The sequence below is a fragment of the Microbacterium sp. PRC9 genome, from assembly GCF_031844125.1.
Lineage (GTDB): Bacteria > Actinomycetota > Actinomycetes > Actinomycetales > Microbacteriaceae > Microbacterium.
In genome coordinates this window covers 629951-745293 of the sequence record NZ_JAUZUR010000001.1, presented here as the reverse complement: position 1 = coordinate 745293, position 115343 = coordinate 629951, and the positions used below count along the sequence as shown (strand labels likewise).

General features: G+C 69.9%; 99 protein-coding genes (2 of these 99 running past the window's edge). 62 read left to right on the top strand and 37 right to left on the bottom strand.

Going from position 1 to position 115343, the window contains the following annotated elements; genetic code table 11:
* Together Q9R33_RS03200 and Q9R33_RS03195 are read left to right on the top strand one after the other, a co-directional pair.
* Nucleotides 1–798, top strand: partial view of a nucleoside-diphosphate sugar epimerase/dehydratase gene (locus Q9R33_RS03200; RefSeq protein ID WP_311292851.1) — the end only. Its footprint begins 1053 nt before the window's first position; 798 of the gene's 1851 nt are visible here — the last part of the coding sequence; the start codon falls outside the window, past its left edge; the stop codon is at nucleotides 796–798.
* A 46-nt stretch (nucleotides 799–844) separates the two neighbouring features.
* The gene (locus Q9R33_RS03195) at nucleotides 845–1861 is read left to right on the top strand and encodes an NAD-dependent epimerase/dehydratase family protein (protein ID WP_311292850.1); all 1017 of its coding nucleotides are present in this window, start codon (nucleotides 845–847) and stop codon (nucleotides 1859–1861) included.
* A 62-nt stretch (nucleotides 1862–1923) separates the two neighbouring features.
* Here the strand turns inward: Q9R33_RS03195 and Q9R33_RS03190 are convergent, their stop codons facing one another.
* Nucleotides 1924–3231 (bottom strand): nucleotide sugar dehydrogenase, encoded by a 1308-nt coding sequence (locus tag Q9R33_RS03190; protein ID WP_311292849.1) that lies wholly within the window; start codon nucleotides 3229–3231, stop codon nucleotides 1924–1926.
* 29 nt (nucleotides 3232–3260) lie between these two features.
* Nucleotides 3261–4388, bottom strand: a complete 1128-nt coding sequence (locus Q9R33_RS03185) for a glycosyltransferase (RefSeq protein ID WP_311292848.1) — start codon at nucleotides 4386–4388, stop codon at nucleotides 3261–3263.
* A 38-nt stretch (nucleotides 4389–4426) separates the two neighbouring features.
* Here Q9R33_RS03185 and Q9R33_RS03180 point away from each other — a divergent pair, with 38 nt between their 5' ends.
* On the top strand, nucleotides 4427–5254 hold the full coding sequence (locus Q9R33_RS03180) for an NAD(P)-dependent oxidoreductase (protein WP_311292847.1): 828 nt from the start codon (nucleotides 4427–4429) through the stop codon (nucleotides 5252–5254).
* On the opposite strand, the gene Q9R33_RS03175 is transcribed toward Q9R33_RS03180, so the two are convergent.
* The 6 genes from Q9R33_RS03175 to Q9R33_RS03150 form a co-directional block, all read right to left on the bottom strand.
* Nucleotides 5230–6177: an NAD-dependent epimerase/dehydratase family protein gene (locus Q9R33_RS03175; RefSeq protein WP_311292846.1), complete on the bottom strand. Its 948-nt coding sequence runs from the start codon at nucleotides 6175–6177 to the stop codon at nucleotides 5230–5232. The two genes, Q9R33_RS03180 and Q9R33_RS03175, sit on opposite strands and share 25 nt — an antisense overlap.
* The gene (locus Q9R33_RS03170; protein ID WP_311292845.1) at nucleotides 6174–7427 is read right to left on the bottom strand and encodes an oligosaccharide flippase family protein; all 1254 of its coding nucleotides are present in this window, start codon (nucleotides 7425–7427) and stop codon (nucleotides 6174–6176) included. Before Q9R33_RS03170 ends, Q9R33_RS03175 begins: the two co-directional genes overlap by 4 nt.
* Nucleotides 7420–8769, bottom strand: a complete 1350-nt coding sequence (wzy, locus tag Q9R33_RS03165; RefSeq protein ID WP_311292844.1) for an O-antigen polysaccharide polymerase Wzy — start codon at nucleotides 8767–8769, stop codon at nucleotides 7420–7422. Before wzy ends, Q9R33_RS03170 begins: the two co-directional genes overlap by 8 nt.
* Before the next feature lie 74 nt (nucleotides 8770–8843).
* Nucleotides 8844–9968, bottom strand: a complete 1125-nt coding sequence (locus Q9R33_RS03160; RefSeq protein WP_311292843.1) for a glycosyltransferase — start codon at nucleotides 9966–9968, stop codon at nucleotides 8844–8846.
* Nucleotides 9952–11145, bottom strand: a complete 1194-nt coding sequence (locus Q9R33_RS03155) for a glycosyltransferase family 4 protein (protein ID WP_311292842.1) — start codon at nucleotides 11143–11145, stop codon at nucleotides 9952–9954. The genes Q9R33_RS03160 and Q9R33_RS03155 overlap by 17 nt, the downstream gene beginning before the upstream one ends.
* Nucleotides 11142–12050 (bottom strand): UDP-phosphate glycosyltransferase, encoded by a 909-nt coding sequence (locus Q9R33_RS03150; RefSeq protein ID WP_311292841.1) that lies wholly within the window; start codon nucleotides 12048–12050, stop codon nucleotides 11142–11144. Before Q9R33_RS03150 ends, Q9R33_RS03155 begins: the two co-directional genes overlap by 4 nt.
* Nucleotides 12051–12476: 426 nt before the next feature.
* Here Q9R33_RS03150 and Q9R33_RS03145 point away from each other — a divergent pair, with 426 nt between their 5' ends.
* The gene (locus Q9R33_RS03145; protein WP_311292840.1) at nucleotides 12477–12785 is read left to right on the top strand and encodes a hypothetical protein; all 309 of its coding nucleotides are present in this window, start codon (nucleotides 12477–12479) and stop codon (nucleotides 12783–12785) included.
* Nucleotides 12782–13945, top strand: coding sequence for a cell wall-binding repeat-containing protein (locus tag Q9R33_RS03140; RefSeq protein WP_311292839.1), 1164 nt, complete (start codon nucleotides 12782–12784; stop codon nucleotides 13943–13945). Before Q9R33_RS03145 ends, Q9R33_RS03140 begins: the two co-directional genes overlap by 4 nt.
* 66 nt (nucleotides 13946–14011) lie before the next feature.
* Here Q9R33_RS03140 and Q9R33_RS03135 read toward each other — a convergent pair whose 3' ends face one another.
* Nucleotides 14012–14605, bottom strand: coding sequence for a hypothetical protein (locus Q9R33_RS03135; protein WP_311292838.1), 594 nt, complete (start codon nucleotides 14603–14605; stop codon nucleotides 14012–14014).
* A gap of 349 nt (nucleotides 14606–14954) precedes the next feature.
* Nucleotides 14955–15191 carry a PLD nuclease N-terminal domain-containing protein gene (locus tag Q9R33_RS03130; RefSeq protein ID WP_311292837.1) on the bottom strand — a complete coding sequence of 79 codons (237 nt, stop codon included), beginning with the start codon at nucleotides 15189–15191 and terminating at the stop codon, nucleotides 14955–14957.
* A gap of 198 nt (nucleotides 15192–15389) precedes the next feature.
* Between Q9R33_RS03130 and rplM the strand changes: the two genes are divergently transcribed.
* The 5 genes from rplM to Q9R33_RS03105 all read left to right on the top strand — a co-directional run bounded on the left by rplM (nucleotide 15390) and on the right by Q9R33_RS03105 (nucleotide 20563).
* Nucleotides 15390–15836 (top strand): 50S ribosomal protein L13, encoded by a 447-nt coding sequence (gene rplM / locus Q9R33_RS03125; protein WP_056371200.1) that lies wholly within the window; start codon nucleotides 15390–15392, stop codon nucleotides 15834–15836.
* A gap of 25 nt (nucleotides 15837–15861) precedes the next feature.
* Complete coding sequence (gene rpsI / locus Q9R33_RS03120; RefSeq protein ID WP_056371198.1) at nucleotides 15862–16338, top strand: 30S ribosomal protein S9; 477 nt, start codon at nucleotides 15862–15864, stop codon at nucleotides 16336–16338.
* 16 nt (nucleotides 16339–16354) lie between these two features.
* The gene (gene glmM / locus Q9R33_RS03115; RefSeq protein ID WP_311292836.1) at nucleotides 16355–17713 is read left to right on the top strand and encodes a phosphoglucosamine mutase; all 1359 of its coding nucleotides are present in this window, start codon (nucleotides 16355–16357) and stop codon (nucleotides 17711–17713) included.
* Nucleotides 17714–17858: 145 nt separating this feature from the next.
* Complete coding sequence (locus Q9R33_RS03110) at nucleotides 17859–18698, top strand: universal stress protein (protein ID WP_310248846.1); 840 nt, start codon at nucleotides 17859–17861, stop codon at nucleotides 18696–18698.
* Nucleotides 18699–19522: 824 nt separating this feature from the next.
* Nucleotides 19523–20563 (top strand): LacI family DNA-binding transcriptional regulator, encoded by a 1041-nt coding sequence (locus tag Q9R33_RS03105; protein ID WP_311292835.1) that lies wholly within the window; start codon nucleotides 19523–19525, stop codon nucleotides 20561–20563.
* Nucleotides 20564–20568: 5 nt separating this feature from the next.
* On the opposite strand, the gene Q9R33_RS03100 is transcribed toward Q9R33_RS03105, so the two are convergent.
* Both Q9R33_RS03100 and Q9R33_RS03095 read right to left on the bottom strand, forming a co-directional pair.
* The gene (locus Q9R33_RS03100) at nucleotides 20569–22212 is read right to left on the bottom strand and encodes a glycoside hydrolase family 32 protein (RefSeq protein ID WP_311292834.1); all 1644 of its coding nucleotides are present in this window, start codon (nucleotides 22210–22212) and stop codon (nucleotides 20569–20571) included.
* An 85-nt stretch (nucleotides 22213–22297) separates the two neighbouring features.
* The gene (locus Q9R33_RS03095) at nucleotides 22298–23911 is read right to left on the bottom strand and encodes a glycoside hydrolase family 68 protein (protein WP_056371189.1); all 1614 of its coding nucleotides are present in this window, start codon (nucleotides 23909–23911) and stop codon (nucleotides 22298–22300) included.
* 197 nt (nucleotides 23912–24108) lie between these two features.
* Here Q9R33_RS03095 and Q9R33_RS03090 point away from each other — a divergent pair, with 197 nt between their 5' ends.
* From Q9R33_RS03090 to Q9R33_RS03055, 8 genes are all read left to right on the top strand, one after another.
* Nucleotides 24109–25197: a LacI family DNA-binding transcriptional regulator gene (locus Q9R33_RS03090; RefSeq protein WP_056371187.1), complete on the top strand. Its 1089-nt coding sequence runs from the start codon at nucleotides 24109–24111 to the stop codon at nucleotides 25195–25197.
* 41 nt (nucleotides 25198–25238) lie between these two features.
* On the top strand, nucleotides 25239–26528 hold the full coding sequence (locus Q9R33_RS03085; RefSeq protein WP_311292833.1) for an extracellular solute-binding protein: 1290 nt from the start codon (nucleotides 25239–25241) through the stop codon (nucleotides 26526–26528).
* Nucleotides 26529–26586: 58 nt separating this feature from the next.
* A complete protein-coding gene (locus tag Q9R33_RS03080; protein WP_311292832.1) occupies nucleotides 26587–27528 on the top strand; it encodes a sugar ABC transporter permease in 942 nt (313 codons plus the stop codon).
* Between the two features lies 1 nt (nucleotide 27529).
* Complete coding sequence (locus tag Q9R33_RS03075; protein WP_311292831.1) at nucleotides 27530–28483, top strand: carbohydrate ABC transporter permease; 954 nt, start codon at nucleotides 27530–27532, stop codon at nucleotides 28481–28483.
* Complete coding sequence (locus Q9R33_RS03070; protein WP_311292830.1) at nucleotides 28480–29424, top strand: carbohydrate kinase; 945 nt, start codon at nucleotides 28480–28482, stop codon at nucleotides 29422–29424. The genes Q9R33_RS03075 and Q9R33_RS03070 overlap by 4 nt, the downstream gene beginning before the upstream one ends.
* A gap of 88 nt (nucleotides 29425–29512) precedes the next feature.
* Nucleotides 29513–30478 carry a glycosyl hydrolase family 32 gene (locus Q9R33_RS03065; RefSeq protein WP_311292829.1) on the top strand — a complete coding sequence of 322 codons (966 nt, stop codon included), beginning with the start codon at nucleotides 29513–29515 and terminating at the stop codon, nucleotides 30476–30478.
* An 85-nt stretch (nucleotides 30479–30563) separates the two neighbouring features.
* The gene (locus Q9R33_RS03060; protein WP_311292828.1) at nucleotides 30564–32582 is read left to right on the top strand and encodes a GH32 C-terminal domain-containing protein; all 2019 of its coding nucleotides are present in this window, start codon (nucleotides 30564–30566) and stop codon (nucleotides 32580–32582) included.
* 229 nt (nucleotides 32583–32811) lie between these two features.
* On the top strand, nucleotides 32812–33573 hold the full coding sequence (locus tag Q9R33_RS03055) for a hypothetical protein (protein WP_235560270.1): 762 nt from the start codon (nucleotides 32812–32814) through the stop codon (nucleotides 33571–33573).
* 9 nt (nucleotides 33574–33582) lie between these two features.
* On the opposite strand, the gene Q9R33_RS03050 is transcribed toward Q9R33_RS03055, so the two are convergent.
* On the bottom strand, nucleotides 33583–34527 hold the full coding sequence (locus Q9R33_RS03050) for a Ppx/GppA phosphatase family protein (RefSeq protein ID WP_310248870.1): 945 nt from the start codon (nucleotides 34525–34527) through the stop codon (nucleotides 33583–33585).
* Nucleotides 34528–34607: 80 nt separating this feature from the next.
* Complete coding sequence (locus Q9R33_RS03045; protein ID WP_311292827.1) at nucleotides 34608–36095, bottom strand: heme peroxidase family protein; 1488 nt, start codon at nucleotides 36093–36095, stop codon at nucleotides 34608–34610.
* 171 nt (nucleotides 36096–36266) lie between these two features.
* Here Q9R33_RS03045 and coaA point away from each other — a divergent pair, with 171 nt between their 5' ends.
* From coaA to Q9R33_RS03000, 9 genes are all read left to right on the top strand, one after another.
* On the top strand, nucleotides 36267–37220 hold the full coding sequence (coaA, locus tag Q9R33_RS03040; RefSeq protein WP_310248873.1) for a type I pantothenate kinase: 954 nt from the start codon (nucleotides 36267–36269) through the stop codon (nucleotides 37218–37220).
* Nucleotides 37221–37319: 99 nt separating this feature from the next.
* Entirely contained in the window at nucleotides 37320–39170 is a 1851-nt protein-coding gene (gene glmS, locus Q9R33_RS03035) for a glutamine--fructose-6-phosphate transaminase (isomerizing) (RefSeq protein ID WP_311292826.1), read from the top strand.
* A gap of 101 nt (nucleotides 39171–39271) precedes the next feature.
* Entirely contained in the window at nucleotides 39272–39652 is a 381-nt protein-coding gene (locus Q9R33_RS03030) for a holo-ACP synthase (protein ID WP_310248878.1), read from the top strand.
* Nucleotides 39649–40773: an alanine racemase gene (gene alr, locus Q9R33_RS03025; RefSeq protein WP_311292825.1), complete on the top strand. Its 1125-nt coding sequence runs from the start codon at nucleotides 39649–39651 to the stop codon at nucleotides 40771–40773. The genes Q9R33_RS03030 and alr overlap by 4 nt, the downstream gene beginning before the upstream one ends.
* 104 nt (nucleotides 40774–40877) lie before the next feature.
* Nucleotides 40878–41324, top strand: a complete 447-nt coding sequence (gene tsaE, locus Q9R33_RS03020; protein WP_310249031.1) for a tRNA (adenosine(37)-N6)-threonylcarbamoyltransferase complex ATPase subunit type 1 TsaE — start codon at nucleotides 40878–40880, stop codon at nucleotides 41322–41324.
* Between the two features lie 166 nt (nucleotides 41325–41490).
* On the top strand, nucleotides 41491–42150 hold the full coding sequence (gene tsaB, locus Q9R33_RS03015) for a tRNA (adenosine(37)-N6)-threonylcarbamoyltransferase complex dimerization subunit type 1 TsaB (RefSeq protein WP_311292824.1): 660 nt from the start codon (nucleotides 41491–41493) through the stop codon (nucleotides 42148–42150).
* Nucleotides 42147–42632: a ribosomal protein S18-alanine N-acetyltransferase gene (rimI, locus tag Q9R33_RS03010; RefSeq protein ID WP_311292823.1), complete on the top strand. Its 486-nt coding sequence runs from the start codon at nucleotides 42147–42149 to the stop codon at nucleotides 42630–42632. Before tsaB ends, rimI begins: the two co-directional genes overlap by 4 nt.
* Nucleotides 42629–43696 (top strand): tRNA (adenosine(37)-N6)-threonylcarbamoyltransferase complex transferase subunit TsaD, encoded by a 1068-nt coding sequence (gene tsaD / locus Q9R33_RS03005; RefSeq protein ID WP_311292822.1) that lies wholly within the window; start codon nucleotides 42629–42631, stop codon nucleotides 43694–43696. The genes rimI and tsaD overlap by 4 nt, the downstream gene beginning before the upstream one ends.
* Nucleotides 43697–44025: 329 nt before the next feature.
* A complete protein-coding gene (locus tag Q9R33_RS03000; RefSeq protein ID WP_310248888.1) occupies nucleotides 44026–44442 on the top strand; it encodes a hypothetical protein in 417 nt (138 codons plus the stop codon).
* 6 nt (nucleotides 44443–44448) lie between these two features.
* Here the strand turns inward: Q9R33_RS03000 and Q9R33_RS02995 are convergent, their stop codons facing one another.
* Nucleotides 44449–45636, bottom strand: coding sequence for a class I SAM-dependent methyltransferase (locus Q9R33_RS02995; protein ID WP_311292821.1), 1188 nt, complete (start codon nucleotides 45634–45636; stop codon nucleotides 44449–44451).
* Between the two features lie 184 nt (nucleotides 45637–45820).
* Between Q9R33_RS02995 and Q9R33_RS02990 the strand changes: the two genes are divergently transcribed.
* From Q9R33_RS02990 to Q9R33_RS02975, 4 genes are all read left to right on the top strand, one after another.
* A complete protein-coding gene (locus Q9R33_RS02990) occupies nucleotides 45821–47056 on the top strand; it encodes a hypothetical protein (protein WP_311292820.1) in 1236 nt (411 codons plus the stop codon).
* Between the two features lie 116 nt (nucleotides 47057–47172).
* On the top strand, nucleotides 47173–47403 hold the full coding sequence (locus Q9R33_RS02985) for a hypothetical protein (RefSeq protein ID WP_056371155.1): 231 nt from the start codon (nucleotides 47173–47175) through the stop codon (nucleotides 47401–47403).
* Nucleotides 47404–47519: 116 nt separating this feature from the next.
* On the top strand, nucleotides 47520–49493 hold the full coding sequence (locus tag Q9R33_RS02980; protein WP_311292819.1) for a dynamin family protein: 1974 nt from the start codon (nucleotides 47520–47522) through the stop codon (nucleotides 49491–49493).
* Complete coding sequence (locus Q9R33_RS02975; protein ID WP_311292818.1) at nucleotides 49490–51118, top strand: dynamin family protein; 1629 nt, start codon at nucleotides 49490–49492, stop codon at nucleotides 51116–51118. Before Q9R33_RS02980 ends, Q9R33_RS02975 begins: the two co-directional genes overlap by 4 nt.
* Nucleotides 51119–51585: 467 nt before the next feature.
* Here the strand turns inward: Q9R33_RS02975 and Q9R33_RS02970 are convergent, their stop codons facing one another.
* The 3 genes from Q9R33_RS02970 to Q9R33_RS02960 form a co-directional block, all read right to left on the bottom strand.
* Nucleotides 51586–52440 (bottom strand): IniB N-terminal domain-containing protein, encoded by an 855-nt coding sequence (locus tag Q9R33_RS02970; RefSeq protein WP_311292817.1) that lies wholly within the window; start codon nucleotides 52438–52440, stop codon nucleotides 51586–51588.
* A gap of 109 nt (nucleotides 52441–52549) precedes the next feature.
* Entirely contained in the window at nucleotides 52550–55189 is a 2640-nt protein-coding gene (locus Q9R33_RS02965; RefSeq protein WP_311292816.1) for a LuxR C-terminal-related transcriptional regulator, read from the bottom strand.
* A 33-nt stretch (nucleotides 55190–55222) separates the two neighbouring features.
* A complete protein-coding gene (locus Q9R33_RS02960; protein WP_311292815.1) occupies nucleotides 55223–57103 on the bottom strand; it encodes an Hsp70 family protein in 1881 nt (626 codons plus the stop codon).
* Nucleotides 57104–57510: 407 nt separating this feature from the next.
* Here Q9R33_RS02960 and groES point away from each other — a divergent pair, with 407 nt between their 5' ends.
* Together groES and rarD are read left to right on the top strand one after the other, a co-directional pair.
* Nucleotides 57511–57807 carry a co-chaperone GroES gene (gene groES, locus Q9R33_RS02955; RefSeq protein WP_045275440.1) on the top strand — a complete coding sequence of 99 codons (297 nt, stop codon included), beginning with the start codon at nucleotides 57511–57513 and terminating at the stop codon, nucleotides 57805–57807.
* A gap of 386 nt (nucleotides 57808–58193) precedes the next feature.
* Entirely contained in the window at nucleotides 58194–59108 is a 915-nt protein-coding gene (gene rarD, locus Q9R33_RS02950) for an EamA family transporter RarD (protein ID WP_056371611.1), read from the top strand.
* A 3-nt stretch (nucleotides 59109–59111) separates the two neighbouring features.
* On the opposite strand, the gene Q9R33_RS02945 is transcribed toward rarD, so the two are convergent.
* Genes Q9R33_RS02945 through Q9R33_RS02935 form a run of 3 tightly spaced genes read right to left on the bottom strand, consistent with a single transcriptional unit; the run spans nucleotide 59112 to nucleotide 61953 of the window.
* The gene (locus Q9R33_RS02945) at nucleotides 59112–59441 is read right to left on the bottom strand and encodes a metal-sensitive transcriptional regulator (RefSeq protein ID WP_311292813.1); all 330 of its coding nucleotides are present in this window, start codon (nucleotides 59439–59441) and stop codon (nucleotides 59112–59114) included.
* 11 nt (nucleotides 59442–59452) lie between these two features.
* Nucleotides 59453–61747 carry a heavy metal translocating P-type ATPase gene (locus tag Q9R33_RS02940; RefSeq protein WP_311292812.1) on the bottom strand — a complete coding sequence of 765 codons (2295 nt, stop codon included), beginning with the start codon at nucleotides 61745–61747 and terminating at the stop codon, nucleotides 59453–59455.
* A complete protein-coding gene (locus Q9R33_RS02935) occupies nucleotides 61744–61953 on the bottom strand; it encodes a heavy-metal-associated domain-containing protein (protein WP_056371143.1) in 210 nt (69 codons plus the stop codon). Before Q9R33_RS02935 ends, Q9R33_RS02940 begins: the two co-directional genes overlap by 4 nt.
* Nucleotides 61954–62260: 307 nt before the next feature.
* On the opposite strand from Q9R33_RS02935, the gene Q9R33_RS02930 reads away from it, so the two are divergent.
* Nucleotides 62261–63541 carry an ABC transporter substrate-binding protein gene (locus tag Q9R33_RS02930; RefSeq protein WP_310248909.1) on the top strand — a complete coding sequence of 427 codons (1281 nt, stop codon included), beginning with the start codon at nucleotides 62261–62263 and terminating at the stop codon, nucleotides 63539–63541.
* 176 nt (nucleotides 63542–63717) lie between these two features.
* On the opposite strand, the gene Q9R33_RS02925 is transcribed toward Q9R33_RS02930, so the two are convergent.
* From Q9R33_RS02925 to Q9R33_RS02910, 4 genes are read right to left on the bottom strand one after another with little or no spacing between them, the layout of a single operon-like run.
* Nucleotides 63718–64458, bottom strand: coding sequence for an ABC transporter ATP-binding protein (locus Q9R33_RS02925; protein ID WP_056371140.1), 741 nt, complete (start codon nucleotides 64456–64458; stop codon nucleotides 63718–63720).
* Complete coding sequence (locus Q9R33_RS02920) at nucleotides 64455–65459, bottom strand: ABC transporter ATP-binding protein (RefSeq protein ID WP_396654060.1); 1005 nt, start codon at nucleotides 65457–65459, stop codon at nucleotides 64455–64457. Before Q9R33_RS02920 ends, Q9R33_RS02925 begins: the two co-directional genes overlap by 4 nt.
* Nucleotides 65449–66429 carry a branched-chain amino acid ABC transporter permease gene (locus Q9R33_RS02915; protein WP_056371135.1) on the bottom strand — a complete coding sequence of 327 codons (981 nt, stop codon included), beginning with the start codon at nucleotides 66427–66429 and terminating at the stop codon, nucleotides 65449–65451. Before Q9R33_RS02915 ends, Q9R33_RS02920 begins: the two co-directional genes overlap by 11 nt.
* A gap of 9 nt (nucleotides 66430–66438) precedes the next feature.
* Entirely contained in the window at nucleotides 66439–67746 is a 1308-nt protein-coding gene (locus tag Q9R33_RS02910) for a branched-chain amino acid ABC transporter permease (RefSeq protein WP_311292811.1), read from the bottom strand.
* A gap of 291 nt (nucleotides 67747–68037) precedes the next feature.
* On the opposite strand from Q9R33_RS02910, the gene guaB reads away from it, so the two are divergent.
* Nucleotides 68038–69540 (top strand): IMP dehydrogenase, encoded by a 1503-nt coding sequence (gene guaB / locus Q9R33_RS02905; protein WP_056371131.1) that lies wholly within the window; start codon nucleotides 68038–68040, stop codon nucleotides 69538–69540.
* Between the two features lie 75 nt (nucleotides 69541–69615).
* On the opposite strand, the gene Q9R33_RS02900 is transcribed toward guaB, so the two are convergent.
* Nucleotides 69616–70722, bottom strand: coding sequence for an FAD-dependent oxidoreductase (locus Q9R33_RS02900; protein WP_311292810.1), 1107 nt, complete (start codon nucleotides 70720–70722; stop codon nucleotides 69616–69618).
* Between the two features lie 138 nt (nucleotides 70723–70860).
* On the opposite strand from Q9R33_RS02900, the gene Q9R33_RS02895 reads away from it, so the two are divergent.
* Complete coding sequence (locus Q9R33_RS02895) at nucleotides 70861–71484, top strand: TMEM175 family protein (protein ID WP_056371127.1); 624 nt, start codon at nucleotides 70861–70863, stop codon at nucleotides 71482–71484.
* A gap of 18 nt (nucleotides 71485–71502) precedes the next feature.
* On the opposite strand, the gene Q9R33_RS02890 is transcribed toward Q9R33_RS02895, so the two are convergent.
* Nucleotides 71503–72969 (bottom strand): MFS transporter, encoded by a 1467-nt coding sequence (locus tag Q9R33_RS02890; protein ID WP_311292809.1) that lies wholly within the window; start codon nucleotides 72967–72969, stop codon nucleotides 71503–71505.
* A gap of 87 nt (nucleotides 72970–73056) precedes the next feature.
* Here Q9R33_RS02890 and Q9R33_RS02885 point away from each other — a divergent pair, with 87 nt between their 5' ends.
* The 9 genes from Q9R33_RS02885 (at nucleotide 73057) to Q9R33_RS02845 (ending at nucleotide 82746) form a co-directional block, all read left to right on the top strand.
* The gene (locus Q9R33_RS02885; protein ID WP_311292808.1) at nucleotides 73057–73731 is read left to right on the top strand and encodes a TetR/AcrR family transcriptional regulator; all 675 of its coding nucleotides are present in this window, start codon (nucleotides 73057–73059) and stop codon (nucleotides 73729–73731) included.
* Nucleotides 73732–73791: 60 nt separating this feature from the next.
* Entirely contained in the window at nucleotides 73792–74076 is a 285-nt protein-coding gene (locus Q9R33_RS02880) for a DUF2277 domain-containing protein (RefSeq protein WP_045297069.1), read from the top strand.
* Between the two features lie 106 nt (nucleotides 74077–74182).
* Nucleotides 74183–75871 carry an ATP-binding cassette domain-containing protein gene (locus Q9R33_RS02875; RefSeq protein ID WP_310248922.1) on the top strand — a complete coding sequence of 563 codons (1689 nt, stop codon included), beginning with the start codon at nucleotides 74183–74185 and terminating at the stop codon, nucleotides 75869–75871.
* A gap of 254 nt (nucleotides 75872–76125) precedes the next feature.
* Nucleotides 76126–77244 (top strand): GuaB3 family IMP dehydrogenase-related protein, encoded by a 1119-nt coding sequence (locus tag Q9R33_RS02870; RefSeq protein WP_056371118.1) that lies wholly within the window; start codon nucleotides 76126–76128, stop codon nucleotides 77242–77244.
* A gap of 80 nt (nucleotides 77245–77324) precedes the next feature.
* Nucleotides 77325–78110, top strand: coding sequence for an SURF1 family cytochrome oxidase biogenesis protein (locus Q9R33_RS02865; RefSeq protein ID WP_311292887.1), 786 nt, complete (start codon nucleotides 77325–77327; stop codon nucleotides 78108–78110).
* A 10-nt stretch (nucleotides 78111–78120) separates the two neighbouring features.
* On the top strand, nucleotides 78121–78621 hold the full coding sequence (locus Q9R33_RS02860) for a DUF3817 domain-containing protein (RefSeq protein WP_056371116.1): 501 nt from the start codon (nucleotides 78121–78123) through the stop codon (nucleotides 78619–78621).
* The gene (guaA, locus tag Q9R33_RS02855; RefSeq protein WP_311292807.1) at nucleotides 78618–80201 is read left to right on the top strand and encodes a glutamine-hydrolyzing GMP synthase; all 1584 of its coding nucleotides are present in this window, start codon (nucleotides 78618–78620) and stop codon (nucleotides 80199–80201) included. Before Q9R33_RS02860 ends, guaA begins: the two co-directional genes overlap by 4 nt.
* 94 nt (nucleotides 80202–80295) lie before the next feature.
* Nucleotides 80296–81732, top strand: coding sequence for a glycosyltransferase (locus Q9R33_RS02850; RefSeq protein ID WP_311292806.1), 1437 nt, complete (start codon nucleotides 80296–80298; stop codon nucleotides 81730–81732).
* 27 nt (nucleotides 81733–81759) lie between these two features.
* Nucleotides 81760–82746, top strand: a complete 987-nt coding sequence (locus Q9R33_RS02845) for a helix-turn-helix domain-containing protein (protein WP_311292805.1) — start codon at nucleotides 81760–81762, stop codon at nucleotides 82744–82746.
* A gap of 17 nt (nucleotides 82747–82763) precedes the next feature.
* Here the strand turns inward: Q9R33_RS02845 and Q9R33_RS02840 are convergent, their stop codons facing one another.
* The gene (locus tag Q9R33_RS02840) at nucleotides 82764–86465 is read right to left on the bottom strand and encodes a S8 family serine peptidase (protein ID WP_311292804.1); all 3702 of its coding nucleotides are present in this window, start codon (nucleotides 86463–86465) and stop codon (nucleotides 82764–82766) included.
* A gap of 166 nt (nucleotides 86466–86631) precedes the next feature.
* On the opposite strand from Q9R33_RS02840, the gene Q9R33_RS02835 reads away from it, so the two are divergent.
* On the top strand, nucleotides 86632–87261 hold the full coding sequence (locus tag Q9R33_RS02835; protein WP_311292803.1) for an ATP-dependent Clp protease proteolytic subunit: 630 nt from the start codon (nucleotides 86632–86634) through the stop codon (nucleotides 87259–87261).
* Nucleotides 87258–87860 carry a ClpP family protease gene (locus Q9R33_RS02830; RefSeq protein ID WP_056371105.1) on the top strand — a complete coding sequence of 201 codons (603 nt, stop codon included), beginning with the start codon at nucleotides 87258–87260 and terminating at the stop codon, nucleotides 87858–87860. Before Q9R33_RS02835 ends, Q9R33_RS02830 begins: the two co-directional genes overlap by 4 nt.
* A 25-nt stretch (nucleotides 87861–87885) precedes the next feature.
* Here the strand turns inward: Q9R33_RS02830 and ligD are convergent, their stop codons facing one another.
* Complete coding sequence (ligD, locus tag Q9R33_RS02825; protein WP_311292802.1) at nucleotides 87886–89133, bottom strand: non-homologous end-joining DNA ligase; 1248 nt, start codon at nucleotides 89131–89133, stop codon at nucleotides 87886–87888.
* Between the two features lie 46 nt (nucleotides 89134–89179).
* Complete coding sequence (locus Q9R33_RS02820) at nucleotides 89180–89518, bottom strand: helix-turn-helix domain-containing protein (RefSeq protein WP_056371101.1); 339 nt, start codon at nucleotides 89516–89518, stop codon at nucleotides 89180–89182.
* Nucleotides 89519–89782: 264 nt separating this feature from the next.
* Here Q9R33_RS02820 and Q9R33_RS02815 point away from each other — a divergent pair, with 264 nt between their 5' ends.
* The gene (locus Q9R33_RS02815) at nucleotides 89783–92905 is read left to right on the top strand and encodes a S8 family serine peptidase (protein WP_311292801.1); all 3123 of its coding nucleotides are present in this window, start codon (nucleotides 89783–89785) and stop codon (nucleotides 92903–92905) included.
* Nucleotides 92906–93009: 104 nt separating this feature from the next.
* On the opposite strand, the gene Q9R33_RS02810 is transcribed toward Q9R33_RS02815, so the two are convergent.
* The gene (locus Q9R33_RS02810; RefSeq protein WP_311292800.1) at nucleotides 93010–93438 is read right to left on the bottom strand and encodes a hypothetical protein; all 429 of its coding nucleotides are present in this window, start codon (nucleotides 93436–93438) and stop codon (nucleotides 93010–93012) included.
* A gap of 98 nt (nucleotides 93439–93536) precedes the next feature.
* A complete protein-coding gene (locus tag Q9R33_RS02805; RefSeq protein ID WP_310249038.1) occupies nucleotides 93537–94454 on the bottom strand; it encodes a Bax inhibitor-1/YccA family protein in 918 nt (305 codons plus the stop codon).
* Nucleotides 94455–94609: 155 nt separating this feature from the next.
* Between Q9R33_RS02805 and Q9R33_RS02800 the strand changes: the two genes are divergently transcribed.
* The 3 genes from Q9R33_RS02800 to Q9R33_RS02790 all read left to right on the top strand — a co-directional run bounded on the left by Q9R33_RS02800 (nucleotide 94610) and on the right by Q9R33_RS02790 (nucleotide 97839).
* A complete protein-coding gene (locus tag Q9R33_RS02800) occupies nucleotides 94610–95620 on the top strand; it encodes a glycerophosphodiester phosphodiesterase family protein (protein ID WP_310248938.1) in 1011 nt (336 codons plus the stop codon).
* Between the two features lie 96 nt (nucleotides 95621–95716).
* Nucleotides 95717–96745, top strand: a complete 1029-nt coding sequence (locus Q9R33_RS02795) for an ABC transporter ATP-binding protein (protein ID WP_311292886.1) — start codon at nucleotides 95717–95719, stop codon at nucleotides 96743–96745.
* The gene (locus Q9R33_RS02790) at nucleotides 96742–97839 is read left to right on the top strand and encodes an ABC transporter permease (protein ID WP_310248940.1); all 1098 of its coding nucleotides are present in this window, start codon (nucleotides 96742–96744) and stop codon (nucleotides 97837–97839) included. The genes Q9R33_RS02795 and Q9R33_RS02790 overlap by 4 nt, the downstream gene beginning before the upstream one ends.
* A 36-nt stretch (nucleotides 97840–97875) precedes the next feature.
* On the opposite strand, the gene Q9R33_RS02785 is transcribed toward Q9R33_RS02790, so the two are convergent.
* Nucleotides 97876–98451, bottom strand: a complete 576-nt coding sequence (locus Q9R33_RS02785) for an NADPH-dependent F420 reductase (protein ID WP_311292799.1) — start codon at nucleotides 98449–98451, stop codon at nucleotides 97876–97878.
* Nucleotides 98452–98546: 95 nt separating this feature from the next.
* On the opposite strand from Q9R33_RS02785, the gene Q9R33_RS02780 reads away from it, so the two are divergent.
* Nucleotides 98547–99032: a MarR family transcriptional regulator gene (locus Q9R33_RS02780; RefSeq protein WP_311292798.1), complete on the top strand. Its 486-nt coding sequence runs from the start codon at nucleotides 98547–98549 to the stop codon at nucleotides 99030–99032.
* A 339-nt stretch (nucleotides 99033–99371) separates the two neighbouring features.
* Nucleotides 99372–100562 (top strand): glycosyltransferase, encoded by a 1191-nt coding sequence (locus tag Q9R33_RS02775; protein ID WP_311292797.1) that lies wholly within the window; start codon nucleotides 99372–99374, stop codon nucleotides 100560–100562.
* A 151-nt stretch (nucleotides 100563–100713) separates the two neighbouring features.
* Here Q9R33_RS02775 and Q9R33_RS02770 read toward each other — a convergent pair whose 3' ends face one another.
* Together Q9R33_RS02770 and Q9R33_RS02765 are read right to left on the bottom strand one after the other, a co-directional pair.
* Nucleotides 100714–101499 (bottom strand): alpha/beta hydrolase, encoded by a 786-nt coding sequence (locus tag Q9R33_RS02770; protein ID WP_311292796.1) that lies wholly within the window; start codon nucleotides 101497–101499, stop codon nucleotides 100714–100716.
* 346 nt (nucleotides 101500–101845) lie between these two features.
* A complete protein-coding gene (locus Q9R33_RS02765; RefSeq protein WP_311292795.1) occupies nucleotides 101846–102889 on the bottom strand; it encodes a LacI family DNA-binding transcriptional regulator in 1044 nt (347 codons plus the stop codon).
* 106 nt (nucleotides 102890–102995) lie between these two features.
* Here Q9R33_RS02765 and Q9R33_RS02760 point away from each other — a divergent pair, with 106 nt between their 5' ends.
* The 5 genes from Q9R33_RS02760 to Q9R33_RS02740 all read left to right on the top strand — a co-directional run bounded on the left by Q9R33_RS02760 (nucleotide 102996) and on the right by Q9R33_RS02740 (nucleotide 109281).
* Complete coding sequence (locus Q9R33_RS02760) at nucleotides 102996–105086, top strand: beta-galactosidase (protein WP_311292794.1); 2091 nt, start codon at nucleotides 102996–102998, stop codon at nucleotides 105084–105086.
* Between the two features lie 44 nt (nucleotides 105087–105130).
* Nucleotides 105131–106483, top strand: coding sequence for an extracellular solute-binding protein (locus tag Q9R33_RS02755; RefSeq protein WP_311292793.1), 1353 nt, complete (start codon nucleotides 105131–105133; stop codon nucleotides 106481–106483).
* A gap of 110 nt (nucleotides 106484–106593) precedes the next feature.
* Nucleotides 106594–107553 carry a sugar ABC transporter permease gene (locus Q9R33_RS02750; protein WP_311292792.1) on the top strand — a complete coding sequence of 320 codons (960 nt, stop codon included), beginning with the start codon at nucleotides 106594–106596 and terminating at the stop codon, nucleotides 107551–107553.
* Nucleotides 107550–108467 carry a carbohydrate ABC transporter permease gene (locus Q9R33_RS02745; RefSeq protein ID WP_310248957.1) on the top strand — a complete coding sequence of 306 codons (918 nt, stop codon included), beginning with the start codon at nucleotides 107550–107552 and terminating at the stop codon, nucleotides 108465–108467. The genes Q9R33_RS02750 and Q9R33_RS02745 overlap by 4 nt, the downstream gene beginning before the upstream one ends.
* Nucleotides 108468–108621: 154 nt before the next feature.
* The gene (locus tag Q9R33_RS02740; RefSeq protein WP_310248959.1) at nucleotides 108622–109281 is read left to right on the top strand and encodes a TetR/AcrR family transcriptional regulator; all 660 of its coding nucleotides are present in this window, start codon (nucleotides 108622–108624) and stop codon (nucleotides 109279–109281) included.
* A gap of 89 nt (nucleotides 109282–109370) precedes the next feature.
* Here Q9R33_RS02740 and Q9R33_RS02735 read toward each other — a convergent pair whose 3' ends face one another.
* On the bottom strand, nucleotides 109371–110903 hold the full coding sequence (locus Q9R33_RS02735) for an ABC transporter substrate-binding protein (RefSeq protein ID WP_311292790.1): 1533 nt from the start codon (nucleotides 110901–110903) through the stop codon (nucleotides 109371–109373).
* Between the two features lie 158 nt (nucleotides 110904–111061).
* On the opposite strand from Q9R33_RS02735, the gene Q9R33_RS02730 reads away from it, so the two are divergent.
* Genes Q9R33_RS02730 through Q9R33_RS02720 form a run of 3 tightly spaced genes read left to right on the top strand, consistent with a single transcriptional unit; the run spans nucleotide 111062 to nucleotide 113480 of the window.
* Nucleotides 111062–112093 (top strand): Gfo/Idh/MocA family oxidoreductase, encoded by a 1032-nt coding sequence (locus Q9R33_RS02730; RefSeq protein WP_311292789.1) that lies wholly within the window; start codon nucleotides 111062–111064, stop codon nucleotides 112091–112093.
* Nucleotides 112093–113013 carry a biopolymer transporter Tol gene (locus Q9R33_RS02725; protein ID WP_311292788.1) on the top strand — a complete coding sequence of 307 codons (921 nt, stop codon included), beginning with the start codon at nucleotides 112093–112095 and terminating at the stop codon, nucleotides 113011–113013. The genes Q9R33_RS02730 and Q9R33_RS02725 overlap by 1 nt, the downstream gene beginning before the upstream one ends.
* On the top strand, nucleotides 113013–113480 hold the full coding sequence (locus Q9R33_RS02720; RefSeq protein WP_311292787.1) for a heme-binding protein: 468 nt from the start codon (nucleotides 113013–113015) through the stop codon (nucleotides 113478–113480). The genes Q9R33_RS02725 and Q9R33_RS02720 overlap by 1 nt, the downstream gene beginning before the upstream one ends.
* Nucleotides 113481–113522: 42 nt before the next feature.
* On the opposite strand, the gene Q9R33_RS02715 is transcribed toward Q9R33_RS02720, so the two are convergent.
* Complete coding sequence (locus Q9R33_RS02715; RefSeq protein WP_311292786.1) at nucleotides 113523–114485, bottom strand: LacI family DNA-binding transcriptional regulator; 963 nt, start codon at nucleotides 114483–114485, stop codon at nucleotides 113523–113525.
* A gap of 162 nt (nucleotides 114486–114647) precedes the next feature.
* On the opposite strand from Q9R33_RS02715, the gene Q9R33_RS02710 reads away from it, so the two are divergent.
* Nucleotides 114648–115343, top strand: partial view of a mannitol dehydrogenase family protein gene (locus Q9R33_RS02710; RefSeq protein WP_056371066.1) — the start only. The gene runs 828 nt beyond the window's last position; 696 of the gene's 1524 nt are visible here — the first part of the coding sequence; its start codon is at nucleotides 114648–114650; the stop codon falls past the right edge of the window.

Below are 115343 nucleotides of genomic sequence, written 5' to 3'. Positions count from 1 at the left end.
GATGCGGAGACCCTTAAGGCGATCTTCGCGGCGCGGCGACCAGACGTCGTCTTTCACGCGGCGGCGCTCAAGCACCTTCCGATGCTCGAGCAGTACCCGGATGAGGCGTGGAAGACCAACGTCATCGGGACTCTGAATGTCATCAACGCGGCTCGCTCTGTCGGAGTCAGCACATTCGTCAACATTTCCACTGACAAGGCCGCAAACCCCACGAGCGTCCTCGGCCATTCGAAGCGGGTGGCAGAGAAGCTCACCGCGTGGGCAGCGGATGACACTCGGTTCCGGTACCTCTCCGTGCGATTCGGCAATGTCATCGGGAGCCGCGGGTCGATGCTGCCCACGTTCCGTGCGCTCATCGAGGCGGGTGGGCCTCTGACGATCACCCATCCAGACGTGACGCGCTACTTCATGACGATTCCGGAAGCCTGTCAGCTCGTCATCCAGGCAGGGGGTATCGGACGACCGGGAGAAGTTCTCATTCTCGATATGGGAGAGCCGGTTCGAATTCTCGACGTGGCGCGGCGCCTGATCCTGACCTCGCGCAAGCAGATTGAGATCGTGTTCACTGGGCTGCGCGAGGGGGAGAAGTTGCATGAAGAACTCGTTGGCCGCTCCGAGGATCTTGAACAGCCCTTCCATCCGAAGATCTCCCACGCCCGTGTGGACCCGATAACACCCGAGCGTCTAGACAAGAGCGGATGGGAGGCTCGAATGTTTGCGGGTGCCGAGATGGTTGACACTCGGGATATCGAGCCAGTGCCCTCCAGACGCCCCCCCGGCGTGTCTGGAGCGAACTAGGTGGAACGGCCTGCGTCTTGGTTCGTCGGCTACCGACGCGGACAAGATGATTAGGAGACCCGCCGTAAGTCTCGGCCCTCGGCCCGAGCTGAGATGGTCCGCGGACCGACCAGGCTTTCGTCCCCGCCGGGTCGTGGTGGTCGGCGGGTCAGGCTTTGTCGGGGCTGCGCTGGTCGCGGGACTCGTTTCAATTGGAACGTCCACGCAGGCTCTAGGCGCCCCGCGATTGCGGCTTGACCCATCGATCTCCAACCCCAGTCGAATCGTCGACGCGGCCAGAGACTGTTCGGCGGTAGAACGTCTGACGGACCAGTTGCGCGGTGCGGACGTCGTAGTCAATGCGGCAGGGCTCGCCGCACCTGACTCCCCCGCAACTGGAGCGCTGTACGGCGCGAACGCACTGCTTCCCGCAGTGCTGGCGCTGGCGGCGAAGCGCGCTGGAGTAGCGCGCGTGATCCATGTCAGCTCCGCGGCCGTGCAAGGGCGTCGTCGAGTGTTGGACGAATCGCTCGATGTCGCGCCATTCTCTCCCTACTCTCACGCCAAGGCCCTCGGTGAGCGCGGATTCCTGATGGCCGGCCAATCGGAGGACTATGGGATTGATTTCGTCGTGATCCGTGCGACGAGCGTTCAGGGGGAAGGGCGGGCCACCACACAAGCCCTTCGGCGCATAGCGAGATCACCACTCGCCAGCGTCGCGTCTCCAGGGTCTCAGCCCACGACCGTGAGCAGCATCAACGCCCTGACGCACTTGATCATGCAGATCGTCGCATGCGAGGAATCGATTCCGCCGGTTGTGCTGCAGCCGTGGGAGGGGTACGGGGTCAGAGAAATCTTGACGCTCGCCGGCGCCAGTGCTCCCGTGCAGCTTCCCCGAAGTCTCGCGACCGCTGTCCTCTCCGTCGCTCGACTGCTTGGGAACCTGTCCCCTCAGGTCGCCGGGGTGAGCCGGCGGGTCGAACTGATGTGGATGGGTCAAGAGCAGGCATCGGGTTTCGCGACCCGCTTTCGACCGGTAGAAGGAAGGCCGCTCGCTTCGATCCTGACCGGCCGCGTGTCTTAGACGCTGACGCCTACCGCCTCACAGACGCACTTGATTGCCGCGGGTGGGCCGCATCGCGGCGGTCACCACAGTTCAACGACTGATGGCACGCCACGCAGAGCCCCGCAGGCATCGAGCACGAGGCCGCCCCAGTTGCGGAGAGGACTCAGGTTCACCTCATCATGGGCAGTGAGGACGATCGCGATCTCGGCGCCGGCGAGGTCCTCGGGGCTCAGCTCCGCGCGCTCCACGCCCGACGGCCAGTCGTGTTCGGAGACGTGTGGATCGACGGCGAGGATCCGCGCTCCGGCGCCAGTGAGTTCCTCGATGATGCGCATAGCTGGAGCTTCGCGTACGTCGCCCGTGCCGCGCTTGTAGGCGACTCCCACAACGAAGACGGTGGATCCCGCCCACGATTGTCCCGCGCGCAGTTTGGAAGCACGCTCAAGCACATACCGCGGCATGTAGTCGTTGATATCGTTCGCCAACTCGACGAACCTGAAGGATTCGCCGGTGGCATCCTTCACCTTCCACGACAGGTAGCTGGGGTCCACGGGAAGGCAATGACCGCCGACTCCCGGCCCGGGCGTGAATCGCATGTAGCCGAACGGCTTCGTGGACGCGGCATCGATCGCTTCCCAAACATCGACTCCGAGCTGGTGTGCGAAGACGGCGAGTTCGTTGATAAGCGCAATGTTCACGTGGCGAAACGTATTCTCGAGCAGTTTGGTGAGCTCGGCTTCGCGAGTGCCCGAGACCGTCACCGTACGGTCCACCAAGGTGTCGTAGAAGGAGCGCACGCGCTCCAACGACTGGTCATCGATACCAGACACGACCTTCGGTGTCCGAACGAAGTCCCACTCGGTGTTGCCCGGGTCGATGCGCTCTGGGCTGTACCCCACGTAGAAGTCGTCTCCGCATACCAGGCCCGATCCTCGCTCGAGGATGGGAATGAGAAATTCCTCCGTCGTACCCGGATATGTTGTGGACTCCAGAATCACCGTCGAGCCGCGACGCAAGAGAGGGGCCAGGCTCGAAGCCGCGCTTTCGATGTAGCTGAGGTCGGGCATGCCGTTCGCGAGCGGTGTGGGGACCGTGATGATTGCGACATCGATGGACCCCACAGTGCTGTAGTCCGCGACGGCCGAGTAACGCCCGGATTCGGCGGCCGCGCGCAACCTATCGCTCGGGACATCCTCAACGTAGGAAACGCCACGTTCAAGCATCGCGATTCGCCGGCGATCAAGGTCGACGCCGACAACACTGTGCCCGACGTCAACTGCCCGCATCGCGATCGGAAGTCCTACATACCCTTGGCCGACAATGACAACGGAAGAATGCAAACTACTACTCTCGTAACGTCGAGGTTCGGGACTCTTCGACAGTAGCATCCGCGGGAAGCGGTTCCCCTGGCGGCCCACTATTTCAACGCGTCGACGTATGCCGCCCAGGCGTCGAACACGACTTCTGCGCTGAAGGCCTCGGCGGCGAACTCTCGAGCCGCCCGCGCCATCGTCGTCGTCCTGGCTGGATCATCCAGGGCGGCTGCTATGCCTCGCGCGAGCGCGGCAGCAGATCGGGGTGCCACCGTCCGCCCTGTGACACCATCCCGAACCAGGTCGGTGACGCCGGTAACACTCGACGCAACCACCGGGACTCCCATCGCGAATGCCTCGAGGACGACGTTGGGGAGACCTTCCCGATAGCTCGGGAGGCACAACAGCCCGACCGATTCAAGGATCGGTCGCGGGTCCAGAACGTACGGCGACACAGTCACCTCGCTGAGACCCGCACGGCGCATGCGTGCGATCGCTTCGCGCCCCTCGGAATCTTCAATCGGGCCCGCAACGACCAGTTCCAGCTTGCGTCCCTCACCGACGAGCATTTCCAACGCTTCGGCGAGTTCGGTCACTCCTTTGTCCGCAGTGACCCTACCCACGAAGCCGATGCGCGTTCGCGGTGCCGGAGAAGCTGCTGGTCTGAAACGGTCGAGGTCGATCCCTGCCGTACTGCCGTTCGCCACGAGATCGACAGTCCTATCTGCGCTGACGAGGTTGCTTGCGATCAAAGTCGAGCGAACCGAACGACTGACCGCAACAACATGCGACGCCGAAGCGATTGTCGCTCTTTCTCCGGCGCGGGCGATCTGGACTCCAACGCGGGAGCCGGCCTCGCTACGGACGCCCCAAACCACGTACACGCGCGCTGGAACCCGATTGAGGCGGGCGGTGATCATCGCAAGCAACGAGGCTTTTGGCGACCCGGCGATGACCACATCAGGGCGGAGGCGGCGGATCAGTGCGTTCATCTCGCGGATTGCCCGGAAGTCCCTCATCGATGGGCTTCGTTCCATCTTCACCTGGTGGGTGGCGAATCCGTCGTCAGCGAGGGCCTCGAGGAGGGGACCGCCTGTGCTCACGATGTGCACCTCCCAGCCCTCCTCGCGGAGCCGCTGATAGAGTCCTTGGTGGTATCGCAGCTGAAAGTCCACAGTGGTCGCAAACACGAGGCGGCGATGCCCGCTTGAGGCAGGGTGCGAGGATTCCACCCCGCGAGCCTACCTAGCATCCGGAGCGTCCCAGTCGCATGCGCGTCGTCATCACCGGCGGATCAGGCCGGATCGGCCGCACACTTCTTGCCCGCAGTCGAGGCTGGGAGGCGGTCGCCCTACTGCGCCAAGATTTCACCCAGCGCCCGACGGGAGTCCGCACCCGTAGGGTTGACTTGACAGACGCGCGCGCGCTTCGCCTGGCGTTCCAGGAGTTACGTCCGGAGGTCGTCGTCCATCTGGCGGGCGCCACATCCGGATCGGATGAAGAGGTCTTGACCGCGAACGTCGATCTCACACGAAGCTTGGCCGACGCCGCTGGGCAAGTGGGAGTGTCGAAGTTCATACTCGCCTCGTCTGCAGCGGTGTACGGCACTACTCGTGCCAGCGCGCTTCGCGAGGATGACCCGCTCATGCCGGAGGGTGTGTATGGACGCTCGAAGCAGCACGCGGAGGTCGCTGTCGACGAGGCTGTGCGGAGTGGCGACTTAGTGGGGGCAACCGCCCTTCGCATCTTCAATGTCTACGGTCCCGGCTTCGATGGCTCCCTCGTAAACAGGCTCGGCGAGTCCACACCGGACGCCGCCGTTCAACTCTGGGGGGTGGATCGCTTCGTCCGTGACTACGTTCATGTCGACGACGTCGTGGAGGCAGTCCTGCGCGAGGCACGGCGTGAGGCTGGCGGTTTCGAAGTCCTGAACATCGGTTCCGGCGTGGGAACCACCAACCGCGAGCTGATCAATCAGTTGCGCAAGACTCGCCCTGTGTACGTCGAGATCCAGGGTGACGCGGTGAGCCACAGCCTGGCAGACATCACTCGGGCTCGAGAGCTCTTGAGCTTTCAGCCGACCCGGTTAGGGTCCTGAGCTTCAAACCAGCGCCAGGTGTCCAATACGCCGTCACGCAACGGCACCGGCTCAATCTCCGGGAACAGCTCTCTCAACCGGACAGCATCTGCTTTCGAAGCCCGGACGTCACCCGTTCTGTCGGGAAGATGCTCCCGGTCGAAGCGGCGTCCCGCCGCATCCTCGAGTACAGAGATGAGCTCGTTGATGGTGGTACTCGACCCGAACGCGACATTCACCGGGCGGGTGTCGGTGGTGCGCCGACGAAGTGCGGAGAGCAGCACGGAGCAAACCGAGTCCACGTGGGTGAAGTCGCGCGACTGCTGTCCGTCGCCATAAACGAGCAGCGGATTGCCTGCACGCACGCGCCCGATGAATTGAGGGATTACGGCAGCGTAGGCGTGCCCGATCGACTGACGCCGGCCGTAAACGTTGAAGAATCGGAGAGCGAGCGTGCGCATGCCGTAGGAGAGTGCATAGGCGACGGTGTATCCCTCGGTCGCCAGCTTGCTCACGGCGTACGGGCTCACCGGATTCGTCCAATGGGCCTCGTTCTTTGGTGACGCTGAATTCGTTCCGTACACAGAGCTCGACGACGCGGCAATGACGTGCGCCACACCTGCGTGTCGTGCAGCCTCCAGCAGCATCAGAGTCCCGGTGGCGTTTGCGTGATGCGTGGCGAGGGGATTGCCGATGGATCGGGGGACGCTCCCGAGCGCGCCTAGATGCACGACGGCGTCGACTCCTCGGACCGCTCGGGCCAATGCGTCCTCATCCAGAAGACTGCCGACGATCATCTCGGCGTCGAGCCCCCTCAGGTTGTCGAGATCCCCGTTCGATAGGTCGTCCAAGCCGCGAACCTGCCACTCGGGCTCCTGCTGATTGATGAAGTTGGTGAGGTTCGACCCGATGAAGCCTGCCGCGCCGGTGATGAGTACTCTCATCTTGGTCCTTCCTTTCGGGGCGCGACTGCTCTCGCGCCGAACCGGTGGTGGAACTCGAACGAGAGAGCCACGATGCTCATGGCCGAGTTGCCGATGACGGCACCCCAGGCAGCTCCGACCGCGCCGAGTGAGCCGATGAGCGGTGGCAATGCCACGGCCATGACCGCGACGCCAACCAACCCCGCAACGCTGGAGCGCACCCCATGTCCCCGCGCGGCAGCCAGATTTGCCGCGATGAAGAAGGGGGCGATCGTCACCTCCGCGATCAGAAGCACGTGGACTATCTCCACAGCTGGGAGATACTCGACTCCGAACAGCCAGGGGATGAGTACGGGCGCGAGGGGCCACATGATTGCAGCCCACACCCCGGCGATGCCGATTGATGCCCCGAGATACCCGAGCATGCGGCGCCGACTGATCCGGCCGACCGCTTCTTCTCTCATCGCCACCTGTGCGATCGCGTTGACCGCCAATCGGTCGAGAGTCGCCGGGGTCACAGCGACGGCGTAGTACCCGACGCTGGATGGACTACCCCAGATGCCCAACGCGAGTTGATCCGCACGGAACGCGACGGACTGCCCGAGATTCAGACCGGCGAACCGAGGCGACACCCGCAACAGTTCAACCACGTCGGGCCATCGTGCCCGATGTTCGCTTTCGGGTGCGCGGCGCAGCCAGAGAACGGCTGTCGCCGTTCGGAGAACGAAGCCGAAGAGGTATGCGCCGATGACGCCGACGAGGTTGCCGCCGACGAAGAACATCGGAACCATCACCGCAGCGGTGGCTATCGTCCCGATCGCGCCTGTCGTGGCCGCGAGCGCGCTTCTACCCACTGCGTTGAGAGCGTCCGTCGCGTTGTAGGCAAGCAACGAGAACGCGGCAAGGGGGCCGCCGATCATCAGGATCGCAGCCAGTTCGATCTTGAGCTGGAGTGCGTCGGCAAAAAACAGGAGGCACACGAATGAGAGCAAGATCTGAAGCGGAACAAGCAGGAGCGTGACCACGCCGAAAGACCGCGTCGACAGACCGCCCGGCCTCGTTACGAGATGCTTGAAGGCGGTGCTCGTGCCGATTCCGGCGACGAGCGGCGTCAGTGTGACGACGATGACGACGATGGCGAGCACGCCTCGGTCTGAGGGTGCGAGAATTCGCGCGGTCAGGATCCCGGTTGCCAAGCCGCCGACAGCCGTCAGTGCCGATGCGACTGTTGCAGAGCCGATCGTCCGCACAGCCTTGCCGCGGTCAGGCACGAGGGCTGTTTCTCTGCGCTCGGAGGTTCGCAAGCGCCAGCGCGCCAACGATCACGAGGAGTCCCGTCACTGTCCAGACGAAGATCGGAGCGAAGGAGTTGCGCACGTGCATGAGCAGCACCGTCATAAGCAGTCCGCCGAGAGCGAGACTGATCGGGGAAGGTCTTCGCATCGTCACACGTGTGAGAAGAATCGACGCGAGCGCCATCGTCACAGGGACGCCGATCACCCCGAAGTTGTGATGGGCCTCGGCGATGATCGAGCCCCCGATTGGCCCCACTCGGTTCGCGATCTCGACGTTCATGAGGCGGTAATCGCTATCGGCAGCCTGTCTTCCGGCACCGACCATGCCTTCCATGAGTCGACTCAACTGCCCGCCGTACGTCTCCCCCATTCGGTAGGGCTCATTTCCGTACTCATGCCATCCGATCGATGTCGTGACTACACGAATTGAGTAGCCCATCTCCTCGATCGCCGCGGTGATCGAGACGGAGACCTGATCCTGATCGTTTGATACGCCGATGACGCGTACTTGCTGGACCAACGAGATGCCCGCAAGGACGACGACCATGCCGGCGATGAGCAGGAATGGCGACGGAGGCTTGCGGACGCGCGCCAAGACCGCGACCCCCGCGAGTATGGGAATGAGTGCGACGCCACGCGCTCCAAGGAGCAGTGACATCCCAGCGAAGAGAATGACCGCGATTCCGCCGACGGCCGCGAGCGGGCGCTTGGGCGCGAGGATAACCAGAACTGTTCCGAGTGTGATCGCGACGTTCGCAAGTATCAGATTGTCGCCGGTCGCGCTATCGACGTACTCGATGTAGCTACCGAGGAAGAAAAGGGGGCCGAGTCTCTGAGCGTTGGCGACGTACCAGAGCGCGACGCCAGCGATTGCGAGAACTCCACCGATGTCGGCCAACGTTTCGCGCTGAATTCGCTCAAGGCGTTCATTCTTGGCGATGCGCGAATCGCGCTGGTGGATTGCAACTGCGATTGCTGCGCCGAATGCGGTTGCAATGAGTCCCAGCTCCACCAAGTAGGCCGCGCGGATCATCAGCTCAGGCGAGTACCAGCCCAACCATCCCGACCGGAGAAAATCGCCCAGTTCACCGGTGAACGCGGGAGTGAGGAAAAGCCCGCAGTGGAAGAGCACGATCACGGTGTAGTAGAGAAACGTGGACGACCACACACCCCCTGGTGTTGCGGCGGCCACAGCGGCAGCGCAGACGATCGCAACAATGAGCAGCCGGATGGAAGCGGCCTTGAGGTCAAACCCGAAGCCGTGACCGAGCAACGGTAGCCAGGCCGTCAGTGCAATCCCGAGGATGACGGCGATCACCGCCGCGCGTCTGCGGTGAAGCGGGAAGGGTGGGGTGATCAGAGGACCTGTGCCAACCGGAGCAGATTGACGTTTCATGCTCCAGCCCAGATCCCCTGCAACTGTCGCGCGGTCGACTCGACATCGAACACCGTGCCGGCGAGCGGTGAGACTTCTCCCCGCTCGACCTTCGCTGCGATGGCATCGGTGACCGCCGCGGCCCACTCGTCGTCGGTTGCTGCGAGTGGGACGCAACTCAATCCAGACGCGACGCGGTCTTTGATGAAGGTGCATCCGGGAATGTCGGACGAGACTACGGGCAAGCCCGTTGCCAATGCCTCGACGACAGTGCCGGGTACTCCCTCTCGCGAGGACGTGAACAGCAGCGCGTCCGCAGCGGCCATCAACTCGATCACGTCCGACCGCTCGCCGAGATAGGTCACGTTCGCCTCGACGCGCAATGAGCGTGCAAGTTCGTCGAGCTCCGCGCGATTCTCCGAAGCTTGGCTGGGGGTTGCTCCGTCACGACCAACGAAGATCAACTGCGCATCTGGTCGATGAACGACGATGCGCTCGAGGATCATGATCGCTCGGCCGCGGTTCTTTGTGCGCAGATCGGCGCGTCCTACGTGAAGGATCACGGGCCGAGAGATCCCGACGTTCGCAGTGGTCTTCGCTCGGTCTACGATTCCCGCGAGGTCGAATCCGTTCGTGAGGACGAGCGCGCGAGTCGATCGCCGCCAACCGCGTCGCCAGGCTTCGAGCGAATGGTCCGAGACTCCGAGTATGCGAGTGGCGAAGACGGTAATCAGCGCCCGCATGGCCGCCTCGCGAGCGCGACGGCGAAGTGGCGGGTGCGGATCGCCGTCGCTCTGAAAATTGGCGATTCGGACCGGAACTCGAGCAAACCACGCGAGCATGAGGAAGAACCCCGACCCCAGGAAGGCGTGAGAGTGAACAGCGTCGGCGTCGATTGCGCGAAGTGCGCGAACGAACCTGATCGCGAACCTTGGGTGCGCTATTGGGACGGCCAGCACCTGAGCACCGGCCCGTTCGAACTCTGCGGTGAGGGAGCCCTTTTCAGAGCCCACGGTTACGACAGTTGTGCGAACATCCACCGGCAATGCCCGCACCAGGTCGAGCAGACGTAACTCGATCCCGCCGACGTTCAGGGCGCTCAGCACATGGACGACGTGCAGTGTGTCAGCGTGCTTGCCCATTGCTGCCTCGATCCCGGAAGTTGCGGAGAAAGTCGAGCCAGCGAGCGTCGTCGGTCAGGGCAGACAGTTCGATTGCCTTTTCATAGTTCCGACGCCCCTGGGATGCCCGCCACTGTTCCGACTCAAGCGCCCGGCGGATCGCCGACTCCAGTTCGGCTTCATCGCCGCGTGCGACGACGGCGTCTGGCTCGAGGAGTTCCGGGATCCCGCCGGCGTCACTGCCGATTGCCGGTAGGCTGCGCGCCATCGCCTCGACCAATGCGCGAGGTAGTCCTTCCGTCATGGACGGCATCAGGAATACGTCTGCCCGATCTAGGTATCCGTTGATCTCTGTGTGATTCACACCGCCCACGAATTCGATCTGCTCGGCGACGCCGTGCTCGGCGGCGAGCGCCCGCAAAGTGGATTGGTAGCGACCTTCGCCGATGAGCACCACATGCACGAGCACGCCTGCGCGTGCTAGCCGGCCTGCGACTCGGATGATCTGATCATGACCCTTGTACAGCTGCTCTTGCGAACCCACCGCCAGGAGCACAGGCGTCTCCCGAACGGTGAAGTCGTTGCGCTGCTTGAGGTCGCCATCGCCGATTCTTGCGCCCGGGCGGACCAACACGTCGGCGTCGCGACGCGCCGGATAGCGCCGCTGCAGGAACGCAGTCGAGACGTATGTGACCGCTTGGCAGTTGCGAACTTGCCGGCGCATCATTGCGCGCAGGATCGGGGCGGCCAAAGCCCCGAGTCTGCCGGAGACCCCTGAGTTCATCACATCGAAGGGGTCCCCGACGACGTGACCGAGGAACGGCATATGCTCGCGTCGCGCGTGTCGCTGCAATACGGTTGCCACAACGCCGGGTAGCCGGCCGCTCGCTACGCTCTCATCGACCTCCAAGCTGCGCACTGCTTGATTCAGCTGGGGAAGTGCACGCACGGCCTGAACCGCGCCGCGATACGAGGGCAGCGCCACTACCGAGACTCCCGGCCCGGTCACCGGCTCACCGTTGTCCGAGACCTTTTCCTCATCTACCCGCGCCAACACGACGATCTCGTCGAAAAGCTCCAGGAGTGCCCGCTGATTCGTGTATGCGTCGACCGGATGAGGCGATCTGATTGATCCTGTCGAATCGCGGTGAAAGCGAGACTCCGTTGCATGGTAAAGCCGACGTGCTCGTGCGCTCACTTTGATGCTCCCGCGATCCGTCGCCGAAGAAAACTCGGCAGTCTCAAGTACGCCACGGCAATCACGGCAAGCATCGGGATGACAATCGCGATGCGCGCGAGGTCTGATCCCGCCCAGATGCCGATCGCGCTGCACACCGCTGAGAGCGCCGCTACGAACACGGAAACCGCATAGTGGGGCCACCCGAGATCTTCGAGCTGGTGGTAGTGATGCTCCCGGTGCGATGTCCGCCAGTCTTTGCCGGTCGAGATGCGTCGAACGAGAGTCGTGGCGGTGTCGGCGAGGTAGATCGTGATTGGGGTGGCAACCGACAGCGCTGGGGCGCCGGCGGCAAGCGCGAGCACGCCAATGAAGGCGTACGCGCCGCCCAACAGGTAACTGCCCGAGTCCCCGAGGAACATTCGTCGCCGTGCGCGGACGTTGAATGGCAGGAAGACCCCGAATGCGACTGCCAGCGCGACGCCGGCCAACCACATCCAATCGAGGCCGAGAACTAAGCCGGAGACGGAGAACGCAACCCCGAAGACAACGCCATGCAAACCTGACAACAAGTCGACGCCGTCCATGAAATTGGTCACGTTCACGCTCACCGGCACCAGCAAGACCGCGCAGACTGCGAGGATCCACGAGCTGTTTCCCGAGGCCAAAAGCATTCCCGCCAGCGCCGCGCCGATGAGCGCCTGGCCAGCGAGTCGAAGTCGGATAGGTACCCCGCGCACGTCTTCGACGATCCCAATGGCGGCGATGGCCGCGCAACCAGCAGCGATCCCAAGCAAGGGTGATGTCTCCAGGGTGACGGAAGCAGCGACGACCAACGAGATCACGAGCGCGGGAGCGATTGCTATGCCAGCTCCGCGGAGCACGGGGGCGGCGTGCGATGACCGTTGTTGAGGCACGTCATACACGCCGAGACGGTGCAAGACAGCGGGCGCAATTGCTAGTGCACCGGCTGTAAGCACTCCGCACAGCGCGCCTACCAGGATCGCTTCGTAAATCACATTCTCAATCGGGGTCGTTGGTCAGGGCGGCGCATTGGCCGTGACGGGACGCGCTCTCCGGTCAGTACGGGCCGAAGACGCGGCATGACCGGGCAAACGGTCTCCAGTTTACTGTGCCCGACAATCTGCATCGGCTGAGGCCGAGCTAGCTTTTCGGGGTGCGCCGTCGTCGGACCGTGCGTGTCCGCATACCCGCGGACACGGTCATGACGAGGTCTTTCCTCACTTCCGACGTGTCGCGAGGCGCCCGATGCGTTCTCTATGCGCAGGAATATGTATGCCGATCCGGATTGCGACGAGGAAGTCGGAGCTACCCAGGGGAGGGGCGCAAGCATGCGTCGACGTGCGCTGCTCGCTGCTGTGGCGAGCGCATCCATCATCGTGTCCGGACTCATCGCCGCCCCCGCGGCGACGGCCGCCGACACCGTTACCGCATCGCAGTTGCCTGCGCTGCTGACCGGGCGCGCCGAAGATACGGCGCATGACTATGTGCGCGACCGGTTCGAGCACTGGATCGACGCCGACGCGAACGGGTGCAACACCCGCTACGAGGTGCTCATCTCGGAGTCGACGACACCCGTCGCGGTCGCCCGGACTGCACGCACACCGGCGGCACCTGGGTGTCGCCGTACGATGGCATGACCGCCACGACGCCCGCCGAGATCGAGATCGATCACGTGGTCGCCCTCGCCGAGGCGTGGCGATCGGGCGCGTGGGGATGGAACGATGACCAGCGGCGCGCCTTCGCCAACGACCTCGAGGTTCCGTACGCGCTGAACGCGGCATCCACCGTCGCCAACCAGTCCAAGAGCGACCACGACCCGGCGGAGTGGCTGCCGACGAACACGTCGTTCACAGGCGAATACGTGATCGGCTGGGCGCTCGGCAAGTACAGGTGGTCGCTCACCGTCGACGCAGCCGAGCGGGCGGCGCTCGAGGGCATCCTCACCGGCGACTGCGGAAGCACCGCTGTCGAGCTGCCGGTCGTCATGGCGTCGCTCACCCCCGCGGGGCCGCACACGGGTTCTGGCTACACGCTGGTCATGCCCTTCTGGCGCGACCTCACCCGCCTCGCCGGCGCGGACTGCTACGAGACGGCGCTCGCCACATCGCTGCGCTACGCGGCGAACGTTCCCGCCGTGTTCGTGGCGACCGGGGCGAACTTCCCCGACGCGCTCGCCGCCGCCGCGGCTGCCGCGACGCTCGGCGGACCGCTCGTGCTGACGCCCGGGGGAGCTCTTCCCGACAACGTGCGGGCCGAGATCGTGCGCCTCGCGCCCAAGAAGATCTACCTGGTCGGCGGTCCGAACGCCGTCAGCGATACGGTTCTGAACTCGCTGAGCGCGATCGCTCCCACCACGCGCCTGGGTGGTGCCGACCGGTACGGCACGGCGCTGGGCATCGTGGACGCCACCTTCACCTCGTCATCGCACGCCATCATCGCCACCGGCCGGTCGTTCCCCGACGCGCTCGCCGCGACCGGGAGCCCCACGACGACCTTCCTCGCGTCGGGAAACAACTTCCCCGACGCGCTCGCCGGTGCCGCCCTCGCCGGGTACCTGGCCGCACCCCTGTTCATCACGGCGCAGGAGTGCGTGCCGCCGGTGATCCACAGCGCCATCAACGGCATCGGCGCGAGCATGCGCGTCGTGATGGGCGGCCCCAACGCCGTCAGCGATGCGGCCGCGGCCAACACCGTATGCGGTTCGCCGGCGCCCCCGCAGCCCCCGCAGCAGACCGGGCCGCCGGCGAAGCCCGCCGATAAGGACTGCGCCGATTTAGCGACCCAGGCGCAGGCGTAGGCGTTCTACAACACCTACTACGCGTACTACGGCGACTTCGCCCGGCTGGAAAGGCATCCGTCACCTTCACGGACAGCGGTGCGGTCGTCGTGACCCTCGCGAGTTCTCGAGCTCGGCGGTGTACAGATAGGTGCCGTTCGGCTTGTTCGCGACGGGGAACGTCGCGCGCTGCGCCGCCTGCCCGCCGTACGTCAGCGCCTGCTCGCCCACGAGCACGCCGTTCTCGAACAGCCGAATCGACGCGTTCTCGCCGGTGCGGAGGTTCCACACGATGTTGTAGGCGCTGTCGCGCAGGCCGTTGTCCCACCCGTTGTCGGAGGCGAGGGTTCCCTTGGCGGGCGGCGCGACCGAGCCGTCGTCGGGCGGAGCCAGCGGATGCCCGAGCGCGAACGGCGAGAAGTCGGTCGTCTCGCCGCACACCAGACCCGGCGCGCGCGACGTGGTGATGTTGGTCCAGGTGTAGCCGCCGCCGACCGCGGAGTGGTGGTGGAGGTAGGCCCGCCCGGTTGCGCCGTGGTGCCGAGGGGGTAGAAGAGCGGCGGGTCGCTCACGAAGGTGAACTCGCCCACCGCCGGGCCCGTCGAGCTGACCGCCGCCGACGTCGTACCGGCGACAGTGGTGGCTGGGAAGGTGAACGACACCTCGGTCACCTCGAACCACAGGGGGGCAGCCGACTCGCCGTCGGGGGTCGTTTCGGAGACTGAGGGCGGCAGGCGTGGTGATCTCGAAGCGCCCGTACCCGCCTGCCGGCCAGTAGCACTCGTCGGTACCGCCGAGCAACCAGGAAGCGCTGCCATCGCGAAGTAGAACCAGAAGTAGTACGCGTCTTCGACGAGCCACATGGCGAGCTCGTCGCCCGCGTTGACGTTCGCGGCTGTGACGGTCGCCCGAATCGGGGGAACAGGTCGCCCTCCGGGGTCGTCACCGAGGTCGCGGCGCTGATCTCCACGCCGAAGTACGCACCCTCGCCGGTGAATTGGATCGGCGCGAACGTGCCCGGCCGTGCGGCTCACTCCGAGGACGCAGCAGGCGAGCGTCGGCCGATCGCGAACCACGCGAGTGCACCGATGACGGGGACGAAGATGACGAGCAGCGTCCAGCCGAGCGCTTGGCGCGAAGTGAGCTGCGTCGACGAACGCGAGATCGACACGACGGCGATCACCGACAGCGCGAGAACGAGCACCGCGATCCCCGACCAGACGATGTCGTACCAGGCGGGGATCAGCGGGTTCTGCGACGCGGCCATTCCCATACCCTACGGACTCCGGCGGGTTTGGCCGCGACACTCCGATGGCGTAGACTCAACCTTTGGTGTCCGGCTCAGCTGACCCGGCACCGCGAACGTGAGCCCTCCACTGGCGTGTTTCTCCGATCGTCGATCGGGAAACCACCCCGGAGTGGGATTCACGAACCTCTCCGTTCGAATCAAGAAAGCAGCACTACTGTGACGCGCACTTACACCCCCAAGGCTGGCGAAGCCCAGCGCGAGTGGCTGGTCATCGACGCGACTGACGTCGTCCTCGGCCGCCTCGCCTCGCACGCTGCCGCGCTCCTGCGTGGCAAGCACAAGGCGACCTTCGCCCCCCACATGGACATGGGCGACTTCGTCATCATCATCAACGCCGAGAAGGTTGCCCTGACGGGCCAGAAGCTCGAGCAGAAGAAGGCCTACCGTCACTCGGGCTACCCGGGCGGCCTCAAGTCTGTCACCTACTCCGAGCTCCTCGAGAAGAACCCGGTCCGCGCCGTCGAGAAGGCCGTCCGCGGCATGCTCCCCAAGAACAGCCTCGGCGCCAACCAGCTGTCGAAGCTCAAGGTGTACCGCGGTGCCGAGCACCCCCACGCCGCGCAGAAGCCCACCGCGTACGTTTTCGACCAGGTCGCCCAGTAAGCGCCGCACAGAACAGGACACACTGATGGCGAACATCGAAGAAACCCCCACGAGCTACTCCACCGAGTCCACCGTCGACGAGACCGTCGTCGCCGCCGAGCGCCCCGTGCTGTCGGTCTCCGGCGCCGCAGTCGGTCGCCGCAAGCAGGCCATCGCCCGCGTGCGCGTCGTCCCCGGCTCGGGCACCATCACGGTCAACGGCCGTGCGTTCGAGGACTACTTCCCGAACAAGCTCCACCAGCAGCTCATCACCGACCCATTCACGGTCCTCAACCTCACGGGTGCGTACGACGTCATCGTCCGCATCTCGGGTGGTGGCCCCTCGGGCCAGGCCGGTGCGCTCCGCCTCGGCATCGCCCGCGCGCTGAACGAGATCGACGTCGAGAACAACCGCCCGACCCTCAAGAAGGCCGGCTTCCTCTCGCGCGACGCCCGCGTCATCGAGCGCAAGAAGGCTGGTCTCAAGAAGGCCCGCAAGGCGCCGCAGTACTCGAAGCGCTGATCGGCTTCCATTCCGCATGCCGATCTTTGGCACGGACGGGGTGAGGGGGCTGGCCAACGGCTCCCTCACCGCCGATCTCGCACTGTCCCTGGCCCAGGCGACCGCCGTCGTCCTGGGCCAGGGTCGTTCCGCCGAGGCGCGCCGCGCCACGGGCAAGCGGCTCACCGCCGTCGTCGCCCGCGACCCGCGCGTCTCCGGCGAGTTCCTCTCCGCAGCGGTCGAGGCCGGTCTCGCCTCGTCGGGCGTCGACGTCCTGGACGCCGGCGTGCTGCCGACCCCCGCAGCGGCGTACCTGATCGCCGACATGGATGCCGACTTCGGCGTCATGGTCTCGGCATCCCACAATCCCGCTCCCGACAACGGCATCAAGATCTTCGCCCGCGGCGGCGTGAAGCTGCCTGACATCGTCGAAGCCCGCATCGAGGCCGCCATGGCGGGCCCGAAGCTGCTGCCGACCGGCGCTGCCGTCGGGCGCATCCGCCGCTTCGCCGACGCCGAGGACCGCTACGTCGTGCACCTGCTCGGCTCGCTGCCGCACCGCCTCGACGGCCTCCACGTCGTGCTCGACTGCGCGCACGGCGCGGCCTCCGGCGTGTCGCCGCAGACGTTCGCAGATGCGGGCGCCCGCGTGACCGTCATCGGCGCGGACCCCGACGGCTGGAACATCAACGACGGTGTCGGCTCGACCCACCTCGATCAGCTGGCCGAGCACGTGGTGCGCGTCGGCGCCGACGTGGGCATCGCGCACGACGGCGACGCCGACCGCTGCCTCGCGGTCGACGCGACCGGCAAGGTCGTCGACGGCGACCAGATCATGGCGATCCTCGCGGTCTCGATGAAGAGCCGCGGCGAACTCAAGGACGACACGCTCGTCGCCACCGTGATGAGCAACCTCGGACTCCACCGTGCGATGTCGGCCCACGGCATCCACGTCGAGACCACCGCCGTCGGCGACCGGTACGTGCTCGAGCGCATGAACGAGCAGGGCTTCTCACTCGGTGGCGAGCAGTCGGGCCACGTCATCATGAGCGATTACGCGACGACCGGCGACGGCCTGCTCACCGGCCTGCACCTGGTCGCCGAGATGGCGCGCACCGGCAAGACGCTCGAAGAGCTCGCGTCGATCATGACCGTGTACCCGCAGGTGCTCGTCAACGTGAAGGGCGTCGACCGTACCCGCGCCGCCACCGACGAGGGGGTTCAGGATGCCGTCGCCCGCGCCTCCGCCGAGCTCGGCCTCTCGGGGCGCGTGCTGCTGCGCCCGTCGGGCACCGAGCAGCTCGTGCGCGTGATGGTCGAGGCCGCCTCCGAGGACGAGGCCCGCCGCCACGCCGACGAGCTCGCCGGCGTCGTGCGCGAGCGCCTCTCGCTGTAACTCCGAGGGCGACGCCTTCGTTCGAACGCGGTGGGCCTTGGGGCCTGCCGCGTTCGTCGTTGCGGCGGCGGGGTTTGTCACGGCTCTCGAGCCTGCCGCCGCCGAGGCGGTCGGGCTAGCCTGAGGGCATCCGAGAGGAGTCATCGTGGGTGAAGCGATCGTCGTCGGAATCACGGATGCTGCGGTCACGCGCCGAGCGGTCGACTGGGCAGCGCAGCGTGCGGTCGAGAGGCGCCAGCCGCTCGAACTGCTCGCCATCGTCGGGGGTGCGGTCGGCGCCGTGGGGGAGGACTCGCTCGTCGACGCCGCACTCGCCCAAGCCGTCGAGCTCGCCGAGGCCGAGGCATCCCGAATCGCATCGACAGGTGCCGATGTGCGCACTCGCGTCGAACGGGGCAACCCTGTCGCGAAGCTGCTGGATGCCTCGACCGCCGCCGCGCTGCTGGTCATCGGCAGTGACTACCAGGGGTCGGGCTCGCGCGCGCATCGAGGTGCCCACGGCCTGCGCATCGCCGCGGGTGCGCACTCGCCGGTCGTGGTGATCCCGGACTTCGACGTCACGGGCCGGACCGGAGTCGTGGTGGGCGTCGACGGCTCGCCGGTGTCGGAGAAGGCCGTCGCGTTCGCCGCCGCGGAGGCCGACCGGCTCCACGAGCCGCTCATCGCCGTGGCGGTGTGGACGCCGCTCGAGGTGCCGCGCAACATGGGCGCGTACCCCGTGCAGTACCTGGAGAACATGGAGAAGCTCACGGGCGAGGCGCTCGGGCTCTCTCTCGCCGGGCTCGCCTCGCGCTACCCCGATCTCGAGATCGTGCGCCGCGTCGAGCGCGGCTATCCGTCGCACATCATCAACGAGCTCGCGGGCACGGCACGCCTCGCGGTGGTCGGCTCACACGGCCGCGGCGCGCTGGCGCGCTTCCTCCTCGGCTCGATCAGCCAGGAAGTGCTCGCGCGACTCGAGACCGCCACGGCAGTCGTGCGCTGAGCGATCGGCGGAGTCCGGGGCGCAGCATCCGTCCGCCCGTCTTTTCGGGCGAGAACGCGTGATAGCACCACGCGCGTGTCGTGCTTGGTGCTGTCGTGAGGTTTCGCGTGCAAGGGGTCCGAATTTCGGGCTCCCGCGCGCTCTCCGGACCTGCCGCGGCGCAAGACCCGGAGAGCGGTCGCACCTCCGATTTCCGGATCGCTCGAGGGGTGCGGTGGCGGTGGGGCGCAGCATCCGTCCGCCCGTCCTGTCGGGCGAGAACGCGTGATAGCACCACGCTCGTGTCGTGCTTGGTGCTGTCGTGAGGTCTCGCGTGCAACGGGTCCGGATTTCGGGCTCTCGCACGCTCTCCGGACCTGCCGCGCCGCGGAGACCCGGAGAGCGGTCGCACCTCCGATTTCCGGATCGCTCGAGGGGGCGGTGGCGGTGGGGCGCAGCATCCGTCCGCCCGTCCTGTCGGGCGAGAACGCGCGATAGCACCACGCGCGTGTCGTGCTTGGTGCTGTCGTGAGGTCTCGCGTGCAGCAGGTCCGGATTTCGGGCTCTCGCACGCTCTCCGGACCTGCCGCGCCGCGGAGACCCGGAGAGCGGTCGCACCTCCGATTTCCGGATCGCTCGAGGAAGGCGGTGGCGGTGGGGCGCAGCATCCGTCCGCTCGTCGGCCTTGGCGCCGTCCGCTCGGTCTTCGCGCCGGCGTGGACTCGCGAGAACGCGCAATAGCACCGACGGTGTGTCGGGTGCGGTGCTGTTGTGATGTCTCGCGCGCGCACGGCGGACGCGCGCCGGGTCCGGACCGCCCGCGCCGCGCGCCATAGGCTGAGGGTATGTCTGGCAAGACCGGCGGGCGCGCGCGCGTCAGCGACGTGGCAGCCGCCGCGGGCGTCTCGGCGACGACGGTCTCGCACGCGCTGAGCGGCGCGCGAGCGGTGAACGCCGAGACGCGCGAGCGGATCCTCGCCGTGGCCCGCGAGCTCGGATACGTCCCCGATCGGGTGGCCAGCGGACTGCGCCGCCGCCGCACCGGCGTCGTGGGCCTGATCGGCGACGACCTCGCGGCGACCCCGTTCGCGGGCCGCATCATCGAGGGCGCCCGGCGGGCCGGACTCGAGCGCGACGTGCTGCTGATGGTCGCCGAGAGCGGCGGCGACGCCGAGGCGGAGCGCGACCTCGTCGCGCGCTTCCTCGCTCAGCGCGTCGACGGCCTCTTGATCGCACGCATGTACCACCAGCGCGTCGAGCAGCCCGACGTCCCCGACGACGTACCCGTCGTGCTGGTGGATGCTGCGCCGCAACCCGGCTGGGAGGTCGACGCCGTCGTGCCCGACGAGGCGCAGATCGCGGCACTCGCGTGCGAGCGGCTCACGCGTGAGGGGCACCGCGACATCGCGTACGTCGGGACCACGGACGAGTCCCGCGCCGCCCGCGGCCGCCTGATCGGCGTGCGATCCGCCCTCGGAGACTCGGGCATCGCGCTGGCCGACGGTCGGCTCGACTTCTGCACATCCGATGCGACAGGCGGTCGAGACGCCGGAGGGCGACTCCTCGATCAGCCCGTCCCGCCCACGGCCGTCATCTGCTTCAACGACCAGATCGCGATGGGCGTGATGCAGGCTGCGGCCCGCCGAGGGATCCCCATCCCGGCGGGCCTCTCCGTCGTGGGGATCGACGATCTGCGTCCGGTCGCCGACGCCCTAGACCCCGGGCTCACCACGGTCGCGCTGCCCCACGCCGAGATGGGGCGGTGGGGGATGACCCGGCTGCTCGACCGCATCGACGGGACCGCACCTCCGATCGGCGACGGCATCCACCTGCTCCGCGGCTGGCTGGTCGAGCGGGAGTCTGTCGCGGTGCCGCAGCCCCGGTAGCCGAGCTACCCACGCGCCGAGTCCCGCTCGACCGGCGCGACGCGCAGGGGCGTGAGGCTGGCGCCCGTGACCGCGACCTCGTCTCGAGACCCCTCGAGCTGCAGCCCTCGCACGCCGGTCGTGCCGAACGTGGCCATCGTGAGCGCCGCGCGCCCGCCGCCCGCGAAGACCTCGATCGAGGAAGCGTCCACGACGATGTCGAGCGCGATGCGCCCATCCACCGGTTCCACCGCCGCCGTGCGCACCTCGCGGTACGCCTCCGGCATCGTGTCGGAGACGGCGTCGGCGTCGCGTGCCACGAACACCGAGCGCGCCTCGAAGTCGTAGCCGACCGTCGCGAAACTGCCGTCGCCCGTGAGGACCTTCACCCGAAGCTCGCCGGCCGGGCTCGCAGCATCCAATCGCAGTCGATACGCGCCCGATGCCGGCACCGCGACGTCCACGGCTTCACCGTCGCCCAGCCGCGCATCGTCGAGGTTCTCGGCCTCGCCTTCCAGCGATTCCAGCTCGGGTGCCGGCACCGAGTGCAGCGTCGCGCGCCCCTCGTCGTCGCCCAGCGTGATCTTGCGCACGAGGGAGTCCGACCCGCCGTGCCAGTCCTCGGTCGGGAACCCGCCCGCGTAGGCCCAGTTGTTCATCCAGCCGATGCCGTACCGCGACGCGAGGCGGTCGTGCTCATCCCGGCGCGGGTCGTCCCACGTGACGGCCGCGTAGTAGTCGGGGCCGTGGTCCAGCCACTGGTGGCCGCTGCCGTCGGCCGTGAAGCGCTCGCCGTCCCACTCGCCCACCCAGTACGCAGTGCCCGTCGTCATCCCCTCCGCGGCGCCGTTCGCGCCCGCGACGAGCACCCACCGCACATCGTCGGGATCGCCGTCGACCGCCATGGGGAACAGGTCGGGGCACTCCAGCACGCCGAGGTCGGTCGTGACGAAGTCCGAGGAGTAGGTCCAGTCGCGAAGATTCGGCGAGGTGTAGAACCCGATCCGGTCGTGCTCGGCGAGGGCCATCACCCAGCGTCCGGCCGTGTCGTCCCAGAACACGCGCGGGTCGCGCCAGTCCGCGACGCCGGGGTTCTCCATGACGGGATTGCCCTCGAACGACTCGAAGCGGTAACCGCCGTCGCGCGAGACGAACAGGGACTGGCGCTGCACGCCGTCCACCTGCTGCGTGACGAGCGCGATCACGGCACCCTCGCCGAACCCGGCCGTGCCCTTCTCATCGACGACCGCCGTGCCGGTCCAGATGTCGCCGAGGCCGTTGGCGTACTTGTCGATCGCGACGCCCTCGTCCTTCCAGTGCACGAGGTCGGTCGAGGTCGCGTGGTACCACGCGGTGCCGTTCCCGTCCGGGTAGTCGGCGTTGTAGAGGTAGTAGTAGTGCCAGACGCCGTCGAGCAGGAAAGGCTTCTGCGGATCGTTCATCCAGTTCGCCTCGGGCGTGAGGTGCACACTCGGCCGGTGCGCAGACCAGCCTGCGGGCCGCTCGAACGCGTCGGTCGTCGCGGACGGTGAGGGCGCGGCATCCGTCCCGCCGCGCTCGGACAGGGCGACGGCGATCGCCGCCACGAGCACGATCGCCGCCGCCGCTGCGGCGACCACGACGAGGAGGCGCCGCCGGGGCGACGCGGATCGGGTGTTCTGCGTGTGCATTCGGTCTCCTTCTCGGCTCGGAACGGGACGAACGGATGCCTCGGCACGGGGGCCGTGCCGAGGCATCCGCTCGACGGTCTTCAGGTCAGGGCAGCGGCGTGACCTTGCCGCCGTTGTTGACGTTGATGTTCGCCGGGATGTCGGCGTAGCCGCCGAGCCCGCCGGTCCCGTACGAGTAGTCGACCGCCGACGAGGCGCCGTCGATGTCGATCTTCACGGTCGGCGCGAGCGTGCCGCCGCGGCGGAAGTCACCCTCCGTGCCGACCGTGTCGATGAACGACTGCACCAGTCCGCCAGGCATCACGTAGTGCGAGTACGCCTGGAAGTGCCCGATCGGCTGGTTGAAGTCCGGCGCGAACGGCTGTCCGCCCGCGAAGTTCAGGTTCGTCGGGTTGCCCAGTGCCAGGCCCGAACCGGAGTTCATCGGCTGGTAGTCGCTGCGGATGCCGTCGCCGACGAACCCGTAGACGCCCTCGGGGCCATCGATGCCGTTCGCGAACGTGCCGCGGTGGCTGATGGTGAAGAGGTAGTACTTGCCGTCCTTCATGTAGATCTGCGGACGCTCGGTCTGGTCGGTGACGCAGTTGGCCGACAGGATGGGCGGCAGGAACTCCCACTCGGTGAGTTCCTTGTTCTTCGCCTTGGCGAGGCCGACGTTGCCGATCTGGTACGTGGCGCCCGAGGCGTTCACCTGCTCGACCGTCTCCGCGTAGGGGTCGCCCTCGCGGTAGCCGAGGTCCTCTTCGTTGCACGTCGCGGACTCGCGGGGCATGGCGGAGTTGCCCTCGAAGACCATGTAGGTCTCACCGGGGTGGGCCGGGTCCTCGAACGTGAACGGGTCGCGGAAGTTGAAGAACTCGTTCTGCGCACCGGTCTGGTAGTACGTGCCATCGGCCTGCAGCAGGTCGGTGACCTTGTCGAATCCCGTCAGCTTCACGCCGTTCTTGTTGGCGTGCACCTTGCCGACGCTCAGCGCGATGCGCGGGTCGTAGGGCTTGCGGTTGCTGCCGTCCTCGTTGCGGTAGAACGCGACGTCCGTGAAGAACAGCTTGATCTCGCCGCCCTTCGAGATGCGCGCCGACCCCGACCACTGGGTCTGGTGGCTGTACGACTGGTCGGGGAAGATCTTGCCGGTCACCCCTTCGTCGAAGACAAGGCCGCCATACGTCCAGCCGCCGTTCGCCGGACGCTCATCGGCGGGGACGCCGGCGGGGCGGTAGAAGTAGCCGATCTTCGCGAACACGTGGCGCTCGTCGAACACGAGGTTGCGGTCGGCGACGAGCGAGAAGATGATCTCCTGGCCGTTGACGCTGTACTGGTTCGCGTCCTCATCGGTCAGCGGCCACGAGTCCCAGACCCACACCTGCTCGTTGCTCATGTCGGGGAAGTCCTGCGCAACCGCGGGCATGGTGAGCTCGGCGGGCATCGAGTTCTGCTTCGAGCCCGCGGTCGGGTCCGACAGACGCTTGAGCTGGCGGGCGTCTGCGCGGGTCCACTTCGCGGTGAAGTCGTCTTCGGGGGCGTACGCCTGCTGCGTGTGCGCCGTCGGCTGGGGGCCGTCCTGCAGCTCGGGCGTCGCCGGCGCGGCCGGTGCCGCGAGGGCTGCCGTGGGCAGGCCGACGAGCACGGAAGCCGCGACCGCAGCGGCGGTGAGGCCGCCGGTCAGGACGCGCCTGACCTTGTTCGGGGGAGTGTGCATTTCTGATTCGCTCCTTGGATTCTCAGTGATGCAAATCGATTTGCATCACGCACTCATCGTTGCATGTGCGAGCCGATCGCGCACATGCGGATGCAGGTGCATGGAGTTCGCGAAACGTGGCACTTGACGGTTCGCCGTCACTCGGTCCATAATCAGATCCGCGCGATAAATCGATTTAACACGAGGGAGTGTCACTGATGGCGAGGGCTCGGATCTCAGACGTCGCGGCAGCGGCCGGCGTCTCGGTGACCACGGTCTCGCTCGTCATGAACGACGTCGAATCGCGCATCTCGGCGGAGACGCGCCAGCGCGTCCGCGAGGCGGCCCGTGCCGTCGGCTACGCGCCCAGCTCGGTGGCACGAGGGCTCCGCACTCAGCGCACGCGCACGGTCGGACTCATCTCCGACCAGATCGCGACGACGCCGTTCGCCGGTCGCATGCTCGCCGGCGCGCAGGACGCGGCGCGCGACGCCGGGCACCTCGTCTACCTCCTCGACACCGGCGGCGACGCCGCGATCGAGCGCGAAGCGATCGACGCGCTCACCGCACAGCAGGTCGACGCGATGATCTACGCGTGCATGTGGCACCGGGTGGTGGATGTCCCGCAGGGCGTCCTCCCGAAGACGGTGCTGCTCGACTGCCGGCCCGTGAACGGCGGCTACCGCAGCGTCGTGCCCGACGACCGCGCCGGGGGAGCCGCCGCCGTGCGCGAGCTCGTCGCCGCCGGCCACCGGCGCATCGCCTACCTCGACACGGATGACCCCGGCCCGCTCGCATCGCGACTGCGCCACGAAGGGTACCTCGAGGCGCTCGCCGAGGCCGGGATCCCGGCCGACCCGGCGCTGCACGTCACCGGCGAGACCTCCGCCCACGGCGGTCGCGCCGCGGCCGAGGCGCTGCTCGACCTCCCCGACGACGAGCGCCCCACCGGCATCTTCTGCTTCAACGACCGCATGGCGGCCGGCGTGTACATCGCCGCACACCGCCGCGGCCTCGACATCCCGCGCGATCTGTCCGTCGTCGGCTACGACGACCAGCAGCTGATCGCCGCGGAACAGGATCCCCCACTCACCACCGTCGCGCTGCCCCACTACGCCATGGGCCGCTGGGCGATGGAGGTCGCGCTCGGCGTCCGCGCGGAAGGGGATGAGGACGCCACGCACCTGATGGAGTGTCCCGTCATCCGACGAGACTCCGTAGGCCCGCCGCCGGCGCAAGTCGCCAAACCGAACCGGCGACGGGCTTCACACACCGAGCGGCCGCCACAGGCGGCCCCCGATCGGTGACCCACGCGGGCGTGAGTCACCAAGAAAAGGAAACCACAACAATGCGCACAAGGACCCCGATCCTCGTGTCCGCGGGCCTGGTCACGGCGATCGCCCTGACCGGGTGCGGGCAGGCCGGCCAAGGTGACACCACCACCGCGGACGGCCGCACCCAGTTGACGATGTGGACCCACTCGGCGGGCAACCCGGCCGAGCTCGAGGTCTACGAGCAGATCATCTCCGACTTCAACGCGTCGCAGGACGACTACGAGGTCGTGCACGAGTCGTTCCCGCAGGGCGCCTACAACGACGCGATCGTCGCGGCCGCAGCATCCGGCGATCTTCCGTGCCTTCTCGACCTCGACGGCCCGATCATGCCGAACTGGGCGTGGGCGGGGTACCTGCAGCCGCTCGACCTGCCCACCGAGATCACGGACGCGCTGCTGCCCACGGCCGTCGGCGTGTGGGACGACGAGATCTACTCGGCCGGCTACTGGGATGCCGCCCTCGGCATCTTCGCCCGCAAGTCGGTTCTCGATGCCAACGGCATCCGCATCCCGACCGTCGACGAGCCGTGGACCGCGGACGAGTTCGGCGCGGCGCTCGCCACGCTCAAGGACGCGGGCTACGAGACGCCGATCGACATCGGCGCCGAAGACACCGGGGAGTGGTGGCCGTACGCCTACTCGCCGTTCCTGCAGAGCTTCGGCGGCGACCTCATCGACCGCGACACCATGCTGTCGGCCGACGGCGCCCTCAACGGGCCCGACGCCGTCGCGTGGGGTGACTGGTTCGCGGGCCTCTTCGCCGCCGGGTACGCCGGCAACAGCGGCACCGTCGGCAACCAGGAGTTCATCGACGATGAGGTGGCGCTCAGCTACACCGGCGTCTGGAACGCCGTGGCCGCGCTCGACGAGGTCGGCGACGACCTGCTGATCCTGCCCCCGCCGGACCTCGGCAACGGCCCGAAGATCGGCGGCGGTTCGTGGCAGTGGGCGATCTCGTCCAAGTGCAACGACGCCGACGGCGCGCGTGCGTACCTCGAGTTCAGCTTCCAGGACAAGTACATCACCGAGTTCGCCGACAAGCAGGTCGTCATTCCCGCGACGGATGCCGCCGCCCAGGCGTCGGAGTACTTCGGCGACGACGGCGCCCTGCGCCCGTTCGTCGAGTTCTCCGAGCAGTACGCCGTGCTGCGCCCCGAGACGCCCGCATACGCGGTCATCTCGACGACGTTCGAGACGGCGGCGAAGGACATCATGAACGGCGCCGACGTCCAGGAGACGCTCGACCGTGCCGTCTCTGAGATCGACGCCAACATCGCCTCGAACGACGGCTACGGCTTCCAGTGATCCACCGCGCCGGCGAGGGCCCGTGGCCCTCGCCGGCGCACTCTCCGAGAGATCTGTCATGACTGTCACCCCTCCGACGGTCGCCGCCGAAGAGCCTCGGCGCGCCTACCGTCGCTTCCGCTCCATCAAGGGACGCGAGACCTGGGCAGGACTGGGGATGATCGCCCCCGCGGGCATCCTCCTCGTGCTGTTCCTCGTGATCCCCGTGATCCTCGCCTTCGGGCTGTCGTTCACGAACGCGCGCCTCATCTCGCCGAACCCGCCGCGGTTCGTCGGCTTCGACAACTTCATCCGCGCCTTCACCGCCGACCCGGTGTTCGTGCAGTCGGTGGGCAACACCGCGGTGTTCGCGCTCGTCGTGGTGCCGGTGCAGGCGGCGCTCGGACTGCTCCTCGCGGTGCTCGTCAACCGGCGCATGCGCGGCGTGACCGCCTTCCGCGTGATCTTCTTCATCCCCGTCGTGACGTCGATCGTCGTCGTCTCGATCCTGTGGAAGTTCATGTACCAGAAGGACGGGCTCATCAATGCCATGTTCGATGCGCTCACCTTCGGGGCTTGGTCGAACGTCGACTGGCTGAACGACCCGAAGACGGCGCTCGGTGCGATCATCGTCCTGTCGATCTGGCAGGCCGTCGGCTTCCACATGATCATCTGGCTCGCGGGCCTGCAGACGATCCCGGAGGAGCTGTACGAGGCCGCCAAGATGGACGGCGCGAGCCCGTGGCGCCAGTTCACGAACGTGACGTGGCCGGGTCTCAGGCCCACCATGGTGTTCGTCCTCGTCACGATCACGATCGCCGCCCTCGGCCTGTTCGTGCAGGTCGACGTCATGACGCAGGGCGGGCCCGTGAACTCGACCTCGACCATCGTGTTCCACGCCGTGCGCAAGGGCTACGAGCAGCAGGAGATCGGCTACGCCGCGGCGATCTCGCTGATCTTCTTCGTCGCGGTCCTCGCCATCGCGCTCATTCAGCGCCGGCTCACACGAGAGAAGGACTGACGTGACCGCCACCCAGACTCTGACCACGGCGCCTGCCGACTCGCGCCGTGCCGCGCGCCCGGCACCGGGCCGCAGCGAGAAGTCGCAGCGCATCCGGGGCAAGGTGTTCCTCTATATCGCCCTCTCGCTGTTCGGGATCATCTTCCTGTTCCCGCTGGTCTTCATGTTCGTGTCGAGCCTCAAGCCCGACAGCCAGATCCTGCAGGACATCGACTCGCCCGCGGCCTTCCTCCCGGTCGGCGACATCAGCCTCGACAACTACTTCGGGGTGTTCGACCGTGTGCCCGTCGCGCAGTTCATGTTCAACTCGGTGCTCGTGACGGTGCTCACGGTGGGGCTCGGGCTCATCGTCAACTCGATGGCGGGCTTCGCGCTTTCCCGGCTGGCGTGGAAGGGCCGGATCGTCGTGCTCGCGCTGATCATCGCGACGCTGATCGTCCCGTTCGAGACGATCGCGGTGCCGATGGTCTACTGGGTCGCCCAGCTTCCCACCCTCGTGATCGAGGGCGGCGTGCCGAAGTACGACTTCGGCTGGCTCAACACCTACGAGGTGCAGATCGTGCCGTTCATCGCGAACGCGTTCTCGATCTTCCTGTTCACGCAGTACTTCTCGACCATCCCGAAGTCGCTCGACGAGGCAGCCCGCATCGACGGCGCGAGCTGGTTCACGATCTACCGCCGCATCCTGGTGCCGCTGTCGGGCCCGGCCTTCGCGACCGTGGCGATCCTGACCTTCCTGCCGGCGTGGAACCAGTACCTCTGGCCCCTCATGGTGGTGCAGAAGGAGGAGCTGCGTCCGGTCATGGTCGGCATGCAGTACTTCTTCCAGCTGAACACCGCGTGGGGCGAGGTGATGGCGTACACCTCGCTCATCACGATCCCGGTGCTCATCGTCTTCCTGGTGTTCCAGCGGGCGTTCGTCAGCAGCATCGCGGCGAGCGGGGTGAAGGGATGACCGAAGCGATGCCGCGCATCGTGGTCGTCGGCGAGGCCCTGGTCGACATCGTCCATCGTGCCGACGGCGCTGTCGAGGAGGCGCCCGGCGGCAGCCCCGCGAACACCGCGCTGACGCTGGGCAGGCTGGGGCGGCGCCCGACGCTGATCACCCGCCTGGCGGAGGACGACCGGGGTCGCGGTGTGCGACGGTGGCTCGGGGAGTCCGATGTCGAGGTGGTCGCCGTCGCGTCGGCGCGCACATCGACGGCCACCGCCCACCTCGATGCCGGCGGTGCCGCCTCGTACGACTTCGACCTCGAGTGGGACCTCGGGGCGGACGCCGCGAGCCTCGAGGCGCTCGTGAGCGCGGCCGATGTCGTGCACGTCGGCTCCGTCGCGGCGGTGCTCGAACCCGGCGCGGACCACGTCCTCGCACTCGTGCGGTCCGTGCGCGGACGGGCGATCGTGACCTATGACCCCAACATCCGGCCGTCGCTGGTCGACGACCCGGACCGCGTCCGGGAGCGCGTCGCCGGGCTGATCGAGCTCGCCGACGTCGTGAAGGCGAGCGATGAGGACATCCGGTGGCTCCACCCCGGACGGGACGTCCGGCAGGTCGCACGGGAATGGGCCGCTCGGGGCCCGCGACTCGTCGTCGTCACGCTCGGGTCGGAGGGTGCGATCGGCGTGACCGCCGACGGCGAGGTCGCCGTGCCCGCCGTCGTGACCGAGGTGGTCGACACCGTCGGGGCCGGCGACACGTTCATGGGCGTGCTCATCGACAGCATCGTCGGCAGCGACGAACTGCGGGCATGGATCCGAACGGCAGGTGGGGGCCGTTCGTCCGTCGTCGAATCACTCCTGCGGAGATCCGCCTACGCGGCGGCGATCACCGTCTCGCGGCCAGGCGCCGATCCTCCACGTCGTGCCGAACTCGCCGCGCCGGCGACGGCACGGTAAGCCGCATCTGACACTCGCACTCCCCGCCCGCCGGGCGGAGGGGCTCACCATCGCGCGATTCCCGCGCACGACTCTTGAAGGAACTCTCGTGTTCGACCTCCCCGATTCCTGGGTATGGGACTACTGGTTCGCCGACGACGGCGACCGTTACCACCTCTTCTTCCTGTACGCCTCGCGGGCGCTCCACGACCCCGAAGCCCGCCACTACCGCGCCTCGATCGGGCACGCGGTCTCGACGAACCTCGTCGAGTGGACGCAGGTGGCCGATGCGCTGGTGCGCAGCGACGCCCCCGCTTTCGACGAGCTCGCCACGTGGACCGGATCTGTGGTGCGTCACCCGGACGGGACATGGTTCATGTTCTACACCGGCGCGACGCTCGCTCCCGGCGGTCAGAACGTGCAGCGGATCGGCTACGCCACGTCGCCGGACCTCTTCACGTGGACCAAGGCCGACGGCCCGGTGCTCGAAGCGAACGGGCCGTGGTACGAGAAGCTCTCGAGCGGCGCGTGGCACGACGAGGCCTTCCGCGACCCGTGGGTGTTCGCCGACCCGGGCGGGGACGGCTGGCACATGCTCATCACGGCCCGCTCTCCCGAGGGACCGGTGGACGGACGCGGTGTCATCGGGCACGCCTGGTCGGCGGACCTGCGCATATGGGAGCTGCGAGAACCGCTCAGCGCGCCGAGCGTCGAGGGATTCGGGCAGCTCGAGGTGCTGCAGGCCGAGATCGTCGACGGGCGCCCGGTGGTGATCTTCTCCTGTCTCAAGGAGCAGAGCACCGAGTCCCGGCGCGCCGCTGCGGCCGGCACCTGGGCGGTTCCGGCGGAGAGCCTGCTCGGACCGTTCGACATCGACGCCGCGTATCCGCTGACCGACGAGCACCTGTACGTCGGGCGCCTGCTGCAGCGCCGTTCGGACGGCGAATGGCTGCTGTTCGCGTTCCGGAACATCGGCGAGGACGGACGGTTCGTGGGCGGCGTCACCGACCCGATGCCGGTGCGTTGGGATGGCGAGCGACTCGTCCGCCACGAGGCGGTGGCTCTCTCCGCCTGAGGTTCGAGGCCGGGGCTTCGCGGACGAGCCCCGGCCGGCCCGCCTCTCGGCGGGCGGTGTCCGCGCCGACAGAAGGATGACGATGATGTCAGTTTCGAAGCGACGCTCCGCGCGTCTGACGGCCGGCGCGCTGGCCGTGATCGCGGTGGGGATCGGCGGAGGGGTGGCGGGAGGCGCCGGCGATGACGCCGCGGCTGCCGATTCCGCCGCCGACTACCGCGCGCAGTACCACTTCACGGTGCCCGACCATTGGAAGAACGACCCCCAGCGGCCGGTCTTCCTAGACGGCAAGTTCCACTACTACTACCTCTACAACAGCGACTACAACGCGGACCCGACGGCGAACTTCGGCACGGAGTGGCGGCTCGCGACCTCATACGACGGGGTCGTGTTCGCCGATCAGGGTGTCGCCGCACCCAAGAGGACGAACGCGAACTACGACCTCTGGTCGGGGTCGACCGTGGTCGACGAAGCGAACACCGCCGGCTTCGGGGCCGGCGCCGTGGTGATGCTCGTGACGCAGATGGACCATCCGACACCGGCTCAGCAGGCGAACGCCTCAGGGCCGCAGGCGCAGTTCCTCTGGTACTCGACGGACGGCGGCCGCAACTTCCGGCCGTACGGCGATCAGCCCGTCATCACGAACGGCGGACGCGCGGATTTCCGCGACCCGAAGATCGTGTGGGACGCCGAGCGCGGCCGCTGGCTCGCACTGATCGCCGAGCGCGACCGGGTGAGCTTCTACACGTCTCCGGATCTGAAGACATGGTCCCGCACCTGGGAGTACGTGAACCCCGGCATCGGCACGATCGAGTGCCCGGATCTGTTCCGGATCCGCGCCGACGACGGCACGATGAAGTGGGTGTTCGGCGTCAGTGCGAACGGGTACGCCACCGGAGAGCCCGCGACGTTCGCGTACTGGACGGGCGCGTTCGACGGCACGTCGTTCACCTTCGATTCGAGCGCCCCGCAATGGCTCGATCACGGGTTCGACTGGTACGGCGCGGTCACGTGGGAGGACCCCTCCTCGCCGCTGGACCGCCGCTACGCCGTGGGCTGGATGAACAACTGGGACTACGCGCACTCGACCCCGACCTGGACCGCGGCCGGCTTCAACGGCACGGACTCGATCACCCGAGAGCTGCGCCTCACGCGTTACGGCTCCGCGTTCAGCCTGGTGTCGCAGCCGGTGGCGGCCCTCGCCGACATCGCGACGGCTCGGACGGAGCTCGGCGACGTGACCGTGGACGGCTTCCTGCCGCTCGCCTACGAGGGCGACGCGTACCAGGTCGAGGCGGATGTGACGTGGGAGACCGCGACCAACATCGGCCTGCAGCTGCGGCGCTCCGCCGACGGGACGCGTCACGCCGATGTCGGTGTGACCGGCACCTACGCCTACCTGAACCGCGGTCAGACCGGCTACCCGGCCGGAACCTGGAAGACCGAGAGTCGCACGCCCTTCGCCGGCGGTGCCGGCACCGTGCACCTGCGCATCCTGGTCGACCGCACGACGATCGAGGTCTTCGTCGACGACGGAAGATACGTCCATTCGAGCCAGGTGTTCGCCCCGCCGGGTGACGACGGCATCGCTCTCTACTCCTCGGGCGGCCCGGCTGTGTTCCACGATCTGACGATCACCGAGTTCGGCAGCGTCGTGCAGCGGCCGGCCCGGGTGATCGCCGATTTCGAGGGCGACACGTGGGGTCAGGGGTGGACGGCGACGGGGGGCTTCATCGGCGCAGGACCGAGCGCGGCCGACCTGCGCGGACGGGTCGGCGCGCGGGTCGCCGACACCTTCGCGGGCGGGGGAGACCCGGCCACCGGCACGATCACCTCGCCGGCGTTCACGATCGACAGGAACTTCCTGCACTTCCTCGTCGGCGGCGGGGATCATCCGCTGGGCGTGGAGCCCGCCACCTCCGTCCAGCTGCTCGTCGACGGGCGGCCGGTGCGCACCGCGACCGGCGCGGACTCGGCGGACCTGCGGCACGTGCAGTGGGACCTCCGCGACCTCGCCGGGCGCTCGGCGCAGTTCCAGATCCTGGATGACGCGACCGGACAATGGGGTCATCTCATGGTCGACCAGGTCGTCCTGTCAGACTGACAGCAGTCTGATGGCCGCGCATTCTCGAGTCGACTTGAGATATGAGACTCCTAGTCTCTAGTCTGGAACGCGTGCACGAGTCGGGGGGCTCATGCACGCCGATCTTGCCGGCGGCCCCATGCCGTCGTGTTCGATCTAGTCGGTGCCGGGTTCTGGGGACCCGGCACCGCGAGTTTCTGCGGAGGCGAAGGGGCCTACCGGACAGCGCGCCGAGGACGATAATCGAGTGGTGGAGCAACCCGAATCCCGATCGCGGCGGCCTGCCGGCGAGACGCGAGCCCTCATGCTGGCGGTCGCGGTCGACCGCGTCAAAGAGGAAGGTCTGCTGCTCGACTACGCCAACATCGAGCTCGAGGACCTGATCCGTACGGCCGGCGTGCCGCGCTCGACCGTCTTCCGCATCTGGCCCGACCGCGTGGCGTTCGTCGCCGACCTGGTGCGGGCCCTGTTCGAAGCGGATCCGGGCTTCGACAAGGGGTTCGACGGCGAAACGCTCCGTCACCTCGAGGACGCGGTGGCCGGCGACCCCCAGGTGATGAGCACTCCCGTGGGGCGGCAGATCGCGCTCCGCGAGGCTCTGCGGGTCACCGTGTCGCACAACATGACCGCCGTGGAGCACACCGTGGCGTTCCGGGCCTATCGCGCCATGTCGGCTGCGCTCTCCAGTGGCGACGCCGTTCCCGGCGGGGAGGAGGTCCGTGCGCTGCTGTCCGAGATCGAGGACCGCTACCTGACCCACATGGCCGAGACGTACCGGGGACTCAATGCCGCCTTCGGGCTCCGCATGCGCGACGGCGTCGACGAGCGCGACCTCGCCGTGGCCATCATGGCGATGGTCGACGGCATGAGCGACCACCGCCGCATCAACCCGGCCATGGTCGACGCGCCTCGTGTCACCGCCCTCGGGCCCGAGGGCCCGCGCGACTGGCACCTCGCCGGCATCGCGGTCTACGGCATCTACACCGCGTACACCGAGGCGATCGAGGCGTAGCCCGCGGGCTCAGGCGCTCGGCGCGCTCCAGCTGAGCGACTCGATGTAGCGCAGCAGCACGCCTTCCCGGAGTGCCCACGGCGAGACCTCGAGCTCGTCCACGTCCATCGCGCGCATCGCCTCGTGCAGCACGACGGCGCCGGCGACGATCTGGAACGTCCGGTCCGGCGTGATGCCGGGCAGTTCCTGACGCGCCGACGCGGGGATGCGGGCCAGGCGCGGGATCCACGAGCCGAGTGAGGCGCGGGGGAGCAGCATCCGTTCGATTCCCGACCAGCCCGGAACCGGATAGCCGACGAGCTTCGCCAGCGAGCGGATCGCCTTCGACGAGCCCACCACGTGGTCGGGCTTCGCGAGCGAGCCGAACGACGCGGCGACCGGGGCGAGGGTGGCGCGCGCGTGGTCGCGCAGCTGCTCGACGGCGGCTTCGCCCGGCGGGTCGTCGGGAAGGAACTGCACCGTCATGCGCCCCGCGCCGAGGGGGACGGATGCTGCCTGCTCGGGCAGTTCGTCGGCTCCGGCCGCGATCTCGAGCGAGCCGCCGCCGATGTCGAACAGCAGGATCTGCCCTGCCGCCCACCCGAACCAGCGGCGCACCGCCAGGAACGTGTACCGCGCCTCGGTCTCGCCGCCGAGGACCTGCAGCGGCTGGCCCAGCGCCTCTTCGATGAGCGCGATGACCTCGGGCCCGTTCTTCGCCTCCCGGACGGCGCTCGTCGCGGTGGCCAGGAGTTCGTCGACCGATTCGGCGGACGCGATCTTGCGCGCCTCGGTCACCGCGGCGACGAGCGCCGTGACGCCCTCCTCGGTGATGGAGCCGTCGGGAGCGAGGTAGCGCATCAGCCGCAGCACCGTGCGCTGACTCGTCGCGGCGAGCGGCCGGCCGCCGGGGCGGACGTCGGCGACCAGCAGGTGGACGGTGTTCGAGCCGATGTCGAGAACTCCGAGGCGCACGCAAGAAGAGTAGCGGTACCGGACACACGGATGCCTCGGCCCGGCCGGAACGGCCGGGTCGAGGCATCCGTGTCCCGTCTTTACGCGACGCCCGCGTAGCGGAGCAGGTCGATCATCAGGAAGTCGTCGCCCGTGCGACCGGGGTCGATCGTCGGGAGGGACGGCTGCCAATCGGGATCCTGCGCGAGGTACGACGCGCGGTCGCCCTGCAGGAGGCCGAGGAACACCTCGGCGACGATCCGCGCGCCGACCGGGCCGAGGCGCTCGCCGTCTTCGACGATGTCGGCCTCGCGGAGGATGTAGAACCACAGCGGCGTGCGGTCGTCCATGCCGTACTGCTGGAGGTCGTCGAGGTCGCGCCGTGCGAGCTCGGGCAGATTCATCGCCCGGGCGACCCGCTGCCCCGACGGCAGCGAGAACGTCAGGTGCCGCAGCAGATTGCGCTGCGCGAGCGACGCCGGATTCGTCGCGGCGTCCGGGCGGGCGACGACCGAGCCCGGCAGCGCGAAGAGCGCCGACGAGAGGGTGGTGTCGATCTTCTTGTTCGGGCGGACGTTGCCGTCGCCGAAGTCGAAGAACGTCGGCCAGTCGATGAAGCGGCGCGGGGCGCGGCATCCGCCCGACAGGTCGTCGGGGTCGCCCGCTGGGCCCCCGGCCGGAGTGAAGATCATGCCGAAGAACGGCGTGCCGCCCGGGTTGCCCGTGAAGTTCGCCCGGTAGGACGGACGGATCTGGCTGTGGCCGAACCGGTAGGCCGCGACCGAGAACTCGACCGGGATGAACGGCTCGTTGTGCCACGCGTAGAACCTGCGCCCCTTCTGGAGCACGTCGTCGACGACGGCCGACCCGCAGAGCTTGCGGAGGAAGTGCTGCACGACGATCCACTGGTAGTGCCAGCGGACGATGCGCTGCGTCTCGGCGAACAGCTCGCCCGGCGCCGTGATCCCGAGGTCGGTGCGGACGTGCTCGGCGACGGCGTTGTGGAACCTCAGCATCGCGGTCTGCAGCTGCGACACGATGAGGTTCTCGTCGTTGCGCGGATCGCCGATCAGTGCGACGCCCTGCGCGTTGCGGGGGAGGTCCGACCTGCCCGGCGTGCCGCACTCCTCGACCAGCATCGTGACGCCGTGACCGGCCTGCTGGTCGTAGAGGAACGGCGACGCGTTCGGGCCGGACCCGTACACGTTGTCGAGGCCGAGGCTCGGGGTGCGGAAGTTCGAGATGTACTCGGGATCCGCCTGGCGCTCGAGGCTCGACGTCGGATCGAACGTGATGTCGTGGTCGATGAACTGCCCGAGGAACGTGTCACCGGCGACATGCGTCGTGCTGTTGCGGTTGCCGTGCGACAGGGCGGGATCGACGATGAGCTGCACAGGACCTGCCGCCAGGTCGTCGCGGGCGTCCATGATGCCCTCCGGCTTGCCGATGTCGAGCAGGGCCGCCCGCACCTCCGGAGTGTCGGCGGCGAACGGTGGCAGCTTGCCGAACATGCGGCCGAAGCGTCCCGAGTCGTAATACTTCGACCGGGGCGGCACGATGTCGACCGGATACGAGCCGTGGCGGGTCATGATCATCTCCTTCGAACGGACTCCCCCTGCGCGCGAACACGCACTCTGGGAGAGCGGTCTCCGTCGACGTGAGATACATCGGCACCACGGATGCTGCCCGCCGGCGCCCGCGCGGAGCGCCTGTGGACGCAGCATCCGTCATCTCCCGCGCCAGCGGTTACGATGGGCGCGATGTCCGCCGACGAAGCGACCGCTGTCGCCCCCGCACTCTCGCTGTACCGCGAGATCGACCGCGCCGACTGGGCCCGCCTGGCGTCGGGCCTGACGCAGCCGCTCACCGAGACCGAGATCGTGCAGATCCGCGGGCTCGGGGACCGCCTCGACATGGCCGAGGTCGCGCAGGTGTACGTGCCGCTGTCGCGCCTGCTGTCGCTGTACGCGGAGTCGACCAAACGCCTCGGCCAGGAGGAGTCCGGCTTCCTCGGCGAGGCGGACTCCACCACCCCCTTCATCGTCGGCGTCGCGGGCTCGGTCGCCGTGGGCAAGTCGACGATCGCGCGCCTGCTGCGCGAGCTCACCTCGCGCTGGCCGGGAACCCCCCGCGTCGAGCTCGTCACGACCGACGGGTTCCTCTACCCGAACGCCGAGCTCGAGCGCCGCGGCCTCATGGAGCGCAAGGGCTTCCCCGAGTCGTACGACCGTCGCGCGCTCGTGTCGTTCCTCACCGAGGTGAAGAGCGGCGCCCCCGAGGTGAAGGCGCCGTTCTACTCGCACATGCGGTACGACATCGTGCCCGACGCCGTCATCACCGTGCGCCGCCCCGACATCGTCATCGTCGAGGGCCTCAATGTACTGCAGCCGCCCCCCACCCCGAACGACGTCGCCGTCAGCGACCTGTTCGACTTCTCCATCTACGTCGACGCGGATGCCTCCCATATCGCGCAGTGGTACGTCGACCGCTTCCTCGCCCTGCGCCGGGCCGCATTCAGCAACCCGAAGTCGTTCTTCAACGTCTTCGCGCAGCTGTCGGACGAGGAGGCCGTGGAGCGCGCGCTCGGCTTCTGGAACTCGATCAACCTCCCGAACCTCGAGGAGAACGTGCTCCCGACGCGTCACCGCGCGAACCTCGTGCTGCAGAAGGCGGCCGACCACACCGTGGAGACGGTGCTCCTGCGCAAGCTGTAGCGCCGTGCGGGGTTCCTCGCTCGCTCGACGACCGGGGAAGGGCGGGGAATCTGGATTCGTAAGGGTTCCTAGCGAAACCCGCCGCCTACCATTGACGGCATGTGTGGAATCGTCGGATACGTGGGCCCGCGGCAGAGCCAGGCCGTCCTGATCTCAGGCCTTTCGCGCCTCGAGTACCGCGGCTATGACTCCGCAGGCATCGCCGTGATCGACGGCGACGGCGGATTGGGGATGCGCAAGCGCGCTGGAAAGCTGAAAGTGCTGCGCGACGACCTCGCCGCCCACCCGCTCGCCGACGGGACGACCGGCATCGGCCACACCCGCTGGGCGACGCACGGCGGACCGACCGACGGCAACGCGCACCCGCACCTCGCCGACGACGACAAGCTCGCCGTGATCCACAACGGCATCATCGAGAACTTCTCCGAGCTCAAGGACGAGCTCCTCGCCGACGGGTTCACCTTCCGCAGCGAGACCGACACCGAGGTGGCCGCCGTGCTCCTCGGCCGCGAGTATCAGCGTGCCGGCGACCTCGTCACGGCATTCCGCGCGGTCGTGTCCCGCCTCGAGGGCGCCTTCACGCTGCTCGCGATGCACGAGGACCAGCCGGGCCTCGTCGTCGGCGCCCGCCGCAACTCGCCGCTCGTGATCGGCCTCGGCGAGGGGGAGAACTTCCTCGGTTCGGACGTCGCCGCGTTCGTCGAGCACACCCGCAACGCCCTCGCGATCGGCCAGGACCAGATCGTCGCGATCACGCCCGAGGCCGTCACCGTCACCGACTTCAGCGGCAAACCGGTCGAGGTCGAGCCGTTCGAGGTGACGTGGGACGCGTCCGCCGCCGAGAAGGGCGGCTGGTCGTCGTTCATGGCCAAGGAGATCTCGGAAGAGCCCGAGGCCGTCGCCAACACGCTGCGCGGCCGCGTCCGCGACGGCGAGGTCGTGATCCCCGAGCTCGACGGACTCGACGAGCTCTTCGCCGGCGTCTCGCGCATCATCGTCATCGCCTGCGGCACCGCGGCGTACGCCGGCCAGGTCGGCAAGTACGCGATCGAGCAGTGGACGCGCATCCCCGTCGACGTCGAGCTCGCCCACGAGTTCCGCTACCGCGACCCGGTGATCGGCCCCGACACCCTCGTCGTCTCGATCAGCCAGTCGGGCGAGACCATGGACACGCTCATGGCCGTCAAGTACGCCCGTGAGCACGGTGCGAAGACGCTGTCGGTCTGCAACACCCAGGGCGCCACGATCCCGCGCGAGTCCGACGCGATCGTCTACACGCACGCCGGCCCCGAGGTCGCGGTCGCCTCGACCAAGGCGTTCGTCGCGCAGATCACGGCGCTGTACCTCATGGCCCTGCACATCGGTCGCGTCCGCGGCACGATCAGCGCGGCCGACGCCGTCGACCACGTGCGCGAGCTCGAGGCGGTCCCCCGCAAGATCGCGCAGATCCTCGAGCGGGAGCAGGCGCACATCGAGCAGTTCGCCGGCTGGATGGCCGACACCCGCTCGGTGCTCTTCCTCGGTCGCCACGTCGGCTACCCGATCGCGCTCGAGGGAGCGCTCAAGCTCAAGGAGCTTGCGTACATCCACGCCGAGGGCTTCGCCGCCGGCGAGCTCAAGCACGGTCCGATCGCGCTCATCGAGCCCGGCCAGCCCGTGTTCGTCGTGGTCCCGTCGCCCCGCAAGTCGTCGGAGATGCACAAGAAGGTCATCTCGAGCATCGAGGAGATCCGCGCCCGCGGCGCCCGCGTCATCGCGATCGCCGAAGAGGGCGACGCGGCGGTGCTGCCCAAGGCCGACGAGGTGCTCCGCATCCCGCTGGCCGGCCCGTTCTTCGAGCCGCTCCTCGCCGTGGTGCCGCTGCACATCTTCGCGATGGGCCTCGCCACGGCCAAGGGCCTCGACGTCGACCAGCCCCGCAACCTCGCGAAGTCGGTCACGGTCGAGTAGCAGCATCCGTTCCGCCTGCCGTGCGCTGCGCGGCAGGCGGCGGCGACGCGCCCGCGCGATAGGGTGGCGGATGCTGCGGCCGCAGCACGCAGGAGGACCACATGATCGTCGGTATCGGCGTCGACCTCGTCGACATCCCTCGGTTCGAGCGGACGATCGAACGCACCCCGCAACTGCTGCGACGCCTCTTCTCGGAGGCGGAGCAGCAGCTCAAGCCGCACTCGCAGGCCGCGCGGTACGCGGCGAAAGAGGCGCTCATCAAGGCGCTCGGCGGCTCCGACGGGGTGCACTGGGCCGAGATCGAGATCGCGTCCGAGGCATCCGGTCGTCCCGTGTTCTCACTGTGCGGATCGACGGCCGCGGTCGTCGCGGAGCGCGGCATCACGGCGCTGCACCTGTCGCTCTCGCACGACGCTGGCCTCGCGACCGCGTACGTCATCGCCGAGGCGGTGCCCGCCGGCGAGTCCGAGGAGAGAGCGTGAGCCGCCTGCCCGCCGGAGCCCTGCGTGAGGCCCTGATCGACGTCGGCGCGATCGAGGACAACGTGCGGCACCTCCGCCGGCTCACCGGGTCCGAGATCATCGCGGTGGTCAAGGCCGACGGATACGGACACGGCGCGGTGCGCTCGGCGCTCGCGGCACTCGCCGGCGGCGCGTCGCGGCTCGGCGTCTCCGACATCACCGAGGCGCTGGCCCTCCGCCACGCCGGCATCGACGCGCCGATCGTCGCGTGGCTGCACGCTGCGGGCGCCGACTTCGCCGAAGCCGCCGCGCGGGGGATCGAACTCGGCATCTCGAGCCTCGACCAGCTGCAGAAGGCGGCGGCCGCAGCATCCGCCGATCGTCCCGTCGGGGTGCACCTCAAGCTCGAGACCGGGCTCTCGCGCAACGGCATCGCGCCCGAGGACTACCGCGTTGTCTTCGCCGAGGCGGCGCGCCTCGAGCGGATCGGCCGCGTCCGCGTCATCGCGCTGTTCAGCCACCTCTCGAACGCATCGACCGAAGACGACCGCGCGGCGCTGCGCGCCTTCGAAGACGGCGTCGCCGCCGCCGCCTCGCTCGGTCTCGCGCCGCCGCTGCGGCACATCGCGGCGACGCACGCCGCGATCGACCTTCCCGAATCGCGCCTCGGCTGCGTGCGCATCGGCATCGGGATCTACGGACTCTCGCCGTTCGACGACCGCACCTCGGCGGATCTCGGCCTGCGCCCGGCGATGACCCTGCGCGGCGCGGTGGCCGCCGTGCGACGCGTGCCCGCGGGCAAGGGCGTGTCGTACGGATATGACTACCGCGCCGAGCGCGAGACGACGCTCGCGCTCGTGCCCCTCGGCTACGCCGATGGGGTGCCGCGCCAGGCGTCGGGTGCCGGGCCCGTCGTGATCGGCGGGCGTCGGTTCACCGTGGCGGGCCGCATCGCGATGGACCAGTTCGTCGTCGACGTGGGCGACGCTCCCGTTGCCGTGGGTGACACGGCCGTGCTGTTCGGAGACCCGACCCTCGGGGCGCCGTCGGCGACCGACTGGGCGGAGGCCGCGGGCACCATCAACTACGAGGTCGTCACGCGCATCGGAGTCCGCGTGCCCCGCCGGCAGGTGTCGGAGTGAGCGGGAACGAAGGCGACGTCCCCGGTGTTGCACGGGGCGTGGACACCACGGCACAAGGATTGGACGCCCTCGTCGGCACGCGCGAGATCACCTCGCCGGACGCGATGGAGGCACTCGGCGAAGAGATGGGACGGATGCTGCGCCCCGGCGACATGGTGGTGCTCACCGGTCCGCTCGGCGCGGGCAAGACCACCCTCACCCGCGGCATCGGCCGGGGGCTGGACGTGCGCGGACCCATCCAGAGCCCCACGTTCGTGCTCGCCCGGACGCACCCGTCGCTCTCGGGCGGAGCGCCGCTCGTGCACGTCGACGCGTACCGCCTGGGCTCGGCGGCCGAGCTCGACGACCTCGACATCGACTTCGACGGCTCCGTCGTGATCGTGGAGTGGGGCCGCGGTCTGGTCGACGGCCTGCGCGAGCGGTGGTGGGAGGTCGAGCTCGAACGCGAGTGGCACGGCCGCGGCGTCGACAACGCCTGCGGCACCGTCGCCCATGAGGCCGACCTCGACGCCGACACCCCTCGCCTGGTGAAGATCACGCGCCACCCCTAGCCGACGTCGGCTCGCGACATCCATCCCCGCCTCCTCAATTGAGGATGTGTGCCGAGATGCGGATCGCACCACCGGTTCAGCTCCTCGATTCGGCCCTGGTCCTCAAATGAGGAGGCGGGGAGCGTCGGGCGGAGAGGCTCCCGTGGCGCCCGACTACCCTGGAAGGGTGATCCTCGGCATCGACACGTCCCTCGGCTCCGCGGTGGCGGTGGTCGAGCCGGACGGCGTGATCCGCTCCCAGGTCGAGAGCGCAGACCCGCGCGGCCACGCCGAGGTCATCGGCACGCTGATCGAGCGGGCGCTGGCGGAGGCATCCGTCTCCCCGTCCGATGTCACGCATGTCGCCGCGGGTATGGGACCCGGCCCGTTCACCGGGCTGCGGGTGGGCATCGCCGCGGCGCGCACCTTCGCCCTCGGGCGCCGTGTGCCGGTCGTGCCGGTCGCGAGCCACGACGCGGTCGCCCTCGAGCTGCTCATCCACGACGCGCTGACGGGCGGATACGAGGATGCCGTCGACGAGACGTTCGCTGTCGTCACCGACGCGCGCCGCCGCGAGTTCGCCTACACGCTCTACCGCGGGCTCGACGACGACGGCCTGCCCGTGCGCGTCACGGAGCCCGCGCTCGCGCCGCGCGACGATCTCGATGCGGTGCTCGCGAACGTCGGTGCCGCGCGCCGCGACGCCGACCGGATCCCCGCGGGCATGCTCGGGCTCGCCGCGGCCCGCGCGCTCGCCGCCGGACGCACGATCGGCCCCGCCGACGCGCTCTATCTGCGCTCGCCCGACGTGACGCTCCCGCACGCTCCGAAGCGGGTGGGCTCGTGACCCTCCGCCCCGCGACCGGCGAAGACCTCGCCGCCATCATGACGCTCGAGCGGACGTCGTTCCCGACCGACGCGTGGTCCGAGGCCATGATGCGCGAAGAGCTCGCCTCGCCGCACAGCTGGTACGTCGTCGACGAGGAGGCCGGCCGTCTCGTCGGGTACGCGGGACTGCGCGCCGTCGCCGGGGCGCGGGATGCCGACGTCCAGACCATCGCGATCGCCGAGGTGTCGAGGGGCCGCGGTCGCGGTCGCGCGATGCTGCGTGCACTGCTCGAGGAGGCCGCCCGCCGCGGCGTGACGGACGTGTTCCTCGAGGTGCGCGCCGACAACCCCGTCGCGCGGGCGCTGTACGTATCGGAGGGCTTCGCCGAGATCGGCCGCAAGCCCCGCTACTACCAGCCCGACGACGTCGACGCCGTGGTGATGAAGCTCGACCTGCGCGGGTGGGCCCGCCGCGACGCGGACGGAGGGGTGTGCACGTGAACCGTGCCGAACCGCTGGTGCTCGGCATCGAGACGAGCTGCGACGAGACCGGGATCGGGATCGTGCGAGGCCGCACCCTGCTGTCGAACACGATCGCGAGCTCGATGGACGAGCATGCCCGCTACGGCGGCGTCGTGCCCGAGGTCGCCGCGCGGGCGCATCTCGAGGCGCTGCAGCCGTCGATCGAAGCGGCGCTCGCCGAGTCGGGCGTCGCGCTCGCCGACCTCGACGCCGTAGCCGTCACGTCGGGGCCGGGGCTCGCCGGCGCGCTGATGGTCGGCGTGGGCGCCGCCAAGGCGCTGTCGGTGTCGCTCGAGAAGCCGCTCTACGCCGTCAACCACCTCGTCGGGCACATCGCCGCCGACATCCTCGATGCCGACGCGCCGCCGCTCGAGTACCCGACCGTCGCGCTGCTCGTCTCGGGCGGGCACACCTCGCTGCTCCTGGTCCGCGACCTCACCACCGACGTCGAGCTCCTCGGCGAGACCATGGACGACGCCGCCGGCGAGGCCTTCGACAAGGTCGCGCGCCTGCTCGGGCTGCCGTACCCCGGGGGTCCTGAGATCGACCGGGCCGCAGCATCCGGTGACCCGAAGGCCATCCCGTTCCCGCGCGGGCTGTCGCGCGCGTCGGACATGGCGAAGCACCGCTACGACTTCTCGTTCTCGGGGCTCAAGACGGCGGTCGCCCGCTGGGTCGAGCAGCGCGAGGCGGCGGGTGAGCCGGTGCCGGTCGCCGACGTCGCTGCGAGCTTCCGCGAGGCCGTCGTCGACGTGCTCGTCACCAAGGCCCTCGCCGCCTGCCGCGACCACGGCGTGCCGCGCCTGCTGCTGGGCGGCGGCGTCATCGCCAACCGCCGGCTGCGCGACGTCGCTCTCGAGCGCGGCGCGGCCGACGGCGTCACCGTGCGCATCCCGCCGCTGTCGCTGTGCACCGACAACGGCGCGATGATCGCGGCGCTGACCTCCGAGCTCATCATGTCGGGCCGCGCGCCCTCGACGCTCGAGTTCGGCGCCGATTCGACCCTTCCGGTCACGGAGATCCAGGTCGCGGAGTCGGCATGACGGACGAACGGATGCCGCAGCCCGGCGACCCCGAGAAGCCCGAGGTCGCGACGCCCGGGACTGATCAGGCCGATCTCGACCCGGCGCCTGCGGATGCGGCAGGCGTTTCGACTGCGGGCGCCAGAGCGCCCTCCGCTCAACGAGCGGGAACTTCGGATGGAGTGGATGGACCCGACGCCGCATCCCGCTCGTCGAGCGAGCCTGCGAGTCCGAACGCAGAGACGAAACGCCCCGAGGATCCGGGCGACCTCGACTCGGCGACTTCGGAGACCTCAGCGTCTGTTCCGCCGGAGGCACCGGCCCGGCCGGCCGGGCCGACGGTGACGTCCGTGTCGCCCGACGTCGACATCGCGCAGGACGCGTCGCCGCTGCCGGGCGCTCACCGCGGAGGGTTCCTCCGGCTGCCGACGGCGCCGGTCGCCGTCACGGTGGAGACCGCACCGGCGGAGCCGGGTGGCGAGTTCGCGCCCGACACCACGTCGTGGACGGCATCGGACTCGGCGTTCCACCGCGGGCTCGCGGGCTGGGCGCTCGGATTCGCGATCCTCGGACTCCTCGTGTCGATGTTCGTCGGCTGGGGCTTCCCGATCGGGCTCGTCGCGATCGTGTCCGCGATCATCGCGCTGCGCCGTCCGCTCGAAAGCCGCGCGGTGGCCGTCTGGGCGATCGTGCTCGGCACGCTGTCGATCCTCTACAGCGCCGGCTGGCTCCTCTACGCCGCGGCGCGCGCCGACATCATCGGCTGATCCGCGTCAGACACGGTCGGCGAGGATCGCGGTGCGGCGGGTGCCGATCCGCGTGAGGACGAGGGTCGCGGCCGTCGAGCCACGGAGCTTCAGGCGGGTGCGGAGGGCGGCGGGGTCCACGTCCACGCCCCGCTTCTTGATCTCGAGGCGGCCGATGTCGCGCTCACGCAGCGCCTTGCCGAGAGCCTTCTCGTCGGCGGGCAGCACCTCTCGCACGCGGAACGTCGAGACGAACGGCGACGTGAGGGCGGCGTCCGAGGTGAGGTAGGCGATGTGCTCGTCGAGCATCCCCGCTTCGAGCGTGCGTGCGACGTCGCCGATCAGGCGCGCGCGGATGACGGCGCCATCGGGCTCGTGCAGGAAGGCGCCGAGTTCGCGGGCGGGTTCGTCCGCAGCATCCGTCTCCGCCGTCATCTCGTGAGCCTGGTCGCCGCGGATGACGAGCGCAGCGCGGCGCACACCGGGGCGCGCGAGCGCGCCCGACCACAGCACGAGCTCGATCGTCGAGCCGTCCGCGCTCACCCACTGGGCCTCGACGTCGTCGGGGATGAGAGCGCGGTCGAGGCCCGGGCCGAGCTTCACGCCGACGGGCATGCGGCGCGCGAGGTCGAAGACCCAGTCGAGCGAGGGTGACCAGTCCTGCGGGCGCGTGCGCGCGGTCTCGGAGTGTCCGGCGGTGCGGCGTGCCGGGTCCAGCCACACGGCCTCGATGCCGTCGAGGTCGGCGTCCTCCGCGGTGCCGAGACGCACCTCGGCGTCCGCGCCGAAGGGCGCGAGGTTGTAGGCGGCGATGCCGGCGGTGACCTCGTCGGCGTCGACCGCGGTCACGCGCAGGCCGAGCCCCGCGAGCCCGAGGGCGTCCCCGCCGATGCCGCAGCCGAGGTCGGCGACGCGCGCGAAGCCCGCGGAGCGGAACCGCGCCGCGTGGCGGGCCGCGATGCCGAGCCGCGTCGCCTGCTCGAGCCCGGCACGGGTGAACAGCATCCGCGCCGCCAGCTCGCCGAACTTCGCCCGCGCGCGCGTGCGGAGGCGTGCCTGGCCGACGACCGCCGAGACGAGGTCGGGCGAGTGGCCGTCGCGGCGCAGCCGCGTCACGGTGCGCGCGACATCGTCGGAGGAGTCCACCGGCGGCATCGCGTCGAGCAGGCGCAGGCCCTCGGGTGTCAGGAGCGCTTCGAGTTCGGACAGTTCCACCCGCCGAGCCTACGGCGCGGGCGCCCGCGCGGGCACCGCGGACCCCGCAGCGCCCCCCGGAACCCCCGTCCGAATCCCCCTCTCATCGGGGGCAAGCCCCGGGAACACCCCCGATGTGCGGGTTCGCCCTCCTCGGGACACTCATCTGGAAGCGGTTTTTCGGCACTCTGAGAGAAGGAAGATCATGGCCGACGACAACAACAACCTGCTGGGGATCCAGACCGTCACGGACGACATCCTGTCGAACAACGATCTCCTCTCGAACAACGACAACTCGACCGACATCGGAGTCGGCATCACCGACTCGTTCAACGACAACTCGGACAACTCCGACAACTCGGACAACTCCGACAACTCGGACAACTCCGACAACAGCGACAACAGCGACAACTCGGACAATTCCGACAACTCCGACAACTCGGACAATTCCGACAACTCGGACAACTCCGACAACTCGGACAATTCCGACAACTCGGACAATTCCGACAACTCCGACAACTCGGACAACTCCACCCACATCGACGTCGACATCGAGGACGCGTTCAACGACAAGTCGGTCCACGACTCGGCCAACGACTTCTCGGTCAACGCCGGCGTGCGGCAGTACAACGTCGGCTTCGAGGACCTCAACATCATCGGCTCGACCGGCGACGGCGGCGGTGGCGGCGGCGCGGGCTTCGCGGCTCTCGACGACGGCGGCGGCGCGTTCAACCTGTCGATCGACAACCGCTCGACGAACGTCGACAACTCCGTCAACCAGAACATCACGACGGCGTCGGGTTCGGGTGGAGCGGCGTGGGCGATCGGCGCCGACGGCGGGTCCGGCACGGGCGGCCTGGGCACTGGGGGTTCAGGCGGCTCGGGCACGGGCGCAGCCGGCGGCGCGGGGACGGGCGGTTCAGGCTCCGGCGGGACCGCGACGGCCACGGTCGGTCTCGGCACGGGTGCCGACGCTGCGGCCAACGGCACCGGCGGCTCGGGCACGGGCGCGGCGGGAGGCGCCGGGACTGGCGCTGCCGGCGGTGCGGGCACGGGTGGCGCGGGCTCGGGTGGCGCAGCCGGCGACACGGGCGCTGCCGGCGGCTGGGCCACGGGTGGCAACGTCACGCAGGTGTTCAGCAACGACAACGTCGTCGCCTCGGGGGACGGGTCGGCTGCGGCCGGCGGAGACGTCAACATCGACAACTCCACGTTCGAGGTGAATGTCGGCGACGTCGCGATCGGCAACACGACCGACTCGTACAACGACGACTACGACTACTCCGACAACTGGACTGTCGACGTCAGCGATGCCTTCAACGACAACTCGGTCGACAACTCGTGGGAGGACGACCACTCGGTCGATGTCGATGTCGACGTCGAAGACGTGAACCTGCTCAGCCCCGGCGCTGACGCGAACGACTTCGATCTCGACCTCTGACACCCGAGCGACAGGCCCGGCCGCCGGTTCGGCGGCCGGGCACGTCGCACTTCACCCGACGCCCCGCCGAGACGGGGCGAGGCTAGAGTCGGAGCGGCGCGAGAGAGGTGCATGGCATGACGGACTGGCGGATCCCCGGCGACCCGACGCCGGACGACTCCGTGCCGTTCGAGCCTGACGCCTGGACAAGCGCCGCGGAGCCCGCGACGGACGGGCTCGCGGATCCGGTGTTCGCCGATCCGTTCTCCGATGAGATCGCCGACGTCGACGGCTCTGAATGGGATGCCGACCTCCTCTGGGGGCCGGATCCCCTCGTCGACGGCGGCGATCTCGACCTCCCTCTCTGAGCCGGTCATCCGATCCGCGCCGACCGGCGCATCGCACCCGGTGCATCCCGCCCCTCGCTCTGCCAGCATGGGGTGGGGAGAGGCGCTGACGCACGCGACCTTTTGAGGAGGCCACGATGGCCGAGACCCCGGAACCCGCAGGCCACCCCAACGCCCCCACGCCGGCAGTCCGCCGCACGACGGAGCTGATCGACGTGGCCTCCGGCGTCGAGAGGATCGCGTCCGAGACCGGTCGCGCCGACCTGTTCCGCCGCCTCGAGCAGACTCGGGCGCGCCTGCTCGACCCGGATGTGCGCGTCATCATCGTGGGCGAGTTCAAGCAGGGCAAGAGCAAGCTCATCAATGCGCTGGTGAACGCCCCCGCCTGCCCCGTCGACGACGACATCGCGACGAGCGTGTCGACCTCGGTGGGCTACGCGGCGGAGCCGTCGGCATCCGTGCTCATCAGGGAGACGGATGCTGCGGACGCGGTCGAGCGGCGCACCATACCGATCTCGTCCGTGGCCGAGTACGTCTCCGAACGGGGCAACCCGGGGAACGAACGCCGCATCGTGTCGGCCGAGGTGCTGCTGCCGCGCGAGATCCTCAAGGGAGGGCTCAAGCTCGTCGACTCGCCCGGCGTCGGCGGCCTCGAGTCGTTCAACGCCCTCAGCACGCTGTCGGCCCTGTCGACCGCACATGCGGTGCTGCTCGTCTCGGATGCGTCGCAGGAGTACACCGAGCCCGAGATGCAGCTGCTCAAGCACGCGATGCGCATCTCGCCGAACGTCGCCGCCGTGCTCGCCAAGACCGACCTCTACCCGTCGTGGCGCGAGATCGAGTCGATCGACAAGGGGCACCTCGAGGGAATCGGCGATGTGCCGCTCTACTCGGTCTCGAGCGACCTGCGCCTGCTCGCCGCGGAGCTCCAGGACGGCACCCTCAACGCCGAGTCGGGCTTCCCGGCGCTCGTCGCGCACCTGCGGCGCGACGTGCTCGCCCAGGCGGAGCTCATCCACGAGCGCAGCGCCGTGCACGACCTGACCTCGGTCGTCGAACAGCTCGCGATGTCGCTGCGCACCGAGCTGAGCACGATCCTCAACCCCGAGGGCACGCCGCAGATGATCGCCCAGCTCGAGGAGGCAAAGGCGCGCGCCGACGAGTTCCGCAGCCGCTCTTCGCGGTGGCAGGTCACCTTGACCGACGGCATCGCCGACCTCATCGCCGACATGGAGCACGACCTTCGCGATCGCCTGCGCAAGGTTCAGCGCGAGGCCGAGAACGCGATCGAGGACGGCGACCCCGGGCCCATCTGGGACCAGTTCTCGGAGTGGCTGAGCCAGCGGGTGGTCGCGGCGGTGTCGGAGACCTTCGTCTGGACCGACGAGCGCTCGAAGTGGCTGTCGGAGGAGGTCGCGCAGCTCTTCGCCGAGGGGGAGCTCTCGCTGCCGCACATCGACGTGGGCGACACGCGGGGCGTGATGGATCCCGTCGAAGAGCTCGCGGGCCTCGACCCCGGACGCATGAACGCCGCCGAGCGCATCTACATCGGCGTGCGCGGCTCGTACGGCGGCGTGCTCATGGTGGGCCTGGCCACAGGCCTCGTGGGCCTGTCGCTCATCAATCCCTTCTCGCTGCTGGCGGGCGTGCTCGTCGGACGCCGCGCCTACCGCGAGGACATGTCGGCGCGGCTGTCGCGCCGGCAGCACGAGGCGAAGACCCTTGTGCGCCGGTACATCGACGAAGTCAGCTTCCAGGTCGGCAAACAGCTCAAGGACCGCCTGCGTCTCGTCCAGCGCGCGGGACGCGACCACTTCGGCGCCATCGCGGACGAGCTGCACCGGTCGCTGACCGACGCCCTCAACGCGGCGAAGCAGTCCGCGGTCACCTACACCTCGCAGCGTGACGAGCGCGTCGCCCAGCTGCGCGCACAGCTCGGGCGCCTCGAGACGTTCGGCAGAGCGATCCCACCGCTGCCGAAGGGCGGCACGCGGGCGGTGACGCCCCCGCCACCGCCCCCGCCGCCCGCGGTGACGCCCGCGGCGCCGGCACCCGCGGTGACGCCCGCGGCGCTGCCGCACGAGCCGCAGCCCGCGGCGGCCGACCGGTGAGCACGTCGATGCGGGAGGACGCACGGGCGCTCTTGGCCGAGGCGCGCGACGCGTACGCCGGTGATGCGACCGCGCTGGGTGTGCTCGACGAGCTCGACCGGCGTCTCGCCGAGCCCCTGCGGCTCGCGCTCGCCGGCATGGTCAAGGCGGGCAAGTCGACGCTCCTCAACGCGATGCTGGGCGAGCAGATCGCCCCCACCGATGCCGGGGAGTGCACGAAGGTCGTCACCTGGTACCGCTACTCGATGACGCCGACGATCACGCTGCACCTGCGGAGCGGACAGACCCGTCGGATGCCGGTGCGCCGCGATGACGGCCGCCTCGTCCTGGACCTCGGCGACACGGTCGCGGAGGACGTCTCGTGGATCGACGTCGGGTGGCCGTTGGATGCCTTGAAATCCGTGATCCTCATCGACACACCCGGCATCGCCTCGCTGTCGGCCTCGACCTCCGCGCGCGCGGCGACCTTCCTCGCCCCCGAGGAGTCCGCCTCCGGTGCGGACGCCGTCGTCTACCTCCTTCGCCATCTGCATCCGTCGGACGTGAAGTTCCTCGAGGCCTTCCGCGACACCGCCGCAGGCGCCGCGCAGACGATCTGCGCCGTCGGCGTGCTGTCGCGCGCCGACGAGATCGGGTCGGGCCGCATCGACTCCCTCCTCTCGGCAGGGAAGGTCGCGCGGCGTTACGCGCGGGACAGCTCGCTCGCATCGCTGCTCCTGGGGGTGATCCCTGTGGCGGGGCTCCTCGCCGAGGGCGCGCGCACGCTGCGCGAGCGGGAGTACGCCGCGTTCCGCGAGCTCGCCGGTCTCGAACGGGCCGACCGGGAGCGGCTCCTGGTGTCGGCCGACCGGTTCGTCCGCGACACCGCCCTCACCACCCTCGGCGCCGACGAGCGCGCCGCCCTGCTGGAGCGGTTCGGCATCTTCGGCGTGCGGCTGGCGACCGCGCTCATCCGGGGAGGGGCGCGTTCGTCTTCCGACCTGTCGCGCGAGCTGGTCGAGCAGAGCGGCCTCATCCCGCTGCAGCAGTTCGTCCGCGATCAGTTCCGCACCCGCGAGGCGACGCTCAAGGTCCGCGGCGTCCTCCTCGGGCTCGAGCGGCTCATCGACGAGCGCCCCGTCGCCGGTGCCGTCGTCATCCGCGCCGGCATCGAGAGGCTGTCGGCCGGTGCCCACGCCCTGCGCGAGCTCTCGCTGCTCGCGACGGCACGCGCCGAAGGACTCCCGCTCGCGGCGCCCGACGCGGCGCAGGCCGTCGCGATCATCGGCGGCGACGGGACGCCGGCGACCACCCGGCTCGGGCTCCCGGAGGACGCGGGAGCGGAGGCCGTGCGGCAGCGCGCCCTCGTGCAGCTCGACCACTGGCGGCGGCTGAGCGACTCGCCGCTCACCGACCGCGCCGCGGTCGCGGTGTGCCGCGTCGTGATCCGTAGCCTGGAGGCGATCGTGTCAGAAGTCCCCGAGGGTGGGGGAGTCGCCTCCGTGGCGGACGTCGTGACGCCGGGCGGACCAGGCGATCGCTCGGGGGAGCGCGCTGATGAGGAGAGCGAGCACGACGAGTCCGCATTGTCCGGCGAGCACGGGAAGGAGCGGCTCGCCGCGCTCGCCGATCGCGACGACCTCTGACGCCAGCAGCACCACGATCACCTGCAGCAGCAGGGTGCCCAGCTGCCACCACCGCACGTGCGGCTTGCGGCTCATGAACGACACGAGCAGCGTGACCTGCGTCAGCAGCACCGCCACCAGCGTGCCGAAGACCGACCAGAAGATGATGTCGGCCGCCGTCTCGTAGGTCTCGTCGCTGCGCCCCTCCGCGACGCCACGCACCACGTCGGCCATCAGGGGAAGCTGCGTCTCGCGGATCACGAACATGTAGACGATCGCGAACGCGCCGACCGCGAAGCTCAGGATCCAGCAGAGCTGGCTCAGCCTCACCGAGAACGGCGGCGTCAGCTTCACGATCACCGGCGCCGTGCTCGGTCGGGCGACAGGTGGGCGCTCCGGCGCGGGTCTCGCCGGATAAGAAGCGGGCGGGGACGACGCCGCGGGTGCACCGGGCGGAGGAGTCGTGGGGTCGGTCACGGCCGGATTGCTCATTGATCCTCGAGCGGCTCGTCGGGATATGCCTCGGGCTCGGGCGGCGTCAGCGGCTCCGCGGCGTCGACGCCCGATGTGTCCGTCATGTCCGCCATGAGCGGTGCCGCGTCCTCCGCAGGTGCGGGCTCGGCGGGCGCCGGCGGCTGCGTCGCGGCGGTGGCAGCGGCATCCGCTGCCGTGTCCACCGCGTCGGTCACCTGCGACAGGCCGTCGTCGAGCACGGGATCCGCGAGGACGGATGCTGCGGCATCCGTGTCCGCCGCGTCCGGGTCCGCGACCTCGGCGTCGACGGGCGCGTCGGCCTCGTCGTCGGCGTCGCCGGTGGTGGTGGTGTTGTGGCTGCCGGTGGTGTTGCCGACCGCGACGTCGCCGACGCCGATCGTCGTCTCGGACTCGTCGACCAGGACGTCGTCGCCCGCGGCCACGGATCCGTCGCCCGCGGCGACGACCGCGCTCTGGTCGAAGATCTGGGTGAGGTCGCCGCCCTGCGTCCAGATGTTCTGGTTCGTGGACTGGTCGACGATGGTCGAGCGCGCGTCGATCGTCGTGAACTGGTTGATGATGCGCGAGATCTCGCGGACCACCTCGGGATCGGTGCTGCGGGGGGTGGGATCGGGGACGGACTCTCTGACGACCGTCTGGTGGCTCGCAGGCCGCGGTGCCACCGACGGGTGGTCGACGATGACAGGAGCGACGCTGCGAACGTCGGCGGCGCACGCGCCCTGGATGCCGCGCGCGGCCATCGCGCCGTCGGGGTCGTCGTTGAACTCCTCGACCGCGTGGGGATCGCGCAGCAGGCTCAGGATGAACGCGATCAGCGCATCCGCGACCGTCTCGATCGGCGTAGTCATGGTCCCCTCCAGCGTCGGGTGCGTGCGGCACAGGTGTCCGCAATACTGAACGTGTTGCTCACGGTATTCAGATGTCGTGGGGTCGGCATCGGGGCTAACCCCTATGGCGTCACGCGGTCCGATGGGGGTCCGCGTCGGTCTCCGTGCCCGGTGCGTCGGCCGCCGAGGCGGGTTCGCTCATGAGCAGGCGCAGCTTCGCGATCACGTCCGAGCGCGACGTCGCGCCCAGGCGACGGCGGATGTGTGCGATGTGGTGCTCGGCGGTGCGCGGCGAGATGAAGATGGCCTCGCCGATCTCGGCGTAGGTCTTGCCCTGCAGCACGAGCCGCGCGACCTCGCGCTCGCGCTCGCTGAGCACCTCGGCGGCGGGCGACGCGTCGCTGTCGGCGCGGGCGGCCGCGGGCTCTCCGGCGGCGGGCGCCGTGGTCCGCTCCAGCTCGATCGGGTGCAGCTCCCGTGCCCGGGCCAGCAGCCGCGCGCTCACGCGCCGATCGGTCGAGCGTGCGGCTCCGTGACCGGCCAGGCGCGCAGCATCCCATGCCATGCCGAACGAGGCGAGCTGCTGGGCGGCCGTTTCGACGGCGTCGGGATCGACGGTGCCGGCGAGCACCGACGTCCAGATGCGGCCGGCCTTCGCCATCGCGGCGGCCACGGCGCTGTGATGGCCCGCGGCGACGAGGGCGTGCGCATGCGGGATCAGCTCATCCGGACGACCGAGAAGGATGCTGCGCTGCACGCCCGCCCATCGCACGGCGGCCGTCCACAGCGGCGAACCGCCCAGTCCATCGGCGACCTCGAGAGCCCGCTCCAGCGCCTGCGCGGCGCGATCGGCGTCGCCCGCCTTCGCGGCCGCAGACACGAGTTCGGTCACGGGCAGGAAGAGGAAGGCGTCGACGTCGACGCGCAGGAGCGCGGTGTGGGCGGTGCGCCAGGCGGCGGCGAGATCGGCGGCGTCGCCGTACCGGCGTGCGAGCGCCACCTCGACCGCCCGCGCGAGGAGCCGGTCGCGGGGTGAGCGCACGCCGGGCTGCGCGTCGGCCTGTGCCAGCGCGAGGCGGGCGTCGTGCGGGCGCACGCGCTGCACGGCGATCCAGGCGCGCCACAGCAGCAGCCGCGGGCGCGCCCACTGCCCGCCGTGCCCGCCCGCGATCGCATCGTCGACGATGGACTGCGCCGTGACGGTGTCGCCGAGGTGGAGCGCGACGATCGCGGCGATCACCGCGGGCGGCTCGGCGATCGGCGCCGACGTGCGTGCGGAGGTGTACATCTCGGACGCCCGGATGAGGTCGACGAGCACCGCGTCCGTCGCGTCGGCGGCGAGCGTCGCGCGCAGGCCCCGGTCGACGAGGGTCATCGCGGTGCCGAGGGTCGACGGCATGGCGGCGAGCTCGTCGGGCTCCGTCTTCGCAGCGGCGAGGGCGGTGCCGTCGCCGACGCCCAGCGCCGCGATGGTCGCGCGGGCCGATGCGGCCGCGGTCCGCGGTGGCATCGCGCGGTAGGTCGCAGCGCTCTGGGCCAGCATGCCCCGCGCCGCCCAGACGGCCGCGGCGAGGTCGGTGAGACGGTCGGCATGCTCGCGGGCACCCGAGTCGCCGGTACCGGGCTCGTCGTCCACCCGGGTGCGCGCGGCCTCGGTGAGGACCGCGGCCTCGTCGAGATCGCCCACGGCCCAGGCAGCCTGAGCCCGGCGTTCGAGGAGCGCCGTCGCCTGCAGACCCGCGTCCCACGCCGCCTGGTACAGCTCCCGCGCACGCTCGGGGTGGCTGTCGAGCAGCCGGTCGCCCTGGTCGGCCAGCGCGGCACCGAGCCCGGGCGTGTGCAGGCGCGACAGCATCGCGGCGTAGTCCGGGTCGTCGCTCGCGACGGCGAGCGTGAGGCCGTCGCCGAGCTCCGCCGTCAGCAGGGCTATGGTCTGCGCCGACGCCGCGGACCGCACGGCTGAGCGCACCGCCGGCGCCGCGCGTCCGCCCCGCAGCAGCAGCCCTTCGGCGTACGCGCGGAGAGCGAGTTCGTCGTCCCCCTCGCGGTCCGCCGGCGCAGGGCCGTGGGCCGAGACGAGGCAGCGACGCTCGACGAAGGTGCGGATGTCGGCGTCGACGGTCTCGAGCCGGTGCGCGACGCGGTCGTCGAGCACGCGCGACAGCGCGCGATGGGAGGCGTCGTCGACGCAGTCGCGCTCGTCGTGGGCGGCGATGGCCTCGGCGACGAGCCACGACACCCCGTCGGTGAGCGCGAGGACGCGATCCACGCACACCGTCGGGATCGACAGCCGACGCGTCTCCAGATCGTCGAGCACGTCCGAGCGCGAGACATGCCCCAGGACGATCGCGGGCTGCGTGTGCTCGAGCAGGCGCGCGATGGTGACGGTGGCGTCCGTCGTCGGCCACGGCCTGCTCGCGACGATGAGGCCCGCGTCGGGGTCGTCGGCCCGACGGCGCACGGCGGCGAGCAGTTCCGGTCGCAGCAGGTGCAGGTCGTCGACGAGGAGCACGTGCGCGGCGGGAAGACGCACGATCTCACCCGCGGTGTCCGGCATCACCGCGACGTCGCGCTCGCCGGCGACGAAGGCGTCCTCCAGTCGCTGCAGCAGCGTCGTCTTGCCAGAGCCTGCCGTGCCCACCACCAGCGCACGCGGTGCGCGCCCTGCCCGGGCGGCCAGCGCGTCCACGACGGGCCGGAGGCGCCGGGGGAGGCCGGGGGCGCCGCTGCGAGCGGCCATGGCGGCCGGGCGATCTGTCGCGAGGAGCATGTCGAACCCTTGCGTGTCGTGTGCGTCACCCGCTCACTGCGGGATCGGCACGTCCGTCGGTTCGGGGCTCGGGGCGGGCTCGCTCGGGGCGGGATCGGGGGGAGGGTCGCTGGGGGCCGGGTCCGCGGGCGGGTCCGCCGGAGGATCGGTCGGGGTGGGGTCCGCCGGCGGGTCGGTCGGCGTCGCATCCGCGGGCGGATCGCTGGGCGTCGGGTCTGCCGGTGGGTCGGACGGAGGGGGATCGGCGGGCGGGTCGGTCGGCGTCGGATCGGCCGGCGGATCGCTCGGCGTCGGGTCGGCGGGCGGATCGTCCGCCGTCGACCCGCCGGGAGCGGTGCTCGTCGCAGGGCTGGTCGACGCGGAGTTCGACCCCGAACCCGACCCCGACCCCGAACCGGACCCCGAGCCCGTTCCCGAACCGGACCCCGACGACGGCGACGCGGCCTTCGCGGCCTGGCTCGGGCTGGTGGCGGGAGTGCGTGCGTCCGACTCCGCCATCGCCTTGGTCGCGGTCGCCTTGCGGGGGTTCGCCGACTTCGGCGCGGGCGTGGTGGTCTTCTCCTCGACCGGCGAGGCGGCGTGCTCGGCGAGGGGCGCCGCGGCCGACACCGGTGCCGCCTTCGGCAGAGCTGCGGGCGGGGCCGACGACGGCTCCTCCTCGTCCGCTGTGCGGGTGGGCGCCGGGCGCGGGTCCTCGGCCTCGGCCAGCGACCCGGCGGCCATCGTGCCGGCGAAGACGAGGCCGCCCGCCACCGCCACCGCGGCGGCGCTGATCAGCAGTGTCAGTCCGCGCTTCGCAGCGTGCTCCGGTCGCGCTGCGGCGCCTGCTGCGCGCGGCGGAAGAAGATCGAGCCCGTGTGCGGCCTGTGACACGAGGTCGTCGAACGTCGCCGGCGTCTCCGGAACGATAGCGAGCGCGCGCTCCTCGAGGCGCGCGAGCGCCGTGCGCGCGGCGCCGAGCGAGATGGATGCCTTGGGATCGGCGTCGATCGCCACGGGGCGGTCGAACCTCTCCGACAGCTTCTGGGCGACCAGCGGGATGCGCGACGAGCCGCCGATGAGCACGAGCGCCGCGAGCTGACCGGGCGCGAGGTCCGCCGAGTCGATCGTCCGCTCGAGGGCGTCCACCGTGCGCTCCAGCGCCGGCTCGATCATCGACTCGAACTCCGCCCGCGTCACCCGGATGCTCGAACGTGCGCCTCCGACGAACACCGGGATCACCGCATCCGAGTCGAACGAGAGCGCCTCCTTCGCCTCGACGCAATCGCGTCGCAGCTGCTGGAGGGCGAGGCGTGTGTCGGGGTCGTCGAGCGACAGCGCGCTCGCCGCGATGCCCGAGACCGTGAGGGCGTGGCGCAACACGGCGTCGTCGAAGTCGGCGCCGCCGAGGTCGTCGATGCCTGCGGCCTCGCCGCGCACCGCGAACGCCGATCCGGCCCCCTGCTGGAGCACGACGGCGTCGAACGTTCCGCCGCCCAGGTCGTAGACCGCCAGCGCCTGGCCGGCCGCGAGCGGGTGCGTCGCGCCGTAGTGACGAGCTGCGGCCTCCGGCTCGGGGATGAGCTCGACGTCACGGATGCCGAGACCGCCGAGCGATTGCGTGACCAGGGCGAGCCGGTGCGGTCCCCACGCCGTGGGGTGCGTCAGCGCGATCGCCGCCGGGGGAGCGCCTTCGCGCTCGCTCACGGTCTGCACGACCGCGGCGAAGGCGCGCGCGAAGAGGTCCTCGGATCTGAGCGAGCGTCCCCCCACCGCGATCGGGACGTCGTCGCCCACGCCGCGTTTGAACTCGCGGATCAGGCGCTCGGGCTGACTCAGGCCGCGGCGCTCGCCGGCGTCGGCGAACAGGAGGTCTCCGTCGTCCGTGACGAAGGCGACGGAGGCGACGTTGTCGCCTCTTCGGCCCAAGGGCACAGGTGTGACCGTTGTTTCGCCGCTGGATCCGGTTCGGGCCGTAGCGGCGGCCGTTCTACTCGTGCCGACATCGACCGCGAGTGCGTACTCATGCGAAACCATCGCTGAAACTCCCCCAAAGAGTTCAGGACGAGTCTCCCCCCGGCCACTGGTCTACCACCGCGGGTGCGCCAGCGCGAGGGGGTGCTCGCAAAACAAGGACACATCCACGGAGACGCCCGGCGCGATTCTGATACATCGTCGTGCGAGTCGGCGTCCGGTTCGGCGCAACGGCGGGGCGCAGCATCCGTGTGACGTCGCATTGGCACTCACGTTGCATGAGTGCCAGCCGGTTGCCTAGACTGACGTAAGCACTCTCAACGTCAGAGTGCTAACGAGTCTTAGTCTCAAGAAAGAAGAGGTAGACCGTGTCGGTTTCCATCAAGCCGCTCGAGGACCGCATCGTCATCAAGCAGGTCGAGGCCGAGCAGACCACGTCCAGCGGTCTGGTCATCCCCGACACCGCCAAGGAGAAGCCCCAGGAGGGCGAGGTCGTGGCGGTGGGCCCGGGTCGTATCGACGACAACGGCAACCGCATCCCGCTCGACGTCGCCGTCGGCGACCGCGTGATCTACAGCAAGTACGGCGGGACCGAGGTCAAGTTCGGCGGCGACGAGTTCCTCGTCCTGTCGGCTCGCGACGTCCTCGCGGTCGTCGTTCGCTGAGTTCGCGCACCACGCGCACCCCGAAAGGGTCGGATGCTTCGGCATCCGGCCCTTTCGTCGTCTGCGTGCACGACACGATGTGCTCCGCAGTCACAAAGGGTGGGAGCCGGTGGCCCGCAACGCACCAGAAGCGACTGCGGAGCAGCGAGGCGAGGCGAGGGGAGGGGAGGGGAGGGGCGGGTCGTCTGGCGGTGGCAGGAATGACACCATGGACGACGGAGAACGGATGCTGCGACTCTTCGGCTGCGGGCCGCGCCGCGGCGGTGCGGGCGTAGGCTGACCCGGTGAGTCACGAGCAGTCTGCCCTTCCCGATCGCGACGTGGTGGACGGGCTCGACGACTCGACGGCGCTCGACCTGGGCGTCACCACCGGGACCCGCAGGGCCGTGTCCGATGCGGCCGCGGCCAGGGAGCGCCGGCTCGGCGGGGTCTTCACGTTCTCCGCGTACCTGCTGTGGGGCTTCCTGCCGCTGTACTTCCTACTCCTGGCGCCCACCGGGCCGTGGGAGATCGTGGCGTGGCGCATCCTGCTGTCGCTGGTCTTCTGCGCGCTCCTGCTCACGGTGACCCGCACGTGGCCGCGGCTCGCAGCGATCTTCCGGCAGCCGAGGGTGCTCGGCCTCACCGTGATCGCGGGCCTCTTGATCTACGTCAACTGGCAGGTGTTCATCTACGGGGCCTTGAACGGTCACGTGATCGAGACCAGCCTGGGCTACTTCATCAACCCGATCGCGACGGTCCTGCTCGCCGTGCTCGTGCTGCGCGAGCGGCTGCGGCCGACGCAGTGGGTCGCCATCGGCATCGCCGCGGCGGCGGTCGCAGTGATCGTGATCGGCTACGGCGCCTTCCCGTGGATCGCGCTCACGCTCGCGGCATCCTTCGGCGTCTACGGCCTCGTGAAGAAGAAGGTCGGCCCGTCGGTCGACGCCGTGAGCGGGCTGACCCTCGAGACGCTGTGGCTCACGCCGATCGCGGTGGTCGTGCTCGTGATCGTCGGCGCGACCGAGGGGCTCACGATGGGTGCGGACGGCTGGCAGCACACGGTGCTCCTCAGCCTGACCGGCGTCATCACCGCGGTGCCGCTGCTGCTGTTCGCCGCGGGCGCGCGCCGCGTCTCGCTCACGACCATCGGGCTGCTGCAGTTCGTCGCGCCGGTCCTGCAGTTCCTCGTGGGCTGGCTCGTGCTGGGTGAGCCGATGCCCCTCGAGCGCTGGATCGGCTTCGGGCTCGTGTGGGTCGCGCTCACCGTGCTCACGGTCGATTCGCTCATCCACGCCCGCCGCAGCCGCGTCGCGGCGTAGCGCTCAGCGCACCAGGCGGGCGATGGCCTGCGTGGCCTCGGTGATCTTGGCGTCGGCCTCGGCGCCGCCCAGGCGCGCAGCATCCACCACGCAGTGGCGAAGGTGGTCGTCCAGCAGACCCACGGCGACGGCCTCCAGTGCGGAGGTCAGCGCGCTGATCTGCGTGAGGATGTCGATGCAGTACTTCTCGTCCTCGACCATCTTGTGGATGCCGCGGGCCTGCCCCTCGATGCGCTTGAGGCGATTGAGGTACTTGTCCTTGTCGGTGATGTAGCCGTGGTGGGAGTGCTCGCCGGAGTCGGAGTGCGCGTGCTCGAGGGTGGTGTCGGTCATGTCGGGCTCCTTCAACGGTGAGCGGTCGAGAGGCTGCGGAAGCGACGCAGGCGCAGGCTGTTGCCCACGACGAAGACGCTCGAGAAGGCCATCGCCGCTCCGGCGATCATAGGGTTCAACAGGCCCAGCGCCGCCAACGGGATCGCGGCGACGTTGTACGCGAAGGCCCAGAACAGATTGACCTTGATCGTGCGGAGGGTCGCGCGCGAGAGACGGATCGCGTCGGCCGCGCTGCGCAGATCCCCGCGGACCAGGGTGATGTCGGATGCCTCGATCGCAGCATCCGTCCCGGTTCCCATCGCCAGACCGAGGTCGGCCTGGGCGAGGGCGGCGGCGTCGTTCACGCCGTCGCCGACCATCGCGACGAGGCGGCCCTCGCTCTGGAGCTCGGTCACGACGGCGACCTTGTCCTGCGGAAGCACCTCGGCGATCACGCGCTCGATGCCGACCTCGTCGGCGATGGCCTGTGCCGCGGCGGCGTTGTCGCCGGTGAGGAGCACGGGCGCGAGACCGAGGGCCTTGAGCTGCCGCACTGCCTCGTGGCTCGTGGGCTTGACCTGGTCGGCGACGACGAGGAGGCCCTGCACCGCGCCGTCCCAGGCGGCGAGGACCGGTGTGCGTCCCAGCGCCTCGGCCGCGGCCTTGGCGACAGCCAGGTCGTCGGGGAGGCTCAGCGCCCAGTCGGCGAGCAGGGCCTCGCGGCCGACGAGCACCGCGTGCCCCTCGACGACGCCCGAGACGCCCTTGCCCGGCACGTTCTGGAACGACTCGACCGGCGGCAGGTCTCCGGACTCGGCGGTCGCGGCGCGGGCGATCGCCTGCGCGATCGGGTGCTCGGAGGCGTGCTCCAGGGCGCCCGCGAGACGCAGCAGCTCGGCGCGAGCCGCGGACGCCTGGTTCGTGTGCGGGTCGGCGGATCCGGTGATCATGACGTCGATGAGCGACATGCGTCCGCTCGTGACGGTGCCGGTCTTGTCGAGCACGACCGTGTCGACCGTGCGCGTGGACTCGAGCACCTCGGGGCCCTTGATGAGGATGCCGAGCTGCGCGCCGCGGCCGGTGCCGACGAGCAGGGCGGTGGGGGTCGCGAGCCCGAGCGCGCACGGGCACGCGATGATGAGCACCGCGACGGCCGCGGTGAAGGCCATGGAAGCCGGGGCGCCGGTGAGGAGCCAGGCCACGAGCGTGCCGAGCGAGATGAGCAGCACGATCGGGACGAACACGCCCGAGATGCGATCGGCCAGGCGCTGCACCTTGGCCTTGCCCGACTGGGCGTCTTCGACGAGCCGCGCCATCTGCGCGAGCTGCGTGTCGTCGCCGACGCGCGTCGCGCGCACGACCAGCCGGCCGCCCGCGTTGACGGTGGCGCCGACGACCGCATCGCCGGGGGAGACCTCGACGGGGACAGATTCGCCCGTCACCATCGAGGCGTCGACGGCGGAGGTGCCGGAGGTCACGATGCCGTCGGTGGCGATCTTCTCGCCGGGTCGCACGACGAACTCCTCGCCGACGCGGAGGTCGGCGACCGGCACGCGCACCTCGGCGACGCCGTCGCCGGAAGCACGGAGCACGGCGACGTCCTTCGCGCCGATCTCGAGGAGGGCCCGCAGTGCGGCACCCGCGCGGCGCTTCGACCGCTGCTCGAAGTACCGGCCCGCGAGCACGAACGTCGTGACGCCGGCGGCGACCTCGAGGTAGATGTCGCCTGCGCCGCTCTCGGGTGTGACGGACCACTCGAACGTGTGCGTCATGCCCGGCATGCCCGCGTGGCCGAAGAACAGCGCGTACAGCGACCACAGGAACGCCGCAGAGACGCCGAGCGAGATCAGCGTGTCCATCGTGGCCGCGCCGTGGCGCAGGTTGATCCAGGCGGCCCGGTGGAACGGCCACGCGCCCCACACCACCACCGGCGCCGCGAGCGCCAGCGACGCCCACTGCCAGTAGGTGAACTGCAGGGCCGGGATCATCGCCAGGACGATCACCGGGACCGACAGCACGATCGACCCGATGAGTCGCTGCCTGAGGCTCGTGAGCTCAGGGTCGGCGGGCTCCTCAGCCGTGGGCTCTGTCGCCGGCGGTGCGGGGAGAGCGGCCGTGTACCCGGTCTTCTCGACCTCCTGGATGAGCGCCTGCGGGTCGAGTCCCGCGGGAGCCGTGACGAACGCCTTCTCGGTGGCGTAGTTGACGGATGCCTCGACCCCGTCCATCCGGTTCAGCCGCTTCTCGATCCGCGCGGCGCACGACGCGCACGTCATCCCGCCGATCTCGAGTTCGAACCGGGCGGCGGGGGTCGAGGTCTCGCTCATGCGCGGACCGCGCTGTACCCGGCCTCGTCGACGGCCGCGATGACGGCGTCGTCGGCGAGCTCGGCGGCGGAGACGATCTTCAGCGTGCCGGCGGCCGCGCTCACCTGGACGTCCTTGACGCCCTCGAGCTTCGACACCTCGCCGCGCACGGACGCCTCGCAGTGCCCGCAGCTCATTCCCGTCACCGTGTACTCGGCCTCAGCCATGATTTCTCCTCTGGGTCGTGAGGATACCCCTCAGGGGTACCCAGTCGCTCCAGTGTATACCCACAAGGGGTATGGGAGGCCGGCGCCGGCCTCGGAATCGGATCCGGCGGTGCGCGCGAACAGGCCGACGAGTTATCCACAGCGGAGGAGCCCGGCGAGCGTCTGGAATTACGGTCCGATCACGGTTTTCAAGCTGTTACAGATCGTTAACGAAAGGCAACATTGGCGACGCTTGACGGCGATTAGGTTTAGTGCACTGGGTCGGCGCCCGAGCCGTTCCCGTTGTAATCGCACAGCAAGGAGCAACATGAGCGTCTTCACCCGCTCGCGCACGACCACCGTCCTCGGTGGCATCGCGCTCATCGGCGCCAGCGCCCTCGTCCTCGCCGGTTGTTCCGGCGGCGGTGGCGGCACCGGTGGCGAGGCCAGCGAGAGCGCAGGTCCCGTCGAGGAGCTGAGCCTCAAGATCGGCACGGCACTTCCCCAGACGGGCAACCTCGCATTCCTCGGCCCGCCCGAGGAGGCCGGCGTCGCGTACGCGGTCTCGCAGATCAACGAGGCGAGCGCCGACACGGGACTCACCCTCGACGTCGAGTACGGCGACTCCGGTGACACCGACAACAAGGCCTACGAGACCGAGATCCCGCGCCTGCTCGGCGAGGACGTCTCCGCCATCATCGGTGCGGCGTCGTCGAGCACGTCGCTGCAGTTCATCGACCAGGTCACCGGTGCCGGGGTCATCCAGTTCTCGCCGGCGAACACCTCCGACGCGTTCACGACCTACGACGACAACGGACTCTACTTCCGCACCGCTCCGTCGGACGTCCTCCAGGGCGAGGTGCTCGGCAACCTCATCGCCGAGGACGGCCACCAGACGCTCGGCATGATCGTGCTGAACGACTCGTACGGCACCGGCCTGGCGAAGTACGTCACCGAGGCCTTCGAGGCCGCCGGCGGCGAGGTCGTCGCGGCTCCCACCTACAACACGGGTGACACGAGCTTCGACGCGCAGATCTCGGAGGTCCTCGCGGCCGACCCCGACGCGATCGCCCTGATCACGTTCGAAGAGGTCAAGACGATCCTGCCCAGCCTGTTCGGTCAGTACCCCGCGGAGGACCTGTACTTCGTCGACGGCAACCTCGCCAACTTCGGCGAGCAGTTCCCTGCGGGCTCGCTGACGGGCGCGAAGGGAACGTTCCCGGGCCTGTCGCTCGACGCGATCACGGACTTCACCGACGCGCTGCAGGAGTTCAACGAGGGCGAGGGCAACGCGCCGCTCACCGAGTTCACCTACGGTGCGGAGTCGTACGACGCCACGATCCTGATCGCGCTGGCCGCCCTGGCGGCGCAGTCGACCGACGGAACCGCGATCGCCGAGAAGCTCATCGAGGTCTCGGGCGGCTCCGGCGAGGGTGAGAAGTGCACCACGTACGCCGAGTGCGCGGCCATCATCGTGGGTGGCGGTGTCGCCGACTACGACGGCATCTCCGGCCCGATCACGTTCGACGAGGTCGGCGACCCGACCGAGGCGTCGATCGGCATCTACCAGTTCGGCGACGACAACAAGTACGTCCCGTACGAGGGCTGATCGTCCCAGATGTGAACGGCCCCGGGTCCTCGGACCCGGGGCCGTTCCTCTTCTGGTTCGGGGGCCCGCTCGGCTTCCCGTCACTCGCAGGGCACGTGGTCGGCGTTCGCACAGGGAAGAAGGAGGGGACCGGATGCCGCGGCATCCGGTCCCCTCCTTCTGAGGCGCTGTGACAGCTACTTGCCGAGCGTTCCCAGGTAGAGCTCCGTGACCTTCGGGTCGTTCAGCAGCTCGCGGCCGGATCCCGTGTAGGCGTCGCGGCCCTGATCGAGCACGTAGCCGCGGTCGCAGATCTGCAGGCAGCGGCGGGCGTTCTGCTCGACCATGATGCACGTCACGCCGGCGCGGTTGATCTCCGAGACGCGGATGAAGGCCTCGTCCTGCCGGACGGGGGACAGGCCCGCCGACGGCTCGTCGAGCAGCAGCACCTTCGGGTCCATCATCAGAGCGCGGCTCATCGCGACCATCTGGCGCTCGCCGCCCGAGAGCGATCCGGCACGCTGCTTGAGGCGCTTGCCGATCTCGGAGAAGATCCCCGTCACGAACTCGAGACGCTCCTTGTAGGCACTGGGGCGCTGGTAGAGCCCCATCTGCAGGTTCTCCTCGATGGTGAGGCTCGGGAACACGTTGTTGGTCTGCGGGATGAACCCGACACCACGCGCCACGAGCTTGTTGGCGCGCAAGCCGGTGATGTCGTCGCCTTCGAGCGTGATCGTCCCGCTGCGGACGTGCACCTGCCCGAAGATCGCTTTCAGCAGCGTCGACTTGCCGGCGCCGTTGGGACCGATGATGCCGATCAGCTCGCCCTGGTGGGCGACGAGGCTGCAGCCGTTGAGGATGTTCACCCCGGGCAGATAGCCGGCGTGGACATCGTCGATGACGACGACGGGAGTGCCCGTCGCGGTGGGAGCGGTCATCTGCCGTCCTCCTCTTCCTCTTCTTCGGCCACGCCCTCGTCGACGAGCGCTGCGGCGTCCGCTGCGGCCGAGGCATCGGCATCCGTCGTCGGGTCGGCCTGGACGACATCGATGCGGCCCGTCACGACGCCCAGGTCGAGTTCCTGATGGGCGCCGAGGTACGCGTCGATCACCGCGGGATTCCTCATGACCGTATCGGGGTCGCCCTCGGCGACGATCTTGCCTTCAGCCATGACGACGACCCAGTCGGCGATGTGGCGCACCATGTGCATGTCGTGCTCGACGAACAGGACGGTCATGCCGAGGTCCTTGAGGTCGAGGATGTGGTCGAGCAGCGACTGCGTGAGGGCAGGGTTGACGCCTGCCATCGGCTCGTCGAGCATGACGAGCGTCGGCTCGGTCATGAGCGAGCGCGCCATCTCGAGCAGCTTGCGCTGGCCCCCCGACAGGCTGGCGGCGAAGTCGTCGGCCTTCCCGTCGAGTTTGAACTTCTCGAGCAGCACCATCGCGCGGTCTTCGAACTCCGCATCCTGCGATCGCCACAGCGCGGGGATCAGGCTGCCCCAGAACTTCTCGCCGCGCTGGTTCTTCGCGCCGAGCTTCATGTTCTCCATCACCGTGAGCAGGCCGAGGGCCTTGGTGAGCTGGAAGGTGCGGACCAGCCCCATGCGCGCGACCTTGTAGGCGGGCACGCCCGAGAGCGATGTGCCGTCGAAGGTCCACGTCCCATGGTCGGGTCGATCGAACCCGGTGAGCAGGTTGAACAGCGTGGTCTTGCCGGCGCCGTTCGGCCCGATGAGGGCCGTGATGGCGCCACGCGGGACCTCGAGGTGGTCGACGTCCACCGCGTTGACGCCGCCGAACGAGCGGCGCACGTCGTCGGCGATGATGATCGGGTCGACCTTCGCGACGCCGGGGGCGGCGTCGCCGACATGGAGGCCGGTGGTCTTCGGACGGGCGACCGGCGCGCCCCCGGTCACCGGAGCGGTTTCACTTGACAAAGGTCAGCTCCTTCTTGTTGCCCAGGAGGCCCTGCGGCATGAAGATCACCAGCAGCATGAGCGCGACGCCCACGAGGATGAACCGGAGCGTGCCTGCCTGGATCTGCGAGAGGCCGAACAGCAAGCCGGCTTCGGCCATCGCCGGCAGAACGTTGGACAGGAACGTCTGCAGCGCCCAGAAGATCAGCGAACCGAGGATCGGGCCGAACACCGTTGCGGCACCGCCGAGGAGGAGCGCCGTCCAGACGAAGAACGTCAGCGACGTCACGTAGACGCCGGGGCTGACGGCTGAGGGCAGCGCGTACACGATGCCGCCCGCGGCCGCGAGGACACCGCCGAGCACGAGCGCCTGCATCTTGTAGGAGAAGACGTTCTTGCCGAGCGAACGGACGGCGTCTTCGTCCTCGCGGATGCCCTTCAGTGTGCGCCCCCACGGGCTGCGCATGAGCATCCACACGACGAGCACCGCGATCGCGACGGTGATGATGCCCGTGATGCGCACCCACCATCCGGTCTCGTTGTAGACCCAGGGGCCGAAACCGTACTCCCCGGGCGGGATCGGATTCGACGCCCGGAAGCTCTCGTGGTACCCGCTGAGTCCGTCGGCCGAGCCTGTGACGCTGTCGAACGCTGTCGTGAGGAACATCAGCCGGAGCACTTCTGCGGCTGCGATCGTCACGATGGCGAGGTAGTCGCCCCGAAGGCGCAGAGTCGGGATGCCCAGGATCAGCGCGAAGATCGCCGCCGCGGCCAGACCGATGAGGGCCCCGGCCCACCAGGGAAGGCCGAACGAGAGGATCGAGATCGCGTAGCCGTAGGCGCCCACGGCCATGAAGCCGGCGATGCCCATGTTGATCAGACCCGCGTAGCCGAAGTGCACGGCGAGGCCGAGGGCGGCCAGTGCGTAGCCGATCGTTGCGGGGCTGAGGATCGAGGAAAGGGTGTTGGAGAGAATCTGCAACCAGTTCATGCGCGTGCCTTAACCAATCCGCTCTCGTCGGCCCAAGATGCCCTGTGGTCGGAACAGCAGGATGACGATGAGGATGAACAGTGCGCTGGCGTACTTGAGGTCGGCCGGGATCCACAGGCTCGACACCTCCACCAGGATTCCGACGATCAGCGCGCCGATGAGCGCGCCGTACGCGGTGCCGAGACCGCCGAGGACGACCGCGGCGAACATGAGCAGCAGGATCTGCGCGCCCATGTCCCACTTGATGCCGGGGCGGTAGTACGCGTACAGGATGCCGGCGAGGCCGGCGAGGCCGCCCGCGACGATCCACACGACGCGCACGACATGGTCCACGTCGATGCCGGATGCGGCGGCCAGCGGCGCGTTGTCGGAGATGGCGCGGGTGGCCTTGCCCGTCCGCGAGCGGGTGAGCCACAGCGCGAACGCCACGATGACCACGATCGAGATGGCCAGCGAGACCAGGTCGATGACGCTCATCTGCACCGCGCCGAACAACGGGATCTTCGCCTCGGACGAACCCGGAAGCTGCAGCGTCCCGCCGCCGATGAAGAGCTGGAACGTGTAGCGCAGTGCGAGCGAGAGGCCGATGCTCACGATCATGAGCTGCACGACGCCGACTCGGCGCCGGCGCAGCGGTCGCCAGAGGATCACGTCGAGGAAGAGGCCGAAGAGTGCGCTGAGGACCACGGCGATCGGGTAGCCGAGCCACCACGGGAGCGCCACGGTCGCCGGTCCGACGAGCAGATAGGCGGCGATGGCGCCGAAGGTCACCATCTCGCCGTGCGCGAAGTTGGAGATGCCGGTCGTGCCGAACACCAGTGAGAGGCCGATCGCAGCGAGGGCCAGCATGAGTCCGAAGCTGATGCCCTGGATGACGCGCTGGACGAGCTGGTCGAAGAAGCTCGTGACGTTGCGCTCGCCCTCGCCGATGAAGAAGTTGACGCTGACGCGGCCGCCCTGGCCTACCTCGACCTCTTTGACGTTCGGGGTGTCGTCCTCGGCATCGACCACGGCGATGCCTTCGGGAAGCGTCTCCTCGTCGAGCGTGACGACGTAGGTCTCGCCGCGCTCGGGGACGTTCACGTGCCATTGGCCGTTCTCGTCGGTCTCGACCTCTTGTTCCCCGCCGGGGCCGTCGACGGTCAGGACGACGCCTTCGAGCGGCTCACCGTCGAGTTGGACGTTGCCGCTGATCCGATAGGGATCGTCTTCGTCGGCCAGTGCGGGCGTCGCGGTGGCGAACAGCCCCAACAGGACGAGCAGCAGTCCGAAGACAGCGGCGATCGCCCGCCTTCCAGACACATGTCTCGTGGTCACAGTCGCAGGACCCACAGAACCTCCAGTTCGCCGCCGACGAGCGCACCGATGTCCGGGTCGCATCGGCTGTGATGAACGACGGTACGAGCGTAATGTGTCGCGGGTGTTTCGCCTATCGCACCCTGTGGATACGTGACCCGATCGCAACGAGGGTGGGACCGCGTCTCAGGTGGCTGTATTCGGGAATCATTTCCAGGTTCGCCGCCTTAGAATCGAGTACGGAGCGTCACGAGCGCACCGGCCGCCGCCGTCCACCCCCGAGCACGCGCGCGCCCGCGCGAGGAGACCCCCATGGAGCACAACGACCCCTTCGGCTTCGTCGGACTGACCTACGACGATGTGCTGCTGCTGCCCGGCCACACCGACGTGATCCCCAGCGAAGCCGACACCTCGTCCCGGGTGACGCGACGCATCACCGTCGCGACCCCGCTCATCTCGAGCGCGATGGACACGGTGACGGAGTCGCGCATGGCGATCGCGATCGCCCGCGAAGGCGGCCTCGGGATCATCCACCGCAACCTCGCGATCGAGGACCAGGCCTCGATGGTCGACCGCGTCAAGCGGAGTGAGTCGGGCATGATCACCGACCCGATCACGACCACCCCCGACACCACGATCGAAGAGGTCGACTCGCTCTGCGCGCAGTACCGCATCTCGGGCCTTCCGGTCGTCGACGATGAGAACCACCTCGTGGGCATCGTCACGAACCGCGACATGCGCTTCGTCTCGGGCTTCGAGCGTCAGACCACCAAGGTGCGCGACGTCATGACGACCGACGGGCTGGTCACCGGTCGCGTGGGCATCAGCGCCGGCGAGGTCATCGCCCTCTTCGCGCAGCACCGCGTCGAGAAGCTCCCGCTCATCGACGAGCACGGCAAGCTCGCGGGCCTCATCACCATCAAGGACTTCGACAAGAGCGAGAAGTACCCCCTCGCCACCAAGGACGAGCAGGGCCGCCTCCGCGTCGGTGCCGCCATCGGCTTCTTCGGCGACGCCTGGCAGCGCGCCGAGGCCCTCCGCGACGCCGGCGTCGACGTCATCGTGGTCGACACCGCCAACGGCCAGTCGCAGGGTGTCATCGACATCGTCCGCCGGATCAAGGCCGACACGAGCTTCGACCACATCGACGTCATCGGCGGCAACGTCGCCACGCGGGAGGGCGCACAGGCCCTCATCGACGCGGGCGTGGACGCCGTCAAGGTCGGCGTCGGCCCGGGCTCGATCTGCACCACCCGCGTCGTCGCCGGCGTCGGCGTCCCGCAGGTCACGGCCGTCTACGAGGCCTACCTGGCGGCGCGCGAAGCCGGCATCCCGGTGATCGCCGACGGCGGACTGCAGTACTCGGGCGACATCGCCAAGGCGCTCGTCGCCGGTGCCGACACCGTCATGCTCGGATCGCTCCTCGCCGGCACCGACGAGTCGCCGGGCGAGATCGTCTTCCAGGGCGGCAAGCAGTTCAAGCAGTACCGCGGCATGGGGTCGCTGGGTGCGATGCAGACCCGCGGCAAGAAGACGTCGTACTCGAAGGACCGCTACTTCCAGGCCGACGTCCCCACCGACGACAAGCTCATCCCCGAGGGCATCGAGGGTCAGGTCGCCTACCGCGGTCCGGTCTCGGCCGTCGCGTACCAGCTCGTCGGCGGGCTGCGTCAGTCGATGTTCTACGTCGGCGCCCGCACCATCGACGAACTCAAGGCCAAGGGCAAGTTCGTCCGCATCACCGCGGCCGGCCTCAAGGAGTCGCACCCGCACGACGTCCAGATCGTCGTCGAGGCCCCCAACTACAAGAAGTAACCCGCTTCGGAGACGGATGCCTCGGCCCCGCGCACTGCGCAGGGTCGAGGCATCCGTCGTATCCGCCGGACGGGCTCAGGGAAGGCGGAAGGGGGCGGCGGCCCGGAAGCCGTCGTCGGTCGCGAGGGCGGCGAGGACCGAGCCGACGGCCGGCGTGAACTTGAAGCCGTGGCCGGAGAAGCCGGCGCCGACGACGATGCGGCCGCGCCGGTCGAGGATGAAGTCCTGCGAGTCCGTGGACGTGTAGGTGCAGCTGATGGGCTCGGCCGACCCGGCGTCGAGACCCGGGAACCACTCAGCCACGTAGTCGCGCAGCTGCGCGGCGAGGGCGGGAACCGGACGGAACGTGCGGGCATCGGGGTCGACCACCGGCCCCACGAGGTGGAAGCCCACCTTGACGCCCTCGCCCGGCGTCGGCATGCCGTAGACGTTCGCGGGGTACCGCTCGGCCGGCAGGAGGTGGTTGAACGACGGCCACCGCGCATCCGGCGTGATCGGGGCGAAGTGGGCGGGGCTCTCCTCGGTCACGGTCAGCCGGGGGAGGGGGAAGGACGGGGGAAGGATGCCGCGGGTCCAGGCTCCGGAGGTCACCACCACGGTCTCGGCCACGAGGTCATGGCGCTCCCCGCCGGCCTCGACCGTGAGCGCGACGCCGTTCCCCCGCTCGTCGAGGGAGACCACGCGGTGCCCGAAGCGGACGTCGGCGCCGTGAGCACTGGCGCCGCGCTCGAGCGCCTCGAGGGCGGCGGACGCGCGCACCACCCCGGCGTCGGGCGTGAACAGCACGTCGCCGGTGAATCGCATTCCGCTCCAGCGCCGTGCCGCCTCGTGCGCGGCGAGCACCTCGGCGCGCTCGCCGCGGGCGATGAGCGCGCCGTGCACATCCGCGACGACGGCGTCGTCGCCGTGGGTCACGAGCCCGTGCAGGCGCAGCAGCGGTTCGCCGGTCGCGCGCGAGAGCTCGTCCCATTCGGCGCGCGCCAGCGTGAGCAGATCGAGGTAGTGGGCGGCGCCGTAGGCGTTGTTGAAGTTGCGGGTGGCGCCGTGCGAGGCGCCGCGGGTGTGGCCGCGTTCGAACCGCTCGAGCGCGACCACGCGGTGGCCGCGACGCGCGAGCTGCCACGTCGTCGCGAGCCCCATGGCACCCCCGCCGACGACGACGTACGGAACATGCTCGGTCACGGGGGCCTCCCAGGTCTCGGATGCCGAGGGGCGCGGCATCCGTCTCCGCCTCCATCCAATCGCACCGCGCACCGCTGCCGAGGGGAGGTCACGGAGTGTGACGGGCGCCCCAGCGGGTGGTGTCGCTACCCTGGCGCCATGATCAGGCAGCGGCGGCACGCTCTGGCTACGCAGCGCACCACACGTCTCGAGGCGTTCACCGACGGGGTCTTCGCGATCGCGGCGACGCTGCTCGTGCTCGACCTCACCCAGTACTCGCCTGGCAAGGTCGACTCCGACGCCGACATGTGGGCCGCCCTCGGCGGCATGTACGAGCTGTTCCTCAATTTCGGGCTGAGCTTCGTGCTGCTGTGCCTGATGTGGATGGTGCACGTCCAGCAGTTCGAGCACCTCGCGCGCGTGGATTCGACGACGGTGTGGCTGAACAACGCGCGGCTGCTGTTCATCGTGCTCGTGCCGTTCGCGACGAACCTGACGACCGAGTACTCCGAGTGGCTCGCGGGCCGGCTCGCGATGCCGGTGACGTTCTTCCTCGCCATCCTGTTCAGCTGGCTGCAATGGGGGTGGGCGGTGCGGCAGCGCGAAGCGCTGATGCCCGACATGAGCAGGGCGGATGCCGTGGCCTACGGCCGCAGCTCGCTGAGCGCCCTCCTCATCTCGGCCGCGGTGGTGGTGCTGGCGCCGTGGGTCGGCTCGGCGGCGTTCCTGCTCTTCTTCCTCGACGGTCTGCTGACCCGCGTCCTGCGAGGCAAGGGCGACTGATCCCGGCCGAGGCCGGGGTCAGGGCACGGGGACGGCCTCGGGCTGGGCGGCCCGTGTCTCGGTCTCGGACGACGCCAGGGAGGCGGCATCCGTCCCCTTGCCGGAGGGGAGCCACAGCGCCACGATCGTCGCGGCGAACAGGACGGCCGCGCCGGTGAAGACCGCGGGGCGGGCGGCGTCGACGTACATGTCGGGCAGGAGCTCGCCACCGGCACTCACGAAGATGGCGGTCATCACGGCGGTGCCGAGGGCGACGCCCAGCTCACGGACGGTGGAGTTCACGCCGGATGCCTTGGCGTGGTCGATGAGTCCGAGGGTCGCGAGCAGCGCCGTCGCCGACGGCGCGAACACGAGCGCCATGCCGACGCCGGCCATGATGAACGGCGCGATCAGCGTCGGGTAGTCGAGGTCGGTCGACATGACGGCGGCGATCCACGTGAGCGCGATGCCCTGCAGGGCGAGGCCGAGCACGAGCAGGATGCGCGTCCCGACGCGGGGAGCCAGGATGCCGGCGATCGGGGCGACGATCATGGGCGCGAGCGTCCAGGGGGTGGTCTGCACGGCGGCTTCGAGGGGCGTGGATCCCTGCACGACCTGCAGGTACTGGATCAGGATGAACACCGCGCCGAACGTGCCGAAGCTGAACGCGAATCCGACGATGTTGGTGATCGAGAACGAGCGGTCGCGGAAGAGGCGCAGCGGCAGGAGGGGCGCCTGCGTGCGGGTCTGCCACCAGAGGAACGCGGCGATGAGCAGCGTGCCGAGCACGATCTCGGCGATGACCCCGATCGAGTCCCAGCCGTCGTCGTTGCCGCGCACGATCGCGTGGACGAGGGCGAGCACACCGGCCGCGGCGAGCAGTGCACCCGGAACGTCGATGCGGGCGCGCGCGCCGAAGTCGTTGTTCAGCACGACGAGCGCGAGGGGGATGGCGATGATCGCGACGGGCACGTTGATCCAGAAGATCGCCTGCCAGTTCCAGCCCTCCATGATCGCCCCGCCGACGAGTGGGCCGACCGCGACGCCGAGCCCCGAGACGCCGCCCCAGATGCCGATCGCGAGGGCGCGCCTGGCCGGCGGCACCGCCCCGCTCAGCAGTGCGAGGGAGAGGGGCATCACACCCGCGGCGCCCAGACCCTGCACGGCGCGCGCGGCGATGAGCTGACCGGGGTCGGTGCTGAGCGCGGCGAGCACCGAGCCCACGCCGAACACGGCGATGCCGATCGCGAAGAGCGTGCGGCGGCCGAATCGGTCGCCGAGCGCCGAGGCGATGAGGATCGCGCCGGCGAACGCCAGCGTGTACGCGTTGACGAACCACTGCAGCTCTTCGACGCTCGCGCCCATCTCGCGGTGCAGCACCGGGAGCGCGTTCGTCATGACGAGGTTGTCGAGCGTGGCCATGAACATCGGAAGGGATGCCGCGGCCACCACGAGCGCGAACGGCCGGGTGCGACGGGGGGCCCTGGTGAGGGGTGATTCGGTCATGGGAGGCTCCGGTTGTAATCGAATGATTACCACAATGTAGTAATCGACTGATTACAAAGTCAAGTCATTCGCTGATAACCTTTCGGCATGACATCTCCGGCAGTGGCAGGCAGCGGCGCCTCCGTGGACGAGGCGCCGGCCGACCCGGGCAAGCGCCTGTCGTCCCAGGAGCGGCGCCGTCAGATCCTGGCGGCCGCGCTCGCCTTGTTCGGCGCCCGCGGCTACGAGGGCGCGACGACCGATGAGGTGGCCCGCGCCGCCGGCGTCAGCCAGCCGTACGTCGTGCGACTCTTCGGCTCGAAGGAGAACCTTTTCCTCGCGGCGATCGAAGACGCCCTGACGCGCATGCTCGCCGGCTTCCGGGCGGCGCTCGCCGAAGACTCCCCGCACGACCCCGACATCACACCGGAGAAGGCGGCGGCCAAGCGCATCGGGCAGGCCTACGTCGACCTCATCGCGGTGCGCGGCCTCCACCAGACGCTCGCGCACGCCTACCTGCTCGGGAGCCATCCCGTGATCGGCGCGGCCGCGCGCCAGGGCTTCGCGAAGGTCTGGCGGTTCTTCCGCGACGAGATGGGGCTCGACGCCGACGAGTCGCGCACGTTCATGGCCGAGGGCATGCTCATCTCGACGATGATCGGCCTGCGCATCGTCGACGACTACGGCTCCGATCCGCAGATCACCGAGCTCTTCCGCTCGTGCTTCCCGACCGAGCTGCCCCACGTGCTCGAGGTCCTCCCGCGCGGCACCGACCGCTGGTAGGTCGCCCGGACGGATGCTGCCCCCTGCCCCGCGTCGGGGGCGCGGCGTAGGGTCGGGGGCATGTGCCGGAACATCCACACACTCCACAACTTCGAGCCCGCAGCCTCGTCCGCCGAGGTCCACGCCGCCGCGCTCCAGTACGTGCGCAAGATCGCGGGCACGACCAAGCCCTCGAAGGCGAATCAGGAGGCCTTCGACCACGCCGTGCACGAGATCGCGCACATCACGCAGCACCTGCTCGACGACCTCGTCGCGGTGACGCCGCCCAAGAACCGCGAGGTCGAGGCCGCCAAGGCGCGCGAGCGCGCGATCCGCTCGGGCAGGTACGCCGCACCGGCCGCCTGAGCTCCGTACTGCGGTCGCTGAGCGGAGCGGAGCGGAGCGGGGTGGGGTAGTCTGGTCGGCTCCCTGAACGGCGACGGATGCCGCACCGGAGCAGACAGGGAACACCGTGGGGTACATCGACATCGCCGCCGTCTCGTATGCGCTGCCGGACGGCCGGCCGCTGCTCGACGAGGTCTCGTTCCGCGTGGGCGAGGGGTCGACGACGGCGCTCATCGGCCAGAACGGCGCGGGCAAGACGACGCTGCTGCGGATCATCCGCGGGGAGACCCCGGCGCTCTCCGGTGTCGTGTCGATCGACGGCGGCCTCGGCGTCATGGACCAGTTCGTCGGCCACGGCGAGGTCGGGCAGACCGTCCATGACCTCCTCATCGCCGTCGCGCCTGACCGCGTGCGTCGCGCCGCGCGCGAGCTCGAGGACGCCGAGGCGGCGATCATCGAGCACGACGACCTCGAGACGCAGATGCGCTACGCCGGAGCGCTTGCCGACTACGCCGAAGCCGGTGGCTACGAGTACGAGACCGTCTGGGACACGTGCACGACGACGGCCCTCGGCATCCCGTTCTCGCGTGCACGGTTCCGCGAGCTCACCACGCTGTCGGGCGGCGAGCAGAAGCGGCTCGCGCTCGAGGCGCTGCTGCGCGGCCCCGACCAGGTGCTGCTCCTCGACGAGCCCGACAACTACCTCGACGTTCCCGGCAAGCGGTGGCTCGAGGAGCGCCTGCGCGAGACGCAGAAGACGGTGCTGCTGGTGTCGCACGACCGCGAGCTGCTGGCCCGTGCGGCCGACCGCATCGTGACCCTCGAGGCGGGCGGTGCGGGGAGCACTGCGTGGGTGCACGGCGGCGGCTTCGGCACCTATCACCGGGCACGGGAGGACCGGATGCTGCGCCTCGACGAGCTGCGCCGCCGCTGGGACGAGCAGCACGTCAAGCTCAAGGAGCTCGTGGCGACCCTCAAGGTCAAGGCCACGGCCAACGACACCTTCACCTCTCGGTACCGCGCCGCTCAGACACGGCTGCGCAAGTTCGAGGAGGCGGGTCCACCGCAGGAGCGCCCGAGGGAGCAGGACCTCGATGTGCGCCTGCGCGGCGCGCGCACCGGCCGGCGGGCGGTCGTCGCCGAGCAGCTCGAGCTCACGGGGCTCATGAAGCCGTTCGACCTCGAGGTGTGGTTCGGCGACCGGGTCGCGGTGCTCGGATCGAACGGCTCGGGCAAGTCGCACTTCCTTCGGCTGCTCGCCCGCGGCGGCACCGATCCCGATGGGAGGCTCGGGCACCTGACCACGACCGGCGCGGGGCTCGACCCCGTGGCGCACACCGGTCGCGGGATCCTCGGCGCGCGCGTCGTGCCGGGATGGTTCGCGCAGACCCACCGCCACCCGGAGTTCGACGGCAAGACGCTGCTCGACATCCTCCATCGCGGCGAGGACGCCCGAGCCGGTCTGCCCCGCGAGGCCGCGAGCAGCGCGCTCGACCGGTACGGACTCGTCGCCCAGGCCGAGCAGACGTTCGACAGCCTGTCGGGCGGGCAGCAGGCGCGGTTCCAGATCCTGTTGCTCGAACTGTCCGGCGCGACGCTGTTGCTCCTCGACGAGCCGACCGACAACCTCGACCTCGTCTCGGCCGAGGCTCTGCAGGACGCGCTCGCCCGGTTCGAGGGCACCGTGCTCGCGGTCACGCACGACCGCTGGCTCGCGAAGTCCTTCGACCGGTTCCTCGTCTTCGGTTCCGACGGCCGCGTGTTCGAGTCGAACGAGCCGGTCTGGGACGAGACACGGGTGGCCCGCACCCGCTGAGGCCGACGGGATCGCCGCCGCGACGGTGGGTGATGCCCCGCGGCCGTTCGCACCGGACTCGCGAAGCTGCGCTCGGCGACTCCGGGGGATAAGGACACCGGTCGGCGTCCTTATCCCCAGGAGCGCCGGCGCGGAGGAAGCTCATCGGGCTGGTGACGGGCGGGGGACTGATGGTCGCGTGAAGTCCGGGGTGGTCGGCCGGCCGGGCGGAATCCGGCGCCGCGAGGCCCGCCGGGTAGGCTGGTCGGGTGAGCATGGACATCGAACTCGGCCGGGCCAAGAGGGCGCGTCGCGCCTACACGTTCGACGACATCGCGGTGGTGCCGTCGCGGCGCACGCGCAACCCCGAGGACGTCTCGACCACGTGGACGATCGACGCCTTCAGCTTCGACATCCCGGTGCTGGGCGCCCCGATGGACTCTGTCGTGAGCCCGCGCACGGCGATCATGCTGGGCCAGCTCGGCGGCCTGGGCGTCCTCGACCTCGAGGGCCTGTGGACCCGCTACGACGACCCCGAGCCGCTGCTCGCCGAGATCGCCGGCCTCGAGAAGGCCGCCGCGACCCGCCGCATGCAGGAGCTCTACGCCGAGCCGATCAAGCCCGAGCTCGTGCGCGATCGCCTCGCCGAGATCCGCGCCGGCGGCGTGACGGTCGCGGGGTCCCTGACCCCGCAGCGCACCCAGGAGCTCTACGAGACGGTCGTCGCCGCCGGCGTCGACCTCTTCGTGATCCGCGGCACCACGGTTTCGGCCGAGCACGTCTCGAGCGTCGACCAGCCGCTGAACCTCAAGAAGTTCATCTACGACCTCGACGTCCCCGTCATCGTCGGTGGCGCCTCGACGTACACCGCCGCCCTGCACCTCATGCGGACGGGAGCCGCCGGCGTGCTCGTCGGCTTCGGCGGGGGAGCCGCGTCCACCACGCGTGCGACCCTGGGTCTGCACGCCCCGATGGCGACCGCAGTCGCCGACGTCGCCGGCGCGCGCCGCGACTACCTGGACGAGTCGGGCGGCCGCTACGTGCACGTCATCGCGGACGGCGGCGTGGGCACGTCGGGCGACATCGTCAAGGCGATCGCGATGGGCGCCGACGCCGTCATGCTCGGCGTGGCGCTCGCGCGCGCGACGGATGCCCCGGGCCGGGGCTTCCACTGGGGACCCGAGGCGCACCACGCCAAGCTGCCGCGCGGTCGCCGCGTGAAGGTCGACCAGGTGGCCTCGCTCGAGGAGATCCTCTACGGCCCCGCCCCGGTCGCCGACGGCACCGCGAACCTCATCGGTGCCCTGCGCAAGTCGATGGCCACGACCGGATACTCCGACCTCAAGGAGTTCCAGCGCGTCGAGGTCGTCGTCGCGCCGTACGCCGCGGGATGACGGGTGCCATGACCGACCCCGACCCGACGGGAGCGGCTGACCTCGCGCCCGAGGCCTTCCCGCCGACCCTGCGCGAGGTGATGCTGCGCCCGCGATGGATCGGGATGCTGCTGCTGTGCCTCGTCGTCGCGGGCGTGTTCGCGTGGCTCGGGCAATGGCAGCTGGGCCGTGCTGTGCAGACGAATCCGGTCCCGCCGGGTGCGACCGAAGAGGTGCAGCCTCTGGCCGACGTCGCCCTGCCCGGCGAGTATCTCCCGGAGCCGCTGGTCGGCCAGCGCGTCGAGACGCGCGGCACATGGGTCCCCGAGGACTTCATCGTCGTCCAGTCGCGCTACAACGACGGCGTCGAGGGCTACTGGGTGACCGGGCAGCTGCGCATCGACCCCGACGTGAGCGCGACGGTCGGCCCGACCTCGGTCGCCGTGGCGCTCGGGTGGGCCGCCACCGAGGAGGACGCGCGCGCGGCCGTCGACGAGCTCGAGGGCGCAGCATCCGTCTCCGAGACCGTCGAGGTGACGGGGCGCCTGATCTCGGACGAAGGGCCGGTGCTCCCGCCTCGCGGCGAGGACCCGCAGACGCTGACCCGCATGTCGCCGGCCGCGCTGCTCGGGCAGTGGCACGAGATCGACGCCCTCTTCGTGTACCGCCCGTACATCGCCTCCGTCGACGCGGTCGCCGGGCTCGATGCGATCTCGTCGCCGGCGCCCGCCGACGGGTCGGGGATCAACTGGCTCAACATCTTCTACGCCGTCGAATGGGCCGTGTTCGCCGGCTTCGCCTTCTACCTCTGGTACCGCCTCGCGAAGGACGCGTGGGAGAAGGAGGTCGAGGACTTCGAGGACGAGGCCGCAGAACCCCGCGGGTAGACTGGGGGTCATGCCCCGCGCCCCGAAGCTCGCTTCCTTTCCGGCGATCCGCGGAGCCCTGAAGTTCTACCAGGTGTGCTCGATCATCACGGGCACGATGCTGCTGCTGCTCGTCGCCGAGATGATCATCAAGTACGTCGTCGGCTACGAGCTGTTCCTCGGTGGTTCCGGCGGGTTCCTGTGGTTCGCCCCCGTCGTCGAGACGGCCTCGGGCCTCGAGTCGACCGGTGACGGGTTCAACCTGTCGCTCGGCATCCTCGTCGCCCACGGCTGGTTCTACGTCGTCTACCTGATTTCGTGCTTCCGCGTGTGGAGCCTCATGCGCTGGAACCTCCTGCGCCTGGGCATGCTCGCCGCCGGCGGCATCGTGCCCCTCCTGTCGTTCTTCATGGAGGCGCGCGTCGGCCGCGACGTCAAGACCTACCTGGCCGAGCGCGAGGCGGCGGAGCTGCACTCGCAGGCCGCGCACTCGACCCTCACCCACGCGATCCCGACGGAGAACAAGCGTTGACCCAGCAGACCGAGACCTCTCAGCGTCCCGTCCTCGTCGTCGACTTCGGCGCCCAGTATGCGCAGCTGATCGCGCGCCGCGTCCGCGAGGCCGGCGTGTACAGCGAGATCGTGCCGCACACCGCGTCCGCCGCCGACATCGCGGCGAAGAACCCGGTCGGCATCATCCTCTCGGGCGGTCCGTCGTCGGTCTACGAGGAGGGTGCGCCGGCACTCGACGCCGGCGTGTTCGACCTCGGCGTGCCGACGCTCGGCATCTGCTACGGCTTCCAGGTCATGGCGCAGGCGCTCGGCGGCGAGGTGGCCAACACCGGGCTCCGTGAGTACGGAGCGACGGATGCCGCGGTCACGGGCGACGGCGGCGTGCTGCTGGGTGGTCAGCCGGCCGAGCAGAACGTCTGGATGAGCCACGGCGACCAGGTCTCGCGCGCCCCCGAGGGCTTCGATGTCCTCGCGTCGACCGGAGCCACACCGGTCGCCGCCTTCGGCAGCGACGAGCGCCGCTTCTACGGCGTGCAGTGGCACCCCGAGGTCAAGCACTCCGACCACGGCCAGAAGGTCATCGAGAACTTCCTGCACAAGGCGGCGGGTCTTCCCGCCGACTGGAACAGCGGCAACGTCATCGCCGAGCAGGTCGCGAAGATCCAGGCGCAGGTCGGCTCCGGCCGCGTGATCTGCGGGCTGTCGGGCGGCGTCGACTCCGCCGTGGCAGCCGCCCTCGTGCACAAGGCCGTCGGCGACCAGCTCGTCTGCATCTTCGTCGACCACGGACTCCTCCGCAAGGACGAGCGCGAGCAGGTCGAGCAGGACTACGTCGCCTCGACCGGTGTGCGCCTCGTGACCGTCGACGCCCGCGAGCAGTTCCTGAACGCGCTCGCCGGGGTCAGCGATCCCGAGCAGAAGCGCAAGATCATCGGACGCGAGTTCATCCGCACCTTCGAGCAGGCAGAGGCCGCGCTCGTCGCGGAGGCCGAGGCCGACGGCGAGCCCATCCGCTTCCTCGTGCAGGGCACGCTCTACCCCGACGTCGTCGAGTCGGGCGGCGGCACCGGCACCGCGAACATCAAGTCGCACCACAACGTGGGCGGCCTTCCCGAAGACCTGCAGTTCGAGCTCGTGGAGCCGTTGCGCACCCTGTTCAAGGACGAGGTGCGCGCGATCGGCCATGAGCTCGGACTTCCGGAGGTCATCGTCGGCCGCCAGCCGTTTCCGGGCCCCGGCCTCGGCATCCGGATCGTGGGTGAGGTCACCGCTGACCGTCTCGAGATTCTGCGCGATGCCGACGCCATCGCGCGTGAAGAGCTGACGAAGGCCGGCCTCGACGGCGAGATCTGGCAGTGCCCGGTCGTGCTGCTGGCCGACGTGCGCTCGGTGGGCGTGCAGGGCGACGGCCGCACCTACGGCCACCCGATCGTCCTGCGTCCCGTCTCGAGCGAAGACGCGATGACCGCCGACTGGACGCGCCTGCCCTACGACGTGCTCTCGAAGATCTCGAACCGCATCACCAACGAGGTGCGCGACGTCAACCGCGTCGTCCTCGACGTCACCTCGAAGCCCCCGGGGACCATCGAGTGGGAGTGAGTTTGTGACGGGTGCCTCGGCGATGCCGGGGCATCCGTCGTCTTCCGGCGCCTCGGCGGGCCGGGGCAGTGCACGGATGGGTGAGGATGGACGGGTGACGACGGACCCCGCACCTTCGCTGCCCGACGCCGACTACGTGCTGCTGGGCAGCCGCGTGGCTCTCGGACTCGACGGCGGGTTCGCGGTGGCGGTTCCGACGCGCCTGCGCCTGCTCGCCTCGGCGGGGGCTGTCGACCCGCTGCAGCTGAGCGTCGACGGGGCCCCGGTCGACGTGCACCAGGCGCAGCGCCGGGCGTTCGTCGAGGCGGGCCTCCTCGACAGCGTCGACCGCGCCCGCAACCTCTTCGACGACCTCAGGAGCGACCCCGCGTGGGTCTTCGCGGCCGGCGAGCCGTTGACGGCCGAGCCGGCGGAGAGGTCGTGGGCGGGCGTCGAGCACCGCGAGATCGTGGATGCCGCGGGCCGTCGGGCCGTGTCGCTGCCGGTTCTGCGCGACGACCCCGAATGGCACCTGTCCGACGCGCCGATCATCGTGCACGCTCCGGACGGGGATCGCGTGCTCCGCGGCTTCCGCGGTCTCTACGCAGCCTGGCTCACCCACCTCGCCGACGAGCGGCGCGCCGAGGCGGGTGACCCCGATCGGCTGCTCGTGGTGATCTTCGAATCGCGTCAGATCGGCGAGACGCTCGTCGACTGGGACGACCCGCGGGTGCGCCTCGTGCACACGGTGCACAACTCGCACCTGCCCGAGCCCTACGACGATCCCGACGCACCCGTCGCCGGGATGTGGCAACGCTGGCTGTCGACCGTGGACCGCTACGACGCCGTGCTGTTCCCTACCGCCGCGCAGCGCGACGAGGTGGCGGCCCGGTTCGGCGATCCCGGCACCTTCCACGTCGTGCCCAACACGATCGAGCTCGGCGCCGAGCCGCCCGGCGTGGAGTTACGCGACCCGCATCGCGTCGTCATGCTCAACCGCCTCGCGCCGCAGAAGCGCGTCGACCTCGCCATCCGCGCCTGGCAGCGAGTGGCGCAGGCGGTCCCGCAGGCCCGGCTGGACATCTACGGCGACGGACCGCTGCGAGAGGAATTGCAGGGGCTGATCGACGGGCTCGGGCTCGCGGCATCCGTCACGCTCCACGGTGCGACGGCCGACCGCGATGCGATCTTCGACCGCTCGGCCGTGTTCCTGACGTCGACCGCCTTCGAGGGGCAGGGGCTCTCCATCGCGGAGGCGCTCGCGCGCGGGCTGCCGGTGGTCTCGACCGACGCCCGATATGGGCCCCGTGAGGCGGCCGACGGCGCCGGGGTGCTCGTGCCGCCCGGCGACGCCGACGCGCTCGCCGAGGCCGTGATCAGCCTGCTGCACGACCACGATCGCCGCGCCCATCTGTCGCTCCGAGCCCGCGCGGCCGCCGCCCGTTTCACGCCCGACGTCGTGCGGCCCGCGCTCGTCGCCGCGCTGCGCGCCGCTGTCGAGCGGCCGTCGCACCGCGTGGCGGGGGAGCGGCCGGAGCGTCCGCTGTCCTGAGAGAGATCCGCGAACCCGGAGGAGCCGATGCAGGACCCGTTGCTGGAGCCCGTCGAGGAGAACGCGTACCGGATGCTCGTCGGGCTCGCCGGTGCGCGGGTCGAGCAGCTGGCCGAGGTCGCGGGGCTCGCCCCGGGGGTCGCCGGCGACGTGCTGCTGCGGCTGGAGGCCAAGGGGCTCGTCGTGCGGCAGGGCAAGGACCCCGTCTTCCGCCCGCAGCCGCCCGACGTCGCGCTGGGCACTGCGCTGCTGCGGCGCCAGGAGTCGCTGGAGGGGGACCGCCAGCTCGTCGCGGCGCTCAATGAGGAGTTCCGCGCCGTTGCCCGGCGTCGTGACGCCGACCACGTGGTCGAGGTCGTGATCGGCGCCGGCGCGCTGCGCGAGCGGCTGCGCGACTTGCAGCAGGGCGCCCGCGAGGAGATCCTCTGGTTCTGCCGCGCCAACCCGCTCGCGATGCAGGGCACCGACAACACCGAGGAGCGCGACGCGCTCGCCCGCGGCGTCCGCTACCGCGCGATCTACGAGCGTGCCCTGCTGGAAGGACCGGGCGAGCTCGACAGCGTGCGCGAAGGCATCTCGTGGGGTGAGGAGGCCCGCGTCGCCCCGGCGCTGCCAGTGCGGCTCGCGATCGTCGACCGGCGCATCGCCATCTGCCCGCTGACCCACGACCGGGAGCGGGAGCTCGGGCAGCCCAGCGCCGCGATCATCGGCGGCGGCCAGTTTCTCGACGCGCTCATCGACCTGTTCGAGGGGCACTGGGAGCGGGCGAGTCCACTGCCGGTGTCGGGGCTGCTCGACGAGCCGGACGCGGATGTGCCGCGAGACGGCATCGGCGACGCCGAGCGCCTGCTGCTGTCGCTCGTGGTCGCCGGCCTCCCCGACAAGTCGATCGCGAGCCAGCTGGGCGTCAGCCGGCGCACCGTCCAGCGGCGGCTCGACCGGCTGATGTCCCTCGCCGGCGTCGACACCCGCACCGCGCTCGCCTATCAGGCGGCGCGGCGCGGGTGGCTCTGACCGTCTTCGACCTCGGCTCAGCGGCGGGCGTAGGCGCGCACCACCTCCTGTGTCACCGACGCCGAGCCGTCCGTGGCGGTCACCCGCAGCGTGACGGGCGCCGTGCCGGCCGGTACCTGCGCCGAGAACCCGTGCTTGTCCTTCTTCACCGGAAGGTTCTTCCACGTTGCGCCGTCGTCGAACGACACCTCAGCCGTCAGCGTCGCGCCCGAGCGCACCTTCCCGCCCTGGTCGGTCACCTGCAGGCCGAGCCGGTGCGGTCGCTTGGTGGCGTGCCCGTCGTCGTCGGTCGGCGCGTCGTAGGCGATCTGCAACAGCGGCAGCTCGGCCGTCGTGCCCGCCGCGGGACGGGCGGATGGGAACGTCCACGCGGTCGACGAGCGGATGGCCCGCTGCCACTCGGCGTCGTCACGCGAGACATCGAGCTCGAGACGGTACGTGCCCTCGCCGGCGGGGACGTCGACGCCCTGCCGCGCGTTCGGGAGCTCGGCCAGCAGCTCGCCGTCGCGGTAGACCCGCGCGGCCGACGTGACATCGCCGACCGTCGCGTGGCCCTCGGCGTCGAGGAGATCGGCGACCCGCAGGGTCAGGCGGTCACCCGTCCGTGTCGAGGGCGCGCCCGCGACCGCACCCGGCCGCACCACCGGATCGAACCAGCGCTCGGCCGACCGCCCGACGTCGTAGCTGCGCACCGGGCCGGTCATGCCGCCCGAGACGCGGCCGAACCAGTTCTGCCACGTGTGCAGCACGCGGTGTTGCCACAGCGAGTCGCCGGCCGAGACCCACTCCTCGCGCACCTCGCCGGTGGCCACGGTGCGCTGCGCGTCGTTCCAGGCGTACTCCATCCAGGGACGCCAGCCGAAGCGCTGCTCGCGTGCGAAGGGCAGCCCGCCGCTCTCGACGTAGGTCGTGGTCACGCGGTGGCTGTTCTCTGCCGTCACCGTGTGCTCGACCACATCGGGGATCTCACCGGGGGACACGTGGATCACGTCGTACAGGTAGGGGCTGATGCGGCTCGCCTCCAGCGTGATCCGCTGCTTGCCCGGCCCCTGCGCGTGGCGGATGAGCGCGGCGCCGTCCTCGGCGGTGGTGACGACCACGGGAATCGGGGTCGCATCCATGCCCGGATCGAACACCGTGAAGATGCTGTTCGTCGGGGGCCGCACGAGGATCACGGCCTTCGCGCCGGCGTCGGCAGCCGCCTGGATCTGGCCGTCTTCGAGGCCCTGGTCCGGGGCATCCACCACCGCCACCTTGCCACGCACGCCGGCGAGGTCCGCGCCCGGGGCGACGAGCTCGGCGCGCAGCGGCTTGGACAGCACCGCGGAGTTGCCGAGCAGAGCCGTCTCCGGCTGCAGCCCGGTGCCCGGCACCGTCACGATCGCTGACGGCCGCACCAGCTGCCAGCGCGAGGTGAACTCGAACTCCCCCTCGCGCACCGGGTCCGTGGGCGTCACCCACGGCATCGTCCGCGAGAACGACATGACCCCGTGCTGGATGTCTCGGCCGTTGGGGAAGGTGCGGTACGTGTACCAGCTGATCACGGACTGCTGCTCCGCCGGTTCGGGCGTCGTGACGGTGATGGGCACGGCGCGGCGGGCGTCGAGCACGATCTCCACGTCGGAGGTGACGTCGATGTCGGGCAGGATGATCGTGCCGGTGCGCTCGGCCTGAGCGTTGGAGTAGTCCTCGATGATCGCCTGCGCGATGTACGTGCCCTCCTCCACCTCCACGGTGCCGTCCTCGCCGATCTCGAGGTACCCGAGGATCTCGGTCCCGGGCTGGTCGCCGATGAGTGACAGCGACGGCACGAACGTGGCGCCGCCGTCGAAGCCGACGGCACGGATCGTCACGGTGTGACTGGGGCCGCGCCGCACGGCGCCGATGGCGGTGTGCACCAGGATGCCGTCGGCCCCGGTGGCGGTGAGCGCGCCGCTCCACCGGCCACGACCGACAGAGGCAGGGTCGAGCGTCACGACGACATCGGCGGTGCCCTGCGCGGGGACGGTCACCTGCTCGGGGGCCGAGAACGCGGCCGTGACGGCGCCGTTGTCGTCGAGGTTCTCCGCCTCGACCGCGAGGTCGAGCGTGACCGCCTCCGCGCCCTCGTTGTGGAAGCTCACGGTGCGCTCCTGCGCCTCGCTCTCGTCGTCGGTCACGAGCGCGAAGTCGGCGATGCCGGTGGCGGTGACCGGCTGGCCGACGGCGCGGGCGACGTCAACGCGGCCGCCGCCCTGCGCGTACACGCCGAGCTCGGGATTCGGGCTCGCGGTGCTGATCAGCGCGTCCTTGAGGCGCTGACCCGACCAGTCCGGGTTCTGCTGCGCGAGGAGCGCGGCAGCACCGGCGACGTGCGGCGTCGCCATCGAGGTGCCGTTGGCCGCGGTGTACAGCGCGTCGACCGGCGAGCCCATCGACGTGCCGGCCGCGCGCGCGGCGACGATCCCAACGCCGGGCGCGCTGATCTCGGGCTTGAGGGCGCTGTCGATCGTGCGCGGTCCCCGGCTGGAGAACTCCGCCAGTGCGTCTTCGCGGTCGACCGCCGCGACCGACAGCGCGGAGTTCGCCGTGCTGGGGGTCGAGACCGCGCCGTCCAGGCCGTCGTTGCCGGCCGCGACCACGAAGAGTGCGTCGGTCTGGGCCGAGAGCGCGTCCAGCGCCAGGCTCAGCGGGTCGGTGCCGTCGGTGGGGCCGCCGCCGAGGCTCATGTTGACGATGTCGGCGTTCTCGGCCGCCCACTCCATTCCCGCGATGATCCACGAGTCGTACCCCGACCCGCTGTCGTCGAGCACCTTGCCGATGATGAGGTCGGCCTCGGGGGCGACGCCAGGCCGCGTGCCGCCGGCACCTGCACCCGTGCCCGCGATCGTGGCCGCCACATGGGTGCCGTGGCCGACGCGGTCCGCGGTGCCCGACTCGCTGCCGGTGAAGTCGACGATCTCATCGAGCTGTCCGGTGAGGTCGGGGTGCTCGGCGTCCACGCCGGTGTCGAGCACCGCTACCGTGACACCGGTGCCGCGGTAGCCGGCATCCCACGCCGCAGGCGCGCCGATCTGCGGCACGCTGCGGTCCAGCGAAGCGCTCGCGCGCCCGTCGAGCCAGACCCGCTGGATGCCCCCGGCCATGCGCTGCTCGGCGCTGTGGCCGGGCATCTCGGCGACGGCGGCGCCCGGTGTGAGGGCATCCCAGACGGCGCCGAGCTCGTCGGCGTCGGCGGACAGCGCCGCTCCGTCGATGCTGGGCAGTGTGCGGACCTGTTCTGCGCCGGCGACCTCCATCGATGCGGCGCGCGTGCCGGGAGACCACGAGACGATGAGCGGCAGCGCGTCGAGGTCGGCGTAGCCGTCCTCGAGGAGGCTGCTCACCTCGAACAGGCGCTCGTCGACGAGACCGGAAGCGACGAAGGGAACCGCGTCACTGGGCAGCACCTTCAGCACGCCGTCGACCTGGAGGGTCTGGAAGGTGACCCGCTCGCGACCGGGACCGGGTGTCACCGTGGCGGCGTACCGGCCGCCGCCGGCATCGGTGACCTCGACGCGGTCGCCGGTGAGGAGCGTGACGGCGCGTGTGTCGCCGACCGGCGCGGTCGGCAGCGGGTTCGGGTTCGGGGAGGAGGGCTCCGCGCCGGAGGCGGCGGGAGCGACGAGGCCGGCGACGAGCGCGGTCGCCGACGCGATGGCCAGGACGGCCGGGACCAGAGCGCGATGTGGGGGACGCATGTGTCCGAGTCTGATGCGCAGACGCCGCGTGCGACCCCGCGCGGCCTGCCCAGAGTGCGACATGGCGCAACCGCGCCACGGCCTGCGCCGGCCCGCTCCGCCGTGGGCAGAGCCGCCGGGAGCGGAAACGGATGCTGCGCCCTCGGCGGGCGCGCAGGCTGGGGGCATGGCTGAAGACATCCGGGTTCCCCACTTCGGGACCGAGGCGCGACGCGAGCTGTTCCACCAGCGCGTGCTCGTGCTCGACGGCCCGCTCGACGACGACAACGGCACCCTGATCGCGACGCAGCTGCTGGCGCTCGCGGCTGAGGACGAGGCATCCGATATCGCCCTCTGGATCCACTCACCCGGCGGATCGGTGCCCTCGATGCTCGCGATCCGCGACGTCATGAACCTCATCCCCAACGACGTCGCGACTCTCGCGCTCGGCCTCGCGTGCAGTGCGGGGCAGTTCCTGCTGTCGGCGGGAGCGCGGGGCAAGCGCCGCGCGCTGCCGCACGCGCGCATCCTCATGCACCAGGGCTCGGCGGGTATCGGCGGGTCGGCCGTCGAGGTCGAGGTGCAGGCCGACGACCTGCGCCACATGCGCGACACCGTGCTCGGCCTCATCGCGGCAGACACCGGACAGAGCGTCGAGCGCATCTTCGAGGACTCGCTGCACGACCGCTGGTACACCGCCGCCGAGGCGCGGGACTACGGCTTCATCGACGGGATCGTCGATTCGTTCGCACAGGTGGTGCCCCGGCGGCGACGGCCCGCAGGACTCGGACTCGGGCCAGCGGAGGTGGCGGCATGAGCTCGTACACGATCCCCAACGTGGTTGCGCAGCATCCGCGCGGCGATCGCATCATGGACGTGTACTCGCACCTGCTCGCCGAGCGCGTCGTGTACCTCGGCACCGGCATCGACGCGGGCGTGGCGAACGCGCTCATCGCGCAGCTGCTGCACCTCGACGCCGACAGTCCTGACCGCGACATCCAGCTCTACATCAACTGCGAGGGCGGCGATCCCTCGGCGATGCTCGCGGTGTACGACACGATGCAGCACGTCCGACCCGACGTCGCAACGACCGTCGTGGGACAGGCGATCGGCGTCGGCGCCGTGATGCTCGCCGCCGGCGCGGCGGGGAAGCGCTCGGTGCTGCCGCACGCGCGCATCGTGCTGCATCAGCCGGCGGGCCAGGGGAGGGGCGCGATCCCCGACCTGATCCTGCAGGCCGACGAGCTCGTGCGCGTCCGCGGCGAGGTGGAGGAGATCCTCGCGAGGCATACGGGGCAGGATGCTGCGAAGCTGCGTGCCGACACCGACCGCGACCGCGTCTTCACCGCCGCCGACGCGGTCGTCTACGGCCTCGCCGACGCCGTCCTTGCACGGGCAGCGGCCCCCGTTCGCTGAGCGGAGGTCGCTCTGGCGCCCGGGATCAGCGGTCGAGGAGCGGGCCGGGCCAGGTCTTGCCCTCCCACGGGTCGTAGTCGGCGAGAAGCTCCTCCTGGGGCGGCCGGTCGGCCTCGGGCACGTGCTGGAGATTGACGCGAACGCGATACCAGAGCGAGCTCGAGCCGCGCATGCCGTCGATGAGCACGTCGGCGGGATGCAGCTGCTCCACCACGGCCGGGTGCGTGCTCTTCCACGCGTCGAGGGCCTGGACCGCCTCGGGCTTGGTCTTCGTCCGCGCGATCTCGATGAGCGGCATCGTCGACTGCCGCCGGCCCGATCCGTCGCCGCCGCGCGGCGGCTTCTCGGCTGGTCCGAGTTCCTCGGCCAGCCGGAGCAGCCCATCGAGGGTGCCGACCGCGTCGTCGATGCCGACGTGGGGGTCGCCGATCTGGGCGTAGCGGCCGGGCACGGTGAGCACCGTGAACTCGGCCGGACGCCGCTCGCGCACCTCGTCCCAGTCGAGCGGGGTGGAGACGCGTGCGTCGGGCAGCGGGCGGATCGAGTACGCGGATGCCACGGTGCGGTCTTTCGCGTTCTGGTTGAAGTCGACGAACACGCTCTCGCCGCGCTCCTCCTTCCACCATCGGGCGGTCGCGAGTCCGGGTGCGCGGTTCTCGACCTCGCGGGCGAGGGTCTCGGCGGCCAGGCGCACCTGCTTGTAGTCCCAGTGCGCAGCGATGCGGACGAGGATGTGCATGCCGCGCGAGCCGCTGGTCTTCGGCCAGCCGACGAGTCCGACGTCATCCAGCACCTCGCGGGCGACGAAGGCGACGTCGACGATCTGCGACCAGTCGACACCCGGCATCGGGTCGAGGTCGATGCGCAGCTCGTCGGGGTGGTCGAGGTCTTCGGCGCGGACGGGATGCGGGTTCAGGTCGAGACACCCGAGGTTGACGACCCACGCGAGGCCCGCAGCATCCCGGATCACCGCCTCTTCGGCAGACGTCCCGCGCGCGTACTGCAGAGTCGCCGTGTCGATGAACTCGGGGTGGTTCTCGGGGACGCGCTTCTGGAAGAACGGCTCCTGGTCGATGCCCCGCGGGAACCGCTTGAGCACCATGGGGCGGCCGCCCGCGCCGCGGAGCGCGCCGTCGGCGACCGCGAGGTAGTAGCGGACGACGTCGAGCTTGGTGATCCCCGGCTCGGGGAACACGATCTTCGTCGGGCTCGAGATGCGCACCTCGTGCCCGTCGATCTCGAGGATCTCGGCTTCCGACTTCGCGGGCGTCACTCGGCCAGGCTAGCGACGGCCCAGGACATCGACCAGAGGAGAGAAGTCACGCGGCGAGGGAGTAGGTGGCGCGGCATCCGACCGCCGCCCGCTCGGTCGCGCGCGAGCGGAGGTCGTCGACGACGCCCGCGGTCAGCTCGATCAGCGTCACCTCGAGGGCACCGGCGACGGCGGCGATCATCTCGCTCGACGGCTCCTTGAGGCCTCGCTCCATCTCGGACAGGTACTGCGGTGAGACCCCGGCGCGGTCAGCCGTGTCGGCGAGGCGCTCGCCGCGTTCATGGCGCAGAGTCCGCAAGCGCTCGCCCAGCGCGTCGCGCCAGAGCGGCTCGGGCTCGCGGGACGGACGCGGTGCCTTCGTCGGCAGCGGGATGATCTCGGCCATGCGCTCACGATAGAGCGCGAGCGCACCTGAAGCCGAGACGGTTCCGCTCTGAGCAGAATGCGATCGCCCCTCGACGGAGTGCTGTGCACGTTGTGCGCGTCGGGTGGCCGGATGTGCGTGATGCACGAAACGCCGATGGCTGAGGGCGGTGAATTGGGCGCTTTGCTCAACCTGGGAGAGCTCTGTTGATCTTTGAGGAGTTCGCGCATAGCGTGCCGCCGTACCCCTCGCTGTTCCCACACACACGAGAAGGCAGGCTCCCCCTTGTTGCGACGTTCCCTGGCGGTGGTCGGCGCGCTTGCGCTGGCGATTGCAACCCCCACTGCGGCGATGGCCGCCGCGCCCGACCACGACCCGTCGTCGCGCTTCGAGAAATCAGACACGAAAGGTCCGGTCGGCACGACCGCGCGTCCCCTGAGCGTCGGCGCCGATGGACGGGTCACCGTCATCGTCGAGATGGCCGGCGATCCGGTCGCCGTCGCCCAGGCGAAGAAGGGCAGCGATCTCAGTGCCGCCGAGCGCAAGGCCATCAAGGGCTCTCTGAAGAAGAACCAGGACGCCATCGTCGGCACGATCAAGGCGAAGGACGGCCGGATCGAGGCGACGATGCAGTCGGCCTACAACGGCATCCAGATGAACATCCCCGCCGACCAGGTCGACGCCGTGGCGGCTCTGCCCAACGTGGTCGCGGTCCACGCGGTGAAGACGTACACGCTCGACAACGCCGTGTCGGTGCCCTTCCTCGGGGTTCCGCAGGTGTGGGAGAACACCGGATTCACGGGCGAGAACATCAAGGTGGCGGTGATCGACACCGGCATCGACTACACGCACGCGAACTTCGGCGGCGTCGGCACGCCCGAGGCGTACACCGCCGCGAACGCGGCAGAGGCGCAGCCGGCCGACCCGGCGCAATTCGGCCCTAACGCGCCACGCGTGAAGGGCGGCTGGGACTTCGTCGGCGACGCGTACAACGCCGACTCCGCGTCGGAGGACTACGACCCTGTCCCGAAGCCCGACGCCAACCCGCTCGACTGCAACGGCCACGGCAGCCACGTCGCCGGCACCACCGCGGGCAGCGGCGTCACCGCCGCCGGAGACACCTACGAGGGGCCGTACGACGAGTCGACGGCGTCGGCCGAGTGGACGATCGGCCCGGGCGTCGCGCCGCAGGCCGACCTCTACGCGCTCCGCGTGTTCGGCTGCGGCGGCTCGACCGACGTGGTCGTGCCGGCCATCGACTGGGCCGTCGACAACGGCATGGACGTCATCAACATGTCGCTGGGCTCGCCCTTCGGCCGCGGTGACGACCCCGACGAGGTCGCCGCGGCGAACGCGATCGGCGCCGGTGTCGTCGTCGTGAAGTCCGCGGGCAACGAGGGCCCGAGCCCCTACCTCGCCGGCAACGGCGACGGCGTGGTCTCGGTCTCGGCCGTCGACAGCACGGCGACCTTCCCGGGTGCGCTGATCACCGTCGACGGCGTCCAGGTGCCGGCCATCAACGCGAACGGCGCGGTCCTGACCGGGCTTCCCGCGATGACGGTCAAGCGCCTCGTCGACAACCCCGCCACGGCGAACGAGAACGAGGCGCTCGGCTGCTCGGTCGCGGCGTACAACTTCAACGGGGTCACGGTCGGCGGCAACCAGCTCGCGGTGTCGACCCGCGGTGTCTGCGCCCGCGTCGCGAAGGCGATCTTCGCGCAGCAGGCCGGCGCAGCGGCTGCCGTCATGGTCAACACCTCGAACGACTACCCGCCGTTCGAGGGCGAGATCACCGAGAACCCCGACAACGGCGACGACTACACGGTCACCATCCCGTTCCTCGGCGTCCGCTCGTCCGACGGCGCGACCTTCGTCACGAACAAGCCGGCGACCGTCGCGCCCGCCCCGCTCGACAACCCCGGATTCCGCGGCTACGCGTCGTTCAGCTCGAGCGGACCCCGCAGCGGTGACAGCGCCCTGGGCGTGGATGTCGCGGCACCGGGTGTCTCGATCGTCTCGACCGGCGTGGGCACCGGCAACGGCCCGGCGACCATCTCGGGAACGTCGATGGCCGCGCCGCACGTGGCAGGTGTCGCGGCGCTCGCCGTCGAGGCGCACCCGGCCTGGACGGCAGCGGAGGTCGCGTCGGTGCTCGTGTCGACCGCCGACCCCGACAAGGTCGTGGGCCAGAACCTGGTCCGCGGCGGCGTCGGCCTGGTCGACGCCGCGCAGGCGGTGTCGCAGCAGGTCACCGCGACGGGCGACTCGTTCCGGACGGACGACGGCAAGCTGCGCGAGACCGCGCTCAGCTTCGGCTTCCAGGAGACCGCCAAGACCTTCCAGGGCAAGAAGACGGTGACGCTGACGAACCACGGCAGCGAGCCGGTGACGTACAGCGTCAGCACGGAGGCATCCGCCCAGTCGGAGGCCGCGACGGTCACGGCGGGCCCGGCTCAGGTCACGGTGAAGCCCGGTCGCTCCGAGAAGATCACCGTCGATCTCACCGCTCCGGCAACGGCGGTGGGCAGTTCCGGTGCGGGCGGGTTCGCCTTCTCCGAGTTCTCAGGCGACGTCGTGCTGACGTCGGCGAGCGACACGCTGCGGGTCCCGTACCTGCTGGTGCCGCGCGCCACGACTGATGTGTCGGCGTCGGGCGATCTCAAGGTGACGAAGAAGAACACTCCGGTCGACGGCGACGTCTCGCTCACCCTGAAGAACAACCGGGGCGCCTTCGCGGGCGACGCGGACTTCTACACGTGGGGCCTCGAAGACAAGAAGGACGCGCCCAAGTCGTTCACCGACACGGGCTACGACCTCAGGGCCGCCGGCGTGCAGTCGTTCCCCTGGGACGACAGCGGCGACCAGCTGCTCGTCTTCGCCGTGAACACGCACAACCGCTGGTCCAACGCGGCGGCGAACGAGTTCGACGTCGTCATCGACACGAACGGCGACGGCGAGCCCGACTGGATCGTGTTCTCGGCCGACGGTGGCCTCGTGACCGCAGGAGACGCCAACGGCATCTCGCAGGTGTTCGAGTACGAGATCGCGACGGGTGAGGTGTTCGCGGCCGGGTTCAACGCCGCGGCCCCCACCGACAGCAGCACGATCCTGCTGCCCGTGCTCGCGAGCGACCTCGGCATCACGTCGGGAGCGTTCAGCTACACCGTGGAGAGCTTCTCGTCGGTCAATGACGGCTCGGACGCGATCGACGGCATGGCGACCTACGACCCGTGGGCGCCCGCGTTGACGAACGGGCAGTTCGAGTCGGTCGCCGTCGGCGGCACCGTCGACGTGCCGGTCACCGTGAACGCCGCCGCCTTCAGTGCGCAGAAGCCGCTCGGTGTCATGGTCGTCGTGATGGACAATGCGGCGGGACCGGGCGAAGCGCTTCTGGTGAAGGCCAAGTAAGCCGCGCGACACGAGGTGGCGTCCCGTCGCAGGGCGGGGCGCCACCTCGTCGCGTGAACCGGGAACGGATGCTGCCGCCCAGGCGCGCAGCATCCGTTTCCGGTTCAGCGGGTGCAGAGTTTGGGTGAGTCTGTCGTGCCGAACCGGTAGTCGTAGGTCGTGCCGTCGACCTCGACAACGACCCGCATGCCGTCGACGATCGCCTGCGTGTAGGAGACGCCCGGGGACGGGCAGCCGAGGGCGCCGTTGTTCCACGTGACGGCGTGGGCCGAGACGAGCTCGGGTGTCCCGGTGACGCCGCGCTCGGCGAGGTCGGCGACGATCGCGTCCCAGCGCGCGGCCGGCACCGCGACGGGTTCTCCTGTCGGTGCGATCGGGCCGCGGGTGGTCGCCTGGAAGGGCGTGCGCGTCGGTGTCGGCTGGGAGGGGGCCGGCTCGAACGGCGTGGGCTCGGTCATGGGGGCTCCTCCGCATCCGGTGAGGCAGACGAGCAGCAGCGCCCCCGCGCCGAAGGCCGTACGACGTCTGGCCATGCCACTCCTCGAATCGGCTTCAGCCTAGGCGTGACGCCGGCGGAACAGAACGGCCGCCCGGAGAACCGGGCGGCCGTTCGAAAGCGAAGCGCGGGGCGTCAGTTGCTGCCGCGCGCGATCGCGAGGATGCGCAGGATCTCGAGGTACAGCCAGACGACGGTCACCATGATGCCGAACGCGCCGAGCCAGCCGAACTGACGGGGAGCGCCGTTGCGCACGCCCTGCTGGATGCTGTCGAAGTCGAGCACGAGCGAGTACGCCGCCATGATGACGACGAGCACTCCGATGATGACGCCGAGCGGGATCCCCATGAACTTCTCGCTCAGCAGGCCGAACGCGCCACCGGCGATCGGGACGTTGAAGAGCATCAGGCCGATGTTGATCAGCGAGAACACCAGGTAGCCGATCATCGCGATCATGAAGACCTTGGTGGCCCGCTTCGACGCGCGGATCTTGCCGCTCGCGAACAGCGCGAGGGTGACGCCGACGACGGCGAAGGTGGCGAGGGTCGCCTGCACGACGATGCCGGGCCACAGGAACTCGAAGAAGGCCGAGATCGCGCCGACGAAGAGACCCTCGAACGCGGCGTAGCCGAAGATCAGCGCCGGGCGGATCTTCTTGCGCGACGTGAAGATCACCACGAGCGACAGCACGAAGCCGCCGAGCGCACCGATCATCCAGGGGAGGATCGACGGGTTCGGGTTGGCCGGCGTGACGCCCGCCATCGTCCACACCCAGCCGACGGCCGCGGTGACGAGGAGGATGGCGAAGAGGCCGACGGTCTTCCAGATGGTGTCTTCGTACGACATGCGGCCGGTCTCGACGGCACCTGCGGACGGTGCCGCGTACATGCCTTCGAGCTGCGCCTGGGCCGCAGCATCCGTTCCGGCACGCTGCGCCGTCGCGAACTGCGTCTGCCCGCCCAGGTTCGCCGCCTGCGAACCGCCGGGGTAGGTCTGAACGGCCTTCGGGTCCTGGAAGGCCGGGTTGTTGAACGCGGGGTTGTTGAGGGCCACTGCTCTCACACTCCAATGTCAAGGGAATCCCAGCACGATGCTGTTGATCAACACTATCCGACGGGCCGTGACCGGGCACGGGTTCGTGCTGTGAGAGGACTATGAACGGCTGGCGCGCCCCCGGTCCCTCGGGCGCTCGTGGTTACGCTGAAGCGGTGCCCCGTCGTCATCCCCTCGTGATCGGACACCGCGGTGCGCCGGGCTATCGGCCCGAGCACTCGCGCTCGTCGTACGCGCTGGCCTTCGAGATGGGCGTCGACGCGGTCGAACCGGATGTCGTGGTGTCGAAGGACGGCGTGCTCGTCGTGCGCCACGAGAACGAGATCTCGGGGACGACCGACGTGGCGACCCGCCCCGAGTTCGCCGACCGTCACGCGACGAAGTACGTGGACGGCGCCGAGCTGACCGGCTGGTTCACCGAGGACTTCACGTGGGACGAGCTGTCGACCCTGCGCTGCCGCGAACGGATCTCGGACGTGCGGCCCACGAGCGCGAGCTTCGACGACGAGCAGCCGGTGCTGCGGCTGCGCGACGTGCTCGACGCGGCGCGCGACGCCTCGCTCGAGTTCGGCCGCGAGATCGGCGTCGTGCTCGAGATCAAGCACGCGACGTACTTCGCGTCGATCGGGTGGGATGTCGCCGCGCTCGTCGACGCCGAGCTCCGCGAGGCGGGCTGGGCGTCGGGCGAGCTGCCGCTCACCATCGAGTCGTTCGAGTCGACGGTGCTGTTCGCGCTCCAGGAACGCGGCATCCGCGGGTCCTACGTGTATCTGCTGGAAGACGCGGGGCGCCCGTTCGACCTGTTCAGCGCACACGGCAAGGCGTCGTTGACGTACCGGCAGACCGCCGCGCCCGAGGGGCTCGACGGGCTCGCCGGGCGCGTGGACGGGATCAGCGTCGACAAGCGCGCCATCCTCCGCCCCGACCGGCTCGGTCGCACCGCCGGCCCGTCGCGCGTCGTCGCCGACGCGCACGACCGCGGGCTGCGCGTGTTCACGTGGACGTGCCGTCCCGAGAACCGGTTCCTGATCGGACAGTTCCGCACGCGCGGCGGCCCGGCCGCGTTCGGCGACTGGGAGTCCGAGTGGGCGGTCATCCGCGAGGCCGGCGTCGACGGCGTCTTCGTCGACCACCCCGACCTCGGCGTGGAGTTCTTCCGCGCCTGAACTCGTCGCCGGTTCAGGTGGAGCGTGTCTTGACACTCGAAGTCTCTTCAAGGCGTGGCGGGCCGGCGCCGGGTCGCTAGGGTGGGGCGCGTGAGCATGCCGAGTCCGGCCCCTCAGGCCCCCGGAATCCCCGCCGAGCCCGGCATCGTCGTGCAGGGCGTGCGTCGCGCGTTCGGCGAGGTGCAGGCCGTCCGCAACGTCACGCTGAGGGCTCACGCCGGCCGGGTCACCGGTCTCGTCGGCCCGAACGGCTCGGGCAAGACCACGCTCCTGCTGATGCTCGCGTCCCTGCTGGCGCCCGACGCCGGCTCGATCCGCATCGACGGCGTCGACCCCGTCACCGACCCGCAGGCGGCCCGGGCGCTGCTCGGCTGGATGCCCGACGCGCTCGGCGCCTGGAACTCGCTCACGTCCCGCGAGACGCTGGCGGTCACGGCGAGGCTGTACGGGATGCCGCGGGCCGAGGCATCCGTGCGCGCCGACGCCCTGCTGGGCGAAGTCGGCCTGGTCGACCTCGCCGACGCCCCCGCCCGTGTGCTGTCCCGCGGGCAGAAGCAGCGCCTCGGACTCGCGAGAGCCCTCGTGCACGACCCCCGCGTGCTGCTGCTCGACGAGCCGGCCTCGGGTCTGGACCCGCAGGCCCGCATCGACCTGCGGCTGCTGCTGCGGCGGTTCGCCGCCGAGGGGCGCACCGTGCTGGTGTCGAGCCACATCCTGTCCGAGCTCGAGGAGGTCGTCGACGACGCCGTCTTCCTCATGGCCGGCGTGACCGTCGACCCCGCCCGCGTCGAGGCGGCCTCGCGCCGTGCGCGCCCCTGGCGGGTGCGGCTGGCGGGGGCCGAGGCATCCGTCGCCGTCGAGCAGGTGGCGGGCGCACTGCGGATCCCGGTCGAGAGCCTCGGTGTCGACCGCCGCGACGTCACGGTGTCGTTCGAATCGGAGGACGCCGCGGCCGGGGCGCTGCGCGACCTCGTCGGCGCCGGACTCGACGTGGTGGAGTTCGCGGCGGCGCAGGGCGCACTCGAGCGCACCTTCCTCGACCTCGGTGACGGACGACCGCCCCAAGCCCCACCGCCATCCGAGCCCCCGGCACCGGGCGAGGACGAGAGCGAGGCGACGTCGTGAGCGGTCAGCGACTCGGCACCATCGTCGGCCTCGAGCTGACGCAGCGCACCCGCAGCATCGCCTGGTACGTGCTGCTCGGCGTCTTCGCCGTGCTGCTCGCGATCGTGACCGGGCTGTCGTTCCTCGCGTGGGGGTCGGCGTACCGGCCGGGCGGCGCGATCTACTCCACGATCGTCTACATCACGCTGCTGCTGGTGGTGCTCGTCTCGCCCACGCTGAGCGGCAACGCGATCAACGGCGACCGGGACGCCGCGACCCTCGCACCCGTTCAGGTCACACTGGCGAGCACCCTCGAGATCCTGATCGGCAAGTTCCTCGCCGCCTGGGTCACGGGCCTCGCGTTCGTCGCGGTGTCGGTGCCGTTCCTCGTGCTTGCGACGCTCGGGGGCGGGGGAGCGCCGGCGACGATCACGGTGTCGCTGCTGGTGCTCGTCTTCGAGGTCGGCATCATCTCGGCCATCGGGGTGGCGCTCAGCGGCATCCTGTCGCGTCCGCTGTTCTCGGTCGCGACGACGTACCTCGTGGTCGCGGCGCTCGTCGTCGGCACGCTCATCGCGTTCGCGCTCGTCGGCATGACGATGCGGTCCGAGGTGACGAGCCACTTCCGCTCGATCGAGTACGACCAATACACGGGTGACGGCTACCCGTGTCTGCCCGGCGAGACGCCCAGCGACGAGAATCCCTGTGACGACGACATCGAGGTGCGGTGCGGTGAGTGGGAGACGTCGACGCACGAAGTCCCGCGGTTCGACCAGGTGTGGTGGCTGCTCGCCGCGAATCCGTTCGTGATCCTCGCCGACGCGACGCCGACGCAGTACGACGAGTACGGCAACCCGAACGACCTGTTCGGCCAGATCAAGTTCGGCGTGCGGGCGGCTCAGCAGCCGCCCGAGCTCGAGCAGCGCTGGGACGACTGCACGCCCGGGTCGCAGGGCGACCAGCGCACGCCGGCGGAGGTCGTCGACCAGTCGACGCCGAGCTGGTTCGTCGGCATGACGCTGCAGCTGCTGCTCGCGGCGGGTCTGATGTGGTGGGCGTGGGCGCGGACGCGCACCCCCGCCGGCCGTCTGCCGGCGGGGACGCGCATCGCGTAGGAGCGGGTGTCGGGCCCTCGCTTCGCTGGGCTGGGGTCAGCGCACGAGCGCGAGGCCGCCGGTCCAGCCGATCTGCTCGCCCACGGCGAGGGTCAGCTGGAGGAAGCCGATCGACTCGAGCTCGTGGGCGCGGGACAGTGTGCCGGCGTCGACGGCCACGAGCCCGCCCGCGGTGACGGCGGCGATGAGGCCGGCCTTGGCGTCGGCGTCGTCGCCCGCGACGAGCACCGTGGTGGTGGCGTCGCCCTCGCGCCCGCTCACGAGCGTCGCCGCGAAGTTGGTGTTGAAGGCCTTGAGTACCTTCGCCTCGGGGAGCGCGGACTGCAGTTCCGCGGCCGCCGAGCTGCCGGCGGGCACGACGAGGGCGTCGAAGGTCGAGAAATCGAGCGGGTTCGTGATGTCGACGACCGTCTTGCCGGCGAGCTGCGGGCCGTAGGCGGTGGCGATCTGCGCGAGCGCCGGGTAGGGCACAGCGAGCACGACGATGTCGCCGTTCACGGTGGCGCCGGTGTCGGCGCTGCCGATGTGCTGGATGTCGGCGCCGCCGCGGGCGAGCACACCGCTGATGGCCTGGCCCATGTTGCCGTTACCGAAGATCGTGATCGTGGTCATGGCTGTTCTTCTCCTGTCGGACGAATTGCTTGTAGCTTCAAGCATCTGAGGGAGGACAACTCGCTTGTCGCCACAAGTATTCCTAGAATCGGAGAATGAACAGGCCGCGGTTCTACACGGGCGACGAGCAAGACACCTGGGTGCCGTTCGCCGCACTCCTCGAACTGCTCCCACGCGAACTCGACGCCCAGCTCCTGCGTGACGAGGACCTCACGCACTTCGACTACTTCGCGCTGTCGATGCTGTCGAACGCCGACGACCACCGCCTCCAGATGAAGGAGCTCGCGTCGATGACGAATGCGACGCTCCCGCGCCTTTCGCACGTGATCTCGCGGCTCGAGGCGCGCGGCCTCGTGCGACGGGAGCGCAACGCCTCCGACGCACGCGCGACCGACGCCGTCATCACCGCGGACGGCCGCCGCAAGGTGCTCCAGGCGACCCCGGGCCATGTCGAGACCGTGCGCTCCCTGCTGCTCGACGTGATCACGCCCGAGCAGGCGGAGCAGCTGCGGGAGATCACCGCCGCCGTGCTCGCCCGGCTCGACCCCGACGGCCGGATGGCGGCGAGCCGCCCGCGCTGACCCGCCCGCGCTGGGGCGCCGCGCTGGGGCGCCGCGCTGCGCCGGGCCGCCGCCGCGAGCGTTCACATCGCGTGCTCTCACCGAGAGCACGCGTTATTCGCGTTCGGATCTCGTGATCTCGGTGAGAGCACGCGATATGGACGAGGGGAGCGCACAGACGCGCAACTCGAAGACCCCGCGTGCGTCGAGCGTTCACCCGATGCACCCCGGCTGTTCATCGACATCGAGGCGCGCGGCCCCGACGATGGATCGACCGGCACCGGCGCCGACAGTGACCGGCCGGAACGAAGGTTTCCGGCATCCGATCCGTCCGTCGTCCCTCCCCCCGAGAGGTGCCACATGACCCTTCGCGTGCTGTCCCTGTACGAAGGCTTCTTCGCCGGCGGGGCGAGGATCCTTCACTCCGACGTCGTCGCCGGGCTCCACGCCGGTGGCGGCCAGGCCCATGCGGTGCTGTCGCTGTCGGCGCAGGCGCGCCGGGACGCCACCGTCCAGTTCGCCCACGACGACCCTCGCTACCGGCGCCTCGCCGCGGCGGGCGTCGAGATCACTGCGCTGGGCGGCACGGCCGGCGCGGATCCGATGGATCCGTCCTCGTTCCGCGAGCTCGACCTGCACCGCGCCGCCGAGGCGATCTCGCAGGCGGATGTCGTGCTCTCGCTCAAGGAGCAGCCGCTCGGTCTGCTGCTGGCGTTGCGCGCCCACGGGCTGATGCCGTCGGTACCCGTCGCCGCCTGCCTCCACCGCTCGGATCCGACCCACTCCGGACCGGCGCTCGGATGGCTCCGCGAGGCGGCCGAGACCGGGCTCCTCACCGCCACGACCTCATGCGCGCGCTCGACCGACGAGGCCTACGCACAGCACCTGCCGTTCGGCCTCGATCGTCGGGTCGTGCCGAACGGCATCGACATCGACGTGTTCGGTCCGGCCGCCGACGACTTCGAGTGCATCGCGCTGCGCGCAAGCATCGGCATCCCGCTCGATGCTCCCGTGGTACTCCTCGCCGCCCGGTTCGATGCGATGAAGGACCCGGGGCTGTTCCTCCGCGCGGCCGCGCGCCACGCCGCAGCGCGGCCGGATGCGCACTACGTGCTGTGCGGCGCGGGCATGACCCATGACAACGCGGGCTTCGCTTCGCTGATGATGGATGCTGCGGCCCCCGCAGATCGCGTGCACGCCCTGGGCATCCGCGGCGACATGCCGGCGCTGTACCGGATCGCCGACATCGTCGCGCTCACGAGTGCGTTCGGGGAAGCATCGCCGCTGTGCCTGCTCGAGGGGGCGGCGTCGGGCGCGACGCCGGTCACCACCGACGTCGGCGACGCGGCGCAGAGCGTCGAAGGGTTCGGGCTCGTGACACCGCGCGATCCCGACGCCATCGCCGCCGCCTGGGAGGCCGTGCTGCACGATCGGGCGAGCTACCGCGATGCCGCGCTCGCCGCCCGTCCGAGCCTGTCGCGCGGCCGGATGATCGACGAGTACCGCCTGGCGATCGAGAGCCTGGCCGAGCGGCGCCGCCTCGCGGCCTGACGGTCGTGGCGTGCGGGGCGGGGTCGACGTCTGCGCCGCGCTCGGGGCGTTTGGCCTCTGCGTTTCGACTCGCACGCTCGCTCAACGACCGCGTCCCTCGCTCGCTCAACGACCGGGAGGCGGCGCCCGCGACACGGTGAGGCTCGCTCGCTCAACGCCCGGGAAGGAGGCGCTCGGCCAGGACACGCGCCGTCGCACCCGGGTCGGGGCGGTGCATGACCGACTCGGGGACGACGACGAGCTCGGCCCCGTCGATCTCGTCGGCCAGGCGGTCGGCGGCGGTGATCAGCAGCGGAAAGGTCTGGGCTCCGCGCAGCACGGTGACCGGGGCCGAGACCGAGAGCGTCTCTGCGCTCGGCGTCGACGCGACGCGCACGAGGTTGGTGTCGTACACCGTGGACTGCGCGAGCCGGACGAGCGCGGCGAACTGGTCGCTCGCCCGGATCTGCTCGACCATCTCGCGCGGCAGGCCGACGCCCTCGAGCTGGAAGGTCACGATCGCCTCGTCGGCGCGGCCGTCGTCGACGAGGGCCTGCAGGCGCTCGGCGAGGTCGTCGGCCGGCTCGTCGACGCCGAACCGCAGCGGCGGCTCCGACAGGAACAGCGCCTGCACCGGAACCCCGCGGGATGCGGCGAACAGCGCCAGCACCGCGCCCGACGAGTGCCCGAGCACGGCCGCATCGCCCCCGACCCCGTCGATCACCGCGGCCAGGTCTTCGACCTCTTGCTCGGGCGTGGAGTCGCGCGCGTCTCCGCTCGAGCCGCGCGCGCGGCGGTCCCACGTGATCGCCCGGAAGCCGGCATCCGCCAGGGCCGTCGCGAGTCCCGCCGCATCGGCGGCCGTCGACATGGCGCCGTTCACGATCACGACGGTCGGTCCGTCACCGCTCTCGTCGTAGGCGATGGGGGTTCCGTCGGCAGAGGTCACGATCTTCATGGGCGCCAGCCAACCACCGGCGTCCGACATGCGACAGGGGCGCAGCATCCGCCGCCCGTCCGATTCAGCGCGACCGGATCGCGAGGAACCGGATCGGCACCTCGATGAGCTCGACGGGCCCGTGCGCGGCCTCGCCGTCGCGATCTCTCGCAGCATTCCCGCGACGCCACTCTTCTGCTCCGCAGTCACCTTCGGCGGTCGGAGCGTCCGAAAGGCCGCCGAAAGCGACTGCGGAACATCAGCAGAGTCCGGCGCGGGTGCACAGAGTCGGAGGATTTCGGTGACACGCCGGCGACGGATGCCTCGACGCGGCGTGTCGCGCATTCTCTCCGTTTCTGTGCTCGCGTCAGCGGACCGGGGCCGGGCCGGAGGATTCTCGCACCACGACGTGCGGGATGTCGATGGGCACGGGGCGCGCCGGAACCCCCTCGATCTGGCCGATGAGGGAGGCGACCGCTTCGCGGCCGCGCGCGACGTGGTCGACCCGCAGGGTGGTGAGCGGGGGATCGATGTAGGCCGACTCGGGGAGGTCGTCGACGCCCACGACGCTGACGTCGGCGGGAACACGGAGACCGCGTCGCTTGAGGGCGAGGATGGTGCCGATGGCCATCTGATCGTTCGCCACGACGTACGCGGTCGCATCGGGCAGATCCGAGAGGCCGGCGATGGCGTCGTAGCCCGATCGGGCGGACCAGTCGCCGGTGAGCTCACCGGCGTGGACGAGGCCGAGGTCCTCGACCGCCGCGGCGAACGCGCGCGCCCGATTGCGGCCCGCGGACCAGTTCGCCGGGCCGGCCACGTGGGCGAGCCTGCGGTGCCCGAGGTCGCGGAGGTAAGCGATGAGGGCCGGCATGCCGACGCGGGAGACGTCGGTCTTCGCCAGGCGGGTGTCGTCGGCCTCGCTGTGGACGTAGGTGGGCATCGTGAAGTGCGCGGCCTCGAACGCGTGGACCATCTCGTCGGTCGACGCGAGGGCGAGGACCCCGGCGAGGGTGTTCGGCCCGATCAGTGCGAGGGACTTCGCGATCGAGTCGCGGTCGTGGGCGTCGAGCGAGATGACGTCGAGCACGTAGCCCGCCTCGCGTGCTTCCATGGTCGCGCCGTGGGCCGTGAGACTGGGGCCCGTCTCGGACTCGTCGTGGACGAGGGCGCCGATCCGGTGGGACCGCCCGGACTTCAGGCTGCGGGCGGACAGGTTCGGCTGGTAGTCGAGCTCGACGAGTGCTGCCTCGACGCGCGCCTTGGTCTCGGGGCGGATGCCGGGGTAGCCCGTGAGGAAACGGCTGACCGTCTGGTGCGACACGCCGGCCACCTGGGCGACGTCGTAGATCGTCGCGGCGCGCGCCGACGCCGCAGGCGTCGCCAGTTGCGGTTGGGTCTCTTTGCTCACGATTCCCGATTGTCCCTTGACAACTCGATGTTATCGAAAACATACTAGCTCCGCCCTGATGTTTCCGAAAACATCCACCCCGCTCTCGACGACAACGGAGTCCCTGATGCACCTCGACCGATCCGGCATCCTCTTCGGCGCCGCGTACTACGCGGAGTACCACCAGAGCGACCGCGTCGATCAAGACCTCGACCTGATGAAGCAGGCCGGGTTCACGGTCATCCGGGTGGGCGAGTCGGTGTGGTCGACGTGGGAGCCGCGCGACGGCGAGTTCGATCTGGAGTGGCTGCAGCCGGTGCTCGACGGCGCGCACGCCCGTGGCATCGCGGTGGTGCTCGGCACCCCGACGTACGCCGTTCCGCCGTGGCTCCAGACCGCGTACCCCGAGATCGCCGCCGACGTCCGCACCGGCGAGCCGATGCCCTGGGGTGCCCGCCAGGAGGTCGACTACTCGCACCCGGCCTTCCGCTTCCACGCCGAGCGCGTCATCCGCGCCGTCGTCGGCAGGTACGCGTCGCACCCTGCGGTCATCGGCTATCAGGTCGACAACGAGCCCGGCATGGTGCTCTTCCACAACCGCGGCTCGTTCCAGCGGTTCGTGCGGCGGCTCGCGGCCCGGTACGGCGACGTCGAGACGCTCAACCGCGAGTGGGGGCTCACCTACTGGTCGCACCGTCTGTCGGACTTCTCCGACCTGTGGACGCCCGACGGCAACTCGCTGCCGCAGTACGACCTCGCGTGGCGTCGCTACCAGGCCGAGCTCACGACGGAGTTCATCGCCTGGCAGGCCGAGATCGTGCGCGAGTACTCGACCCCCGGGCAGTTCGTGACGACGTGCATCGCGTATCCGCGCCCGGCGCTCGACGACGAGAAGCTCGTCGAGGCGCTCGACGTCACGGCGGGCAACCCGTACTACGCGATGCAGGACCACCTCGACGCGACGAAGGATCTGGCTGCGGTCACGCCGTGGACGACGAGCGGCGTCCCCGCGATGTTCCGCCAGGCCGACCGGCTGTTCTCGTCGAACCAGGCCCGCTTCCTCGTGACCGAGACCGATGCGCAGTCCATCGGCGGGTCTGAGTTCAACCTCCCTCCCTATCCCGGGCAGCTGGCGCAGGCGGCGTTCGCGTTCGTCTCCCGTGGCGCGGCGATGATCGAGTACTGGCACTGGCACACGCTGCCGTACGGCACGGAGACCTACTGGGGAGGCATCCTTCCCCACAGTCTCGAGCCGGGCCGCGTCTACCGTGAGCTCGCGGCCGTCGGTGCGGACTTCGCGGCCATCGGCGACCTCCTCGACGGCTACGAGCCCGATGCCGACGTGGCGATCCTGTGGTCGAACGACTCGCGCTTCGCCCTGGAGTTCTTCCCGACGTTCCCCACTGCGACGGGGCAGCCCGATCGCACGAGCTACACGCGCATCTTCGACGCGTACTACCGCGGTGTCATCGACGGCGGCGCGCAGGCGCGGGTGCTGCATCCCGATCAGGCGCTCGCCTGGGGCGCGAAGGACCTGGCGGCACGGTTCCCCGTGCTCATCGCGGCCGGCTTCTACGTCGCGACCGACTCCCAGCTCGACCTGCTGCGCGAGTACGCCGCCGCGGGCGGCCACCTCATCGTCGGCATCCGCACCGGTTACGGCGACGAGGAGGCACGGGCGCGCGTCAGCGTGGCTCCGGCGCGGCTGACGGATGCTGCGGGCGTGAGCTATGAGGAGTTCTCGAACCTGCGCGACCCGCTGCCGGTCACGTCCGAGCAAGGCCTCGCGCTGACCGACGGCGCTGCGGCGACCCTGTGGGCGGACGGGCTTGTCCCGTCCGATGCCGACACCCTCGTGCGCTACGCGCACCCGCGCTTCGGCGACTTCGCGGCGGTGACGAGCCGGGAGCACGGCGATGGACGCATCACCGTGGTCGGCACCGTCCCCTCGGCCGAACTGGCGGCCGACCTCGTGCGCTGGGCCGCGCCGGCGAACGTCGCCGACGCGATCGCGCCGGAGCGGGCGCTTCCGGTCACGGTGAGCTCGGGCTCGCTCCCGGACGGCCGCCGTGCGTGGTTCGTCTTCAACTGGAGCGGCGAGCCGCAGGCGTTCACGCCCGCCGTCGACCTCGCGGACGCCGTCACGGCGGAGGAGCTCTCCGCCGGCACCGAGATCTCCCTTCCGGCGTGGTCGACACGCTGTCTCGTCGGAAGGTGAGCACCCAAGGGGTCACGCGACCCCACCGAGAAGAAAGAGCAATCATGAAGAAGGCACGCAGAACAGCAGCGACGCTGACCGTCGGCGCGGCCACGGTCGCGGTGCTCCTCACGGGGTGCGCCCCGAGCGGCAACGACGGCGGCGGCGCGCAGGGCCCGATCACGCAGGATCAGATCGACGAGGCGATGAGCACCCCGACGGAGCTCACCTTCTGGACCTGGGTTCCCGACATCCAGAACGAGGTCGATCTCTTCGAGAAGAAGTACCCCGACATCTCGGTGAAGGTCGAGAACGTCGGCCAGGGCCTGCCCCACTACCAGAAGCTCCGCAGCGCGATCGAAGCGGGCGAGGGTGCCCCGGATGTCGCGCAGATCGAGTACCAGTACATCCCGTCGTTCGTGCTTCCCGAGTCGCTCCTCGACCTCACCCCGTACGGCGCGGACGACCTCGCCGACGACTACGTCGGATGGGCGTGGAACCAGGTGTCGCCGGGCGACGAGGTGTGGGCGATCCCGCAGGACGTCGGCCCGATGGGCAACCTGTACCGCGAGGACATCCTCTCGGCGGCGGGCATCACCGAGGCCCCGGCCACGTGGGACGACTACGCGACCGCCGCGAAGGCCGTCAAGGACAGCACGGGCTCGTACATCTCGAATCTCGGCGCAACGCAGGCCGGGCAGATGATCGGGTTCTTCTGGCAGGCGGGCGTCAAGCCGTTCGGCTACGACGGCAAGGAGACCGTGACGATCGACGTCAACAGCGACGAGGCGAAGAAGGTCGCCGACTACTGGACCGGCCTGATCCAGGACGACCTCATCTCGACCGACGTCGACTTCAACGACAACTGGTACCAGGGCCTGGCCAGCGGCAAGTACGCCGGATGGCTGACGGCCGCGTGGGGGCCGATCTTCCTCCAGGGCACCGCCAAGGACACGTCGGGGCTGTGGCGCGCCGCGCCGCTGCCGCAGTGGAACGCCGGCGACGAGGTTTCGGGCAACTGGGGCGGATCGTCGGATGCCGTGCTGGCGTCGAGTGAGAACCCGATCGCCGCGTACGAGCTCGCGAAGTTCATCAACAACGACCAGGAGTCGGCGATGATGCTCGCGACCGAGCAGTTCCTCTACCCGCCGCAGGTGTCGGTGCTCGAGGACCCGGCCTTCGTCGACCAGGAGTCGGAGTTCTACGGCGGCCAGCAGGTCAACAAGCTGTTCGCGGAGATCTCCACGACCGTCGACACCGACTTCCAGTGGCTCCCCTTCATGGACTACGTGTACTCCACCTATGAAGAGACCATGGGCACGGTGATCGCGGCCAAGGGCGACATCAGCGGCGCCCTCGACGCCTGGCAGGACCAGCTCGTCTCGTACGCAGAGGACCAGGGCTTCACCGTCAAGTGAGCCCGAAGGGTGCCCGCCTGCCCTGCGCGGGCACCCTTCGCCTCGGCCGATCGCACCGCAGCCGTGACGCGATCGGGCGGTCCGCAGCATCCATTCGAAAGGAGACCCCCGTGGCGAACGCAACAGCATTGCCGGCCGCGCGTCCCGCAGCGTCCGCGAAGAAGCGGCGCACCAGCCCCACCAAGCGCAAGCAGTACCGCGCCGCCTACCTGTTCCTGCTGCCCTTCTTGATCGTGTTCATCACGATGCTCGTCGTCCCGCTCGTCTACGCGGGGTACCTGAGCCTGTTCGAGAGCAAGCTCATCGGCGGCGAGGTGTTCGCGGGCCTGAACAACTACGTCCGTGCGCTGACCGACCCGCAGTTCTGGGGCGGCCTCGGCAGGGTGGCGCTGTTCTTCGTCGTGCAGGTGCCGATCATGCTCGGCCTCGCACTGTTCTTCGCGCTCGCGCTCGACACGTTCCTGGCGCGGGGGTCGAAGAGCATCCGCCTCTTGATCTTCATGCCGTACGCCGTTCCGGCGGTCGTGGCGACGCTGATGTGGGGCTACCTGTACGGACCCGACTTCGGTCCGATCGCCCAGATGGCGCGGGCGCTCGGATTCGGAACCCCCGACTTCCTGTCGGCCGAGAACATCCTCGGCTCGATGATGAACATCGTCACGTGGGAGTTCGTGGGCTACAACATGATCATCATGTACGCGGCCCTGCGTGCGATCCCGGGGGAGCTCTATGAAGCGGCCGAGATCGACGGGGCGGGCCAGTTCCGGCTGGCGTGGAGCATCAAGATCCCCGCCATCCGTCCCGCGATCCTGCTGACCGTGATCTTCTCGGTGATCGGGTCGTTCCAGCTGTTCGCCGAGCCGAGTCTGCTCAACGTCATCGCCCCCGACGCGATCACCATGGGCTTCACGCCGAACTACTACGCCTTCAACGTCGCCTTCATCAACCAGGAGCTGAACTACGGTGCGGCCCTCGCGTTCCTGCTCGGAATCGTGATCGCGATCATCTCGTACTTCGTGCAGCTCGGATCCGAGCGGTCCGCGCGCCGTGAGCGGAAGGGGCTCGCATGACCTCCACCGAGACCCGCACGCTGCTGACCGGGGAGCGGCTCGACAATGCGAAGGCATCGTACTCCCGCACCCGCCGGCGCAGCTGGCTGCTGACGGTCCTGCTGTGGCTGTGCGTGCTGTACTTCGTGCTGCCGCTGTGGTGGCTGCTCGTGTCGTCGACGAAAGACAACTCCGCGCTGTTCTCCACCTTCGGGCTGTGGTTCGGCGGCGAGCTCTCGCTGTGGGACAACCTGCAGACGCTGTTCACGATCCGCGGCGGACTGTTCACCCGGTGGCTCATCAACACGGTGGTGTACTCCGTGACCGCGGCGGTCGGCGCCACGCTGCTGTCGGCGATGGCGGGCTACGCCTTCGCGAAGTACGAGTTCCCCGGCAAGAAGGTGCTCTTCAGCGCGACCCTCGGCGCGATCATGATCCCGCTGACGGCTCTCGCCCTGCCGACGTACCTGCTGTTCGCGCGAGCCGGGCTGACCGACACCCCGTGGGCCATCATCATCCCTTCGCTCGTCAGTCCGTTCGGGGTGTACCTGATGCGGGTGTACGCGGCCGACGCGATCCCCGACACGCTCATCGAGTCGGCGCGCGTCGACGGGGCGGGCGAGTTCCGCACGTTCTGGCAGGTCGGCTTCCGGCTGCTCGGGCCGGGGCTCGTGACGGTGTTCCTCTTCTCGCTCGTCGCGACGTGGAACAACTACTTCCTGCCCCTGGTCATGCTGAACTCGTCCGAGCTGTATCCGATCACCGTCGGCCTCGCCCAGCTCCAGGCGGCGGCGTCCGCGGGCGGCGGCACGCAGGCGCTGTTCTCGACCGTGATCACCGGCTCGTTCGTGTCGATCCTGCCGCTGATCATCGCGTTCCTGTTCCTGCAGCGGTACTGGCAGTCGGGCCTCGCCACGGGAAGCGTGAAGGGCTGATCGCGCGCGGATGACGGATGCTGCGCCGCAACGCCGTGCGGGAGGCTGGATGCGCCGGCCTCCCGCACCCCTCGCCCCGATCGCACGACCCTCGGGGCCGGTCTTCCCGCCCGCGCAGACGCACACGGCCGCGCTCCGCCCGTAGGGTGGGCACATGAGGCAACCGTCGTATGCGAAGGGCATGGCGCGGCGCGACGAGATGCTCGCGGCGGCGATGCACGCCATCGCGGGGGCAGGTTTCCGGCGGCTCAGCCTGCGCGAGATCGCGCGCGAGAGCGGCGTCGAGGCCGCGCACCTCGTCTACTACTTCGGCTCGCGCGACGGACTGCTCCAGGCCGTCATCGAGAGATGGGATGCCGACACCCAGGCTGCGCGCGCCGTCGAGGCCGTGCCCGACCGGCCCCTCGACTTCCTCGTCGAGCATGTGCGTCTCAATCTGTATGTGCCCGGGTTCGTGCACCTGCTGCACTCGTTCGCCGCCGAGGCCGTCGCGCCCGACCACGAGGCGCACGCGTTCTTCCGCGAGCGCTACGAGCGCGTCGCGCAGCAGATCGCGGAGGGGATCACCGCGGAGCAGGATGCCGGCTTCATCCCGCCCGACCTCGATCCGGCGGACGAGGCGCAGCGGCTCATCGCCGTGTCGGACGGCGTGCAGCTGCAGGCGCTCCTCGACGAGCGGATCGATGCCGTCGCCCTGCTCGCGGGCGCCGTCGAGGCGCTGCGGTCGCTGGCCGACGACCCGGCCGTGCGGTTGAGCGACGAGTCCGTGCCGCAGCTGGCCTCGCTCCGCAAGGGCATCGCCGCGTCCGCCTGACCCCCCGAACCGTGTGCGGAGAACCGCGGAGTCGAGAAGGCACACGACGGCCCCGGCGCGATCTCGCGCCGGGGCCGTCGTGCCGCTGATCAGTTCGCAGGGGAGAACCCGAACAGCGACGGGTAGGAGTTGGTCGGCCACATCGCCACGGCCGTGCCGGTGTCGTGCGCGAAGCTGCCCTGCTTGCGGTACCAGGGCGCGAACCACGCCTGATCCGTGATGTAGGCGTTGAGGTCCTTCGTGGCCTGTTCCGCCTCCTCCGGCGTGCCCAGCTGGATGGTCGAGATGTAGTCGTCGACCTGCGGGTCCTGGGAGTGGAAGGGGTTGAAGGTCGCCTCGGGGGCGATCATGAAGTTGATCAGCTGCCAGTCGGGGTTCTGCTCGAGTGACATCCAGGTGGCGGGGTATTTCGGGGCGAGCATGTCGGTGATGAAGTTGCCTGTGCCGGGATCGGTGTAGTCGACGGTGATCCCGATGTCGGCCAGCTGCTGTGCGACGAGGTCGAAGGTCGTCTGGAACGCCGGAGTCGACATCATGGCGAGGGTGAAGCCGTCGGGGTAGCCCGCTTCGGCCAGGAGCTTCTTGGCGCCTTCGGGGTCGTACTCGTAGGTGCTGTCGAGGGCCTCGTCGTAGCCGACGGATGTCGTCGGGAAGACCTGCTGCGTGAGGGTTCCGTAGCCGGCCTGCAGGACGTCCAGCAGCGCCTCGCGGTCGAAGGCCATGTTGATGGCCTGCCGCACCCTCACGTCGGCGAGCTCCGGTGCCATCGCCCCGGACCGATCGAGCAGGATGAGGCCGTGGAAGTCGAGTTCGTTGGACGCGACCTCCCAGCCCGACGCCGACACCTCGTCGATCGCGTCGTTGTTGACCAGCGGCAGCCCGTTGGCTTCGCCGGCCTTCATCGCGTTGAGGGCGGCGGTCGGGTCGTCGATGACGTTGATCGTCAGGCTGTCGTAGTGGACGGCGTCGGGGTTCCAGTAGTCCGGATTCGCCGTGTAGACGTAGGTCGTTCCCGTGACCGACGCCGCGCTGTCGAGCACGTACGGGCCCGAGCCGACGGGGGAGGTCGCCGACGACGGGTCGTCGAAACTGGACGGGGCTTGGATCAGGCCGGGGGCGATCGACAGCAGATTGATGAGGGAGGGGTCGGGTGCGGGCTGGGTGATGGTGACCGTCGTCGCGTCGACGGCCTCGAACTCCTTGCCGGCGAAGGTCGCCGCCTGCGGTGCCGTCCCGTCACGGAAGCGCTCGAGGCTGGCAGCCACGGCCGCGGCATCCAGTGCGGTGCCGTCGCTGAACACGACGTCGTCGCGCAGGGTGAGCGTGAGCACCGTGCTGTCGTCGTTGTACTCCCAGTCCGTCGCCAGCCAGGGAATGATCTCTCCGGCGGCGTCCTTCTGCAGCAGCGTGTCGTACACCGCCTGGAAGAACACGCTCCGGTTGCCGTACTCGGCGCCCTGGCCGACGTCGTAGCTCGTGGGCGACGCGATCGCGATCAGCGTGAGTCTTTCCGCGCGCCCTGAGTCGCTCGTGCCCCCGCCGTCGCCATCTCCGCCGGCGCAGCCGGCGAGGGTGAGCGAAGCGACGATCGCGAGGGCTGCTGTGGCCTTCCAACGGAACATCCTTGGTCCCTTCTCGTGGAGGTGATCCGTCATTGGACCGCCATCGCCGGAGAAGCTATCAGCTTGTTTTGAACATTGTCAAAGATTAGTTCTCCGATTGCTGAGAAATCTTTTACGATGCTAAAGTCATCGCGTCGCCGATGACCGAAGGAGTGTCGATGCTGCCCAGATCCCTGCCTGAACCGGAGCTGTTCCTTCCCGAGAGGGGCGAACCCGCGCTGCGCTGGGGTGTCCTCGGAGCCGGCTGGATCGCGGGGTTCTTCGTCGCCGCCGTGCAGAAGCACACCGCGCAGAAGGTGGTCGCCGTCGCCGCGCGTGCCCAGGCCAAGGCCGAGGGCTTCGCCCAGGCGCACAGCATCCCGACCGCTCATTCGAGCGTCGACGCGCTGCTCGACGATCCGGGCGTCGACGTGATCTACGTCGCGGCACCGCAGAGCGAGCACCTGTCGCTCGGACTGCGCGCGATCGCCGCCGGCAAGCACGTGCTCATGGAGAAGCCGCTCGCCACAAGCGCCGCCGACGCGCAGCAGCTGGTCGACGCGGCGCGTGCCGCCGGCGTCTTCCTCATGGAGGCGATGTGGACGCGGTATCTGCCGCAGACGCGGATGATCCGTCGCGTGATCGACGAGGGGATCCTCGGCGACGTCCGCAGTGTCATCGCCGACCACGGCCAGCCGCTCGCCGACGACCCGGGTCACCGGCTGCTCCGGCCGGGCACGGGGGGCGGAGCACTGCTGGATCTCGGCATCTATCCGATCCAGCTCGACTCGATGGTGCTGGGCGCGCCGACGTCGATCACGGCCGTCGGCTCGCTGACCCTGTCAGGGGTGGACGCGACCTCGACGGTGGTGCTCGGGCACGGCGAGGAGCAGTCCACGCTGATGACCTCGATCCTCACGCGCACGCCGACCGTCGCATCGATCTGCGGCACGACCGCGCGGATCGACATCGAAGGGCCGTTCCACATCCCGACCGCGATCACCCTGCGCTCGCACGATCTCTTCGAAGAGCCCGTCGTCTGGCGTGACCCGACCGGGGTGGGGCTCATGGACGGGCTGGCCTGGGAGGCGACCGCCCTGGCCCGCTACGTCGGGGAAGGCCGCGCCGAGTCCCCGCTGCACACGCACGCCGAGACCGTGTCGATCCTCGCGACGATCGACGAAGCGCGCCGGCAGCTGGGCGCGCGCTGATGGGCTGGGCACGCACGCTCGCCGACGGGCAGGTCGCCCGCGTCCACGTGTACGACCTCGCGACGGGGGAGAGCACGGTGGTCCACGTCGACCGCGAGGTTCTCGTCGAGGCGCCGAACTGGACGGCCGGCGGCGACCTGATCCTCAACGGCGACGGGATCCTCTGGCGCATGCCCGCCGACGGCTCTGCACCGCCGGCTCCGGTGCCGATCGAGAAGCTGCCGGAGCTCAACAACGACCATGTGCTCGCACCTGACGGCGACACGATCTATGTGTCGGCGAACGACGGCCACCTCTATGCGGCGTCCCTCACGACCGGTGCGGTGCGGAAGGTGACGCCGGACGGCAGTCCGCACTGGCACTTCCTCCACGGGGTCAGCCCCGACGGCGAGCAGCTGGCATACGTGGCGCTGAACCCCGCGAACGGCTGGGACAGCGGCACCATCCGCGTGATCGATGCATCCGGGTCGTGGGATGCGGCGCTCACCGAAGGTCGCGGGCCCGACGACGGCTCGGAGTATGCGCCCGACGGCGAGTGGGTCTTCTTCAACACCGAGCGGTTCACCGAAGCCCCCGGGCACGCGCAGATCGCCCGCATCCGTCCGGATGGCACTGGGCTCGAGCAGCTGACCTTCGACGAACGGGTCAACTGGTTCCCGCACATCGATCCCACGGGCACCCGAGCGGTGTTCCTCAGCTTCCCCGTCGGCACGGAGGGCCACCCCGCCGACCTGCCCGTACAGCTGCGGGTGGTCGATGACATCTCGCAGACGGATGCGTGGACCCGGGGTCGCGTCGCCGTCGAGCTGTTCGGAGGCCAGGGAACCATCAACGTCAACAGCTGGTCACCCGACGGCACCCGCTTCGCTTACGTGGACTACCCGATCGCCAGCGCCGGCGACGGCGAGAAGGAGGAGTGATGGAACAGGATCTCGTCGCAGCGCTGGAAGCGGGGGAGGCCGAGCTCACCTGGGATCGGTTCGGCACGGAAGAAGCGTGGCGGCTGGGCAGCGCGGTGCGCGCGCTCGCGGAGGAACGCGGGCACGGGGTCGCCATCGACATCCGCCGCGTCAACGGGATGATCCTGTTCCGCAGCGCGCTGCCCGGCGTCACGGTGGATCAGGAGGACTGGATCCGGCGCAAGAGCGCGGTGGTGTTCCGGTTCGAGACGAGCTCGGCGCTGTTCGCCGCGCGGATGGCGGCCGCGGGCTACGACCCCACCGCCGTCGGGTGGCTGGCAGCCGGCGACTACGCGGTGACCGGCGGCTCGGTGCCCATCCGGGTTCGCGGAGCCGGCGTCGTCGCCGCGCTGACGCTGTCGGGGCTGTCGTCCGAGGAGGACCACGCGCTCGCCGTGGAGGGGATCCGCGCGACGCTCACGACGTGACGCGCACCCGCGCGGCGCGCGGGTGCGGCGCCGTCGGGGACCTCACGCGGCCGGCGCGCTCGTCGAGCCGCGAACGATCAGCTGCGAGTTGAGCACCGCGGCCTCCTCGGGTGGGGTGCCGGCCATCGCCTGCAGCAGGAGGTCGACGGCGAGGGCCCCGCTTCTGCCGATCGGCATCCGCACCGTCGTCAGACCCGGCGTCACGGCTCCCGCCATCTCGATGTCGTCGATGCCGACGATGCTGATGTCTTCGGGGCACGAGCGGCCGAGGTCCGACATGCCGGCTTCGACACCGAGCGCCACGAGGTCGTTGTATGCGATCACGGCTGTCGCGCCGCTCGCGGCCGCGGGCGCCGCCGCGGCGCGTCCGCCCTGGATGGACGCGGCGTGGTGGCTGAGCCGCGTGAGACGGATGCCGAAGCTCTCGCACGCGCGCGCGACCGTGTCGGATCGCCGGCTGTCGGCCCACGATCCGAGAGGCCCGGCGGCATAGGCGATGTGCCGGTGGCCGAGCGCCGCCAGGTGCTCGACCGCCTGCCGAGGTCCGTGCTCGGCGTCCATCAGCACGCACGGAGCACCCGCGAGGAGCCGGTTGATCACGACGTACGGCGTCTCGCCGACGAGGGCCAGCACGTCTTCGTCGGGCAGGCGAGGAGAGCACAGCAGCATGCCGTCGAGCTTGCGCGCGCGCTCGATCTGCTCGCGCTCGCGCCGCAGGTCCTCATCCGCGTCGAACAGCACGATCCGATGGCGGCCGTGCCAGGCCTGACCCTCGATCGCCTTGAGAAGTGTGGCGTACACGGGGTTCGCCACATCGGGGACGATGACGCCGATCGTGCGCGTGGTCGTCGCGGCCTGCGGAGTCGCGTACCCGAGGTCGCTCGCGGCGCGGAGCACGCGATCCCGCGTCGCGACCGCGAGGCGGTCGGGCTCCCCGAATGCGCGCGAGGCCGTCGCGACAGAAACGCCCGCGCGCCGAGCCACGTCGGTCAATGTCGCCGTCATCCCGCGTTCCGATCTCGAGCCCAGCCAGCGTTCCCATCATGGCTCATGCCGATGTGATGCAACGCCTTGACAAACATTGTACAAACCCTGCACACTCTTTTCCATGACGATCACCGAGGATCCCTCGACTCGACGGACGAGCGCCCCCGCAGGAGCGACGGCATGACCGCCGCCCGGCTCGGCCGGAGCCTTCCGACGACGGTCGCCGTTGCCGATGCGCCTCGCTCGGCGGGAATCCTCCACCTCGGTCTCGGCAGCTTCCACCGTGCGCACCAGGCCGTGTACACGGCCGCTGCGCTCGCCGCAGGAAGCGGCGATGATTGGGGGATCGTGGGAGTCGCGTCGCGATCGCGATCTGTCGTCGACGCGATGCGCGTGCAGGACATGCTCTACGCCGTCGCCGAGATCTCGCCGGCGGGAACCCGACTCGCCGTTCCCGCCGTCCACACCGACGCGTTCGTCGCCGCGGATGAACCCGACCGGGTCGTGCAGGCCATCGCCGATCCGGCGATCCGCATCGTCACGCTCACCGTGACCGAGAACGGCTACAGCTACTCGCCCGCGACCGGCCACCTCGACGTCGCCTCTCCGGTCATCGCGGCCGACCTGCAAGGCGGCAGTCCGGCATCGACGATCGGTCAGCTGGCACGCGGCATCCAGCGGCGGGCCGCGGCATCCGGTGCTCCGCTCACGGTGCTCAGCTGCGACAACCTGGCGGCGAACGGATCGCACACCCGCCGGCTCGTGCAGGAGTTCCTGCAGAGCCTGCCGGGAGCCGAAGGGGCCGAGGCGCTGGCGTTCCTCGACGAGCGCGTGTCGTTCCCGTCGAGCATGGTCGACCGCATCGTCCCCTCGACG

Excerpts from the sequence above, each read along its gene's own strand:
- Q9R33_RS02890 (WP_311292809.1), bottom strand. The coding sequence starts at position 72,969 with ATGACCGAATCACCCCTCACCAGGGCCCCCCGTCGCACCCGGCCGTTC.
- Q9R33_RS02925 (WP_056371140.1), bottom strand. The coding sequence starts at position 64,458 with ATGACCGCTCCCACCGCGACGGGCACTCCCGTCGTCGTCATCGACGAT.
- Q9R33_RS02740 (WP_310248959.1), top strand. The coding sequence starts at position 108,622 with ATGAGGCAACCGTCGTATGCGAAGGGCATGGCGCGGCGCGACGAGATG.
- Q9R33_RS03105 (WP_311292835.1), top strand. The coding sequence starts at position 19,523 with ATGTCTGGCAAGACCGGCGGGCGCGCGCGCGTCAGCGACGTGGCAGCC.
- Q9R33_RS02775 (WP_311292797.1), top strand. The coding sequence starts at position 99,372 with ATGACCCTTCGCGTGCTGTCCCTGTACGAAGGCTTCTTCGCCGGCGGG.
- Q9R33_RS03095 (WP_056371189.1), bottom strand. The coding sequence starts at position 23,911 with ATGCACACTCCCCCGAACAAGGTCAGGCGCGTCCTGACCGGCGGCCTC.
- Q9R33_RS02970 (WP_311292817.1), bottom strand. The coding sequence starts at position 52,440 with ATGACTACGCCGATCGAGACGGTCGCGGATGCGCTGATCGCGTTCATC.
- Q9R33_RS02795 (WP_311292886.1), top strand. The coding sequence starts at position 95,717 with ATGCCGAGTCCGGCCCCTCAGGCCCCCGGAATCCCCGCCGAGCCCGGC.
- rpsI (WP_056371198.1), top strand. The coding sequence starts at position 15,862 with ATGGCGAACATCGAAGAAACCCCCACGAGCTACTCCACCGAGTCCACC.
- Q9R33_RS03180 (WP_311292847.1), top strand. The coding sequence starts at position 4,427 with ATGCGCGTCGTCATCACCGGCGGATCAGGCCGGATCGGCCGCACACTT.
- Q9R33_RS02945 (WP_311292813.1), bottom strand. The coding sequence starts at position 59,441 with ATGACCGACACCACCCTCGAGCACGCGCACTCCGACTCCGGCGAGCAC.
- Q9R33_RS03160 (WP_311292843.1), bottom strand. The coding sequence starts at position 9,968 with ATGGGCAAGCACGCTGACACACTGCACGTCGTCCATGTGCTGAGCGCC.
- Q9R33_RS02980 (WP_311292819.1), top strand. The coding sequence starts at position 47,520 with ATGGCCGAGACCCCGGAACCCGCAGGCCACCCCAACGCCCCCACGCCG.
- Q9R33_RS02985 (WP_056371155.1), top strand. The coding sequence starts at position 47,173 with ATGACGGACTGGCGGATCCCCGGCGACCCGACGCCGGACGACTCCGTG.
- Q9R33_RS02935 (WP_056371143.1), bottom strand. The coding sequence starts at position 61,953 with ATGGCTGAGGCCGAGTACACGGTGACGGGAATGAGCTGCGGGCACTGC.
- Q9R33_RS03045 (WP_311292827.1), bottom strand. The coding sequence starts at position 36,095 with ATGACCCGCCACGGCTCGTATCCGGTCGACATCGTGCCGCCCCGGTCG.
- Q9R33_RS02715 (WP_311292786.1), bottom strand. The coding sequence starts at position 114,485 with ATGACGGCGACATTGACCGACGTGGCTCGGCGCGCGGGCGTTTCTGTC.
- Q9R33_RS02760 (WP_311292794.1), top strand. The coding sequence starts at position 102,996 with ATGCACCTCGACCGATCCGGCATCCTCTTCGGCGCCGCGTACTACGCG.
- Q9R33_RS03060 (WP_311292828.1), top strand. The coding sequence starts at position 30,564 with ATGTCAGTTTCGAAGCGACGCTCCGCGCGTCTGACGGCCGGCGCGCTG.
- Q9R33_RS03140 (WP_311292839.1), top strand. The coding sequence starts at position 12,782 with ATGACCGCCACGACGCCCGCCGAGATCGAGATCGATCACGTGGTCGCC.
- Q9R33_RS03100 (WP_311292834.1), bottom strand. The coding sequence starts at position 22,212 with ATGCACACGCAGAACACCCGATCCGCGTCGCCCCGGCGGCGCCTCCTC.
- Q9R33_RS02810 (WP_311292800.1), bottom strand. The coding sequence starts at position 93,438 with ATGGCCAGACGTCGTACGGCCTTCGGCGCGGGGGCGCTGCTGCTCGTC.
- Q9R33_RS03145 (WP_311292840.1), top strand. The coding sequence starts at position 12,477 with ATGCGTCGACGTGCGCTGCTCGCTGCTGTGGCGAGCGCATCCATCATC.
- Q9R33_RS02745 (WP_310248957.1), top strand. The coding sequence starts at position 107,550 with ATGACCTCCACCGAGACCCGCACGCTGCTGACCGGGGAGCGGCTCGAC.
- Q9R33_RS02940 (WP_311292812.1), bottom strand. The coding sequence starts at position 61,747 with ATGAGCGAGACCTCGACCCCCGCCGCCCGGTTCGAACTCGAGATCGGC.
- Q9R33_RS02730 (WP_311292789.1), top strand. The coding sequence starts at position 111,062 with ATGCTGCCCAGATCCCTGCCTGAACCGGAGCTGTTCCTTCCCGAGAGG.
- Q9R33_RS02885 (WP_311292808.1), top strand. The coding sequence starts at position 73,057 with ATGACATCTCCGGCAGTGGCAGGCAGCGGCGCCTCCGTGGACGAGGCG.
- Q9R33_RS02820 (WP_056371101.1), bottom strand. The coding sequence starts at position 89,518 with ATGGCCGAGATCATCCCGCTGCCGACGAAGGCACCGCGTCCGTCCCGC.
- guaB (WP_056371131.1), top strand. The coding sequence starts at position 68,038 with ATGGAGCACAACGACCCCTTCGGCTTCGTCGGACTGACCTACGACGAT.
- Q9R33_RS03190 (WP_311292849.1), bottom strand. The coding sequence starts at position 3,231 with ATGCTACTGTCGAAGAGTCCCGAACCTCGACGTTACGAGAGTAGTAGT.
- glmS (WP_311292826.1), top strand. The coding sequence starts at position 37,320 with ATGTGTGGAATCGTCGGATACGTGGGCCCGCGGCAGAGCCAGGCCGTC.
- Q9R33_RS02720 (WP_311292787.1), top strand. The coding sequence starts at position 113,013 with ATGGAACAGGATCTCGTCGCAGCGCTGGAAGCGGGGGAGGCCGAGCTC.
- Q9R33_RS02725 (WP_311292788.1), top strand. The coding sequence starts at position 112,093 with ATGGGCTGGGCACGCACGCTCGCCGACGGGCAGGTCGCCCGCGTCCAC.
- Q9R33_RS03070 (WP_311292830.1), top strand. The coding sequence starts at position 28,480 with ATGACCGAAGCGATGCCGCGCATCGTGGTCGTCGGCGAGGCCCTGGTC.
- Q9R33_RS02930 (WP_310248909.1), top strand. The coding sequence starts at position 62,261 with ATGAGCGTCTTCACCCGCTCGCGCACGACCACCGTCCTCGGTGGCATC.
- glmM (WP_311292836.1), top strand. The coding sequence starts at position 16,355 with ATGCCGATCTTTGGCACGGACGGGGTGAGGGGGCTGGCCAACGGCTCC.
- Q9R33_RS02895 (WP_056371127.1), top strand. The coding sequence starts at position 70,861 with ATGATCAGGCAGCGGCGGCACGCTCTGGCTACGCAGCGCACCACACGT.
- Q9R33_RS02990 (WP_311292820.1), top strand. The coding sequence starts at position 45,821 with ATGGCCGACGACAACAACAACCTGCTGGGGATCCAGACCGTCACGGAC.
- Q9R33_RS02865 (WP_311292887.1), top strand. The coding sequence starts at position 77,325 with ATGCTGCGCCCGCGATGGATCGGGATGCTGCTGCTGTGCCTCGTCGTC.
- Q9R33_RS02845 (WP_311292805.1), top strand. The coding sequence starts at position 81,760 with ATGCAGGACCCGTTGCTGGAGCCCGTCGAGGAGAACGCGTACCGGATG.
- Q9R33_RS02785 (WP_311292799.1), bottom strand. The coding sequence starts at position 98,451 with ATGACCACGATCACGATCTTCGGTAACGGCAACATGGGCCAGGCCATC.
- Q9R33_RS03080 (WP_311292832.1), top strand. The coding sequence starts at position 26,587 with ATGACTGTCACCCCTCCGACGGTCGCCGCCGAAGAGCCTCGGCGCGCC.
- tsaE (WP_310249031.1), top strand. The coding sequence starts at position 40,878 with ATGGAGGCACTCGGCGAAGAGATGGGACGGATGCTGCGCCCCGGCGAC.
- Q9R33_RS02780 (WP_311292798.1), top strand. The coding sequence starts at position 98,547 with ATGAACAGGCCGCGGTTCTACACGGGCGACGAGCAAGACACCTGGGTG.
- Q9R33_RS02880 (WP_045297069.1), top strand. The coding sequence starts at position 73,792 with ATGTGCCGGAACATCCACACACTCCACAACTTCGAGCCCGCAGCCTCG.
- Q9R33_RS03085 (WP_311292833.1), top strand. The coding sequence starts at position 25,239 with ATGCGCACAAGGACCCCGATCCTCGTGTCCGCGGGCCTGGTCACGGCG.
- Q9R33_RS03030 (WP_310248878.1), top strand. The coding sequence starts at position 39,272 with ATGATCGTCGGTATCGGCGTCGACCTCGTCGACATCCCTCGGTTCGAG.
- Q9R33_RS02915 (WP_056371135.1), bottom strand. The coding sequence starts at position 66,429 with ATGAACTGGTTGCAGATTCTCTCCAACACCCTTTCCTCGATCCTCAGC.
- Q9R33_RS02840 (WP_311292804.1), bottom strand. The coding sequence starts at position 86,465 with ATGCGTCCCCCACATCGCGCTCTGGTCCCGGCCGTCCTGGCCATCGCG.
- Q9R33_RS02965 (WP_311292816.1), bottom strand. The coding sequence starts at position 55,189 with ATGCTCCTCGCGACAGATCGCCCGGCCGCCATGGCCGCTCGCAGCGGC.
- Q9R33_RS02755 (WP_311292793.1), top strand. The coding sequence starts at position 105,131 with ATGAAGAAGGCACGCAGAACAGCAGCGACGCTGACCGTCGGCGCGGCC.
- Q9R33_RS03175 (WP_311292846.1), bottom strand. The coding sequence starts at position 6,177 with ATGAGAGTACTCATCACCGGCGCGGCAGGCTTCATCGGGTCGAACCTC.
- Q9R33_RS03090 (WP_056371187.1), top strand. The coding sequence starts at position 24,109 with ATGGCGAGGGCTCGGATCTCAGACGTCGCGGCAGCGGCCGGCGTCTCG.
- Q9R33_RS02860 (WP_056371116.1), top strand. The coding sequence starts at position 78,121 with ATGCCCCGCGCCCCGAAGCTCGCTTCCTTTCCGGCGATCCGCGGAGCC.
- Q9R33_RS02735 (WP_311292790.1), bottom strand. The coding sequence starts at position 110,903 with ATGTTCCGTTGGAAGGCCACAGCAGCCCTCGCGATCGTCGCTTCGCTC.
- Q9R33_RS03195 (WP_311292850.1), top strand. The coding sequence starts at position 845 with ATGATTAGGAGACCCGCCGTAAGTCTCGGCCCTCGGCCCGAGCTGAGA.
- Q9R33_RS02770 (WP_311292796.1), bottom strand. The coding sequence starts at position 101,499 with ATGAAGATCGTGACCTCTGCCGACGGAACCCCCATCGCCTACGACGAG.
- Q9R33_RS02870 (WP_056371118.1), top strand. The coding sequence starts at position 76,126 with ATGGACATCGAACTCGGCCGGGCCAAGAGGGCGCGTCGCGCCTACACG.
- Q9R33_RS03130 (WP_311292837.1), bottom strand. The coding sequence starts at position 15,191 with ATGGCCGCGTCGCAGAACCCGCTGATCCCCGCCTGGTACGACATCGTC.
- Q9R33_RS02830 (WP_056371105.1), top strand. The coding sequence starts at position 87,258 with ATGAGCTCGTACACGATCCCCAACGTGGTTGCGCAGCATCCGCGCGGC.
- coaA (WP_310248873.1), top strand. The coding sequence starts at position 36,267 with ATGTCCGCCGACGAAGCGACCGCTGTCGCCCCCGCACTCTCGCTGTAC.
- Q9R33_RS02835 (WP_311292803.1), top strand. The coding sequence starts at position 86,632 with ATGGCTGAAGACATCCGGGTTCCCCACTTCGGGACCGAGGCGCGACGC.